This is a genomic window from Nocardia sp. NPDC050408 (genome assembly GCF_044458905.1).
Classification (GTDB): Bacteria; Actinomycetota; Actinomycetes; order Mycobacteriales; family Mycobacteriaceae; genus Nocardia.
Window position 1 is genome coordinate 1 of record NZ_JBITIL010000022.1, and the last position, 97,592, is coordinate 97,592.

The following is a 97,592-nucleotide window of genomic DNA, read 5'->3' on the forward strand; positions in this document are numbered from 1 at the left end:
CTCGCGTCCGAGCCGTCGAAGCGCATGCGACGAAGTCGCGAGTCTCGACGACTCGGACGCGAGACACCAGGGGGCCGCGAACACGCCGCGCCGCAGGCGCGGCCATTAGACAGAGCACACACAGCGCCGCAGGCGCTGCAAATCAGACTCAGAAGCGCGGGTGCTCGCCGACCAATACGGCGCGGAGCGCGTCGGCATCCTTGGCCTTCTTGACGGTGCCGAGGGTCCAGCAGGCGATGTGGCGTGCCGTCAGCACAGCCAGGGCCCGGTCGACGTCCTCGGGCGCCACCACGGCAACCATGCCGACGCCCATATTGAAGGTCTTCTCCATCTCGACCCGATCGACCCGGCCGCGCTGGGCGATCATCTTGAATACCGGCGCTGGATTCCAGGTGCCACGATCCAGCTCGGCGACCATGCCCGCGGGGATCACCCGGCCCAGATTCGCCGCCAAGCCACCGCCGGTGACGTGTGCGAAGGTGCGCACATCGGTTTCGGCGATCAGTGCCAGGCAGTCCTTGGCGTAGATGACCGTCGGCTCGAGCAGCTCCTCACCGAGGGTGCGGCCGAACTCCTCGATATGGCCGGTCAGAGACATCCGGTCGATATCGAGCAGCACCTTGCGGGCCAGGCTGTAGCCGTTGGAGTGCAGTCCCGAAGAGCCCATGGCGATCACCACATCGCCGGGACGCACCCGGTCGGGACCGAGCACCGAATCAGCCTCGACAACGCCGACACCGGTCGCGGACAGGTCGTAGTCGTCGGGATCCATCAGGCCGGGATGTTCGGCGGTCTCACCGCCGAGCAGTGCGCAGCCCGCCCGCACGCAGCCCTCCGCGATACCGGAGACCAGTTCGGCCACCTTCTCCGGGACGACCTTGCCGATGGCAATGTAGTCCTGCAGGAACAGCGGCTCGGCGCCACAGACCACCAGATCGTCCACCACCATGGCGACCAGGTCGAGGCCGACGGTGTCGTGCTTGTCCATCGCCTGGGCGATCGCGATCTTGGTGCCGACCCCGTCGGTGGAGGCCGCGAGCAATGGCTCGCGGTAGCCACCCTTCAGTGCGAACAGCCCGGCGAAGCCGCCGAGCCCACCCTGCACCTCGGGTCGGCTGGCCTTCTTCGCCAATGGCCCGAACAACTCGACTGCGCGGTCACCTGCCTCGATGTCCACGCCGGCTGCGGCGTACGAGGCACCGGCACCACTGGGGCTCTGTTCAGTCATTTTCGGGGAAAGCTCCAAACCGAATCGGCGGATAGATGCCAGCTCACGCTACCGGAGTCGGATAACAAGCTTGCAGCGGACATAGCGCCGAACGGCTCCCCCGATGCCGATTACTCGGCGTGTCCGGTGGCGAACAGAGCAGCGGATTGCGCGCGACGCCGTCGCTGCTCTACCGGATCGGGCACCGGGACCGCGGCGACCAGCCGCTGGGTGTACTCCTGCTCCGGTCGGCGCAGAATGCGATCACGATCACCCTGCTCGACCACCGCGCCATTGCGCAGGACCACGATCCGATCGGCCAGCTGGTCGACGACCGCCAGATCGTGGCTGATGAACAGGCAGGCCCAGCCGCACTCCTGCTGCAGCTGTCCGAACAGCTCCAGCACCGCCGCCTGCACCGAGACGTCCAGTGCGCTGGTCGGCTCGTCGGCGACCAGCAGGTCCGGGTCGAGGACCAGCGCTCTGGCCAGGCTGGCGCGCTGACGTTGACCACCGGACAGTTCGTGCGGATAGCGGCGTTCGGTGCCCGCGGGCAGCTGCACGTCATCGAGGAGTTTGCGGACCCGCGCCCGGATCTCCGCGGAACTGCCCGCCTTGTGCACGATCAGCGGTTCCGCCACGCAGTCGCCGACGGTGAGCCGCGGATTCAGCGAACTTGCCGGATCCTGGAAGACGAATCCGAAGCGGCGGCGAATCGGCCGCAGCTGCCGCTGGGACAGATCCGCGATGTTTTGTCCACGCACTTTGACCAGTCCCGAGGTCGGGCGCTGCAAGGCGGCGACGCAGCGGCCGATGGTCGACTTCCCGGAACCGGATTCGCCGACCAAGCCAAGCGTTTCGCCGGGCCGAATGGACAGACTCACGTTGTCCACCGCGCGGAACGGCGGTCGGCCGAACGGTCCGGGAAATTGCACCACCAGATCGGTTACCTCGAGCACCGGCTCGGCGGCGGCGACATCCTCGACGGCACCGTGTTCCAACTGCTCGGTGCCCAAATGTGGTACGGCGGCGAGGAGTTTGCGGGTGTACTCCTGCTTCGGAGCCGTGAACAGCTCGTCCACCGGCGCCTGCTCGACCACCTTGCCGTCGCGCATGACCACCACCCGGTCGGCGATATCGGCGACCACGCCCATGTTGTGTGTGATCAGCACGATGGCGCTACCGATGCGATCGCGCAGATCGCGCAGCAGCTCCAGGATTTCGGCCTGCACGGTGACATCGAGTGCGGTGGTCGGTTCGTCGGCGATGATCACCTTCGGCTCACAGGAAATCGCGATCGCGATCATCACGCGCTGCTTCTGACCACCGGAGAGCTGATGCGGGTAGTAGTCCACCCGATGCTCCGGATCGGGCAGGCCGACCATGCGCAGCAATTCGATCGCTCTGGTCTTGGCGGCCTTGCGGCTCATATCGCTATGCGCCCGCAGTGCCTCGGCGATCTGATAGCCCACCGTGAACAGCGGGTCGAGTGCTCGTCCCGGCTCCTGGAAGATCATCGAGATCGCGCCGCCGCGCAGTGCGGTGAGCTGCCGCTCGCTCATCGAGGTGACTTTGTCCGCACCGAGGGTGACCAGTCCCTCGACCCGCGCGGTATTCGGCAGCAGCCCGATCGCGGTGCGCGAACTCACCGATTTGCCCGAGCCGGATTCCCCGACGATGGCCAGCACCTCGCCGGGGAATACCTCGTAGGAGACATTGCTGACCGCGTATACGGGACCGGCGTCGGTGGCGAAGGTGACCGACAGCGACTCGATGGACAGTGCCGGGCGCTTGGTCTCGGTTGACGTTTGCGTCATCGCGCTGGTCCCTCCGTGTTTTCGACTGGGCCGCTGCCCTTTTCGGCGCTGCCCTTTTCGGCGCCGCCCTCTGCGGCACTGCCCTTTCCGGCGCAACTTTCTGGAGTGACGTCCTGTTCGGCGCTGTCCTCTGGGATGCCGTCCATTTCGACGCTGCCCTTTTCGACGCTGCCCTTTTCGGCGCTGCCCTTTTCGTTGCTCTCCTCTTCGGCCCCAATGACGAGGTCGAGTTCCGCTGCGGTGAGTTCCGCTGCGGGAGGGCCATTTTCGAGGTCGGCACCTGCGGCGCTCAGCGTGTCGCCGGTGACGGTGGCCGGGCTCAGGGCACGGCGCGTGCGCAGCAATGGATTGAGCACCTCGTTCAGGCTCTCGCCGACCAGCGTCAGTCCGAGCACCACCAGCACAATGGCCGTACCGGGGAAGATGCCCGTCCACCAAATGCCATTGGACACATCGGAAAGCGCCTTATTGAGGTCGTAACCCCATTCGGCGGCCTGGGTCGGTTCGATACCGAAACCGAGGAAGCCGAGCGCGGCCAGCGTCAGGATCGCATCGCCGGCATTGAGGGTGACGATCACCGGCAGCGACTGGGTGACGTTGGCGAGGATGTGCCGGAACATGATTCGCGTGGTGGAGGCACCGGTGACCCTGGCCGCGTCCACATACGGTTCGTTCTTCACCGCGACGGTCGCATTGCGAACCACCCGAAAGTATTGCGGCACATAGATCGCCGTGATCGCGACGGCGGCCGACAGCACGCCGCCGAAACTGCTCGACTGCCCACCCGCGACCACGATGGAGACGACGATCGCGAGCAGCAGAGTCGGGAACGCGTAGATGGCGTCCATGAACAGTACGAGCACCCGGTCCAGGGCGCGTCCGATGTACCCGGACACCAAGCCCAGCGGTACCCCGACGACCAGCGACATCACCAGCGAGATCGCGATCACCAGCAGCGCGGTACGGGCACCGAAGATCACCCGGGACAGTACATCCTCGCTGCGCACCGATGTGCCGAACCAATGCTGACCCGATGGCGGTTGCTGTGCGACGAAGCCGACACCGTCCGAAGAGTTCTGGGCCAGCCCGTACGGTGCGATCAGCGGAGCGAAGATCGCCACGAATACGAATACCGCGACGAGGCCGAGTCCGACGATCAACGTCACCCGCTGCAATCCAGCGGTCATGGTGAACAGCCGCAATCCGGGAATCCGCCTGCGCCTGGTCGGCGGCACCGGCGGCATCACCAGTGGTTCGTTCGCCAATTCCGGAGCGGTCATCAGAACCTCACCCTCGGATCGATCAGCGCGACAACAACATCCACCAGGAAGCTGATGACCGCGACGGCCAGCGCCAGGAACGCGACAATCCCCTGCACCGCGATGAAATCGCGCTGATGCAGGTATTCCGCGAGTTGATAACCCAACCCCTTCCATTCGAAGGTGGTCTCGGTGAGCACCGCGCCGCCGAGCATCGTCGCGATATACATGCCCATCACCGTGATGATCGGAATCATCGCGTTGCGCACGGCATGTCGTCCCGTCACCACCCGTGCCGAAAGTCCGCGGGCCCGTGCGGCGTCCACGAACTCGCTGCGCAGTGTCTGGATCAGATTGACGCGCACCAGGCGCAAGAAGATGCCCGCCGTCAACAGACCGAGCGCCACCGCGGGCAATATCGCGTGCTTCAGCACATCGATCAGATAACTGTTGTCCCCGTACAGGATTGCGTCGACCACCATGATGTTGGTCTTCGGTGAGACATGCTGCAGTTGCAGTTCGACGGGAGTGCTCGCCCGGCCGGCGACCGGTAGCCACTCCAGTTTCACCGCGAAGATCAGCTTCAGCAGCAGACCGACGAAGAAGACCGGCGCCGCGTAGGCCAGGATGGCGAATAACCGCAGCCCGGCGTCGGCCGTCGAATCACGATGTGTCGCAGCGTATCTGCCGAGCGGCACGCCGACTGCGAAGGCGACGAGCAGCGCCCAGAACACCAGTTCCAGGGTGGCCGCGCCGTAGGTGGTCACCACCTCGCTGATCTGCCGATTGTCCTGGGAGTGACCGAAATCCCCGTGCATCAGCCCGGAGATGTACTCCCAATACTGGGTCAGGATCGGCCGGTTCAAACCGGCCGCCTCCTTGCGCACTTCGATCTGTTCCTGGGTCATCCGTCCGCCCATCGCGGCGCTGATCGGATCGCCGATCACCCGCATCAGGAAGAACACGACGGTGACCAGGATCCACGCCGTCGGCAGAATCAACAACAGTCGAATCACCAAGTACCGCAACAACGCCAGCTGTCGGGAATCCCCACTCGACTTCCCAACCCTAGGCAGCCCGAAGCGCCGGGCCCGAACCGGTCCCCGCTTGTCAGCGGTGGCAACAGCTTCGGGCCCGGCTTCGCCGGATGTCACTTGCTCAGCACCGTGTATCGGAACTTGAACGACGCGTCGAGTGTGTCCGAAACACCCTTGACGCTCGGATTCGACACCGCGATCTGCTTACCGGACAGCAGCGGCAGGGTCGGCAGGTAGTTCTGCGCGAGATCCTTCTGCACGTCCTCGATCAGCTTGATGCGCTTGGTCTTGTCCTGCTCGGTCGTCTCCGCGGTGAGCTGCGCGGTGATCTTCGGATCCTCGAAGTGCGACTGCAGGAAGTTGTTGGGCGCGAAGAACGGGGTCAGGTAGTCATCGGCGTCCGGGTAGTCCGGGAACCAGCCGAAGTGATAGAGCGGGTAACCGTCGCGGGCCCGTTCCTTCTGGTAGGTAACCCATTCGGTGGATTGCAGATTCACCTTGAACAGCCCGGTCGACTCCAGTTGCGATTTGATCGCCGCATACTCCTCGGAGCTGCTCGAACCGTAGTGATCGGGGTTGTACTGCAGGTTCAGTTCCACCGGTGCCGCGACGCCGGCGCCGGAGAGGAATTTCGCCGCCGCGTCCTTATTGGGCTTGGCACCATAGAGATCTTTCAGCGGCTCGGCCGCACCCGGCATGCCTTGCGGCACATAGCCGTACGCGGGCTGATAGGTGTTCTTGTAGACACCTTCGGCCAGCGCGGGCCGGTCGATCGACGAGGCGATGGCCTTGCGCACCGCCAGCTTCTGCTCCGGGGTACCACCCGGCATGGTGTTCAAATTGAAGACGATGTAGCGCAGCTCGCCGCCGGGCCCGTCCGCCACCGTGACCTTGCTGTCCTTGCGCAGCGATTCGATATCGGTCGGCGTGAAGGATCGGTACGCGACATCGAGCGCACCGCTCTGCAGATCGAGCTTCATATTGTCGGAGGTCGCGTAGTACTTGGTGGAGACCTGCGCGGTTTTCGGTGTGCCGAGGATGCCCTTGTAGTCCGGGTACGCCTGGTACTCGACCAGCTTGTTCTTGTCGTAGCTGGCGATCGTATACGGGCCCGAGTAGCCCTTGTTCTTCACTACGTCCTCATCCGGCAGCACCTTGTCGGCCGGGAAGACCTTCTCGTCCACGATCGGACCGGCCTGGGTCGGCAGGATCGCGGGGAAGGTCTGATCGTTGGCGACCTTCAATGTGAAGTTCACCGTCAGGTCGTCGACGGCCTCGGTTTTCTCGAGATTGCCGAGCAGCGAGGCGGGACCGTTCGGGTCGTTGATGCCCTGCATCCGATCGAAGGAGAACTTGACGCTCTTGGCGGTCAACGGGTTGCCGTTGGCGAACTTCAGCCCCGACTTCAGCTTGCAGGTGTATACCGTCGGAGAGCTGAAGTCACACTTGTCCGCGGCGTCCGGCTTAGGGGTGGCATCGCCGGGCGCGAAATTCAGCAGATACGAATAGATCTGGGTTTCGACCAGCAGCGAACCGTTGTCGTAGGCGGCCGCCGGGTCGAGCGAGAAGATCTTGTCTGTGGTGCCCGCCACCAAACCTGCCCCGTCACCACCCCCACCGGTACGCCCCGAACCGCATCCCGCGATCGCGGACACGGCCAGCGCCGCCATCCCGACCGCCGCGATTCGTCGCGTCCGGTTCCCTCGCCCAGGCTTCTTCGAAACCCTCATCATCAGGCCCCACTTCTCGAGCGCGCCACACCGCATGTGCTGGATCACAGGACCGCGGCGGGCACGGTGAACTTCCGATATGTCGGGCACCGTACCCACGATCCATTTCTGGGATGTTGCGTTTTCAAAGAAAAAATCACGAGGGTGTTAGCCGACGTTGCGCATGGTGCACGGGTAAGGCCGGATCACCGGACGAATGACCAGGTTCACTCCGAAATCGGCCCGAAGGCGTCTCGAGTAGGCCACAGCACACCGGCGGACATAGACTCGGGACTAGGTCCGAACACGATCGAACCCCTCGGCTGCTGCCGAGGGGTTCGTCGATCGTCTTTCGTCAGGGACGGCTCAACGCGCTCGCATTCGCGTTCTCGCTCAACAACATTGCCTCGGACTGGCCGGTGAGCATGCCCTCGAGCACGTTCTTGCCGATGGCCGCCTCGGTGGGCAGCGGAATCGGGTAATCGCCGTCGAAGCAGGCACAACACAGCCGCGAGCGCGGCTGCTCGGTGGCGGCGATCATGCCCTCGGTCGAGATATAGCCGAGGGTGTCGGCGCCGATCGAGCGGCGCACCGCTTCCACCATGTCGTCGTAACTGTCATCGGCGCCCGCGCCATTGGCGATCAACTCCGCGCGCGAGGCGAAATCGATGCCATAGAAGCACGGCCACTTCACCGGCGGCGAAGCGATCCGCACGTGGATCTCCAGCGCCCCCGCCTCGCGCAGCATCCGGATCAACGCGCGCTGAGTATTGCCGCGCACGATGGAGTCGTCCACCACAATGAGCCGCTTACCGCGGATCACCTCGCGCAGCGGATTCAGCTTGAGTCGGATACCGAGCTGACGGATGGTCTGACTCGGCTGGATGAAGGTGCGCCCGACGTAGGCGTTCTTCATCAGGCCCTGCCCGTAGGGCACACCCGAACCTTGTGCATAACCGACCGCGGCGGGGGTGCCGGACTCCGGCACCGGAATCACCAGATCGGCCTCGACCGGATGTTCCTTGGCCAGGCGACGGCCGATCTCCACCCGGGTAGCGTGCACCGAGCGACCGGCAATGGTGCTGTCGGGCCGGGCCAGGTAGACGTATTCGAACACACAGCCCTTGGGTTCGGGATTGGCGAAGCGCATGGACCGCACGCCATCGGCATCAATCGCCAGCAGTTCGCCCGGCTCGATCTCCCGGACGAAGGCGGCGCCGACGATATCCAATGCGGCGGTCTCACTGGCTACGACCCAGCCACGCTCGAGCCGGCCGAGGCACAGCGGACGAACACCGTGCGGATCGCGCGCGGCATAGAGAGTGTGCTCGTCCATGAAGGTCAGGCAGAACGCGCCCTTCAGCGTCGGCAGCAGTTTCATCGCGGCCTGTTCGATGCTCGAATCCGCGGCGGCGTGCGCGAGCAGTGCGGTCATCACATCCGAGTCGGAGGTGGCGGTGATCTGCGCGGGGCGCCCACCGGAGACCGGCGGCATACCGATCAGCCCGAGTTCGCGTGCGCGCGCGCTCAATTCGGCGGTGTTGACCAGATTTCCGTTGTGGCCCAACGCAAGTCCGGAACCGACCGAGGTGGTGCGGAAGATCGGCTGCGCATTCTCCCAGGTGGTGGAGCCGGTGGTGGAGTAGCGACAGTGGCCGATGGCGATATGACCCGGCATCGCAGCCAGCGTCTGCTCGTCGAATACCTGGCTGACCAGGCCCAGATCCTTGAAGACCAGAATTTGTGAGCCGTCGGAGACGGCGATGCCCGCGGCTTCCTGGCCACGGTGTTGCAGCGCATACAAGCCGTAGTACGTGAGCTTGGCCACGTCCTCGCTCGGCGCCCAGACTCCGAACACACCACACTCTTCGCGTGGTTCGTTCTCGACCTGATCGGAGGTAGTTTCGACCGGCATTTCGGCGTTGGTCACCGTTTGCTCCCTGTTCGGGCGGGCTGGGGGCAATCGCCATTCTACGGGTGAATGCTGCGCCGCGATCACCGCCACCGGGGAGGCGCAGCAATCGCCGAGCGACGCTGCCGTTTTTCCGTGCGGCACGGTGCTACCGTGCCAGCCGTGACGACTTCGGACCGTGCACGCACCCGCGGGTCGGATACACGGTTGACCGCGCGTATGTGGTTGGCCCCGATCGCCGTATTGACCCTGTTCATGGCGCTGCTGGGCACAATGTATCTGGATTACGTCGTCGACCCGGAGAAGAACCTGCACGACTTCCCGATCGCCTTGGTCAATCAGGATGTCGGCGATACGGTCGGCGGGCAGCAGGTGAATTTCGGCACACAGATCACCGATGCGCTGCGCCATGGCATTCCGGCGGACAAGGTCGATCTGCAGGTGTTCGGCATCAACGAGGCCGAGCTGAAGATGCAGTCCGGTGCGGTGTACGGCACGATCCTGATTCCCAGCGATTTCAGTAAGCGCCTCGGCATTCTCGGGGCGGGCAGTGTAGTGCCCGGTGATATCCAGCGCCCGACGCTGACGTTGCAGACGAATCCGCGCAGTGGGGCGTTCGTCACAAATATCGTCACGACCATCGGCACCCAGGCGCTGACCCAAGTGAACGAGCAGGTCGGTAAGCAGCTGACCGATCAGGTGAACGCGCAGTTGAGGCCGCCTGGTGGCGGGGCGGCGCCGGAGTTGACGGGTGCGACTCGGGTGGCGCTCGCGGATCCGCTGCACATCGTCATCGCACCGTTCCGCCCGCTGCCATCCGGCACCGGACAGGGTTTGACGGCGTTTTTCTACGCGCTGCTACTCCTGCTCGCCGGGCTGGTCGGCTCGATGACCATCCACACCATGATCGATGCCGCACTCGGATTCGTGCCCACCGAATACGGGCCGTGGTACGTGCATTTTCCGTACACACCGATCTCGCGGTTCAATACGCTGCTGATCAAATGGGGCGTGATGGTGATCACCGCGAATATCGTCGCGGGCGTATTCCTCGCTGTGGCCGGCCTGCTCGATATGCCGATCGATCATCCGCTCACGCTGTTTCTCTATAGCGCGTTGGCCATCATGGCGGTCGGGATCACCGGGTTGTCCATCCTCGCAGCGGTCGGTTCGGCGGGTTTGCTGATCAACCTGATCCTGTTCATCATTCTCGGGCTGCCCTCCTCGGGCGGCACCGTGCCGATCGAGGCGACGCCGAAATATCTGGGCTGGCTGGCGAAATTCGAGCCGATGCACCAGGTGTTCGTCGGTGTGCGCGCCATTCTCTACTTCGATGCGAACTTCCCGGCGGGGTTGGCACGCGGGGTGTGGATGGCGGTGCTCGGGCTCGTGATCGGGCTGGTGCTCGGCACCTTCATCACCCGGTACTACGACTACAAGGGCCTGCATCGGCGCGATCTGTCCCGCGGCTGAGGCGAGCCTCATGGCGACTGCGACCGGATTCGCGGCATGCACCAAGATGGGTGGTGTGAATTCGTGGATCGAACACGCGCGCTATCTGGCCGATGAGATATTCGCACCACAGGCCGACGCGGTCGACCGCACCGGCGAAATTCCCGGCACCCATTTCGACCTGCTCGCCGAATACGGGTTCTACGGCGCGACCATGGATCCAGCATCCCGCAGCGATTCGATGAGGGATGGTGGCCGGGTGACGAGGCGGGCCGATATGGATATCGCCACCTTCACCCAGGCCGGTGAGATCCTGGTCGCCGGATGCCTGACGACCACCTTCGTCTGGGCGCAGCATCTCGGGGTCGCGCGCCGGGTCGCCACCTCACCGAATCTCGAACTGCGCGAACGACTTACCGAGGACCTGCGGCACGGACGGGTACGCGCGGGTGTGAGCTACGCGGGCGCGAACGACCAACCCGGCTTGATCGCGCGTCGCGTCGACGGTGGGTATGTCCTCGACGGCACCGCCCCGTTCGTCACCGGGTGGGGTCTGGTGGACATCCTCGGCGTGATGGCGCGCGATGCGGACGACGAGGGATCGCTGATCAGCGTGCTGGTGCCCGCCGAACCGAGCCCCGCAGTACATGCCACCCCGCTCCCGCTCATCGCCGCCGACGCGAGCAAGACCGTGACACTCACTTTCGACGGCGTCCAGGTGCCCGATTCCGCTGTGGACAACCGGATTTCGCTGCGCAGCTTCAACGCCTCCTTCATCCTGGCCGCCTGGCGCAACGGCGCGCTGGCCCTCGGCATCGTGCGGCGCTGTCTCGGCGAACTCACGCGGCTCGGCATCGACACCACCGCTTCGGCTGCCGAAGCCGCCCGCATCCGAACCGAACTCGACGATGCGCTCACCGGCCAGTCGGATGTCTACCTGGCTCGCGCCCGCGCCTCCGAACTCGCGGTCCGCGCGGCGTCGGCTCTGGTGACCGCAGTCGGCAGCGCGGCCGTCACGCGCGGCAACCTCGCCGAGCGCTCACTGCGTGAGGCGACCTTCACGCTGGTCTTCGGCTCCCGCCCGGCCATCAGGACCGCGCTGCTGGACCGCCTGACCCAGGCCGCCGACACCGTCTACCCTTAGCCTGCGAATCCTCGCATCCCTCACCGGGATTCACGCCTCCTCTGAGCAAAATGTGGGCACAGTGGGGATGGCTGGATCCCGGAACCTGTTGTGAGAACGGCTATCCCGGGCATCCCCTTACCCTGCGGAAGACCTCTCGGGCGGGAAGTCTTTCAACTGGTGATGATGACTTCCAGGATTCGATCGAAGACATTGGTTCCCTCGTCCTCGTCGCCGTCCAGGATGGAGTCCAGCAGGGGCGCGTCGAGCAGACACATTCAGCCAATGGAGTTCTCGCGGGCACTGGCCAGGACGATCGTCAGTCTGCGGTGGCACGCGTGATGGGCAGCCAGTGGGCCACTTCGCCAGCTCGGCTGCCGGAAGCGCTGACCGCGCCCGATACCACCGCAACGTCGAATTCAAGGAGGCCGGTGGCAAGCAAAAGCCAAGTGCGCGGGTCGGTTTCGACGACATTCGGCGGTGTGCCCCTGGTATGCCGCGGGCCCTCGATGCACTGCACGGCCACGAAAGGTGGGACGCGGACCTCGACGGAGTGGCCGGGTGCGGCGGCGGCGAGGGTGCGAACGGTGGCGCGGACCGCGGCGGCGAGTTCGGGCCGGGCGGGTGCGGGCGTCGAATCGTCGCGCAGCCACGCGCTGACCGCCGCGACGGCCGCTCGTAGTTCCGTTGGATCCACCTTTGCTCGTCCTGCCACGATGCCGAGAATACTGGGAGGCGACTGGCCGCAGCGGCCGTGCTCTTGCCCCGTATCCGGGGATTCCCGCCGGATCGAGCGAGAATGGGCGCTGCGGCCAGACGAGTGCGGGTCGGTCGCTCAGCGGATGGCGTCGACGCTTCGGGCCGGTTGAAGTCGCCGTTTTGCACGCTCGTCGTGAAGGCAGCCGGGGGTGAAGACCAGAGCCGGACCAGCTGCATACCCGAGAAGCCATCAGACGACCGGCGGCACGCTGGTGCGCTGCCCTCGATACGAGAGTGGTTGTGCGCCATCGAGGATGACGCTGGTGTCGGCTATCACGTGTGGCACCTCGTTGATCATCAACGGGGTGTCGCTGACGACAACCAGGCGAGAATGTGGGTTGGTGTGGGCGAGGCCCCATCAACTGGTGGCGGACCAGACGGTCACCACGGCCGTGTAGGCGTGGATGGCGTCGCTGAGCGAAAGTTCGGTAATGAAGGCGACGCGATTGGCCGCGGTCTTGACGCAGTAGCTGCTGTTCTTGCTGAGAGGTAGGGATTCGACGCCCTGGGTAACGATGAGGTCTGCGCACTGTTGCCGGGTCGGCTTGGCCGGATTGCTCCAGGACGCGATGGTGGGCTGCACGGTAAAGAAGTCGCCTGGCTGGCCGTAGAGCGTGGCTTCGGAGAATTTTTTGGACGAAGAGTAGTTGTAGCTGGCCCACGTGCTGGCGCCCTTGTTGCCGGATACCACCCTGGGTGGGACGGAGTCCAGGTCGAGGTAGGTCAGGTTGACCGTGCCGGACCACCGAACGTCCTCCGACGAGATCGATGTCGAGGAAGTAGCGGGCGCGGAGACAGTGGGCGGTCGGTCGGCCGGCTCGGTCCGGGAAGCCTGCTGGGTCGGTGGAGGGGACTGGGAGGAGGAGTTTCCGTCCTGCTTGGCATCGAAGAACTTGTCCGGTACGAGGATGATCAAGCCGACGATCAAACCGGGAATGACCGGCAAGAGTATCGCGGCGAGAACGGGGTGGCGACTGGCCCAGCTGCGCCGCCCGGGAGGGACTTCCTGCTGGGGTCGGCTCGAGTTCCGAGAGTCCTCGTCGTGCTGGTCGTCCCCCATGATTTGCCTCGTCTCCTTTGCCGTGGCTGACGAAAACCTCGCGTCTGTGTGAGTGTGTCCCGAGCACTGAGTATCGCAGCCATGCTTATAGAACACCGTTCAATTGTCAATGGCGGCAAAGAGTTCGGTCGTCACGGTCAGGTATGCACGTTCAGGCTCGTTCGCGCCGGGATGGATGGCTCGGCCACAAGCTCGGAGCCGCAACGTGACAGCGGCTGAAGCCGGTCAACTGCTCGGCGAACCAGCCGCGGCGAGGCGCGGCGCAAGCGCACCTCCGGCGTTCACGGCGAAGTGCAGCAGAGCGGGGGCTGTGGCACTGTCGGTGCGGCGGCGCAGCAGGTCGAATAGGAGGCCACTGGCAGCGGTCGCGGCAATCGATGCCGGAACGCTGTCGCCCGCAGCGCGTGCGGGATAGATGTGCCAGAGGCCGAAGGTAGCTGCTCCGATCAACGCACCGCCGCTTGGCCCGAACTCTTTGTCCAGCAATGGGTTCAGGGTCGCACGGAAGATGAGTTCCTCGCTGTAGACGGTGCCGATCGGGATATGTACCGCGACCCACTCAACGAGCGGGACGTCCGGAGCCCGGTCGGCGAACCCACCGAGACGATCACGCAGCGCCGGAATAGCGACGGCCGCACCATAACCGGCGGCGACCACGCTCGCCGAGGCGAGTCCGTAACCGAGCCCCCGCACAGACAACCAGTTCGGTCGGCCCCGAAATGCCAGTGCGTAGCCAGTCGCGAATCCGGCATTGGCTGCGGTGCGGCCGCGCAGATCCAGCCTCGAGCGCGGCAACAGCCAATTGCTCCATGCCAATGGAATGCCAACGGCGACAGCAGTTTTCGCAACGCGCCCGATAAACGTCATTTGATCTCGCGCTCGTAGTCCTCGGCGGCCTCGATCTGGGCCCGGATCTTGTCGGACTGTTCCACGGTCCAATCCGGCGGCGCCGCGACGGCGATCCAGCCGTCCAATACCAGACTGCCGTACCGGTGCCCGTGCCCGTCGGTGACGCCCTGTGCATTGGACAGGTCACACGAGACCTGCCAGAACGTGACGAACGGCCACCAGCGCATCTGCGATGACACATCGGAGCCGCGTGGTTCGGACAACCAATCCGGTTGGGAGAAGATCAGGTCCGAGGACCACCAGACGATCGGGTCGGAGGCGTGCTGCAGATAGGCGATGCGTGGCGCACGCCATTCGGTCGTCGGACGCACGAGATCGGCACTGTCGGAGGCGAATCGGACCACCAGACCATCGGCGTACACCGGTTCGACCTCGCGCGATCCGGGATCGCGCCGCGAAACGAACTGCTCCCACAGTCGATTCGAATTCGGCGGCCCGACCCACAGCGCACCGTCGACCTTGGAGCGCAGATCGGCGAGTCCGTCGAAGGCCGCCTCCGAGCCCTGCGACCCCAGACTCTCGCCGTACACGAGCAGCTTCGGCCGCGCCCCCTCGGGGCGCGCCGACCAATGCTGGTAGACCGCGTCGAACAGCTGCTTACCCGCATCCGATGCCTTGCCGCGGTCCGCGAGGAAGGACAGCACACTGGGCAGATACGAATACTGCGAGGCCACCATGGCGGAATCGCCGCCGTACATGTACTCGATTGCGCCGGCCGCCATGGAATTCACCCATCCGGTCCCGGTCGTGGTTATCACCACCAGCACCTTTCGGTCGAAGGCGCCGGTGCGCTCCAGTTCGGAGACCGCGAGCTCAGCCCGCGCCTCACCGCTCTGCGCAGACTCCAGACCCACATAGGCGCGTATCGGCTCGCGCGCGGGCTTCCCGGTGATCGAGGTGATCCGGGCCGCAGAGGGACCGTGCGAGACGAACCAGCGGCCCTCGAATCCGAGCGAATCCCATTTCGCCAGCGAGGCCGGACTGCCCGAGCGCTCCGGCTGCAGCGGCTGAACCGCATTCGGCGAGGTGTGATCGTTCTGCACGCTGAACGCCGAGTTGGCTACCGCGAAGAAGGCACGTGAGGCGACGCCGTTGAACAGCGTGACGGTCAGCACCACCAGAACCAGGAATCCGGCCGATGGCGCCAGCTCGCGCGGCACCCGCACCCAGCGGTTGAGCTGGCGGGCCAGGAAACGGATGATCTCGCGCAGCGTTCGATACACCGCGACCACCCCGGTCCCCACCGCGATACTGAGCAATCCCGTGCGCAGATATGCGGGGGTGGTGGTGCCCTCCATACCCATCAGCGCGGTGATCTCGCGCTGCCAGCGGGCCGACTGCACCAGCATGAAGGCCGCGGTGACAGCGGCGCTGAGCAGGATCGCGGACTTCACCGCATAGCGCACCCAGGTCGGCGGCGGCGAAATCCGGTCGCGCAGTAGCTTGGCCAGCCGCGGCCGTCCCCAGAGCCGGAACAGCCACTCCAAGAGGCAGCCGAGGCCGTAGCCGAGCGCGGCATTGATGCCGCTGATCAGGCCCTGGAACAGCCAGTCGCGCGGCACCAGCGACGGCGTCACCGAAAGTGCGAAGAAGATCGTCGCGAAGACCAGACCGACATAGTTCAGGTCGATGATGTCCTCGGCACGCCGCACGACCACGACGCCGCGCGCACGCAGCTTCGTCAGGGTGGTCGTGGTTTCGAGCATCGGTCAGCGCGACGGCGCGATGCCCGGATCGTGGCGGTTCGGATCGGGCACGGGCGTCGACAGGTCCGTAGCGATCATCACCCGAACAGTATGCGGGTGCGCTCGGGTCAACGGGTGTGTCGCCCGCAGCGGCGCGCGGTATTGCCGACGCAGATCACACCGCCACTCGGCCCGCCACAACCGACTCGATTCGCGAATCATCCAGCGGCAGTGTCACTTACCGCGACCTCCGGCAACTACCCAACGCGCTCGAGTAGTTGTACGCGGTTGCGCAGCGCCCTGAATCAGCAGACTCGGTACCTATGAGTGAGCGAAGCGAACGAATAATGTGCCAGCGCGCTTTGCGTATGCCGGAGTCGAGCGTCAGCGAGGGGCAGGCATGAGCAATCCCAACGCCCGGCCGAAAACCTCTTCGGCCTTCCTCGCGCAAGCCGCGATCGCATTCGGCGTCAGCTTCTTCGGGACCGGCGTCGGCATCTTCTACCTGCCACTGGATATCGCACAGCGGGGCTTTCTCGGCATGTCCGTGCTGTTCCTGGTGTCGAGCGCGTTCACGCTGGCAAAGGTGGTTCGCGACCAACAGGAATCGGCGAGCATCAGCCGCCGCTTGGACGAGGCGCGGATGGAAAAACTGATCGCGGAGCACGATCCGTTCAAATCCGTCACCTGATGGTGCGCACCTGGACGGGTCCGGCGAACGAGGGGTTCGAGCCCGCTCAGTATGTGTGCGCTATTTCAGCTGGTGCTCACGGGCGGCGGAGACCGCCAGATAATCCCGGATCCGATCCGCCAGATCAGCCGACCAATCCGGCGGCTGCGCGATCGCGGCCCACGCATCCAATACCAGGTTGCCGTAGTTGTGTCCGTGTCCGTCGCTGACGCTCTGCGCCCTGGGCAGATCCGCGGCGACCTGCCAGAACGTGACAATCGGATACCACGCCATGCGCGAGGAAACATCGGGGCCGCGCGATTCGCGCAGCCAATCCGGTTCGCTGAACAGCAGATCCGCCGACCACCAGACCACCGGATCGGAGGCGTGCTGCAGATAGGCAATGCGCGGCGACAGCCAGTTGTCCCCAGGCTTCCACAGGTCGGCGCGGCTGTCGGAGAAGCGCACCACCAGTCCGTCGGCGTAGGTCGGCAAGATTTCCGGCGTGCCGGGATCACGGCGGGCGGTGAATTCACTCCATAGCCGGTTGGAATTCGGCGGTCCGACCCACAGCACGCCGTCGGTCTTCGACCGGATATCGGCCAGGCCGGTGAAAGCACCTTCGGCGCCTTGGGATCCCAGGCTCTCGCCGTAGACGAGCAGCTTGGGCCGCTCCTGCTCCGGCCGGGCCGACCAGTGCTCATAAACCTTGTCGAAGACCAGCTTTCCCATCTGGGTGGCCTTGTCCTTATCGGACAGGAACGACAGCACACTCGGCAGATAGGAATACTGGGTCGCGGCGATCGCGGTGTCGCCGTTGTACATCAGCTCGATGGATTCGGCGCTGGACGAGTCGACCCAGCCGGTGCCCGTCGTCGTGACGACCACCAGCACCTTGCGCTCGAAAGCCTTGGTGCGCTCCAACTCCGCCGCGACCAATTCGGCCTGTGCCTCGGGTCCGTCGGCCGATTCTAATCCGGCGTAGACCCGAATCGGTTCGCGCGCGGGGCTTCCGGTGACCTGGCTGATATCGGCCGCGCGCGGCACGAACGAGACGAACCAGCGGCCCTCGGACCCCAGAGTATCCCAGGCTGCCAATGAATTCGGACTGCCGGAGCGCTCCGGCAGCTGCGGCTGTACGGCATTCGGCGAGGTGTTGCCGTTGCGCGCGCTGAACGCCGAGTTCGCCACGTCGAAAAAGACTTTGGTGAGCACGCCGTTGAACAGCAGCATCGCCGCGACCACCACCACGAGCACGCCGGTCGGGACGGCCAATTGGCGCGGAAAGTGGGCGCGCCTGATCAGCTCGAACGCGACCGAACGGACGAGCCGCCGCAGTATCCGGAATACCGCGATGACGATCGCACCGACCAGTGCGCTCAGTGCGCCGGTGCGCATGAATCCAGAGGTAGTCGTGGGTTCCATGCCCATGAGCGCGGTGATTTCCCGCTGCCAGCAGGACGATTCGACCATTAGGAATACGGCGACAGCGAGACAGGCGAACACAATCGCGGTCTTGACCGCGCCGGAAAGCCACGCGGGTCGTTTCGCCCACACCCGCGTGACCGCGGTTGGCAATTGTGCGACCTTGCGGCGTATCGGTTTCCGCAACCACTTGCGGTACACCCATTCGAACAGACAGCCGACGCCGTAGCCGATGGCCGCATTGATCCCGCTGACCAGTCCCTCGAACAGCCAATCCCGTGGCAGCAGTGAGGGGGTCAGCGACCAGCCGAAGAACACCGTGGCGACGATGAGGCCGACGTAATTCGGGTGGAAGAAACGCTCGACGGCGCCGACGATTTTGCCGACGCCCCCGCAGCGTGAGCTCAGGCCCCGGAGGCGGTAGCCGAGCGTGACCACGGAGGGGACCGCGAACGCCGCTAATCCACCTCCGCGGCGTGAGCTCAGGCCCCGGAGGCGGTAGCGGAGCGTGACCACGAAGGGGACCGCGAACGCCGCTAATCCACCTCCGCGTAGGACTGCCGAGACTTCATCAGCCTCCGGCGCGCTCAAACGGCACTGGCCCCGAACAGCTTCGGCAGCGTGCCCTCGTGCGCCTCGCGCAGATCGTCCAGGGTGATCGAGAACTGGCCCTGCACCTCAACGGAATCCGAACCCTGATCGACCACACCGATACGCACCCACGGCAATTCGCGCGCGGTGCACATCTTGGTGAAGCGGGTCTCCTCTGAGCGCGGCACCGCGACGAGCACCCGGCCCGCCGATTCGGCGAACAACTGCACGAACGGATCCGAACCCTCGGGCAGCAGGATGCGGCAACCGGTTTCGCCGGCCAGCGCGGCCTCGACCACGGTCTGGATCAGACCGCCCTCGGAAAGGTCGTGCGCCGCACTGATCATGCCGTCGCGTGAACCCGAGGTCAGCACCTCGGCGAGCAGCTGCTCGCGGGCGAAGTCGACCTTGGGCGGCACACCGCCGAGATGGTCGTGCGCGACCTGCGACCAGATCGAGCCGCCGAATTCGTCGGCGGTCTCGCCGAGCAGGATCAGTGTCTCGCCCGGCTCCAGGCCGAGACCGGTCGGGATGCGTCGGTGCACATCGTCGATGACGCCGAGCACACCGACCACCGGGGTGGGCAGGATGGCGTCCTGACCGGTCTGGTTGTAGAAGCTGACGTTGCCGCCGGTGACCGGAATGCCCAGGGCCACACAGCCGTCCGCGAGACCACGCACCGCCTGCTGGAACTGCCACATGACGCCCGGATCCTCCGGCGAGCCGAAGTTGAGGCAGTTGGTGACCGCCTTCGGCGTCGCGCCGGTGGTGGCCACATTGCGGTAGGCCTCGGCCAACGCGAGCTGCGCGCCGGTGTAGGGGTCGAGCTTGGTGTATCGGCCCGATGCGTCGGTGGCCAGGGCGATGCCGCGGCCGGTCTCTTCATCGATCCGAATCACACCCGCGTCGGCATGTTCGGCGAGCACGGTATTGCCGCGGACGTAACGGTCGTACTGCTCGGTGATCCACCGGCGGCTGCACAGCTGCGGGCTGGCGACCATCTGCAGTACGGTGGCGCGCAATTCGTCCGGAGTCTTCGGGCGGGGCAGCGTGTCCGGGGTGTCGGCGATGAGCGCGTCCTGGAAATCCGGTCGCTGCACCGGGCGCTCGTACACCGGGCCCTGATGCGCGACGGTGCGCGGCGGCACATCGACAACGGTCTCGCCGTGCCAGCTGATCACCAGCCGGTCGCCCTCGGTGACCTCACCGATGACCGTGGCCAGCACATCCCACTTGTGGCAGACGGCCATGAACGCGTCCACGTTCTCCGGCGTGACCACCGCGCACATGCGCTCCTGCGATTCGCTGGAGAGCACCTCGGCCGGGGTCATGCCCTTGGCGCGCAGCGGCACCTTGGTCAGGTCGATATGCATGCCGCCGTCGCCCGCGGCCGCGAGTTCGGAAGTGGCGCAGGACAATCCGGCGCCACCGAGGTCCTGGATGCCGACCACCAGCTTGGCCGCGTACAGCTCGAGACAGCATTCGATGAGCACCTTCTCGGCGAACGGGTCGCCGACCTGGACGCTCGGCAGCTTCTTGCGGCCGGTACCGGATTCATCACCGGAGAAGGTGTCCGAGGCCAACACCGAAACGCCGCCGATGCCGTCGAGACCGGTGCGCGCGCCGAACAGAATGATCTTGTTGCCTGCGCCGGAGGCGAAGGCCAGATGCAGATCCTCGACCCGCATGACACCGGCGCACAGCGCGTTAACCAACGGGTTGCCCTGGTAGGAGGCATCGAAAACGGTCTCGCCGCCGACATTCGGCAGGCCGAGCGAGTTGCCGTAGCCGCCGACACCGCGCACCACACCGTCGACCACGCGCCGGGTATCGGGTGCCTCCGCCGCACCGAAGCGCAGTTGATCCATCACCGCGATGGGCCGTGCGCCCATGGCCATGATGTCGCGCACAATGCCGCCGACGCCGGTGGCCGCACCCTGATACGGCTCCACGTAGGACGGGTGGTTGTGGCTTTCCACCTTGAAGGTGACCGCCCAGCCCTCGCCGATATCGACGACGCCCGCGTTCTCACCTATGCCCGCGAGCATCGCTGACTTCATTTCGTCGGTGGTGGTCTCGCCGAAGTAGCGCAGATGCACCTTCGAGGACTTGTAGGAGCAGTGCTCGCTCCACATCACCGAATACATCGCCAATTCGGCGTCGGTCGGCCGACGGCCGAGGATTTCCTTGATCCGCGCGTACTCGTCGTCCTTGAGACCGAGCTCCTTGTAGGGCTGCGGGGCGTCGGGAGTTGCTGCGGCTGCGCTGACGGTGTCGACCTGCGGAGTCACGGAGTACCAGGGTCCTTTCGGGCCGGAGCGCGAAGCTGGGGATTCGCCATGAAGTTTAGCCCTGGCCCTCGATGGGCGGCCGGTCGCATCGACCGGTCGTCCGGATCGCCGGTTTTTCGGCCGCGGATGCCTCGGGTCGGCACACATCGCGCGAGCTCGCAACCGCTACGCTTTGGCCGTGAACGATCGATCGGGGGTTGCGGATCCGGCCGAGCAGCCCGTCACCACGCAGAACACTCGGCTCGAACTCGACTCGGCTGTCTCGCCGCGATTCTCATTGTCGAACCCGCAGGTGCGCTGGCTGTTGATCGCCGTCGCGATGTTCGCCGTATCGGCCATCGTCTCGCTGGTGGTGCACTGGTGGAACGGATACATCGATCTCCAGGTCTATCGCAACGGTGCGCGCGTCTGGCTCGACGACGGCGAGTTGTACGGACCGATGCCCCCGGTCGAGGGGATCGGGCTGCCCTTCACCTATCCCCCGCTGGCCGCCCTGTTCTTCGCACCGCTCGCGCTGATGCCGCTGCCGCTGGCCGAGGTGCTGGTGACCGCCACCTCGGTGCTCAGTCTTGGCATCACACTGTGGTTGGTGCTCGCGCGACTGCGCCCGAGCCTCGAGCGGCGGACCATGCTCGCGCTGGTCATCGGTGTGGTCGCAGTGGCACAGATGTCCGAACCGATCCGGCAGACCTTCGGCTTCGGTCAGATCAATCTGGTGCTGATGGCCGCGGTCACCATGGATTGCCTTGTCCGCAAACCCGTCTGGCCGCGCGGCATGCTGATCGGCATCGCGGTTTCGGTGAAATTGATTCCGGCCGGATATCTGCTGTACTTCCTGCTACGCCGGGATTGGAAGGCGGCGGGCACGCTGATCGTCTCCGCGATCGTCGCGGTCGGACTCGGATTCCTGCTGTTCCCGAGTGATTCGGCCGAATACTGGTTCCACACCCTTGCCGATACCGGCCGCATCGGCCCGCCGTACTTCGCGGGCAATCAGTCGATCAAGGGCATGGCCTTTCGCATCGGCGTCTCCGACTCGCTGGCCACCATGATCTGGATCACACTGTCGCTCATCGCGATTGCCCTGGCCGCGGTGTGGATGCACCGGCTGCTCGCAGCGGGGCAGCAGGTCGCCGCACTGATGGTGAACGCTGCCGCGGTACTGCTGGTGTCCCCGGTTTCCTGGTCGCACCACTGGGTTTGGATCGCCCCCGCCATCCTGGTCGCCGCCGACGCCATCGCCCGCGGCACCCGCAACCGCTGGTTCATCGGCTCCGTCGCCGCCTGCACCGTCCTGTTCATGATCGGCCCCCAATGGCTCCTGCCGCACTCGAAGGACCTGGAACTCGGCTGGGCCTGGTGGCAACAGCTCATCGGCAGCAGTTACGTTCTCGTCACGCTGGCGGTATTCGTTGTCGCCGTCATCACCTACCACCCGGCAACTCGGGAAAAATCCGCAACTGCGTAGCGCCACGCGTCGGCGAAGCTACGGTGCGGGGGTCAGGAAGGCGGCTAGTGCGGCGGCGTAGGCCGAAACATCTTCTGCGCCCATGATTTCACGGGCCGAGTGCATAGCCAGCTGGGCTGCGCCTACATCGACGGTGGGCATGCCGGTGCGGGCCGCGGTCATCGGGCCGATGGTGGAGCCGCAGGGGAGATCGGCGCGGTGCACGTAGCGCTGCAGGGGGACCTCGGCTTGGGCGCAGGCCAGGGCGAAGGCACCCGCACCCGCCGCGTCGGTTGCGTAGCGCAGGTTCTGGTTGACCTTGAGTACCGGGCCGCCGTTGACCTCGATGCGATGGGCGGGCTCATGGCGGTCCGGGTAGTTGGGGTGCGTCGCGTGTGCCATATCGCCGGAGGCGCAGACGGATCCGGCCAGCGCGGCCAAGTATTCGGCGCGGCCGCCGCCACGTGCGAGCACGATGCGCTCGAGCACCGTCGGCAGCAGATCCGACTGCGCGCCGCGATCGGACTGACTGCCGACCTCCTCGTGATCGAACATCGCCAGCACCGGAATGTTCGCACCGGGCTCCTCGATCGCCGCGAGGAAGGCATTCAATCCGGCATAGCAGGTGCCCTGATTGTCCAGGCGCGGCGCGCTCACCAGATCGCGGTCCCGGCCGACCAACCGGCTCGGTGCCAGATCATGGGTCATCAGCTCCCAGCCGAGCACAGACCGCGGATCGACCTCGGCATATTCGGCGACGAATTCGAGGAATGAGCGCGGCTGCGCACCCAGACCCCAGATCGCATTGACATGCCGCTGCGGATCCAGCGTGACACCGCGGCGATCCTCCGATAGGTGGATGGCCAACTGCGGCACCCGCAGAATCGGTTCATCGATGCGAACCAGCTGGTCTCGCACCGCATTTCCGTCGCGCACGCTGAGCCGCCCGGAGATGCCGAGTTCCCGGTCCAGCCACGAATTCAGCCAGGCTCCGCCATAGGGCTCCAAACCGACCAGCTGCCAGCCCACCGCGGCCAGATCCGGATACTGCTTCACCCGCAGGTTCGGACTGTCGGTGTGCGCACCGACCACCCGAAACGGCGTCACACCGGCGGAATCGGCCGTCGCCCACGCGACCAGCGAACCGCCGCGCACAACGTAATGGCGACTCGGCCCATCCGAGGGCCACGGCTGCGATTCCGCGAGCGGGGTGAAGCCGTGGGAGTCCAGCTCCCGCGCGACCGTCCGGCACACGTGGAACGGCGACGGTGAAGCGTCGATGAAGGCGCACAACCCGGCGGCCGTGGCAGCGGTAGTGGAAACGGGCATGCCTGCGATCCTATGCAGACCGGGCAGTCCGCCTGACCCGCGCACCCAGCGCTCGGCCGCCGCTGCGGTTCAACAGCCCGCAGGGACCGAAGCAGGCGCCGTCGAAGTGCCGCTGCACCACCGAGAACACGCCACCGACCGTGTTGCGGCGGCAGGCCTCGGCGAATACGCGTTCTCATCGCCGAAAATCACCGTCGCGGTGCAGTACAACTCGGTCTCGTCGTACGCCGATGGTCAAATATTCGGGCAGCACAATGAGGCCTCGGAACATAACCCGAGTAATGGTAAATTCCGCGCGATCAGCGCAACCGGACATTCATCGGACTAATTCATCCGATGAAAGTCTTACCAATTTGAACTACTCTGCGGAAACGAGCTCGAGCAAACGCATCAGCTCGGCATAACGCCGCACACCGATACGCGAACGCAACTCCTGCTCCGCGTGCTCCTCCTCGGCGCGCACCGCGTCGACCAGATCCGAACCGAGCCGGCTCAGCCCGATCAGGATGCGGCGGCGGTCGTCCTCCGCGGCAATCCGGAAGATGAGGCCGCGTTCGGCGAGTGCGTCGGCATGCCTGGTCGCCGAGGACGGCGGTAGCTGCGACCTGGCCGCGAGCTCACTCATGGTGACCCCGAACCCGGTGGACAGATTCGACAGCATCGACCATTGATCGGCCGTCAGTTGCCTGGCGCACAGGGCGGCGTCGAGGTGATCCAGCCAACGCCGTTGTGCGGCACGCAGCGCACCATGCAGCGTGGAATATCCGCTTACAATGGTCGTCATTATTTCCTGCCTGCCATGAATTTCGCTCGAACGAGAAGAAGAGTACCGAATGTCAGCGTTCGGCGAGGGCCCAGACGGCACGATCGAGATACTGAACATAGTCCCGATGCAGGGACCGGGCGGTATCGTTGCGGCGTCATGCGATGCGGCGATTTCCCTCGCGGTCAACGAAATCAATGCTGGGACGGGTTTTCTGGGCCGCGAAATTCGTACTACGAATATCGATGGCGGCCGGAATCCGCGCGAGGTCGCCGATGAGGTTTCCGCGCTGCTCGCCACCGGAATGGTGCACGCGATCACCGGCTGGCACACCTCGGCGGTGCGACTGGCCGTCGCGCGGGCCAATGCCAGTCGGGTGCCCTATCTTTTCGCCACCGGACACGAGGGTCTCACCAATGAGCTACCCGGGGTGCTGATGCTCGGGGAGCATCCGGCGGACCAGACCTTGCCCGCGGTGCACTGGCTGCAGCGCGAACACGGTGTGCGCCGCTGGGCGATCATCGGCAACGACTACATCTGGCCGCGCGAATCGGCCAAGGCGGTGCGCCGTAGCCTGGCCGATCCGAGCGCCATCGTGCTGGAGCGATTCGTACCGCTCGGCGCACCGGACTTCACGGAATTCCTCGACCATCCCGCATTGGACCAGGCCGACGCCGTCATGATCCTGATGGTCGGCGCGGATGTCTCCCGCTTCAACCGGCAGTTCGCCGCCACCGGCCGCGCCGACACGCTGCCGCGCGTCAGCCCGGCCGCCGACGAGAACGTACTGCTGACCGCCGGTGCCGAGGCCAACCACAACTTCTACGTGGCATCGAGCTTCTTCGTCGACCCGCACACCGACGACGGCCGTGACCGGCTGGCCCGCTACCGCCGACTACACGGCACCTTCGCACCCGCACTGACCAGCTTCAGCAATATGAGCTACGAGGCGATCCACACCCTGCGCGCGATCGGCGAGACGGCCGGATCACTACACGTACCCGACGTACACGCGGCACTCGATCAGGGCGTACTACTCGAAACCCCCGGAGGCACACGGGGCTTCCTCGGAAACCAAGCCCAGCAGCCCGGCTACATCGCGCTGGCCAATGGCGTCGATTTCGACGTCATCGCCCAGATCACCTAGCCGTGCGCTTGCCGACGGCGTGGTGGCTAGGCCGAAACCAAGGTGTCGAGTACCGAGAGGAACAGGCCGAGGCCGTCATCGCTCGGGCCGGTCAGCGGCTCGGTGGCGTGTTCGGGATGCGGCATCAGGCCGACGATCCGGCCATCGGCCGAAGAGACACCCGCGATATCGCGTTGGGAGCCGTTCGGATTGTCACCGGCGTAGCGGAAGACCACCCGACCCTCGCCCTCGAGTTCGTCGAGCACACGATCGGAGGCCTGGTAGCGGCCCTCGGCGTTCTTGACCGGGATGAGAATCTGGGCACCGGGCTCGAAACGCGAGGTCCATGCGGTATTCGCGGTTTCGACGCGCAGCCATTCGTCACGGCAGACGAAGTGCAGACCCTCGTTGCGGGTCAGCGCGCCGGGCAGCAGACCGGCCTCGCACAAAACCTGGAAACCGTTGCAGATGCCCAGGATCGGCAGGCCCCGACCCGCGGCCTTGACGACCTCACCCATCACCGGGGCGAACCGGGCGATGGCACCGGCGCGCAGGTAGTCACCATAGGAGAAGCCGCCGGGCACGATCACCGCGTCGACCTGCTTCAGATCGGCATCGGCATGCCACAGGCTGACCGCCTCGGCACCCGCCAACTTCACTGCCCGTGCGGCATCGACATCGTCGAGCGTGCCGGGAAAAGTAATGACCCCGATCCGCGCCGTCGTGCTTGTGATTCGCTCGCTCATGCCGAAACCCGCACGACCTTCCAGTCCTCGATCACGGTGTTGGCGAGCAGCGCCTCGGCGATCTGTTCGAGCTCCGCGTCGCTGACACTGTCGTCGACATCGAGTTCGAATCGCTTGCCCTGCCGTACATCCGACACTCCGGCGAATCCCAGGCGCGGGAGCGCGCCGGCGATGGCCTGACCCTGCGGATCCAGGATCTCGGCCTTCGGCATCACCTCGACCACGACTCGTGCCACGCGTTGCTCCTCAGGTGGTGTTGGGGTTACCTGAGCAGCGTAGTTGTCCAGCTTGTCCGAGCTACGGTCGGGGTCGAGTCAAATAGCATGGCCCCATGCGCATAGCCCACTTCGGCCACTCCTGCATCCTCGTCGAATTGCACGGCAAGAAGGTGCTGTTCGATCCGGGCACCTTCTCGCACGGCTTCGAGGGCATTACCGGCCTGGACGCCATCGCCGTCACCCACCAGCATCCCGACCATATCGATCCGAGCCGGATCGAGGCGCTGCTCGACAACAACCCGAACGCACGCCTGTTCAGCGATCCACAGACCGCACAGCAGCGCGGCGAACCATGGGAGGCAGTGCACGCGGGCAATGTGATCACCCTCGGCGATCTCCGGATCACCGGAGGCGGCGGCCGACACGCCGTGATCCACCCGGAGATCCCGGTGATCGATAACACGGTCTTCCAACTCGGCACCCCGGACGACCCGGCCCAACTCGTGCACCCCGGCGACTCGCTCTGGGTGCCACCGGTGCCGGTCGGCGTCCTCGCCATCCCCGCATCCGCCCCGTGGATGCGAATCAGCGAGGCCATCGACTACCTGCGCGCCGTCTCCCCTCGCACCGCCTTCCCCATCCACTTCGGCATCATCCAGCCCGAAGCCCAAGGCATCTACTTCGGCCGCCTAGCCGAAATGGGCCCCACCAATACAGAATTCACGGTCATCGCCCCCGAGTCCCAGCGCGACCTCTGATACCTGGACTGTTGATCACCATGTATCCCTGGCGGCAAACGTCGAGCGGATCCGCCACGGATGCGTGGTGATCGGGCGTCCAACACCTCAGGGGGCGTGTTCGGCGTAGGTGGCGAGGAAGAGGGCCTCGGCGAGGGCCATGTGTTCGATTTCAGAGGGGTCGACGCTCTCGTTGGGGGCGTGGATGAGGCATTTGGGCTCTTCGACGCCCAGCAGCATGATCTCGGCGTGCGGGTAGGTGTCGGCGAAGACATTGCACAGTGGGATCGAACCGCCCTGACCCTGGGTAGTGGTCGCGCGACCGTATGAGGCGGTGAGTGCGGCTTCCATGGCGGTGCGCGCGGGACCGCCGCTGGCCGAGCGGAACGGCGCGCCGGTCCCCTCGGTTTCCACGCTGATTTTCGCGCTCCACGGCGTATGCGACAGCAGGTGTGCGGTCAGCAGTTCCAGCGCCTGATCTGGATCGGTGCCCGGCGGAATGCGTAGGTTCAGCCGGGCTCGCGCGGCGGGCTGGATTGCCGCCGCTGAGCCCACGACCTTCGGTGCGTCGATCCCGAGCACAGTCAAAGCCGGTCGCGCCCAGAGCATATCGGCGACGGTGCCGTTACCGGTGAGTTCGACACCGCCGAGTACGCCTGCGTCAGCGCGGAATTGGTCCGCCAAGTACTGCACACCGGTCCAACGCTGATCATTGGGCAGACCGGCCACGGTGGTGTTGCCGTATTCGTCGCGTAACGAGGCGAGCAGGTGGATCAGCGCGGCCAGCGCATCGGGGGCGGGACCGCCGAACATGCCGGAATGCATTGGCCCGGCGAGGGTTTCGATGGTGACGACCACGTTGACATTGCCGCGTAAGGACTCGGTCAAGGTCGGCATCCCGATCGCGAAATTGCCGCAGTCGCCGATCAGAATCGCATCCGCGCGCAAAAGATCCGGATTGGCCTCGACGAATTGTTCGAGTCCGCCGGTGCCCTGCTCCTCGGAACCCTCCGCGACCAGCGTCACCCCGAGCGGCAGATCCGCGCCGAGTGCCCGCAGCGCGGTCAGGTGCATCACGATATTGCCCTTGCAGTCCGCACTGCCACGCCCGTACCAGCGGCCGTCCTTCTCGGTCAGCTCCCAGACCGGCGTGCGCCAGGCATCGTCGTCGAGCGGCGGCTGCACGTCGTAGTGGCAGTACAGCAATACCGTGGGCGCACCGTCCAGCGCGGGACGCGAGGCGATGACGGCCTTGCTGCCATCGGGAGTTTCGTGCAGCCCCACCTTGGTCAGACCCGCCCCGGCGAATGCGTCGGCCACCCACTGCGCGGTCCGGTTGCAGTCCTCCGGTGGGAACTGCCGGGGATCGGCCACCGACTTGAACGAAACCAGTTGGGTGAGATCGGTTTTCGCCTGCGGCATCAGCGCGGCCACCCGCTGGCGCAGCGCCGCGATGCGGGAGTCGTCGATCATCTGCGAACCTCATTTCCGATCCGATCCAGCACAGAAGCGGCCGACCGCGCGCCGCCCGCCCACTCTGGCATGAACCGCTCGGTGCATACGGAGAAATCACCCGACCGATCGGTCTGTGTCGTCCGGATCGGAACACCGAAAATCCGGTCGCCGCTGTGACATGCTGAAACGTCGACGCTGGTTGCCACTTGTTTTCGCAAACATCACGCAAGCCATGTTCGGAGGCGGTTCGATGACAGAAGAACTGGAGCCCGACGACCTATTCGCCCTGCCGGGCCTGCGCCGGTCGGCACCGAAGGCCGGATTCCCGACAAACGAGTTGATCCCGCAGGTCGCCTACGAGATCGTGCACGACGAGCTGATGCTCGACGGCGTCTCCCGGATGAATCTGGCGACCTTCTGCACCACCTGGGTCGACGACCAGGCGCGCAGACTGATGAACGAAGCCCTGGACAAGAACATCGTCGACAAGGACGAATACCCGCAGACCGCCGAATTGGAGCGCCGGTGCGTGCGGATGGTCGCCGATCTTTGGCATGCGCCGGATCCGGCGGGCACGCACGGCACCTCCACCACCGGCTCGAGTGAGGCCGCGATGCTCGGCGGTCTGGCCGCCAAATTCCGCTGGCGCAAACGCGGCGGCACCGGAACCCCGAACTTCGTCTGCGGCCCGGTGCAGGTGTGCTGGGAAAAGTTCGCGCGCTATTTCGATGTGGAGATCCGCCAGATTCCGCTGCGCGGGGACCGGCTGACCATGCATCCCGAAGATGTGGCCGCCTACTGCGACGCGAACACCATCATGGTGGTGCCGACCTTCGGGCAGACCTATACCGGCTTGTTCGAGGATGTCGCCGGGATAAGCCGGGCACTGGACCGGCTGCAGGAGGTCAGCGGCCTGGATATCCCGATCCATGTCGACGCCGCCAGCGGCGGATTCCTCGCGCCGTTCACCGCACCCGATCTGATCTGGGATTTCCGACTGTCGCGGGTCAAATCGATCAATGCCTCCGGCCACAAGACCGGGCTGGCACCGCTCGGCTCGGGCTGGGCGATCTGGCGCGAGGCCGCCGATCTGCCCGAGGAGCTGATCTTCAATGTGGATTACCTCGGCGGCAGCATGGCCACCTTCAATCTCAACTTCTCCCGCCCCGGCGGGCAGGTGATCACCTCTTACTACGAATTCATCCGGCTCGGCCACACCGGATACACCCGTCTACAGTCCCAGCTCTACCACGTCGCCCAGCATGTGGCCGATGGCCTGCTGAAACTCGGGCCGTTCGAGATGATCCACGGCGGCGATCCGCATCGTGGCATCGCGGCGGTGTCGTGGCGGCTGACCGAGGATGTCGGGTTCAATCTCTATGAACTGTCGGATCGGCTGCGGACCAGGGGTTGGCTGATCGCCGCGTATCCGTTGCCCGCCGACCGCGAGCACGAGACGATCATGCGCGCACTGGTCCGGCACGGGTTCAGCATCGATATGGCCGACCTACTGCTCGCCGATATCGCGCGCGGCATGGAGCAACTGGAGAAGCATCCACAATCCAAACCGCTCACTCGAGAGGAAGCGGGCGGATTCACGCATAACGCGACCGCGGCCGTACCGAGCGAGAAGGCGAAAGCCGTCCGGCCCCGATCTTGACCGCCGAGCGCTCAGCCACCGAATAGCGCTGGCGCAGAATTGATTTCGCCGCGCGCCGCCGCCCGATCACGCCATTACGGGCGGCGGCGCCTCGTGTAGGCGGTGCCGACCACCCACACGGCTTCGGGCAGACCTGATCAGGCCGCCTTGACGGCGGCGAACGGCTCCCAGCGGTACACCTCGCTGGACGCGCCGTGGAACAGCGCGAGATCGACCGCATCGAGCATCGCCTGCCGCGGACCGGAACGGCCGAGCTGAGCGGCGGAAACGGCCAAGCGCAGCACACCGCCGCGACGTGCGGTCCTGGCCGCACCGAGCACCAGCGCGCGGCACCACCACGGTTCGGCGCGGAAACCCTCGCCCATGCCGTAGACGCGCGCCTTCTGGGCGATATTGCGCTCGAGATCGAGAATCGAGGTCAGCCCGAGCGCGAGCCGGAAACCGGCCTCGGGCAGCGCCTCGATGGCGCCCGCCGAGGCATCCCAGCGCGGAGCCGCGAACAACCGGGTGCGCAATTCCACCTGCTCGAGCACGCGATCCGCCGCGGTCAGCCGCAGGCGCGCCTCGTGCCGGGGCAGGGTGGCGAATTCGGCTCGGCGCCGCTTGGTCGCCGCCTGGTCGTAGCCGTGCAGCACGATCGCATCACCGCGGGCCCGCCGGCCACGCAGCCATGCCTGCGTCGCCGGATCTTCCACCAGCCGGTAGCCGCCCTTCAACCGAGGCGCGATCAGCAGCGAAAGCCGCACATCGCGGCGATCCATTTCGGCCGCGAATTCGATAGCCGCGTCCCGCGTGGTGTCCCGGATCCCGGAAATCGACACGATCAGCTCAGCGTTCATGACCTCACGGTGCCAGCCGCAGATGTACTCGGCGTGCAGGGCGGATGACCCGCCGACGAACACTTCGTCACACCCGCGGCACATCTGACCTAAGATCTCCGGCGTGAAGACAGCCCTGCTCAGCGCTCTGTCAGTTCCACTCCTGCTCATCGCACCGGCGACCGCCCTAGCCGATCCGGACGCCCCCCAGATCTTCAGCCAAGACAAAACATGCACTGCGACACAGGGGTTCGTCAACCAGGTGCGCAGCCGCACGCCGGACGCGACGCCGGATCAGATCGCCGACGCCTATATCGCGATCATGGATGCGAACGGCGCATATCAGGGAATCGAGCAATACCGCGACAGCGATCGCGCAACGTTCCTGGACAACATGCGCACCTGCGGCCTCTGATTTACCACCGTTCCCAGTGCAGTACCTGCTCCCTCGGCACCCGGACCGCGGGTTTGAAGTCGGTGCCGAGGGTGTAGGCCAGCGGGATGAATGCCGCGAGCATCACCGTGTCGTACGGAATCCCCAGTGCCGCAGCTAGTTCGCGTTCCAGCGGCCCCTGCGCACTGGTCCAGGTGGTGCCGAGTCCGCGAGCGCGCGCGGCGAGCATGAAGCTCCACACCGCGGCGCCCCCAGCTCACGGCGCTGCTCGGCAAACTATTGGCCCCCACCGGGTGAGCGGCCGGGGTGCACCGACCGCTCACCCGACCTACGCGTCGGCCAGGCCGAGGGTGCTCAGCAGCCAGGCGTATTCGAAGGCGACTTCCTTCCACTGCTCGTAGCGGCCGCTGACACCGCCATGGCCCGCACTCATTTCGGTCTTGAGCAGTAGCGGGGTGTCACCGGTCTTGGTCGCGCGCAGTTTGGCGACCCACTTGGCGGGTTCGACATAGAGCACGCGGGTGTCATTGATGCCGGTGACCGCCAGGATGGCCGGGTAGTCCTTGGCTTCGATGTTCTCATAGGGCGCGTAGGACTTCATGTAGTCGTAGACGTCCTTGTCCGCCAATGGATTCCCCCACTCGTCCCATTCGATGACGGTAAGCGGCAGCGACGGGTCCAGGATCGAGGTGAGCGGGTCGACGAACGGCACGTTGGTCAGAATGCCCCTGAACAGCTCGGGCGCCATATTCGCCACCGCGCCCATCAGCAGACCGCCCGCGCTGCCGCCATCGGCGACCAGCCGGTCCGCCGAGGTGACACGGGTATCGATGAGATGCCTTGCGCAGGAGATGAAGTCGGTGAAGGTGTTCTTCTTGGTGCGCGTCTTGCCGTTCTCGTACCAGAGCCGCCCCATTTCACCGCCGCCGCGCACATGCGCCACCGCGAACACCATGCCGCGGTCGAGCAGCGAAAGCCGCGATAACGAGAAGGACGGATCAATAGGGGTCTCGTAGGAGCCATATCCGTACAGCAGCAGCGGTTTCGGACCCGCGGGCAGCCCCTTCTTGCGCACCAGCGAGATCGGAATCCGGGTGCCGTCCGCGGCGATCGCCCAATCGCGTTCCTGCTCATAGTCGTTCGCGTCATAGCCGCCGAGTACCGGCTGCTCCTTGCGCAGCAACAGCTCACCGGTGGCCGGGACATAGTCGAAGACCTGCATCGGTGTGATGAACGAGGTCAACCCGATCCGCAGCGTCGGCTGCTCCCACTCCGGATTGCGGCCGGAACCGACCGCGAAGAGTTCCAGATCGAACTCGAGTTCGCGCCGCTCGCCGTAGCCGGATTCGGTCAGCGGCCAAATGGCAATGCGGGGAAGGGCTTCGCGCCGATAGCTCAGCACCAGATGATCGGCGAACGGATCGATGTCCTCGAGCCGCACGTCGTCGCGGTGGCCGATCAGCAGCGTCATATTCGACGGATCCGATACCGGGGCCTCGGCGAGTACGAAGTTCTGCGCTTTCACCCCGTCCACGACGTCGTTGTGCAGGATCAGGAAACGGTCCTCACCGCCGACCACGGCATGGTCCACCGAGTACTCGACACCTTCGCGACGCGGAATAACGACCCGGAAATCCCCTTCCGGATTATCGGATTCGAGTACCCAGGCCTCGCTGGTGATCTTGGAGCCGAGCCAGATCATCAGGTACTTCTCCGAGCGCGTCGAGCCGATGCTCACCCAGTAGCGCTCATCGGGCTCGTGGAAGACCTTGACATCGTCATCCTTGGCCGTGCCGAGCCGGTGCCGCCACACGGTGTCGGGCCGCCAGGATTCGTCGACCGTCTGATAGAAGACGTGCGTGCCGTCCAGCGACCAGGTCGCGCCGGGTGCGGTGCCCGCGATCTCGTCGGCGAGCTCCTCCCCGGTGCGCAGATCCTTGAAGCGCAGCAGGTAGCGCTCGTCACCGCTGGTGTCGACCGAGTACGCGAGCAGGTTGCCGTCATGGCTGACCGAGAACGCGCCGAGCGTGAAGAAGTCGTGTCCCTCGGCGGCCTGGTTGCTGTCCAGCAGCACCTGCTCGCCGGGAATCTCGGTATCGGCCTCGAGTTGCGGCGGGGTCCAGGCGTCGATCCCCTCGGCTCCCGCCGGGGCAATGATGGGACAGCGGCAGTGCACGCCGTACTGTTTGCCCTCGAAGCTGCGCGAGTAGTACCAGTACTCGCCGATCCGGGTCGGCACCGACAGATCGGTCTCCTGGGTGCGCGCCTTGATCTCGTCGTAGAGCTTGTCCCGCAGCCCGCCCAGATGCGCCGTCTGCGCCTCGGTGTAGGCGTTCTCCGCCTCCAGATAGGCGATGACCTCGGGATTTTCCTTATCGCGGAGCCATTCGTACTCGTCGATGAAGACGTCGCCGTGGTGCACCCGCTCGGTGCGCACCTGCTTGGCGACCGGGGCCGTCACCACGGCCGATTCATCACCCGGACCGGCGAGCGTTCCGGTTCCACTGTCGAGAGCCATGGGCCCACCCTACTGTTCGGGCTGCACACCGCCCGCCGCTCGGATGATCTCGTCGAGTACCGCGCCCGCCCGGTGCAGATCGGTCATGGCCTGGTCGATGCGGCGGCGCTCCTCGGCCAGCTTGTCCACCAGGAACGGTGTCGCCAGTTCGTTCGGCGTGCCATCTTCGTCGTGGATACACGGCAGCAGCTGGCTGACAGTATCGCTGCCGATGCCCGCGGCGAACATTTCACGAATGCGCAGCACCCGCGCGACCGCCGACTCCGGATATTCACGCTGACCACCGGAGCTGCGCTCGGATCCGAGCATGCCCTTGGCCTCGTAGTACCGCAGCGACCGGACGCTCACCCCGGTCCGCTCGGCCAGCTCACCGATGCGCATATCTGTTCCGCCTTCCCGGACCTTTGCCGACAAGTGAGTGCAACGGAAGGCGCGCTGCGGGTCGGCGGCCACGCACGAAGAGCTGCTGGACGTTCCCGACGAGTTACCCATGCGCTCCCGAGATCAGCCGTTGCGGTGTCGAGCTTACTTGACCTCACATCGATGTCAGGTTTTATGGTGCCGTCATGCAGCTATTGAGCGAATATCGCAACAACGTTCTGGCCCTGCCCAATCACATCGTCATGTCACCGATGACCCGGTTGCGTTCGCATCCGGACGGTTCGCCGACCGCCGATGTGGTCGACTACTACGCGCAGCGGGCCACGGCCGGACTGATCGTGACCGAGGGCATCTGGCCGCATTCGACCGGCCAGAGCGAGGCCTGGGTGCCGGGCCTGCAGACCGGCCGCCATGTCGATGCCTGGCGGCAGGTCACCGAGGCGGTGCACGCGGCGGGCGGGCGGATCGTCGCACAGCTGATGCACGGTGGCCGGAAGGGACATCCGTTGGCGCGCGTCGACGGCTCGTGGCCGACCGGACCGTCGGCCGTAGTGGATGACGATCGGCCGCACCTGCTCGACGGCACCAAGGCCGATCCGATCACGCCGGGAGCGTTCAGCCGTGCCGAAATCGCCGCCGTGATCGAGCATTTCGCGGCCGCTGCCGCCAATGCGATCGCGGCGGGCTTCGACGGTGTCGAGATCCACGGGGCCAATAGCTATCTGCTGCACCAGTTCCTGGCCGACAACACCAATCTGCGCACCGATGAATTCGGCGGTTCGATCGAGAACCGCATGCGGGCGCCGCTGGCCATCGTCGACGCGGTCGTCGGTGCCGTCGGGCCGCACCGGACCGCAATTCGGCTATCGCCGGGCAACCCGCAGTTCAATATGTACGAGGCGGATCCGGCACCGCTGTACCGCACATTGGTGGCCGAGTTGGATCGCCGTGACCTTGCCTATCTGCATCTGACCGATAACGACGACTACCCGGCTCTCGCCGACCTGCGGCCGCGTTGGCACGGCACGCTCATCGCGAATATCGGTGAGAACGGCGAACCCACCACCGCGGTCGAGGCCGAGACGGTGCTGCAGCAGGGGCTCGCCGATCTGGTGTCGTTCGGACGCGCCTTCATCGCCAATCCCGATCTGGTGACACGGATTACCTACAATTTGCCGCTCGGTTCGATCCGCGAGGAACTGCTGTACGGGCGCGATGCGGCGGGTTACAGCGACTATCCACGCTGGGGGTTGCGCGAAACGCGGTGCGCCTGAGGTCCGGATGCACGGCCGCGCAGCCCACTAGGCTCGCGGCCATGCGCGCCACAATCGCAATTCGCCTGCTGGCCGTCACGGGGATGCTATTCGCCACCGCCGGAATCGGCACGCTCGCACCGGCGTCCGCATGCGCGTGCGGCGCAGTCGCCAATCCACCCGGGCATCCGGCGTCGGTGCGCGAGGAGACGGCGCTGGTCAGCTGGGACGGACAGCGCGAGACGATGCTCATGCGGCTCACGCTGAAATCCGGTACCGATCAGGCGGCGCTCATCGTGCCGACACCGAAACCGGCGACCGTCGCGGGTGGCTCGGCGGCGACCTTTACCGACCTGGCGAACTTGACCGCGCCCAAGGTTGTTACCCAGCGTCGATGGTTCGGCTCCGGTTCCAGCGACGCCGCGGGCGAGGGCGCTATGACCGCTGCCGGTGGCGGCCCGACCGTCCTCGATCGCGTGCAACTCGGCCCGCTCGAAGCAACCACCCTGTCCGGCGGCAACCTGGACGGCATTCGAAAGTGGCTGAGCGACAACGGCTACGAGATACGTCCCGAGGTGGTCACCACTGTCGAACCATATCTGCGCGAGGGCTGGTCCTTCGTCGCGATGCGCCTCACCAGCGCCCAACCACTCGATGGCGCAATAGATCCGGTGCGCCTGAGCTTCGATTCGGATCGTTTCGTCTATCCGATGCGCATGTCGAGCGCCGCCAAACAGGCCCAGTACGTGCACCTTTACGCGCTGAGCGAGCATCGTGTGCGCCGCAGCGATCCCGATGCCGCCGCCCAAAGTGTGCATGTCGACTTCGCAGGCCGGGTTGCCACATCGGATCCAGAACTCGCGGCGGTGACCACGAATGGCCGCAACTACCTGACCGAACTGCGGGTTTCGATCGATACCCCCGCGGATATCCGCTCCGACTTCGCCTTCGAGGCCGATGCCAGCGACGCGGAGGTCTACCAGACGATCCACCGAACCGAGGATGTTGAACTATTCGGCGTGCCCGCGGGCATCGTCATCCTCGGCACGGCATCCCTGGCCGCGATCGTCGTGGTCTTCGCCATCGTCCGGGTGCTGCGGACCTGACCTCAGGCTCCGATGCCCGGACCGATGGTCGACCAGGAGGCGTGCAGGGTGTCCTGCCAGTAGGGCCAGGAGTGGGTTCCGGTTGGGCTGTATTCGATCTCGGCCGGGATGCCGAGGGCGCGCAGCCGCCTGTTCGAATGGATGCGGCGGCGAGGATAGAGGCCGCATTACCGCCCATGGACAGGCCGCCGATGGCATTGACGCCATTGTCGTATCGGCGTCGATGATCAGCGGTAGCTCCCGCCGACTTTCACGCCGGCACCGCCCAACCCGGCGACGGCTCAGCGATCGAGCGCGCCGCGGATCGAACTCGCCAGATAGTCCAGGTCAGCGCGGCGCGGACTGGTCGGCCGCCCACGTAATCCGAACCCGTCACCGGGCGTCCGCGGAATGACATGCAGATGCACATGGAACACTTCCTGACCCGCGGTCACCCCGTCGGCCAAGAAGAAGTTGACTCCATCACACCCCACCTCGCTGGCCCGCAGCGCTTCGGCCAGCTTCTGCGCCACCTGGAACAACTTCCCCCCGACCACCGGATCCAACTCCGCCAGACTGCGCGCCGCAACCTTAGGCACCACCAGCAAATGCCCGGGCGTCATGGGCCGAATGTCCATGAACGCCACCACATCATCGTCCTCATACACCCAGCTGGCCTCGGCCCGCCCGGCCACAATGTCCCCGAAGATCGTGTACGGATTCACCCGATCACTATGGCCGGTCGGCTAGAGGATCGGGGACGGGGTGTAGCGAGCGGCGTCCGGATACTGGTCCACGAGCTTTTCGACGCCGGCCACCACATCCGAAACCTGAGCTTCTGCCGCGCCGATGAAGGCCGACTTGTCGGCCAGGGCGGCTTCCAATTCGGCACGGTCCAAGGGGAAGCGGGAGTCGGCGGCCAAGCGGTCCAGCAGGTCGGGTTCGCGGCCCTGTTCACGCATGGCGAGGGCGACGGCTACGGCGTGTTCCTTGATTACCTCATGGGCGGTTTCACGGCCCACACCGGCGCGCACGGCGGCGATAAGCATGCGGGTGGTGGCGAGGAAGGGGAGATAGCGGTCGAGTTCGCGGGAGATGACGGCGGGGTAGGCGCCGAATTCGCTGAGCACGGTTAGGAAGGTTTCGATCATGCCGTCGATGGCGAAGAAGGCATCCGGCAGCGCGACACGGCGCACCACCGAGCAGAACACATCGCCCTCGTTCCATTGCGCACCAGCGAGTTCGGCGGCCATCGAGGCATAACCGCGCAGCACCACCTGCAGACCGTTGACGCGCTCGCAGGAGCGGGTGTTCATCTTGTGCGGCATGGCGGAGCTGCCCACCTGCCCGGGCTGGAAGCCCTCGGTGACCAGCTCATGGCCCGCCATCAGCCGAATGGTGTGGGCGAACGACGACGGGCCCGCACCGACCTGAACGAGCGCCGAGAGCACATCGTGATCGAGCGAGCGCGGATACACCTGACCGACACTGGTGAGCACATTCGCGAAACCGAGATGCCGCGCGACCTGCTGCTCCAGCGTCGCCAGCTTGGCCGAATCGCCGCCGAGCAGATCGAGCATGTCCTGCGCGGTGCCCATCGGGCCCTTGATACCGCGCAGCGGGTAGCGGTCGATGAGCTCGCGCAGCCGGGTCAGCGCGATGAGCAGCTCATCGGCGGCGGAGGCGAACCGCTTGCCCAGCGTGGTGGCCTGGGCGGCGACATTGTGCGAACGGCCCGCCATCACCAGCGTGTGGTACTCGGCGGCCCGCTCGGCCAGCCGCGCCGCCACCGCGACACCGTGCGCATGCACATGCTCGAGCGAGAGCCGAATCTGCAACTGCTCGACATTCTCGGTGAGATCACGGCTGGTCATGCCCTTGTGCACATGCTCGTGCCCGGCCAGCGCGTTGAATTCCTCGATGCGCGCCTTCACGTCATGGCGAGTGACCCGCTCACGCTCGGCGATCGAGGCCAGATCCACCTGATCGATGACCCGCTCGTAATCGTCGATGACGCCCGCGGGCAGTCCGATGCCGAGTTCGGACTGCGCCCGCAACACCTCCAGCCACAGCCGCCGCTCGAGCACGATCTTGTTCTCGGGCGACCAGAGATGCACCAACTCCGGGCTGGCGTATCGAGTGGCAAGGACATTCGGGACGAGGCTCACGACTGCACCTCGCTAGCGCTCGGCTCCGTCGTACGCCTGGGCGCTGTGTCTTTGGTTCGCTCGCTGCGCTCTCTCACGTGTTGTCAGTCTAGTGTCCGGAACCTGTCGACCTGCTGCGGCGTCTGTATCTGATGTGGCGCGAGCGGACCCTCTGTGGTTACCCGAGCTACCACCTCCGGGCCGGACGCTCGCACCGGGGGCGCGACGATATCGATGACCTCGAGCAACGCACCGCGCGCCATTCGCCTTGGCTCCGGGTCCATTTCGCTCAGCGCCGCGACCACGGCACCGTCGACCACCGCGACCATCCTGCGCAACTGCTCCGGTCGAACCGCCCGATCGGAGCGGCGCAGTACGTCGGCGAGTAACTCGTCCAGCTGTGCCCTTAGTCGGAGCTGCACTTCGCGCAGTTCCGGATGCCGCGCCGAGGCCACCGAACGTTCATAGCGCGCGATGAGCTGTCCGCGTGCGCCCTCGTCGCTGCCGTCCGACCCCACCAACAGGTCCAACACCAGATCGACGGTCGCCTCCGAGCCGCGTCTGCGGTGGCTCACCTCGCCGACCCGACGCCGCATCGCGTCCAGTTCCGCATTGCCGCTGAATTCGACCGCTCGCGCGATCAGATCATCGAGCGACTCGAAGTAGTACGTCGTCGACGCCAGCGGAAGGTCGGCGCGCGTCGCGACCGAGCGATGCCGCACCGCATCGAATCCGCCTTCGAGTAACAACTCGGCGGCGGCCGCTACCAAAGCCTGGCGACGCCGTTCGCCTTTCGGGGTCGTCGCGGTTATCACCGTGCCATCGTGCCAGTCATCATCAGTTCATCCGTGCGAAATCAGAGAGGAAACCCAGAGAGTGAAAACCCAGCCATCGTTGTTTTACCGCATCTGCTCGTTCAGGGTGCCGAACTGTGCAAACTCATTGTCCGACAGCATGATCAACCACGCAGATAGTGACCCAGCCGAACGAGTGCCGCCTCGATGTCCGCAGTAGCGCCGGCGAAGGAGATCCGTACCGTCCGGTTCCCCGCCGCGGTATCGAAGTCGACTCCGGGGGCCAACGCGACTCCGGTGTGGTCGAGCACCGAGGCGCACCACTTCCTCGAATCATCGGTGAGATGGCCGATATCGGCGTAGGCGTAGAAGGCGCCGTCGGCCGGGGCCAGCTCGGTAATGCCGAGCTTCGGCAACCCCTCCAGCAGCAGTTGCCGATTCACCGCGTAGCGGCGGACGTGACCGTCGAGCTCCTCCTTGGCCTCGGCACCGAACGCGTGCAGCGCCGCGAACTGCGAGACCGCGGGCGGACAGACGGTCATATTGGATGCGAGCCGTTGCAGCGCGGGCCGCAAACCGCTCGGCACCAGCATCCAGCCGAGCCGCCAGCCGGTCATCGAGAAGTACTTCGAGACCGAACCGATGACCACGGATTCGCGCGAGGTCTCCCAGGCCGACGACGTTCGGCCAACGCTGAGGCCCTGGTAGGTGATGCCGTGGTAGATCTCGTCGGAGATCAGCAGAGTGCCGTGCGCATCGCACCAGCGGGCCAGTGCGGAGAGCTCATCGGGATCGATCATGGTGCCGGTCGGGTTGGCCGGACTGGCCACGATCAGGCCGGCGGGAGGTTCCGGCAGCGCTTCCAGCATGGCGACCGTCGGCTGGAATCGGGTTTGCGCACCGCAATCGAGTTCGACCACGCGACAACCAAGCGCGGTGAGGGTGTTGCGGTAGGCCGGATATCCGGGCCTGGCCACCACGACGGTATCCCCGACATCGAACGCGGCCAGGAAGATTAGGGTGAATGCGCCGGAGGATCCGGTCGTCACCACGACGTCATCGGGTTCGACGGCGTATCCGTAGGTATCGCGGTGGTGTTCGGCGATCGCCTCGCGCAGCGGCAGAATGCCGAATGTCTCTGTGTAACCGAGCAATTCGGCATCGATCGCCGCCTTCGTCGCACGCAGCACCGGGGCTGGTGCGGGCGTCGAGGGCTGCCCGGCCGCCAGCACCAGCACATCGCCGTGCGTCCTGGCACGTTCCGCGGCGGCTTTCCAAACATCCATCACGTAGAAAGGTGGAATGGTCGACCGGCGAGATTCTCTGGACACCCGACGTACGGTAGACGGTCCCGCAGGTCGAGTGGGCGCCGATACTCGGCTTTTGTCGACAGGTAGCGAAATGCGACCCACCGCGTGTTTCGGCATGTGTGCGGCATGCGGTACGGGTTATGGTCGGCGTTAATGCTTGACAAGGCTCGCCGGGCGCGGCTGGACCGAGTACCCGGGGTGGGTGGCATCGGTGTCATTCCCCCCGATTGGCGTGCCAAGTTGCGGGAGCGGCGCGAGTCCGAGCTGCGTCGGCGAGCGCACGAGGTGTTCGGCGAGTGCAGGGAAGGCCTGGTCTGGCTGCGTCGGCAACCACCGCCCGACCTGCGCGCGCTGTGGCAGGACCGACCCAAACCCGACTACCGCGCGTTATCGCGCAAGCACCGAATCCTGATCGCCGGGGTCTGTGTCACCGCCGTATTCGCGGCCGCAGATTCCACGTTCGACTGGGGCATCACCGATCGCACGCCCGGCCCGGACGAGTCCCAACGCGTCGCCTTCGCCTATCCACAGCAGATGCAGTCGACACCGCCGTCGGTGAAGCGCTATCTGAATGCCATCGCCAACGGTGAGCGCATCCGTGAGCAGGAGGTCGTGGCGGCCGCGGCACGCGCGACGTTGGAACGTGCCAAGGCCGAGGCGGCCGCGGCCGTGTCCGGCGAGTACCAGCCGTGGCTGGCGGGCAGCGCGCCGGTCACCGCTGGCTCGGTGCTGCCCGGCATCACCAGTATGGTTTTGCCGACGCGCGGCACATTCACCTCCGGATTCGGTTCGCGCTGGGGCACTTTCCACAACGGAATCGATATCGCGGGGCCGATCGGCACACCGATCTATGCCGTTGCCAGCGGCACCGTCATCGATGCGGGACCGGCGCAGGGCTTCGGGCTATGGGTGCGCATCCGGCACGATGACGGCAGCATCACCGTCTACGGCCATATGTACGACTTCTTCGTCTCGGTCGGCGAACGTGTTCCGGCGGGTATGCAGATCGCCCGCATGGGTAACCGTGGTGACTCCACGGGACCGCATCTGCACTTCGAGGTCATAGTCAACGGACAGCACGTCGATCCGCAGCAGTGGTTGGCGGTGCACGGGCTCACGTTCGCCTGAGTTGTTGGCCGCGCCTTCGGCGCGGCGTGTTCGCGGCCCCCTGGTGTCTCGCGTCCGAGCCGTCGAGACTCGCGACTACGTCGCATGCGCTTCGACGACTCGGACGCGAGACGGGCCGCGAACCTCGCTCGTAAGACTCGCTCCGTTGTGGTTACGGAGGCGGGGAGCGATCGGCACCTGATGCGCGCGTGCTGGACGGTCGAGTCCTGCGACTGTGTCACACGCGTTTGAACGGCTCAGACGCGAGACGGGCCGCGAACTCCTCGCTCGTAAGACTCGCTCCCTGATGGTCGTTAGTGCCGGTTTGTCCCGTCAGACCGAAATGCGATCCTCGACCGCGGCGAGGCCGATGTCGGTGCGAAAGTGGCTGCCCGGCAACTTGATCGAGGCAATGCGGTCGTAGGCGTGCGCGCGAGCCTCGGCCAGATCTGCGCCGACGCCGACGACGCTCAGCACGCGACCGCCCGCGGAGACCAGTGCTCCGTCCTCGCGCGATGCGGTTCCCGCATGTAGCACGGCGGACGTGTCGTCGGTAGTGCCCTCGCCCGCTCCGGTGATCACATCACCGACGCGGGGATGACCCGGGTAGTTCTCGGCGGCGATCACGACTGTGACGGCCGAACCGACGCGCCAACGCGGTGCGGCAACCTCGGCGAGCGTGCCGGTCGCGGTGGCGTTCAGCAATTCGCCGAGCGGACTCTCCAGCAGCGCGAGCACGGCCTGGGTCTCCGGATCGCCGAAGCGACAATTGAATTCGACGACGGCGGGTCCGGCGGCACCGATCGCCAGCCCCGCGTACAGCAGACCGGAGAAGCCGCAGCCACGCCGCACCAACTCCGCCGCGACGGGCTTCACGACATCCTCGACGATCGCGGTGACAGTCTCCTCCGGCAACCACGGCAGCGGCGTGTACGCACCCATACCGCCGGTATTCGGCCCGGTATCACCGTCGCCGACGCGCTTGTGATCCTGCGCGGGCAGCAGCGGCACCACAGTTTCGCCGTCGACCAGGCAGAACAGCGAAACCTCGGGCCCGTCCAGGAAGGATTCCAACAGCACCGGATGGCCCTGCTCGAGCAGTTCGGCACCGTGGTCGCGGGCCGCAAGCCGGTCGGCGGTCACCACCACACCCTTGCCCGCGGCCAGGCCGTCGTCCTTGACCACCCAGGTGGGGCCGAACCGGTCCAGCGCGGCATCGAGTTCAGCAGGATTGTCCACAATCTCGCTGTGCGCGGTGCGAACCCCGGCGGCGGTCATGACATCCTTGGCGAACGCCTTCGAACCTTCGATGCGCGCGGCCGCGGCCGACGGACCGAAGCATGCGATACCCGCGGCCCGGACCGCATCGGCGACGCCGAGCACCAGCGGCACCTCGGGTCCGATCACCACCAGGTCCGCGTCCAGCTCGGTAGCCAGCGCGACAACCGCCTCTGCCGAGGACGGATCAACCGCTCTGACCTGCGCGTACTGGGCGATACCGGCATTGCCCGGCGCCGCGAACAACGCGGTCACCGCGGGGTCCCGGCGCAGGGCCAGGACGAGGGCATGTTCACGGGCTCCGGAACCGATGACGAGTACGCGCACGGGCAACAGCTTAGGGTGTGCCGAACTCGCCCCGACCAGTAGTCCGCGCACCCGATACTCGGGGTTCATCGGCCGTGCACCCCGCACCCGCCGATCCTGGCAGGCGGTACCGATTTCTGCCGCCGCCCATCCCGATAACCACTGGTGGGCGAGCGAGCGATGACTGATTTCGTAAGCACATGGGTAACTCGTCGGGCACGCCCAAAAGCCGACCGCCCGGTTACCGCCGGCCCGTATTGTGGATATCGAGGCACCGGACGACCGGCAAAATACGCGGAGAGGCGGGGGAGTCTATGGGTCTGATCGACGGACTGATGGGCAATGCCGGACGGATCGATCCCGGTAAGGCGCAAGAGGAATACGCGAGACTAATGGGCGGCGGTGAGCAGGTTTACGCCGCGTATCTGCTTGTCCGCGATGCGATTCTGTTCACCAACAAGCGTCTCATCCTGGTCGACAAGCAGGGGGTCACCGGCCGCAAGGTGAGCTATCACAGCATCCCCTACCGCGCCATCACCCACTTCTCGGTGGAAACCGCGGGCACCTTCGACCTCGATGCCGAACTCTGCATCTGGATCTCCGGCACCCATGAACCCGTGCAGAAGCGATTCAACCGTCAGGTCGACATCTACGAAGTGCAGAGCATTCTGTCGCACTACATCGCCTGACCACTGAGCCCGCTGGTTATCACCGGACGGACCCGGGTCAGCAGCAGTTCGAGAAACTGTTCGGGCTGCCAGAATGCCGCGAAGTGGTTGGCGTCCGCGATCACCGCGAACTCCTTGTACGGCGCCTCGACATCGTCGAAGTAGCGGCGTGCCCTGGCCGCTGGCATCAAGCTGTCGTGTTCGCCCTGAAAGATGAAGAACGGCAACTCGAATCGCGTGCCGTCGCGCCAGGCATCGAAGTGCACGGATTCGACGCCGACCTGAGCGGAGAACTTCATACCGTCCGCACCCACCTTCAGATCACGCAGCCGATGCAGTGGCGAGAACCACATCGAGGGCATGATCAGCTTCTTCAGGACCTCGGTGAGCATGGGATCCGAGCTCGTCGCCAATTTCGCGTGCAGACCCCATTGCTCGGCGGTCCATCGCGTGGCATCCGGTCCCATTTCCTCCAATTTCGCTGCGGCGGCGCGCTTTCCGGATTCGCGCAGCCGTCGCACAACCGCGAAGAATGCGCTCTCGTCGGGCTCGCCGCCGGTGATGTTCTGGTCAGTGCCGACATAGGCCGAGTACAGCTCGGGATGGTTGCGGGCCAGGCGAAGTCCCAGGACCGAACCGAAGGAGGCGGCCAGCAACACCACCTTGTCGGCGTGCAGCCGGTCGCGCACGTAGTGGGTGACCTCGAGTGCGTCGGCGTAGAGCTGGCCGAAGGTCATCTCCCCTTGCGCGCCGCGACCGAAAGTCTTTCCCGCGCCACGCATATCCCACCGGACGATCGTGAAGTGCTTTTCCCAAGCCCGAGTTCGATGGGCGAAGTAGGTGTTCGAGGCGCCGGGGCCGCCGTGCAATTCCAGCAGCACCGGGTTGGACCGGTCCTCGCCGCGGATTTCGACCCACTGCTCGATGCCACCGATGGTGACGAAGCCCGCCTCCGAGATTCCGTTCGGGGTGTCGATCCGGAGCGCCCGAGCATTGCCGCGGCGACGCATCTGACGGTGGGTGAGCAGACCTGCGGGGGCGGCGGCTGCTGCGGCGGCAAGGGCAATGGTGATCATGTCGTTCCTAAACTGTGTCCGTCGGAAACTGATATGTGTACGATAGACACAATTCCGGGGCGACGTCAACACCGGAACGGCCGCTCGGGACCGCTCGGCGTAGCCTGCGGTACATGGCTTCTGTTTTCAGCGCGATCATCGAAGGCCAGCTGCCGGGCCGTTTCGTCTGGGAGGACGACGAATTCGTCGCATTCCTCACCATCGCCCCGGTAACGCAAGGGCACACACTGGTTGTCCCCCGCAAGGAGATCGATCAGTGGCAGGACGTCGACGCCGACACCTTCGCGCGGCTCAACGGCGTCGCGCAGAAAATCGGCCGAGCGGTCCGCCACGCCTGGGACGCACCCCGCGCCGGCCTACTCATCGCCGGCCTGGAAGTCCCCCACCTGCACGTCCACGTTTTCCCAGCCTTCACCATGGGCAACTTCGACATCTCCGGCGCCAACCCCCACCCCACCCCCGAATCCCTCGACGAAGCCCAAACCAAAATCAAAACCGCCCTCCGCGACTTGGGCTACGGATCCAACGTTCCCGATTGATCAGGCGTCGCTTCCGGTGTGCCGGATGGGTCGATCCAGGCCGTATGAGTGTCGCGGAACGCGGACGGTCGCCGCATCCGGCGCGTGTCGGCCTTCGATTCCGAAGACCACCTCGGCGACGCGCCAATAGTTGGACGGGACCAGTCGGCCAGAAGCCACGGCCGTGAGCGTGCCGTCTGCCGCCTCATCCAGCTCGTCGGCCGCTAAGCCCAGGTTCATATTCGCCGTAGCGATTCGGCGCGTCGGCGCGGTCACACCTAATCGCCCGCGCTCATGTCTGGATCGACGCGACGCAGCGCTGATGCCAACCATTCGGACCGGCGGTGTTCGGCTGGCATCACTGCCAGCCCGTTTGTCGCCTCGCCTATCGCTTCGGCCGTATGCCCCAGCAGCGCCAGCACACCGCCACGCTGCACAGCCCCGAATCCGGTGCTCCACCAATACATCGACGCGGGGGGCTCAGCACCCTCCGCCGCTTCCGCCGCCGCATCGGCCACGGCCAGCGCGCGTTGTGCTTCGACCTTCTCTCCGTGCGCGGCCAATAGCTCGGCTCGCCGCATTCGCCCATAGGCCGTAATGACAGGGTGCGCGTCCCGTACCGCCAGCGCGGCGTCCGACAGTGCGAGGACTTCGTCATATTTCCCCGCGCTCATGGTCACGTAGCCGAGGAAGCCCAGGCTGTGGGCAAGCCGGTCCGGGTCGCGAGACTCCTCCGCCAGGCTCACAGCGGTGCCGAGGCTACGCCGGGCAGCGGCATCAGCTCCGATCGCGTGCTCCAGCCACCCGCGATACTGCGTGATCTCCGACGCGAGGGACGCCGCATTACTCCGTCCCACACGCGCCTCACCGGCAAATGTCTCGGTCATCTCGGCCATGCCCCGGACGGCGGGCAGAACTGTCAAAGCCCCTGCCGCGTCCTCGAATCGGCGCGTAGCCGCCAACATCACCGCCACGTCGGACAAGGCGGTGATGTCCACGCTGGCTGGTGCTCGCGCCACCGCCGTCAGCCGCTCCAAGTCCGCGTCGAGCACCCTTTCGTAGGCAGCGACGACACCGGCAGGTACCGGGCGCTGGCCGGTCTCGATCAGCGACAGGTATGCCCTGCTGTAGTAGCTCCGCTCGGCCATCGCGCGCAGCGAGATACCCGCCGCCTCGCGAGCGGCGCGCATCAGCGCACCGGGTTCCATAAGACCAGCCTAACGCGCACAGTCCGCTGGTAGACGCTGTAGACGCGTGTGGACACCGAACTGGTCCGTTCCCGAAAGCCGCACGCCTAGCGTGTTTTTCAGCCCCACCGCCGGGGAGATGCCGTGGCCTCATCGATGAACTGACGACCCTTCGTCTACAAGGCAAGTGCTCACAACCGGACCCGGGTGCCCCACAGCAGTGCCGTCGCTCAGCGATTTTCGCGGGGGAGGCGGACGGTGAAGGTGGTGCCTTCATCCTCGGCACTTTCGACACTCACTGTGCCGTTGTGGGCGTCGACGAGGGCTTGCACGATGGACAGGCCCAGGCCGGTGCCGCCGCTGGCGCGCGTGCGTGAGGTGTCGGTGCGGTAGAAGCGTTCGAAGATGCGCTCGGCTTCCTCGGACGGTAGGCCCTGGCCGGTGTCGGCGACTTCGAGCAGGACCTCGTCGTCGGTGGGGGTCAGCCGGACCGTGACGTCGGCGTCCGGGGGTGTGTGCGTGAGTGCGTTGTTGAGCAGGTTGGCCAGTATCTGACGCAGCCGCGCTTCATCGCCGACTACTTCCAATGTTCCTGTGCCCGAACAGATTTCCAGTTCGACCGAGCGTTGCGAACCGTCGTCGTCATTGGCCGCGGCGACTGCGCGGGCATTGTGCACGGCATCGCTGGCGAGGGCGAGCAGGTCCACCGGACCCAGTTCCAGTGGACGCTGCGCGTCCAATCGGGCCAGCATCAACAGATCCTCGACCAACAGCCCCATGCGCTGGGCCTCGTGTTCGATGCGGTCCATGAACATGGCCGGATCCGCGGTCACACCTTGCCGATACAGTTCAGCGAAGCCGCTGATGGTGGTGAGTGGGGTGCGCAGTTCATGACTCGCGTCGGCGACGAAGCGGCGCATCTTCGCCTCGGAGCGCCGGGCCGCCGCCTCGGACGCTTCCGTCGCGGCGAAGGCTCGCTGGATCTGGGCCAGCATGCCGTTAAGCGATTGGGACAACCGGTCGACCTCGGTGTTGGTGCCGCGCACCGGAACTCGGCGATGCAGATCACCGGCGGCAATGGCGGCGGCGGTCTTCTCGACCGCGCGCAGCGGCCGCAGACTGCGTCGGATCACGAAGTAGGCGAGCACCGCCAGCGCGGCGAGCACCGCGGCGCCGACCATGAGCTGCAACATGATCAGTCGATTGACGGTGTCGATGTTCTCGGTCAGCGGTATCGCGACCGTCGTCGTCGTATCGGGTGAAACCGCCGTCATGGTCCGCCATTTGACCGTCGAGCCGCTCTTGGAACCGACGGTCACCGGTTTAGTGAGTACCTTGCTACCCGGCGGATCCGTGTTCGGCCGCGCATCGGTCAACCGCGGCAGCTCGGGCTCGGCCTCCTCATTGAACGGCCTGGTCTCGAGATAAACGGTGCCGTTGCCGCCGGGGGTCGGCTCGATGTGCACATAGAAGGTGCTGGACGGATGCGGCGGATTCGACGGAGTCGGCGGCCGCGGCCGCGACCACGCCATCACCGCATCGCGAAGCTGCTGATCGGTGCGGTGCAGCAGCGAATTCTCCAGCGCCGAGGTGACGACCGTGCCGGAGGCGAACAGGCCGAGCGCGGAAAGCAGCACCAGCGCGAGCACGAGCGTCACCCGCAGCGGAATCGCCGAAGAGGCACGTGCCAGTCTGCGACGGGTCTGTTCGATTCGGGAAGTGATCATTTCTCGGACTGGCGCGTGCGATTCGGCGCGCGCATCACATAGCCCACACCACGCAGCGTATGAATCAAACGCTGATCACCCGTGTCGACCTTTTTGCGCAGATACGAGACATAGGTTTCGACCACGCCGACCTCACCCCCGAAGTCATAGCGCCACACATGGTCCAGGATGCGGGGCTTACTCAACACCGTCCCGGCATTGACCATGAAATACCGCAGCAGGGTGAATTCGGTGGGCGACAACGCGACCGGCACGCCCGCCTTCCACACCTCGTGCGTATCGTCGTCGAGTTCGATGTCCTCGAACCGAATTCGCGAACTCTCGCGCTGCGGGGCGGTATGACCGAAGCGGCGCAAGACAACTCGCAGCCGGGCGACCACTTCCTCGAGGCTGAACGGCTTGGTGATGTAGTCGTCGGCGCCGAGGGTGAGTCCGGCGACCTTGTCCTGCACATCGTCGCGCGCGGTCAGGAACAGCACCGGTGCGTCGATGCCATCGGCGCGCAGTCGGCGCAGCAGCCCGAAGCCGTCCATGCCGGGCATCATCACATCGACGATCAGCGCCTGCGGTCGGAAGGTGCGCGCCTTGTCCAGGGCCTGCGCCCCGTCGATAGCAGTATCGACCGCGAACCCCTGATAGCGCAGGCTCACCGACAGGAGCTCCACGATCATGGGTTCGTCGTCCACCACCAGCACCCGGGCCTCGGGCGTGGACTCCGCAGGCGCACCACTCATTGCTTCATAGTCCGGCAATCGACTGGGAACTGTCTGGACCTTACCTGGGCGATTCCTGTGAATGGTGTGTTCAATTGCCGCTCGTATGACTAACTCCGTCGTGGGTGCGTCAGCGACGGGGAGCTCGCGACTCCGGGTACACATCGTCGTCGGTGAGTAGCGCGCTGCCCGCGACCTGATCCTGTGCCAGCGCCTCCAGGAACGCTCGCGCCCAGCGGTCCACATCATGCGCGAGCACCTGACGGCGCAAGGAGCGCATTCGGCGGCGACGCGTATCGCGGTCGTCCTCCAGCGCGGAGATGACGGCATCCTTCACGCTGTTCAGATCGTGCGGGTTGCACAAATACGCCTGACGCAATTCGGCTGCGGCGCCGGTGAATTCGCTCAACACCAACGCGCCGTTGAGACCACTGTGACAGGCGACGTACTCCTTGGCGACCAGGTTCATCCCGTCGCGCAGCGGCGTCACCAGCATGACATCGGCGGCCACGAAGAAGGCGACGAGTTCGTCGCGCGCAATCGGGCGGTGCAGATAGTGCACGACCGGATATCCGACCCTGGCGAATTCGCCGTTGATCCGGCCGACCTGGCGTTCGATATCGCCGCGCATCTGGATATAGCTCTCGACCCGCTCACGGCTCGGGGTGGCCAGCTGCACCATGACGGTATCGGCGGGATCCAGCCTGCCCTCCAGCAGCAACTCCTCGAGCGCGGCGAGACGGATATCGATGCCCTTGGTGTAGTCCAAGCGGTCGACGCCGAGCAGGATATTTTTCGGATTGCCGAGTTCGGCACGGATTTTCGCGGCGCGCTCCCGGACCGAACGGCGGCGCGAATGCTCGTCGAGTTCGGCCGAGGCGATCGAAATCGGGAACGCGCCGACTCGGACCGTGCGGAAGCCCACCTGCACCACGCCGAGCTTGGAGCGCACACCGACGGTGCCGCGCGAGGTGGGCTGTCCGGCCAGTCTGCGGGCCAGGTAGAGGAAGTTCTGCGCGCCGCCGGGCAGGTGGAAGCCGATCAGGTCGGCGCCGAGCAGACCCTCGATGATTTCGGTCCGCCACGGCATCTGCATGAACAACTCGACCGGCGGGAACGGAATGTGCAGGAAGAATCCGATGGTGAGATCGGGCCGCAGCATGCGCAGCATCTTCGGCACCAATTGCAGTTGGTAGTCCTGTACCCAGACGGTCGCGCCTTCGGCGGCGACCTTCGCGGTGGCCTCGGCGAAACGCCTGTTCACCGTGACATAGGCGGCCCACCAGGCCCGATCGTAGACCGGGCGCACGATCACGTCGTGGTACAGCGGCCATAGCGTGCCATTGGAGAAGCCCTCGTAATACTCGGAGACTTCCTCCGCGGACAGCGGCACCGGATGCAGTTCGAGGCCGTCTTCGATGATCGGATCGATATCCACATCCGGAACGCCGGCCCAGCCGACCCAGGACCCCTTGTTATTGCGGAGTACCGGCTCCAGCGCGGTCACCAGACCGCCCGGACTGCGCTTCCAGCGGGTGGAACCGTCGGGCAGCTTCTCCAGGTCGACCGGCAGCCGGTTGGCGACGACGACGAAGCCGGAACCGGCCCCGTTCACGTCGGCGAGGGCGGAGGGGACCACCGTGGTGTCGGGTTCGGATGGGGGCTCTAGAAAGGCGTGTTCGGAGTCCTCGGACGGCTGTTGGGTCATCTGGTCCACTCACGCATCCTTTGCGCGTCGCTGTTCCCGTTGAAGTTATGAGATAGTCGACGGCCCCGTTGACGTCGAGGTGGTTACTCGCCCCGAGAGTTAGGCCCGATGCCCAGCATCGACAGCAGCATCCGGCATTCGTCGGCATCCTCCGCGTAGGCCGCGACAACTCGCTGCGCCTGACGGGCGGTCTCGTCGGCGAGTGGTTCCAGATCGTCGTCCGCGATGTCGTTCGCGCTGCTCTTCGCGGCCATCTTGTTGTCCTCCCGGCTCAGTACGCTCGTACGTGCGAATATTCAATGGTATCTGGCCACCATCGAGGTGTGTCGCACCCGGATATGGGTGACCTCCGACACGTTCGGCGTCATACCCTTCGCTTGTTCGTCGAAAACCGGAGCCCGATACCGTTGGAACGCAGCACCAACTCCACGAAAGGGTCGATATGCCGCTGGCCACGGTGAACGGAATTTCACTCAACTACCAGGTCAAGGGCGACCGAGCCAAGGGCACGGAGGGGAAGGGCGCGGGTCCGCTGGTCGTCATGATCATGGGCACCGGCAGCCCAGGCCGGGTCTGGGAGTTGCATCAGGTCCCGGCGCTGGTCAAGGCGGGATATCGGGTCTGCACTTTCGACAATCGTGGCATCAAACCGTCCTATGAGGCGGCCGAAGGGATGACCATCGATCAGCTGGTCGGGGATACCGCCGGACTCATCGAACTGCTCGACGAGGGTCCGGCACTGGTGGTCGGCACTTCGATGGGCGCGCGGGTGGCCCAGGAACTCGCGCTGGCGCGTCCGGAATTGGTCCGCAAGGCCGTATTCATGGCCGGACACGGCCGCCTCGACCAGTTCCAGAAGACGCTCTCGCTCGGCGAACACGAACTCGACGCCAGCGGGGTCAGCCTGCCCGCGAAGTACGAGGCCGCCGTGACCGCGGTGATGAATATGTCGCCCGCGACCATGGCCGATCCGAACGCCGCCCGCGACTGGCTCGATCTGTTCGAATTCACCGGTGGTGCGGTGACGCCCGGGATCCGCGCCCAGCGCCGGATGGACCACGATTTCGACCGGGTGCAGGCCTACCGCGGCATCAAGGTGCCGTGCCTGGCCATCGGATTCGCCGACGATCGGATGATTCCGCCGTATCTGTCCAGGGAGGTTGCCGAGGTCATTCCTGGTGCGCGTTACCTGGAAGTTCCTGATGCGGGGCACTATGGCTATCTAGAGCGTCCAGAAGCGGTGAACAAGATCCTGCTCGATTTCTTCGCGGCCTGAGGTAACCGCCTACGCGTAACGTCTACCTTGCTAGGGTCGACACAACGCTCGGGGACCTTCCGGCGCTCGACAGCGTTGGACGAGCCAAGGGCGATCCCGTACATGCGCCAGTATCCAGTGAGGTGAAATTGAGCACCAACCCCTTCGATGACGAAGACGGCCGCTTCTTCGTTCTGGTCAACGATGAGGAACAGCATTCGCTGTGGCCGGCCTTTGCGGAGGTTCCGGCCGGATGGCGAGTCGTTTTCGGCGAGGACAGCCGCGCCGCGTGCGTGGAGTACGTCGAGAAGAACTGGACCGACATGCGTCCGAAGAGCCTGCGTGACGCCATGGCCGCCGATGACGCGGCCCGTCAGGGCGCCCAGTCCTGACGCGCGGTATCCGATACTGCGCCGGGCTCACAGCTGAACCGTCACTGCGTGACACCGCATAGCCGGTGTCACGCAGCTGGCGTGCCCGGTTATGATTGGCACCGTTTTGTAAGACACCGTCCGCCTCCTTAGCTCAGTGGTAGAGCACTCGCCTTGTAAGCGAAAGGTCGTCAGTTCAATCCTGACAGGGGGCTCCATTCCAGCCGCTACGCGGCTGAGCTCAGCGGCAGAGGCCCTGCCGTTCGTGTAAGCGAAAGGTCGTCAGTTCAATCCTGACAGGGGGCCCCAGCCGAGCGCGTCGGTCACGGCGCGCCCGTTCACGTGACAGAGGCTTGATCCGGTTGAGGTGCCCTACGACGGGGGCCGCTGTTCCAGGGCACCGCCAGGCCAGCGGTAATGCCGTCTTGATCACGGCGTAGCCCCCGGACGAACGAGTGCGGCCGCGCCGGACTCAGCGTCGCACCACGCGTCGGTGACGCACACACCTTCGAACTGCCCCCAGCGGACCTCCCAACCGCGGCCCAGCATCATAAACCTGCCCCTCCCCCGAAATACACTGCTGGACAAGCGATCACGGGGAACCGGTGGCGGGGTCTACTCGCCGCCGCCAGTTCCACCTGATCGGCCGACCAAGAGAAGTGGTGCGATGACCGCAGTGACCGTGGTAGGCGCGATTTGCAACCGTGGTAACTGTGGAGACGGTGGTGGCGGCGGAAGCTTCTCGGAGATTTCGGGACGTATGCTGCGTTGGATGAGGTTGGCTCGGAGGGATTGGGCCGTGGTCGCCGCGGTGTTTTGGAGCTGTGTGTTCGCGGCGGTGCACTTGTTCTGGGCCTTGGGTGGGTCTGTGGGGCTGGCGTCGTCAGCGGGCTCGGATTTGGCGGCTCGGCGTCCGCCGATGTTCGTTGCGGCCGGTCTGTGGGGCGTGGCTGTTGTGCTTCTGGCTGATGCTGCGTTCGTTGGTGTGGCAGCAGCTGTGAATATGCCGCGCCGGTGGCGCTGGGTTATGGCGTGGATGATCGGGCTTGCCGGGCTGGTGTTGCTGGCTCGCGGTGTCCTGGTCGAGGTCGCGTTAGCCGCGGATGCGGGCGGTGTCCGTTGCGAGGTGGGGCCGCATCGAACTTGGTGGAGTCTGGTGCTGTGGAATCCGTGGTTCATGCTCGGTGGTGTGTTGTTCATCGGGGCGGGTCTGGGTATTGGGAAGCGTTGTTCGCGGCCGACTGGTCGTGCCGAGGCTCAGGTTGCGGCTGGTCTCGGATCTCGATATAGCCGCTTGGCTTCGAGCATGGCATAGAGGACGTCGCAGCGGCGGCCTGATCGCCGGGCAGCTGCTCGACAACCGGCACGGTTCAGGCGTCCGGCCCCTCAGCACGCCGGGCCCTGGCCGACATGCCGCGCTGCCACCAATCGATCACCTCACCCGCGCGAGTCATGTCTTCGATCAGATGCGCGGCGGCTTCCACCTGCGCACCGGACTCGCCGCAAAACGTCCACAACCGCTGAGCCGCCCGATGGTACTGGTGGATCACCGCGTCGACCTCGAACGCATCCAACTGCCCGGCACCGAACCCGTCCAATGCCCGGCCGACGTGCTCGAGCAGCTCGCCGAGCCGCACTTCGTGATACGCCGCCACACGATCCCGAGCAGCCTGCCATTCAGCCTTTGACGCCACTCGAATCACGTTACCGACCGCGGACTCCGCCAAAGCCATCACAAGGCAGAACATCAACCCACGACTTGACAACGAACATAGGGACACCCCCGGCCGCGGTGACAGCGGGTGCAGCCAACTAAATCGGGTTTACTGCGGATACGAGCCAGTGGCCGTTGTCCTTTTCGAGGTTTACTCGGACTCGGCTGGTGCTGATGTTGGCTTGGGGGGAGTCCTTGCCGGTGGTTACCTGGTTCAGGTACAGCAGGACCACCGCGTGGGCGGGTTCGGCGGAGACTACGCCGGTGGCCTGGGTGGTGGCTTGGACGTTGAGTTCCTTTTCCTTGGCGCCGGGGGCGATAGCTTCCCTGATCAGTTTCAGGTAGTCGTCGCGGAAGCTGCCGCTGAGATTGTCCGCGACCTTGGGCAATTCGGCGTCCACCGTTTTGAAGTTGTAGGTGAACATCGCTTCGACAGTGCGTTGGGCGGCGGGGACGGCCTGGGTACGCGCCTGTTCGCTCTTGCGGTCGTTCCAGAATTTGTATCCGGTGACGCCGCAGATGGCCGCCAACGCGACGATGACGAGGGCGACCGCGGACGCCACCAGAATCAGCCGCCGACTCATGCCACGAACTCCACTTGTGAGGCGGTGATCCCGTTATCGCCGCGAGTGACGGTGACCCGGAACCGGTAGTACCGCGTCTGCGGATCCGCCATGCCCGCATTGGTCAGGGTCTGCTTGGCGGCGACCAGCACGCGTGCCGAATCCCCGTCCTCGCTCTCGATGGCGGATTCGATGATCTCACCGGTGGCCTTCACCTTGGCCTGTTCCACAACGCTCGCGTAGGCGTCCTTGCGCTGGGAGTATTCGGCCTTGAGTTCACCGGAGGCCACCGCGAGGACGCGGTCGATATCGGCCTTGGCGGTGTCGTCCTTGATGGTGGTGAGATTGAGAATCGCCTGCTTGGCGGTCTGCACGTAGTCCGCGCGCCGCGCATCGCGGTCGGATGCGGTGTGCAGGTTGAAGGCGAAGAATCCGGTGCCGACCACCAGCGCGATCGCCACGACCGCGGCCGCGACGGCACCGGCGATGAGAACCCAGCGCGGCGGGGCGGACTTCGCAGCGTCATCGACGACCTCATCGGCGACGTTGGGGATCTCCAGCGTCGTCACGGATTCGGCATCCTCGCTCGGACTGTCCGACTCCGTCTTCGTCACCTTGACGGTGACATCGACGGCCTTGGACAGCTCGACACCTTCGGTCTCGAGCGGGAGCGTGTCCTCCGGCGGCGGACCCGCCGAACGCACCGCCCGTCGCCTGGGCCGAGCCTTGACCACACTGGATTCACTCATGCCTGCACCTCGCTGACGCTCGGTTCCGGCATGCGCGAAGCACGCTGTGACATTGTTCGTTCGCTGCGCTCTCTCACTGCTGCTGCTCCTGAAGCATCGCCTGCCAACTCGACGGTATCGTGCCGGATCCGTCCTTTCCGATATCCCCCTGACGGTACGTGCGTCCGTCCGGTCCCATGAACGTCCCACTGCCGGGATCCAATGTCGTGCTGTGTGCGGCCGGGTGGGTCGAGCCCTGATCGCCGATCGGGTCGCCAGACGGCGTCACCGGCTGCGGCGCACCGAACGCCGGGTTATTGCCTTCGGGCACATAGCCGTTCGGATCGCGGCACAGCTCCGGCGATGGTGCCCGCTTACCCGGCACCTCCATACACGGCGTATTGCGGATACCGCGCACGGCTTCCCTGGCGTTCTGCGCCACCTTGCAGTACAGCCCGGGCGGTGTATCCGGCGTGTCGAGCTGGGCGGGCGAGCGGCGCTGTTCCGGCGTGAGGAAGCCGGTGGTGCAGCCGGGCGGATCGTTGAGTTCCAGGTGGAAGTCCACGACGGCACCGTATTCGACCGGGCCGCGGATAACCGTCAGGAACGCGGCGGTCAGCGGTGGATAAATCACCAGGATCTGTTCCAGACCCGAGTGATAGGTCACCGCGACCTGACCCACGCTGACCAGATTCGACAGCAGAATCGGCAAGGTCGGGCGCAGGTCCTGGAACAGCGAACTCACCTGTTGGGCGGCACCGGGCGTCTTCTCGATGACATTGCGCAATGCCGGATCATGGGCGCGCAGTTGATCGGTGACCGTTGCCAGGTCGTGGGTCCACGACCGGATCGCCGCATCGGACTGATTCTGCGTATCCAGCAGCGGTCCGATCTTTTCCAGCAGATCCTTGGTCGGCTCCGCATTCGCCTGAGCCTCCTGCACCAGCAGCGATGCGGAATCGATGAACTTCTGTAGATCCGGTCCGGCCCCGTTGAATGCCGTGAACGCATCGTCGATCACCTGCCGGAGCTTGGTGTCGGCAATGCTGGACAACAGACGATCGGAGCGATCGAGCACAGTACCGATATCCTCGGGCAGCTTGGTGCGTTCCACCGGAACCACCGAACCGTCGGAAAGGTTGCCGCCCTTGGCATCAGCGGCCGGTACCAGATCGACGTACTGCTCACCGATGGCCGAAACACTGCGCACCCACGCGTCGACATCGGACGGAATCTTGTAATCACTATCAATGGACAGCTTCGCGTCCACACCCGTCGGGGTGAGCCGAACCTCTTCCACCTTGCCGACATTCGTGCCGCGGTAGGCGACATTGGCCGTCGGATACAGCCCGCCGGTGGCCAACAGTTTTACCGTCACCTCATAGCGGCCGATGCCGAACATGGCGGGCAGTCCCACATAGGTGCCGCCCATCACCACCAACCCGATCACCGTCAGCACCGAGAAGATGGCCAACTGGATCCGGACGAAGCGCGTGAGTTTCATCGGCCCGCACCTTCCTGCCCGGCGGGCGGAACGGTGAGGCCGGGTATCGCGGGCAGACCCGGAATCGGCGGCAGCCCGGGGATACTCGGCGTCGGAGCCGGTGTCGCCGGTGGCTGTAGCGGTGCGGTCGCCGGATTGCTATTGCCCTCCGCCGAACCGGCCAGACCGCCGAGTGCGCCCTCGACCCCGCCGAACCGACCGCCGAGCGGGGTGCCGGTGAGGAAGTTCGAATCCAACCGCTTACCTGTGATATCGACGGTCATGAGCAGGTTCATGTAGTCGCCCTTGACCGCGTGATCGAGATTCTTCATCGGGAACGGGAAGGTGAAGATCAGCTTCAGCACCTCGACCAGGCTGTTCCCGGTGCTGGCCAGCGTCTCCAGCACGGGTGCCAGATTCGCCAGATTCGCCTTCAGATTGTCCCCACCCTGCGCGATGATCCGCTGCACCACATCGCTCAGATCACCAAGGGCGGTGAGGGTCTGGGTGATGTTCTCGCGCCGATCGGCGAGCACGGTGAGCGCCGGATGGATCTGTTCGATCGCCGCGGCCACCCGATCCTTCTGCTTGGCGAGCGTGCCGGTGAACCGGTCGAGTCCGCCCATCGCATCGATGATGTCTTTGGTCTGAGAATCCAGTGTGGTGGTCAGCTCGGTCAGCTGCGGCAGCAGATCCCGGATCGCATCCTCGCGGCCGTTGAATGCGGCATTGAGTTCGTGGGTAATGGTTTCGAGCTGACTGATGCCGCCGCCGTTGAGCACCACCGACAGCGATGACAGGGTCTGCTCGGTGGTGGGATAGACACCGGCCCGATCCAACGGGATCAGATCGCCGTTCTTCAGCTCACCCTGTGCTGGAACATCTTTCGGCGCGGCGAGTTCGAGGTGATTGCTGCCGAGCAGACTGGTCTGCCCGATTCGGGCGGTCGCATTGGCGGGCAGCTTCACATCGTGGTTCAACGAGACGGTGACCAGCGCGTGCCAGCCCTCCACCTCGAGCTTCGTCACGGTTCCGACCGTCACGTCGTTCACGCGGACCGGCGAATTACGGGTCAGCGTGGTGACATTGGGCATCTGGATCTCGACTTCATAGGCGTTCGGATCACTTCCGGCGGTACCGGGCATGGGCAGCGAATTGAGCCCATCCCACTCGCAGCCGCTGACTCCGAGCACGACAGCCAATCCGATTGCCGCACCGGCAATTCGCCTGTGCATCATCGCCCTCCTCCCGGAATGGCCAGCCCGGCAATACCGTTCGGCACGGTGACCGGATCCGATTGCGGCACCGAATCACTCGGTCCGCGCGCGGCCAGACTCGGCGGACTGTAGACGAGCTGATTCGGGAACGCGGTCTGATTGGATACCGGATTGGCAAGCAGCGGTGGGTAATTCATCATGAGCTGCTGGATCATGGGCGCCAGATACTGGCGGCACAGTGCGGCGCTCTGATCGGAACCGTTCGCGTCATTCGCCTCGACCGCGCCGCACAGGAAGGCGAACGGGTTGGCGAAGTTCGGCGCGACTACGGCACCGGTGAGACTGCCCTGCGCCGGATCATAGATCTGATAGAAGTTCGCCAGCGACGTCGGCCCGGAATGCAATACCTGCTCGAGCTGGGGCCGCTTATCCGCAAGGTTCTGGGTGACCTCGGCCAGCCGCTGCACCCCCTCGGTCAGCGCGCCGCCGCGCTCTTGGATGAACCGCTGCACATCACCGACGGCGATGTCGAGATTGTCCAGTCCGGCACCGAGATCACCGGAAACATTCGCGAGCACCGACGACACCGAGGCGAGCCGTCCGCCGAATTGCACGATCTGATCGTTGCTCTTGGACAGCACATCCACGAACTGTTGCAGATTGCGGATGGTGCCGAACAGATCGGTGCGGCCATCCGACAATGTGCTCAGCGTGTGCGACAACTCGCGCAAGGTATCGCGTAGCGCCTGCGCGTTGCCATTGCCGAGATTGTCGGCGGCGGTATTCACGAAGCGCCCGAACGAGCCCTGCTCATCGTCGCCGACCGGCCCCAAAGTCGTTGCCAGCTTGGACAATTCGGCCTTGATGTCATCCCATTCCACCGGAACCGCGGTGTGTTCGATCGGAATAACGCTGCCGTCGTGCATTTTCGGTCCACCGGTGTAGGCCGGAGCCAATTGGATGAATCGCGCCGACACCAGCGACGGTGAAATGATGACCGCCTTGGCATCCGCGGGGATCTCGATCCCGCGATCGAGTGTCATCGCGACCCGGACCCGGTCACGACCGGGATCGATGGAGTCGATTCGGCCGACCGCGACCCCGAGCACCCGCACCTCGTCACCGGCGTACAAGCCGGTCGTGGACGGGAAATACGCGGTGATCGAGGTCTTTCCGATCCGCGATATCAGTGACCAACCGCCGGCGATCACCAGTGCGGCGATGACGACCAGGGCGAGCACCCGCACCCACTGCGGTGCCGAACGAACAGTGCGCAATGCATTCATCGCGGCGGCTCCTGAATGGCGGGCTCGATCGATGGCAGCGCGGGATCGGTCAGATATGCGCGGAAGGAATCGGGCACATGCTGCGGCCAGACCAGCGCGTCGACGAGTATCTGTAGGCCGCGCGTAGTGGCGTTCGAGACATATGCCTGGAAGTACGGACCGCTGCCGACCTGTTCACCGAGCGCGGCCGAGAACGGACCGAGTCCATCGAGCGCTTTCGACAGGTTGTCTTTATTGGACTGCAGCAGTGCCAGCACCGAATTCAGCCGGTCCAGTGTGGGTTTCAGCTGTGCCTCGTTGTCGTTGACGAGGCCGGTCAGCTGTTGGGCCAGCCCGTTGATGTACACGATCAACTGACTGAGCGCGCCGCGCCGCCGATCCAATTCGCCGAGCAACTCGTTGCCGTCGACCAGCAGCGCATTGATCTGATTGCTGCGATCGGCGAGCACCTTCGTGACGTTCTGCGCCCGGCGGAGCAACTCGGTCAGCGCCTGATCTCTGGCATTCAGGCTGCGTGAGAGTTGAGTGACGCCGTCGAGTGCCGACCGCAGCGGAGCCGGAGTATCGGCGAAGGTCGTCGACAATGCGTCCAGTGTCTGGTTGACCTTGTCCATATCCAGGCCCTTGACGGTATTCGACAAATCGCCGAGCGCGTCGGTGAGCGAATACGGCGAGGTGGTGCGGTCCAGCGGAATGGTCTCGTTGGTCCGAGTCGAACCGCTGCCCGACGGAGTCACCTCGAGCGATTTGCGGCCGAGCACCGTATTGGTCTTGATGGCGGCACTCGTCTTATTGCCCAGCACGATTGCCTCGTCCAGCGTGAACCGGACGTAGACCTTCGCACCATCCAGCTTCACCTGCTCGACGCGTCCCGACTTCACACCCGCGACCTGCACATTGTCGCCGGGAACCAGTCCGCCCGCATCGGCGAAGTACGCGGTATAGGTCGCGCCGGAGCGAATGAACGGCAGCCGGTCGACCTGAAGTGCGGACAGCGAGACCGTGGTCGCGACGACAATGCCGATAATGCCGAGCGAGACTGCGCGTGATCGGGTTTCGTTCATTAGCTCTTTGCACACCTTCCCGTCGTCTGCAACCCGGGCAGGGTGATGTGCAACGGCTTGCCGTCCGGCCCGTCGACAATGAAGTTCGTGCCGCACACGTACATGTTCAGGAACGATCCGTAGGAACCGATCCGGACCAGCTTCTTATAGGTTTCGGGCAGCCGATCCAGCACCCACTGGATGGTGTCGGAACCGTCGTCGAGGGTGGCGGCGACGGTGCCGGTCTGCTCGATGGTGGTCTTCAGATCCGGCCGGGCCTGCTGTAGCAGCTCGGTCAGATCCCCGGTCGCACCGGCGATCCGCGGCAGGGCGGCGCCGATCGGATCCTTATCGGCAGCCAAACCGCTCACCAGCCGCTGCAATTCCTCGAGAGTGGTGGCGAACTGCTGATCGCGGTCATCGATCGTGGCGAGCACGGTCTTCAGATTCTCGATCACGCTGCCGATCAACGCATCTCGATCGGCGAGGGTTTTGGCGAACGATCCGGAACTGTTCAGCAGCGCGACGAGCGTGCCGCCCTGCCCCTGGAATACCTGGAGCAGCGCCTCGGTCAGATCATTGACCTGAGCCGGATCGAGGCCGCGCAGCAGCGGTTTGAAGCCACCGAGCAACATATCGAGATCGAGTGCGGGCGAGGTGCGGTCGAGGCCGATGGTGGCGCCCTTGGACATCACCTGCGCGGTGCCCGGCCCCTCCAGCAGTTCGAGATACCGATCCCCGACCAGGTTTTCGTAGCGGATGGTTGCCTTGGTGCTGGTGTAGAGCCGGTACTTGCTGTCCACATCGAAATCGACGTGCGCGAGCTTGTCCTTGCCGACATGCACCCCGGTCACCGAACCCACCGGCACACCGGCGATTCGAACCTTGGCGCCGTCCAGCATGCCGGAGGAGTTGGTGAAGACCGCGTGATAGCCGCTCTCCCTGGCAAAGCGCATCTGGCTGAACACCACTACCAGTCCCGCCAATACCAGGGCCATCACCAGCGTGAAGATGGTCAGCTTGACCGTTGTCGCGCGCGGTTTCACAGCTGCCCCACCCCCGGCAATCCGGCGAACAGCAACTGGAACACCTTGGGCCCGTTCAGATGTGTCGTCGTCGAGGGCGTCCACACGTGCCCCTCGGCGGTATCGGTGACCACGAAGTCCGCGTGGCTGTCCGGCACTCGATCCAGCACGCCCGCACAGTGCGGCCCGCCGGTGGCATTCACCTTCGGTAGATCCTGCGGGTACTGGTAGGCATCGGCACCGGGCATGAAACTCGCATTCAGCGGCACCGCGTCGTACCGTCCGCCGAAGATGTCCTCACCGATCGGGAGCACATTGGCCAGACCGACGACCAGGCAGTACAGCGCGGGCTTGTAGTCGTTGAGCAGCTGGGTGGTCGGGCGCAGCAGATCCAGCGCCGTCACCAGCGGCTGCTCGTTCTCGTGCAGCACCGAGCCGGTGGTATCGGCCAATCCGATGAGGTTGGCCAGCATCGCATCGACGTTCTCCTGCTCTTCGACGAGCGTTGCGGCCGTCACGGTCACGTTATCGGTGGTACGCAGCAGATCCGGCACGGTGTCGGCATACAGGTTGGTGACGCCGGTCGAGGAGACCAGATCGCGTTGCAGCGCGGGCAGACTCGGGTTGATATCGCGCAGGTAGGCATCGCTGCGGGCGAGCAGATCGCCGAGCTTGTCGCCACGCCCCTGCAGCGCGGTGCCCAGCGCCGACAGTGTGGCATTGAGTTTTTCCGGCTCGATCTTCTGCAGCACATCGGTCAGATGCTGGAACAGCGTATTGAATTCGACGGTCACCGCTTGGGCCGTCACGGTCGAACCCGGCTTCAGGGGGGTCGACGAAGGCTGGTCCGGCGCAGTGAAATTGATGTACTTGGCGCCGAATACGGTGGTGGACTTGATATCCACGGTCGCATTCGACGGAACCATTTTCAGCAGTTCGGGATCCATCGCCAGCGTCAGCTTCGCGCCGTCGGCGGTCTGCTTGATCTGCGAGACCCGCCCGATCTCCACACCGCGGATCTTCACCTTGGCGTCGGGATCGAGCACCAGGCCGCTGCGCGGTGCGTCCAGCGTGACGGTCACCGTGTTGGTGAATCCGCCGACGAACATGACCATCGCGACGGACACGATCGCGACCAGCGCGATCACCATGCCGAGCCCGGCGAGCTTGAGCCCGAGCCCGCCGCGCAGTGCCGCGGCCCATGCTGAGGTGTTTGGGCCGCTTCCCGATTGCTTCGTTGCCATACCGCTCTACCCGGAGAGATGGAAGTTGCCGGAGGTGCCGTAGATGGCCAGCGAGATCAGCAGTGTCACCGTGACCACCGCGACCAACGAGGCCCGCACCGCATTGCCGACCGCGATCCCCACGCCGACCGGTCCGCCCGCGGCGTTGTAGCCGTAGTAGGTGTGAATCATCATGACCGCCAAGGCCATGAAGATCGCCTGGGCGAAGGACCAGAGGATGTCGCTGGGGATCAGGAAGGTGGAGAAGTAGTGGTCGTAAACGCCCGCCGACTGCCCGTAGATGACCACGGTGGCGAATCGGCTGGCGATGAACGAACAGATCACCGCGAGCGCGTACAGCGGCACGATCGCGATCATGCCCGCGAGCACCCGGGTGCCGACCAGATACGGCACCGGCCGGATCGCCATGGACTCCAGTGCGTCGATCTCCTCGGCCACCCGCATGGCGCCCAGCTGCGCGGTCGAACCCGCGCCGATCGTTGCCGCCAAACCGATTCCGGAGATCACCGGCGCCGCGATGCGCACATTGATGAATGCCGCGAAGAAGCCTGTCAGCGCCTCGACACCGATATTTCCGAGCGAACTGTAACCCTGCACCGCGATGGTGCCGCCGGTGAACAGCGTGAGAAATCCGACAATGACAACCGTGCCGCCGATAACTGCCAAAGCGCCTGTGCCCATGCTGATTTCGGCGATCAAACGAATGGTCTCGGTGCGATAGTAGATCAGTGCGCGTGGGATGGAACCGATCGTCTGCGCATAGAACACCGCATGTTTACCCAGCGAATCGAGCGAGTTCGAAAAGCGACGCACTCGCCGAACGGTACGCGGGAAGCGGGATTGGATTACGAATGCCATCGCCTCACCGCGCCGCGAACTTGATACCGACGGCGGTGACCACGACGTTTACTACGAACAGGGCCATAAAGGCGAAGACAACGGTCTGATTCACCGCATCACCGACACTCTTGGGACCACCTTTGACATTCAGGCCGAGATAACAGGCCACCAGTCCGGCGATCAGCCCGAATAAACCGGCCTTCACTTCGGAGATGACCAGCTCGGGCAGATGGGTGAGCAGCGTGATGCCATTGACGAAAGCACCCGGATTAACGTCCTGCAGCAGCACCGAGAACAGGAAGCCGCCGACGATGCCGATGGTGCAGACCAGGCCGTTCAACATCAATGCCACGAACATCGAGGCCAGCACCCGCGGCACCACCAGGCGGTGCACCGGGTCGATACCGAGTACGCGCATCGCATCGATCTCTTCGCGAATGGTTCGCGCACCGAGATCCGCGCAGATCGCAGTGGCGCCAGCGCCCGCCACGATCAATACGGTGACAATCGGCCCGACCTGGGTGACCGCACCGAATGCCGCACCGGCGCCGCTGAGATCGGCGGCGCCGATTTCGCGCAACAGGATGTTGAGCGTGAAGCTCACCAGCACGGTGAACGGAATCGCCACCAGCAGCGTCGGAATGATCGAAACGCGTGCGATGAACCAGGCCTGATCAATGAACTCGCGCCCTTGGAACGGACGTCGAATGCTGGCCCGCGCAACGTCGGCGACGAGTTCGAAGAATCCGCCGACTGCCCGCAATGGCACAGCAAGGACCTCGTTCATGCACGATCCTCCTTGCTCATCCTGCTGATTCTGCTCATCGCACGATGCCCCCGCCCTGGCCACATCGCCGCAACGATTAGAACATGTTCACATTGCTGTAGGAAGCTTTTTGGCACATTTGAACTGCCATTTTTCTCAAATTCGGCCCATGAATTTGTAACAGGTGTCATTTGAGGGTGGCCTAACCCTTGTGAGGCGTCACGCACCATTGACTCCCATGTCTACCAAGCGCCGCATCGGTGATCAACAACTGGTCGAGTGATCAGCTTGCGTCCGATGGCGCCTGCCATCACAGTGTCAGTTGTCTAGATCGATCAATGAAGACGCAGAAAACGTACGCCCCGCGGGCCGCTGCGCGAAGTAACCGCCGAGCGTGGCGGCGAGATCATTTACCGACCAGTGATCATCGGCGGCATCGAAGCGCTGTTCGACGACCGGCGCGGCCATCAAGGCGACCATCGGTCCGTAGACCACGAACAGCTGACCGTTGACCACATCGGCGGCGGGCGAAGCGAGATACGCGACCAAGCGGGCCACATGATCGGGCGAGAGCGGATCGATGCCGTCCTCCGGCGCCGCACTGAAGACCGCCTCGGTCATCGCGGTGCGCGCACGCGGCGCAATGGCATTAGCGCGCACACCGAATCGGGACAGCCCCCGCGCGGCGGACAGCGTCAGCGCGGTGATACCGGCCTTGGCCGCACCGTAGTTGGCCTGCCCCTCCGGACCGAGCAGGCCCGCTTCGGAAGAGGTGTTGACGAGCCTGCCGTAGATCGGCGCGCCCGCCGCCTTGGACTTTGCCCGCCAGTAGGCACCCGCGTTGCGGGTCAATAGGAAATGGCCGCGCAGATGGACTGCGACCACCGCGTCGAAGTCCTCGTCGGACATGTTGAACAGCATGCGATCGCGGGTGATGCCCGCGTTGTTCACCACGATGTCGGCGCTGCCGAACGCTTCCTCGGCGGTGCTGATGAGCGCGTCGGCGGTGGCGCGCTCGGCAATGCTGCCCGCCACGAACTCGGCCTTGGCGCCGAGCGCACGGATATCGGCGAGCGTTTCGGCCACCGCATCCGACTCCGTCAGGTCGTTGACCACCACCGACGCGCCTGCCCGCGCCAAGGCCAGCGCCTCGGCGCGCCCCAGTCCGGCGCCGCCACCGGTAACGATGGCCACCCGCCCCGCAAGGCCAACATCCGTGTTGTCTACATCACTCACGGCTGCACCTCGCTGCGCTCGGTTCCGCCGTGTGTGATACACGCTGTGTTTTCGGTTCGTTCGCTGCGCTCACTCACGGGCCGACTCTAGAACGTGTTCCTATCTGACGGCAAGCATCGGCTACTGCAACTTCAGCGCCGCCTTCGGACACTGGGCCACCGCGTCCTCGACATCGGCGAGCCGATCCGCAGGCACGTCGGCTTCCACGATGTGCAACACGTCCTCGTCATCGAGTTCGAAGACGTCGGGGGCGATTCCGACACAGATTCCGTTGGCTTCACACTGATCCGGATCGACCGTGACCTTCATAGAAACTCCTTAAACGCGACTCTGGTCGAAGCCTAACAACACCAGGTCATATCGGGTACCGCCATTGTGCGGATTCGGTAGCAATACTGGAACATGTTTCAGTCCGTATGCAATGATCGGTTGACCGACACCGAACGAGGGCATGAGGTATCGCCATGCGCATTGCGTACACGCCGCAGCAGGAAGAGCTCCGCGCGGAGCTGCGCGACTACTTCGCGCGGCTGATCACCCCGGAGCGCCGAGCCGCGCTGAGCGCGACCACCGGCGAGTACGGCCACGGCAACGTCTACCGCGAGGTGGTCCAGGAAATGGGCCGCGACGGCTGGCTCACCCTGGCCTGGCCCAAGGAGTTCGGCGGCCAGGACCGCCCGACCATGGACCAGCTGATCTTCACCGATGAGGCGGCCATCGCGGGCGCGCCGGTGCCCTTCCTCACCATCAACTCGGTGGCGCCGACGATCATGCACTACGGCAGCGAGGAGCAGAAGAAGTTCTTCCTGCCCAAGATCGCCGCGGGCGAACTGCACTTCTCCATCGGCTATTCGGAACCGGGCGCCGGCACCGACCTGGCCAGCCTGCGCACCACCGCCGTGCGCGACGGCGACGACTATGTGATCAACGGGCAGAAGATGTGGACCAGTCTGATCGCGTACGCCGACTATGTCTGGCTCGCGGTTCGCACCGACCCGACCGCCAAGAAGCACAAGGGCATCAGCATGCTCATCGTGCCGACCACCGCCGAGGGCTTCTCCTGGACCCCGGTGCACACCATGGCCGGACCGGATACCAGCGCCACCTACTACCAGGACGTCCGAGTACCGACGAGTTCACTGGTCGGGCAGGAGAACGGCGGCTGGGCGCTGATCACCAACCAGCTCAACCACGAACGCGTCGCGCTGACCTCGGCCGGACCGCTCATGGTGGCGCTGAACCAGACCACCGAATGGGCGCGCAACACCAAGGCGGGCGACGGTTCCCGGGTCATCGATCAGGAATGGGTGCGGCTCAATCTGGCCAGGGTGCAGGCCAAGGTCGAATACCTGAAGCTGCTGAACTGGGAGATCGCCAGTCGCGCCGATGCGGGCGGGGATGCCGCGCCGCGGCCGTGGGATGCCTCGACCTGCAAGGTCTACGGCACCGAACTGTCCACCGAGGCCTACCGACTGCTGATGGAAATCCTCGGCCCGCAGGCCTATCTGCGTCAGGATTCGCCCGGTGCCGAGCTGCGCGGACGGTTGGAGCGGTTCCACCGCGCCGCGCTGATCCTCACCTTCGGTGGCGGCACCAACGAGGTCCAGCGCGACATCATCGCTATGACCGCACTCAAGCAACCCGCCGCAGCGCGCTGAGCTGTTCAATCGCGGTGCTCCCGGGGCCCGACATGGTCACGCAAGCTACCGCCTCCGGGCCCGTCGCTCGCACCGCAGAAAGCAGGTAGACACCATGGATTTCACACCCACCGAAGCTCAGCTCGATCTGACCCGCCTGACCGCCGAGGTCTGCGCCAAGTTGGTCACCGCGGACCGGATCCGCGAACTCGATGCCGAGGGCCGCTTCGACGAGCCGCTGTGGCAGTCGCTCGCCGAGACCGGCATATTGGCCGCCGCACTGCCGGAAGCGGTGGGCGGCGGCGATTTCGGCGCGCTCGAGCAGAGCGCCGTGCTGCGTGAACTGGGCAAGCATGTCGCCGCAGTGCCGTATCTGTGGTCGATCGTGGTGGGTGCGGGTGCACTCGCACGTTTCGGCTCGGTCGCCCAACAGGATTGGGCGCGTCAGGCTGGTGCCGGCAGCATTATCCTGACCGTCGGGCTCGCCGAGGAGCACAACTGGGAGCCCACCAAACCGACCACCGTGGCCCATGAGGTCGATGGCGGCTGGCGACTGACCGGCGCGAAGACCACGGTGCCCTATGCCGATCGTGCGGCCCGAATCCTGGTCCCCGCCACAGTTTCCGGTACACCCGCGCTGTTCCTGGTGGATCCCGCCGATACGACGGTGAATGTGACCGCCCAGCGTGTGGTCGACTTCAGCGCCGAGTTCGGCGTCGAATTCCATGACACCCCAGCCGAATTGGTTGCGACGGCGGACTCCGGCGCGGAAATCCTGGACTGGATCCTGACCCGCGCCTGGCTCGGTCTGAGCGCGCAGCAATTGGGCACCCTGGAACGCGCGCTCGAACTGGTCGCCGAATATGCCCGCGAGCGTGAACAATTCGGTAAGGCGATCGGCAGCTTCCAGGCCGTCGCGCAGCGTCTCGCCGACGCCTACATCGACGTCCAAGGCCTGCGGTTGGCGGTCACCCAAGCGGCTTGGCGAGTCTCCGAGGATCTGGCCAGCGCGGAAGCCGTACACACCGCCAAGTTCTGGGCCGCCGATGCCGGACATCGCGTGGCGCACACCGTGGTTCACGTGCACGGCGGCGTCGGCATCGACCGCGACCACATCGCGCACAACTACTTCACCGCGGCCAAGCACAATGAATTCGCACTGGGTGGGGCGAGCGACCACCTGCGCGCCATCGGCTCTCTGCTCGCGGAAACTCCTGCCTGACCGAGCGCCGGCGACTGCTTGCAGGTCGCTCGAAAGGGCCGGTATCCGCACCCCCGAATCGGCCCGCCGGCCCTGCCACCGGCGGGCCGATTGCTGAGCGACGCAGCCCCCTTCGGATCGTGCGCACCCAAGGCGCCCCGACTCGTGGGCAACGCCTCGCCCGGCGCCTGCGCGGAACCGCGGACAGCCCGCGAGCTGTGGTCGACTGCGTCGGCGGGCCGTTGCGGAGGTGATGCTTTGCGGCTATCCGACCTCATTGCCCTCGAGCAACCCGACGAAAAGTTGTCGGGTCGGCTCGGGCAGCGTACTGCGGAATCGCTGGACGTGGATTTCGAACGGCTTGCCCGTCTTGCGATTTCGGAGCCGAATGGTCGGGTCGCGGCGGCCGATGTATACCCGGCCGGTATTCCACAGGCGGTGAAAATCGGACTGTGCGGCCAGCTCGCGTAGTAGCAGCTGGACATCGGCCCGCGCACCGGCACGTCCCGCGTAGGCGCGCAGGCGCCCGACCATCAGATCTGCCTCCCGCTCCCATTCCTCGATCACCAGACGTGCACGCGGGTCGGTGAACATCCAGCGCAGCGCGTGTCCGTTCGGGCGCAGACCGGGGAAGGCCTCGTCGAAGGCATCGTTGCAGTCGATGACGCGCCAGCCGTCGTCCAGCGCCGCTGCGAGATGCGGGGTCAATGCGTCGAGTGTCTTGCGCACGGGCGGGCGCACCGGACCCGGCTGCGGCGCAGCGCCGCTGAATCGCTGTTGCGCAAGGTGATACAGATGGATGCGCTCGTCCGGCTCCAGTGCGAAGGCATCGGCGAGCGTATCGAGAATCGATGGGCTCGGATTGAACGCACCGCCCTGTTCGATCTTGGCGAGATAGCCGACGCTGGAGTGGATCGCTTCGGCGAGCTGTTGTCGGCTCAGACCGCCCGGATGCGCCGCGGTCGGTCGCTGCCGCCGCATCCGCACGAATTCGGCGAGCGTCGGCACCTGTAGTTCATCCATGTTCCTCCTTCGGGTCGCCGCCCATGGATGACGTTATGCCTTGCCGCTCAATCCTTCTGGATCAATTCGCCGCCGGCTACCTCGATCAGCGCACGAGCGGCGCGATTGATCCGTTCGGCGGCATCGTCGAGATCCGGCTGTCCGGCATCGAGCCAGGCGATCACCGCATCCAGAATGAAGGTGGGGATGACCTGCGCGGCCCAGTCCTGCCACGGCCCCGACGGCACGGCATCGGTGAGATACCGCTGCGCGATCATTGTCGAATAGCTGCGGACCATATCGATGACGTCGCGGAATTCGGGTTCGCGGACCGCGTGGCGGAACAGCAGCCGGAAGGCGTCCGGATCCGCGGCGGCCGCCCGCAGCAACGTGGAAATGCTGGTGCCGTCCAGTTTTTCGGTGCCGACGGCGGCACCGAGCCTGGTGTAGGCCCGTTCCAGCACGGCCCGGTACAGATCGGCCTTCGAGGCGAAGTGCCGGTAGAGGATCACGTGTGTAATGCCCGCCTCGGCGGCGATATCGGGCAGGCCCGTGCCGCTGAATCCGTTGCGGGCCACCGCGCGGGTGGCGGCGGCGAGGATCTGCTCGCGCCGCTGGGCACGCGGCATGCGCCGGACGGGTTGCGCCGAATTCTCGGCGGGCGTTGGGCTTTCGGGCACGACATCACCTCCTTGTTCAAGTGGAATAGTACAAGCAATTATGTTTAAGCTTGCTTGTACAAGAGCTTGTTAGCAAGGAGTGAGCCATGACCACCGACTCATCGGAACTCGCATGCCCCTTCACCGGAACCGGCGCCACACCCAGCTCGATCAGCCGCGTCCGCACCGCGACGGGCGACGAAGCCTGGAAGGTCAGCGGCTATCACAGGGTGAAGGAGCTATTCACCGATGTGCGTCTCGGCCGCTCCCATCCCACACCGGAGACCGCGGCACGCTCGTCGGAGTCGGTGTTCTTCGGCCGCCCGTTCGGGAACTTCGAAACCGAACCCGCCGATAACGCGCGCATGCGCGGGCTGCTCAATCCGCTGTTCTCGGCCAAGAGAATGCGCGAACTCACGCCGCGGGTGGCCGCGTTCACCACCCAACTGCTCGACGACATGGCCGAAAAGGGCTCCCCCGCCGACCTGCATCGGGACTTCGCGGAACCGCTGCCACTGCTGGTCATCAGCGAACTGCTCGGCGTCCCCTACGAGGATCGCGCGCAGTTCAGGATCTGGAGCGAGGCGCTGTTCGACACCAGCGATGGCGCGAAGTCGGGGCAGGCCGGGGCCGAATGGTTCCTGTACTGCAAGTCGCTGGTCGAACGGCTGCGCCGGGAACCGGGCGAGGGCGTGATCGCCAAGCTGTGCGAGGTGCCGGACCTGGCCGACGATGCCATCGCGACGCTGGCCATGGGTTTGCTGTTGGCCGGGCACGAAACAACGGTCGTCGAGATCGGCCTGTGCACTGTGCAATTGCTGCGGAATCCGGCGCAGTGGCAGAAGCTGGTCGACCAGCCGGAGCTGGTCCCGGCCGCGATCGAGGAGCTGCTGCGCGTACACGATTCCACCGCCTTCGCCCGGTATGCGCGCACCGATATGCAGATCGACGGCGTCACCGTTCGGACGGGTGATCTGGTGCTGCTGGACGTGGATTCGGCCAACCACGATCCGGAGATCTTCACCAACGCGCGCCAACTCGACGTGACCCGCGCAGAAGGGCAGCATCTGGCGTTCGGCTATGGCCTGCACTACTGCACCGGTGCGCCGCTGGCTCGCATCGAACTGCAGGTCGCTTTCGGTCAGCTGATATCCCGCTTCCCGACACTGCATCTGACGGTCGATCCCGACGCCCTGCCGGTGCGCGAGAATGTGGTCACCAAGGGCCTGACTGCATTGCCTGTCGCATGGTGACCGCAGCCCGGATCTGCATCGCGATCACCAGCGTCTTCTTCGGCGTGTCGGCACCGACTTCTGCTGTGGCCGAACCGATTTCGTGCGAAACAGCCACCGCGACGATTGCGGCGGCCGCCGTTGTTCGGGATGAGGACTGGGCCGAAGGTTTGGCCTATGACGCGCACGGTGACCTGTGGGTCTCGCGGGTGCGACGCAACGAAGTGGTTCGCTACGACCCGTCCGGCCGCGTTACCGCCAGGGTCGCGGTCGCGTATCCCGGTGCGGTGAAACTCGGCCCGGACCAACTGATCTACGTGACGTACGGGAACTTCCCGACCAATCTGGTGCCCGGCTCAACCGGTGGCGGCGTTGTCCGCATTGATCCCACAGCCGAGACGCCGCAGGCCGAGATTTTCGCCTCCGGTCTGGGTATGGCCAATGGCGCCGCATTCGATGCCGCGGGAAACCTTTTCGTCGCCGACACCTCGACCGGCGTTGTCCGGATCCGACCGGACGGACGCGTCGACACCGAATGGTCCAATCAGGCAAGGCATTTCGGAGCCGACGGTATCGTTGTCCACGGCGAAGCGCTCTACGTCACGCTGTATCTCAGCCCGAACGGCCGCATCCTGCGCATCCCACTCGACGATCCATCGAGCGTCACCGCAATCGCGGATCTAGCCGCTGGCCCCGGCGCACCACCGCTACCCGACGATCTCGCCGTCGGCCCGGACGGCCTGCTCTACGACGCCACCACCTCGGGCCGACTCGTGCGCATCGACCCGGCGGATCACTCGACGTGCACCGTGCTGACAGGTGAGCCGATGACCTCGATCGTCGTACCGCGTGGCGGCGAAAGGGAATTCCTGGTCGGCACCGCGAGCGGCAATCTGCTGCGGGTGCGCCTGCCCGAATGACTCTGGTTCGAGAAATACGTAAGGAGTGACCGTGGACATAGGCTGCCCCGTCACGGGCGACACCATCCGGCGGACGCGAACCGCACTAGGCCATGAAGGCTGGTTGGCCACCAGCTACGCGCAGGTTCGGACATTATTCGCCGATCCGCGCCTCGGTCGTGCCCATCCCACACCGGAAACCGCTGCGCGCGCCTCGGATTCGATGTTCTTCGGCGGACCCCTGGGCAACTTCGAGACCGAACCCGCCGATCAGGCGCGACTGCGCGAGTTGGTAGTGCCGTTCTTCTCGCCGCGACGAATGCGCGAATTGCGGCCCAGGGTGGAAGAACTCACCACGCGGTTGCTCGACGAGATGGCCGCGCAGGGATCCCCCGCCGACCTGCACACCGCCGTGGCGCTGCCGCTGCCGCTCTTGGTCATCTGTGAACTGCTCGGTGTGCCCTACGCCGATCGCGATCAGTTCCGCGCCTGGACCGAGGCGCTCGGCGAACAGCACGACGCCACCAAGGTGCAGCAGGGTGTCGCCGGACTGTTCGAGTACTTCATGGCATTGGTCCAACGCAAACGGCGCGACCGAGCCGATGACGTGCTGTCGCATCTATGCGCCCGCGACGATCTGTCCGATCAGGGCATCGCGACGCTCGGGCTCGGCTTGTTGTTCGGCGGCCATGAGACCACGGTTGTCCAGATCGGGGTCGGCGCCAAACGGCTCCTAGAACACCTCGATCAATGGCGGGCCCTGGTCGACGATCCCGAACTGGTGCGTACCGCGATCGAAGAACTCCTTCGGACGGCAGATGCCACCCAGATGCCCCGCTACGCGCGCACCGATATGGAGATCGACGGCAACGAGGTCCGCGCGGGCGATCTCGTGCTGCTGGATCTGACCGCGGCCAACCATGATCCGACTGTCTTCACCGATCCCGACCGCGTCGACGTGACCCGAAAGGACGGCTCCCATGTGACCTTCGGCTACGGGGCCCGGCATTGCATCGGCGCACCGCTGGCCCGCATCGAATTGCACACCGTCTTCACCCAATTGGTGACGCGCTTCCCGACCATGCGGCTGGCCGTGGACCCGGCCGAGGTGCCGATGCGCACCAGCAGCTTCACCGGCGGTGTCGAGGAGTTGCCCGTGATGTGGTGAAACCCGTTGGTATAACCGGTTCTTGTTAGGCTGCTCCATTCGGGGGACGCAGTCTGACAGGAGCACGGTTATGCCCTTCGTAACCTCCGCTGGCGCGAAAGTGCACTTCGTCGACAGCGGAGGATCCGGGCCAGCGGTGGTGCTCGGGCACGCCTTCTTCATGGATCACGAAATGTTCGCGAACCAGGTTGCCGCGCTCGCACCGCAATACCGGGTGATTGCGATCGATGCGCGCGGACACGGACTGACCGAACACGACGACGGCGCATACAGTTTCTGGGATCTGGCCCGCGATGCCTGGTCGGTGGTCGACCACCTCGGCATCGACCGGGTGGTCGTCGGCGGTGTCGGGCAGGGTGGGTTCACTGCGCTGCGCATGGCCTTGCTGTGCCCGCCGCGCGTGGATGGACTGATCCTGCTCGGCTGTTCGGCGCAGGCCTACAGCGACGTGCAGCGGATCGGCTATCGCCAGGTCACCGATGCCTGGATCGGGACCGGGCCGTTGACGGTGATCGCGAAGATGGTGGCCGGCTTGATCATCGGCGGTGATCGGACCGATCATCAACCGTGGCTGGCCAAATGGTTGAGCGGTGATCGGGAACGTGTCGCCGCGGCGGCCGACTGTCTGATCAATGCGGACGACATCTCGGATCTCATCGGCGATATCACCTGTCCCGCATTATTGGTCCGCGGCGCCTTCGATCCGGCCTTCGACCACGACGCCGTGGATTTACTGACAAAGGGACTCGGTGGTCCCGCGGAATTTCACACCATCGAGGGCGCCGCGCACACACCGAATCTCACGCATGGATGTGAAATCGACCAGCTGATGTTGCGATTCCTCGGGCGACTCGGCCAGTAGTACTACTGCCCCGGGGTACTACTGGCCAGGGGGTGGCCAGCGCCTGGTCCGGCGAAACTCTTGCCCACAGGGCGGTCGGCTTGGTGTATTCGATACGGCGGCGCCGCCAATTCCGTTCCGGTCGAACGTGTTTCACAGATACGCAATGGGGTGTCGCCTTGCTGCGGCCCCGGCGTGGGTAGGACATGCAATGAGGGTTTCTTTTCTATTCGGTGGACAGGTCAGTCTGACCGCCGAGGTCATCGATGAGTTCTGCGAGCGGTGTCCGTCCATCGCACTCGCCTACGAAGAAGCCGCCGCGGTGACCGGATTGTCGGTGGACCGCCTGCGCGCCAGAGAAGTGGCCGCGGAAATGGCGAGCGAACCGGAGGATCGGCACAGTCTCGGCGCATTGCGTCAGGCCGCCTTCGCACTCGGTCTCGCCGAGGATCTGGCCACACGCGGTTTCGAACCGGAGGCCGCCGGTGGACTGAGCCTGGGTGCGCTGATCAGCACCTGTGTGGCCGCAGCGGTGGAGCGGCACGAATTGTTCGGCATGCTCCATCACCGCCGACTCGTACCGAAACTACCGGAAGGTGTTGCCGCACAGGGGATGGGGCTGATGTACACGCCGATCGAGGACGATCCGGCGAACTATTACGGTGGGCGCCGCCCCGGCGTGCACCTCGCCGTGGATACCGGCCCGATCGATGACGTCCATCGCTCCTTCGTGATCTCGGGATATCTCACTGCACTGCAAGAGATCCTGGCCGAAATCGAGGCGTCCTCGGATACCCGCCAAATGTTTGTATTGGACGCGTACAAGGGCGCGTTCCATTCACCATTGCAGCAGCATGCCGCGGATTTCATGCGCGGCTTCGTCGACGATATGACCTTCCGCGACCCGAAATTCCCGGTCTGCTCCCCGGTGCGCCAGTGCAGTCTGACCACCGCCGACGATATCCGGGATTTCGTGCTGCACAACAACTTATTGCCCGCCCGCTACGAACCGCTGATCCAGGAAATGGATCGCATCGGCGTCCGCGGTGGCCTGATCCTCGGCCCCGGCCTGCCGCAGCCCGCGGATCGGCCCTTCCCCATCGAGTTGGTCGCGGAGCCGATCGATCTCGACCGACTGCCCCAGATTGCGCAGTTGTTGGCCGAGCGGGATGTACAGAGCGTATGAAACGTTTCGCGCAACGCCGAGTGCTCGTGACGGGCGCGGGTTCGGGCATCGGCCGGGCCATCGTCTTGCGGCTGCTCGAGGAGGGAGCGGAGGTGGTCGGCGTGAGCAGAACCGGCGATGGGCTCGCCAAGACCGCCCAGCTCGCAATGGATCAGGACTTGGGCGACCGGTTCACCGTCGCGACACTCGATATCGCGGACGAGGCTGCCGTCGAGCAGACGGTACCCGACCTGATAGACGCGATCGGCGGCCTCGACGTGCTGGTGAATGCCGCTGGGATCGTGCGCATGTCGCATACCCACGAAACCACTACCGAGCTGTGGAATACCGTCCTGGGCACCAATCTGACCGGGTCGTTCCTGGTGACCCGGACCGCCCTGCCTGCACTGCTGGAGTCCGGGCGCGGGGTTGTGGTCAATATCAGCTCGAATGCCGCGTCCTATGCCGCGCCGTATCGCGCGGCGTACGCGGCGAGCAAGGGCGGACTGGAGGCCTTCACGCGGGTGCTGGCGCTGGAGTACAGCAAGCGGAATCTGCGCGCGGTCTGCGTCTCACCCGGCGGCATCGAGACGGCCATGACCTACAGCCTGCTGGATGTGCCATCGGATATCGATCCGACCCTCATGAGCAAGATGGCTCCGGCCATCGGGCCACTGCTCGGCTCACCCGAGATGGTCGCGGCTGTGGTCGCGATGGCCGCCTCCGAAGACGGCGAATTCATCACCGGCACAACGATTCACGTCGACGGTGGCGCGCACATCTAAGCACTGATCGGCGTCGATACCAGATAGCGCTGCAGAGTCGGAGCGATATCGGCGATGATCTGCTCGCGCGTCAGGCCGACCACCGGCGGCAGCTCGAGCACATAGCGGCACAGCGCCAGCCCGAGCAACTGGGTGACGATCAAACCCCCGCGGCGCTGCGCATCGGCCGCAGCGCCGAAGCGCAGCACCGCGGGCAGCACCTGTTCGGCGAAGATCTGTCGAAAGCGTTCGCTGACCGCCTCATCGGTAATCGATGAGCGCAGCAGAATCACCAGCACCTTGTTATCGGCCTGGTCCTCCCAGATCGCCAGGAATCGGCGAATCAGCAACTCGCCGAGGGTATCCGGATCGGCCGCGGCGAGATCCGGCAGGTCCAGGCGCACATCGACGGCCGCTGCGAAGAGTCCGTCCTTACTGCCGAAGTAGCGCATCACCATCGACGGATCGATCGCGGCATCGGCGGCGATGGCGCGGATGGTCGCCTTGCGAAAACCCTCGGCGGCGAAGCGGGCGCGCGCGGCCGCCAGGATGGCCGCGCGGGTGGCATCGGAGCGACGTGCAGGGGGTTGATCTGGCTCGATGTTCATGCCAACTAGTGTAGGCCAACAACTGTTGACTTACGTAGTCGATGCGCGCTACGGTTATGCCAACAAGCGTTGGCCTACAGATGTTGACCTAGGAGTTCCGATGAACACCACCCCGCTGCCGGAGACCACTTCCGTCGTCATCGTCGGGGCCGGTCCGGCCGGACTGACCACCGCGATCACGCTGGCCGACGCCGGTATCGACTTCGTACTGTTGGACCGGCTCACCGAGGGCGCGAACACCTCGCGCGCCGCGGTCGTACACGCCAGGACCCTGGAGGTACTGCAGGAACTGGGCATTGCCGAGGAACTCGTCGACCGCGGCATCGTGGTGCCGACCTTCCGGGTGCTGGACGGCAACCGCACCCTGGCCACAGTGCCGTTCGGCGGACTGCCCACCGAGTACCCGTACACGCTGATGGTTCCGCAGGACACCACCGAGGCCGTGCTGCTCGCACGGTTGCGCAAGGCGGGCGGCGATGTGCACCGCCCCTACCGGATCACCAAGGTTATCGCTGAAAATGACGGCGTCACAGTCGAATACGTCGACGGCGCCGGCGTGACCGACACGATCCGCGCGGACTACGTGGTCGGCGCGGACGGTATGCACAGCGTCGTTCGGGAACAGGCGGGCATCGGCTTCACCGGCGACACCTACCCGGAATCCTTCGTACTCGCCGATGTCCGCATGGACTGGCCGATCGCGCGTGACGAAGTGGCACTGCATCTTTCACCGGAGGGCGTGACGGTGGTCGCGCCGCTGCCCGACGACACCGATCCGAATCGGTACCGGGTCGTGGCGACCGTCGCCGAGGCCCCCGAACACCCGACCATCGAGGATGTTCAGACCATCCTGGCCACCCGTGGCCCCGGCGGCAGCGTGAAAGTCAGTGAAGTGCTGTGGAGCTCACGTTTCCGGGTGCACCACCGCGTCGCGGACCACTACCGCGCGGGGCGTCTGCTGCTGGCCGGTGATGCGGCACATGTGCACAGCCCCGCGGGCGGACAGGGTATGAACACCGGCATCCAAGACGCGGCCTTCCTCGGTCCGCTGCTGGCCCGGGTGATCAACGGCGAGACCGACACCCTGCTCGACACCTACGAGACCACCCGCCGCCCAGTCGCTCTCGGTGTCGTCGCCTTCACCGACCGGATGACCAAGATGGCGACCCTGCGACCACGCCCCGCCCGACTCCTGCGCAACGCCCTGATGACGGCGGCAACCCGCATCCCCGCCGTCCGCACCAAGCTGGCCTTCCGCCTGGCCGAGCTCGCCAACCGCTGACCCGCCGCTGTCGCGCACGGATGCGCCGTTACTCACGCTCGCCGCCACGCACGGATTTGGTCTGACACGCATCGGTTGCCCAGCCAATCGGTGCGCGGCGAACCAATCCGTGCGCGGCGGCGGAGATCCGGGCTACTGAATGTAGACCCTCTGGCGCGGATCGCCGTTGGCGAAGTCGACTTGACGGTCGGCGTTGGCCAATGCCGTAACCACACATGTGCCGAAGGATCCGGTTCGATCGAACAATGTCGCACTGCCGACGGCTATTCCGTCCGCGCTGATATGGCTGTCGGCCTGCACGCCGATCTCCAAGCCGATGACGGGCCGGGACAGCGCAAGCGTCAGATCGGCATTGATGAAACCGATGCCGGCGGTCCCCCAGTTGGTCATGAGGCTCGTCGACTCACCGATCATCGCGGCGGCGGCGAAGGCCGACGGCGGCTCCCCCTCGACCACCGAAAGCGGCGCCTGCCACATGCGTTTGCGCCCGTTGTTCTGATGCTCACCGATTCGCGACGACCAGCCATCGGCCGTACCGTCGCTGTTCCACATCGGCGCGGTCGGCCCGTCCGCGATCGGAACCGGCGGCGGCTGCGGGGATTCCGTACGCGTCCATAGTTCGCCCGGCGGCTGCTGCGACCGCTTCAGGAAGACCGCGCTGGCGCGGGCCACATCCACGCCGTCCTGTATCAGTGCGGCATCGGCGACCCGGATGCGGCGACCGTCCCGTACCAGCTCGGTCACCACGGTCACCGGCTTGGTCAAGGTAGGGCGGAACAGGTCGACGGTCAGCCGGGCCGGTGTGAATCCCGCAGCACAGTGCTGCCTTTCCAACGCCCTGGCCAGCAGGCCGCAGATCGCTGGCCCGTTGACCATATTCGGGGACCAACTGCTGGCCGCGAACGGCAATGGCTCGAAGCCGCCTTCCGATGCCGCGAAAAACGCATAGGGCGTTGTCAATTCGATCTCCTATCGCGGACGTTCCCACGCGCCGAAGCCGCAAAAGGCAAGGGTTGCCGCAATATCGCGGCAGCCCTTTGCCGTTATCGGTCGTACTACCGTTTTACTTGCTGCTCGCCTCGATGTGCTCGTCGGCCGGGCGCTCTTCGGTTTGCGACTTGGCCCAACGGTAATCGGGCTTGCCCGCCGGATTGCGCTTGATCTGATCGACGAACCACACGCTGCGCGGCAGCTTGTAGGGCGCGATCTCCTGGGTGAGCACCGGACGCAGTTCGTCGAGGGTGGGACGCTTGTCACCACGACACTGCACGACCGCCGCCACGCGCTGCCCCCACCGCTCGTCCGGAACGCCGACCACCAGCGCGTCGAAGATCTCCGGGTGGATCTTGAGCGCGCCCTCGACCTCCTCGGGGTAGATCTTCTCGCCGCCGCTATTGATGCTCACCGAACCGCGGCCGAGCATGGTGACAGTGCCGTCCTCCTCGACCCGGGCGTAGTCGCCGGGGATGGAGTAGCGAATTCCGTTGAACTCCTTGAACGTTGCCTTGGTCTTGGCCTCGTCCTTGTAGTAGCCGACCGGAATGTGGCCGCTGCGCGCGAGGAATCCGACCTGCCCGGAGCCCGGTTCCACCGGATTGCCCTGCTCGTCGAGCACCTGGGTGGCGGCATCGATCTTCACCCGCGGACCACCGGTGTGGTTGGCACCCTTGGCGACAACGGCGAGACCGCCGAAGCCGGTCTCGGATGAACCGATGGAATCGGTGATCATCCGGTTCGGCAGCCGTTCCAGGAACTGGTCTTTGAGCGTCGGCGAGAACAGCGCCGCACTGCTGGCGATCAGGTACAGGCTCGAAAGGTCGTACGGCTCACCGGTTTCCGGATTACCCTCGGCCAGCGCATCCATCATCGGCCGGGCCATGGCGTCGCCGGTGATGAAGATGAGGTTGATCTTGTGCCGGTCGATGTGCTGCCACACGCCGTGCCCGGTGAACTCCGGAATCATCACGGCCTTACCGCCGTCGAACAGGCTGTGGAAGGTCGCGGTCTGTGAGCCGCCGTGGATCATCGGCGGAATCGGGAACCTGACCATCTGCGGATTGCCCGCACCGGTTTTGGCCTGATGCCATTCGTCCTCGACGTATTCGCCGGTGAGGAAGTTGATGCCGCCGCCGAGTACGCGCCACCAGTCCTCGTGCCGCCACATCACGCCCTTGGGCAGGCCGGTGGTACCGCCGGTGTAGAGCATGAAAATGTCATCGGCCGAGCGCTCACCGAAGTCGCGCTCACCGGAGGACTCGGTCAGCACCGCCTCGTATTCCACCGAATCGGCTGCGGTCGCAATGGTGCCGGTCGTATCGTCGTCCACGACGATGACCGTCTTCAGCAGCGGCGTATTCGGGCGAACCCCGGCCACCCGGTCGCTGTAGCGGCGCTCGTGGATCAGGGCGACCATATCCGAATTGTCGAAAATGTACTGCAACTCGTTCTCGACGTATCGGAAGTTCACGTTGATCATCACGGCGCGGGCCTTGAAGACCGCGACCATGGCCTCGACGGCCTCGATCGTATTACGCGAATAGATGCCCACCTTGTCGCCCGGTTGGACACCCTGTTGCAGCAGGTAGTTCGCGAGTTTGTTGGCCCGCTCCTCCAGCTGCGCGTAAGTCACCTCGCGGCCGTCGTCGGCCAGCGCTACGCGGTCGGGCATCAGATCGATGGCGTGTTCGACTAGGTCCGCTATGTTGTAGCTCACAGAGCTAAAAATAGAACGTGTTACTGTTTCTGACAAGGCCGAATTTACTTACCCCGGTCGGCTCCGCCGACCCGCCGTCCCCTGGAAAGTCAGGAGAATCAGCAATGCCGGATTGCCTCGTCGAGAAGCGCGATCACGTCCTCATCGTCACCATGAATCGGCCCGAGGCGCGCAATGCCCTTTCAGCCGAAATGATGGCGATCATGCGCGACGCCTGGGACCAGGTGGACACCGATCCCGATATCCGCGTCGCGATCCTGACCGGTGCGGGTGGTGCGTTCTGTGCGGGCATGGACCTCAAGGCGATGACCGCACAGCACCCCGGCGATAACGCGGGCAGCTTCGATCCGACCAAATTGGAGGCGCTGCTCAAGGGCCGCCGGCTCACCAAACCGCTGATCGCGGCGGTGGAAGGCCCGGCCATCGCCGGTGGCACCGAAATCCTGCAGGGCACCGATATCCGAGTGGCCGCCGAAGGCGCGAAATTCGGTGTATCCGAAGCGCGTTGGGGTCTGTTCCCACTCGGCGGCTCGGCCGTTCGGCTGGTCCGTCAGATTCCCTACACCGTCGCCGCCGACATTCTGCTGACCGGCAGGCACATCACCGCCGCCGAGGCCAAGGAGATCGGGCTGATCGGGCATGTGGTCCCGGACGGCACCGCATTGGACAAGGCACTGGAACTCGCCGCACAGATCGCAGCGAACGGCCCCCTCGCGGTGCAGGCGATTCTGCGCACCATTCGGGAGACCGAGGCCATGCCGGAAGAGGACGCCTTCCAGATCGAGGCCGAACTCGGCATGTCGGTCTTCCGCTCAGCCGATGCCAAAGAGGGCCCCAAGGCCTTCGCCGAAAAGCGCAAGCCCACCTTCACCGGCAGCTGAACTACTTTCGTGCGGAGACGAGTCGACTGGTGGTACCCGCGGGCGGCGCCCGATTCAATGACGAGGGTCGCTGGGGCCACCATTCGACCGGCGTCGGCAGGGATCAGTTGCCGGAGTAGTCCATCCAGAAGGGCTCCCACTGGTGGCCATCCGGATCGATAAAAGTGCGGCCGAACATGCCGACCTGGGCCTCCTGGGCGCGGCGGTCCTCGTGGATTTCCTCGGTGGCACCTGCGGCCAGGGCGGCATTGGTGAGTGCGTCGACCTCTTGTGCGCTGGCCAGGGATAGCGCGTATGCGCCGCCGCTGGTCGCGATCGTGTCGGCGATCGGGCGCTTGCTGAAGTTCGAATAGAACTCCTTGGTCAGCAGCATGGCGCAGATGTTGTCGTCGATGACGATGCACGCGGCATTCTCATCGGTGAAGTCCTGATTCACCTTCCAGCCGATGGCCTCGTAGAAGTTTCTGGACCGGCCCAGGTCCGCGACGGGAAGGTTGATGAAGATCATCTTGCTGGGCATGCGGGATCCCTTACGTCGGCGTCGGCGGTCTCTATGTAGAGACGGATCGAACGCGCGAAACTCATCGGTTCCGGGCGCTGTGTGGCCGAACACATCTGTCGATGATCTTGAAGCCGCAGGTAGGCGGTAGTCTCGCCTTCGCACGCCGACGCGTACGAGACTAATGACGGACCGCGTCCGGCAGCGCTCGATCGAGCGAATTCGGGTCTCGAATGTGTCGGTGGGCTGTGGCAGGGTGACACCCATGAACGACTTCGTCGGCCTCACCCCGGACGTCCTCGAATCCTTCGAAGGACACCGGCGGGAACTGTGCGCCTACGCCTATCGCATGCTCGGCTCCTCCTTCGAAGCCGAGGACGCGGTGCAGGAGACCTTCACCCGCGCGTGGAAGTCCTATGGCTCGTTCGAGGGTCGCGCCAGCCTACGGTCCTGGCTGTACAAGATCACCACCAATGTCTGCCTCGATATGCTCGACGGCCCGCAGCGCCGGGCCCGGCCGATGGATCTGTCCGGTCCGTCGCGGCCGGATTCGCCGCTGCCCATGCCGCAGCCGGATTACGTCTGGATCGAACCGATCCCCAACGCACTGGCTTTCGGATCGGATCCGGCCGAGCACGCCTCGGCCAAGGACACACTGCGGCTGGCATTCGTCGCGGCCTGTCAGCATCTGCCCGCCACCCAGCGCGCCATCCTGATCATGCGCGAAGTGCTGCGGTTCTCGGCCAGCGAGACGGCCGAGGCGCTCACCATGTCCCCCGCCTCGGTGAACAGCGCACTGCAGCGTGCCAGGGCAACCATGTCGAAGGTGCAGCCCACCGCCACCGACACCTATGACGAAACCGATGACGATCAGCGCAAACTCGTCGACAATTTCGTCAAGGCCTTCGAAGCCTACGATATGGACACCCTGACCACCCTGCTGAAAACCGATGTGGCACTGTCCATGCCGCCGATCGAACTGTGGGTCTCGGGCCCGGAGAATGTGGCCGCATTCATGCTCGGCCACGGCAAGGCGTGCCGCGATTCCCGCATGATCCGCCTGGAAGGCGCCAACGGCCTGCCCGCCTTCGGCCACTACAAGCCGAGCGAAACCGAACCGGGCGTCTGGGTCCCCTGGTCCATCACGGTGCTGGAACTCGACGGCGACTCGATCGCCGGACTCAACTTCTTCCTCGATACCGAAAAACTGTTCCCGCTCTTCGGTTTGGCGCCGGAGTTGCGCGAACCGGCTGGGTGAGGTGGGCCGCCGGGGTACGGGAGGGCCGGACAGGTCGGTTGAGCAGGCCGAGCAGACGGCAGGCCGCGCAAGGCAAGTGGCGGCCCCTGACGCTATCGCGCAGAAAGTGAAAGTCGCGCAGAGGCAATGACTATCGCGCAGAGGGTATCCCCTCTGCGCGACGGTCACTCGGTGTGCGACAGCAATCCGCTGCGTCCGATGGTGCTACGACGCCGGGATGTAGCGGTCGCGGAGTTTGCGCTTGTAGAGCTTGCCGTTGGGGTCGCGGGGCAATTCATCGAGGTAGTCGATGGAGCGGGGCATTTTGTATTTCGCCAATTGGGTTGCGGCGTAGGCCAATAGCTCGGCGGTCAGTTCGTCGTTGCCCTCGACACCGGCGACCGGCTGGACGACGGCCTTGACCTCCTGGCCCCAATCCGGATGGGGCAGACCGAAGACCGCGACATCCTCGACCTTCGGGTGGGTTGTCAGCACATTCTCGATCTCGGCCGGGTAGATGTTCACACCGCCGGACAGGATCAGATCGGAGCGGCGGTCGTGCAGGTAGAGGTAGCCGTCCTCGTCGAGGTGGCCGATATCGCCGACCGTGAAAAGGTCACCGACCCTTGCCTCTTCGGTCTTCTCCTTGGCGTGGTGGTATTCGAAGCTGGACGTGCCCATTCGCATATAGACCAGACCGGTCTCGCCGGTGGGGACTTCGGAGCCGTCTTCCTCGCTCAACACCTTGATCACCGACCAGGGCCAAGCCTTGCCGACCGAGCCGGGCTTCGTCAGCCATTCGGTCCCGTTGATCACCGTGCCGCCGCCCTCGGTGGCCGCGTAGTACTCGGTGACCGTCGGACCCCACCATTCCAGCATCCGCCGCTTGGTCTCGGCCGGGCACGGCGCCGCACCGTGCACCATGCTGCGCAATGAAGAAACGTCGTACTTGGCGCGCACGTCGGCGGGCAGCGCGAGCAGGCGGTGGAACTGGGTCGGAACCATATGGCTGTGGGTCACCCGATGCTTGTCGATGAGCCGCAGCATCTCCTCGGCATCCCAGCGGTCCATCAGAACGAGCTTGTGCCCCAACTGGATCGAGATGGTGGCGAAGTTCAGCACGGCCGTGTGGTACAGCGGCGAACCACAGATGTGCACGTGCTCGTCGTAGGGCTTCAGCCCGAACAGCCCGAAGAACGCGGACGAATACACCGGAACGACATCCGGGTCGGTGCCGGTGAGCGGGCGCCGAACACCCTTGGGCCGTCCCGTGGTTCCCGAGGTGTAGAGCATCGGCGCACCGGTGGTCCGGTTATCGGGCCGACCGGTATCGGCCGCACCCAGCCACGACACCGACTTGAAGCCCGCTATCTCGCCGACCGCGAAACGCGCGGTGGCGGGCAACCCTGCCTCATCGGCGGCGGCGATCGCCGCGGCGGCGAACCGGTCACTGGCGATGAAGGCCTTGGCCTCGCTGTCGGCGAGGATATAGGCGACCTCCGGACCGGTCAGATGCCAGTTCACCGCGACGATGTACAACCCGGCCTGGTAGGCCGCGAAGTACGCGGCGACCGCCTCGACGCAGTTGTGCACCATGGTGACCAGCACGTCGCCGGGCTGCAAGCCGAGTGCCCGTAGGCCGGTGCCGTAGCGGTTCGCGAGCGTGGCCAATTCGCGATAGCTCACCTCGCGGCCGGATGGATCCACCAGTGCGATCCGATCGGGTTCCGCGTTCGCGATGTTCCAGAGACCGAGAATTTCTACTGACTCCATCGGGGGATGGTGAGGAGCCGACGGGGTGGGTGAATCAGTCACCCCTACGAATCTAGAACGTGTTCTACATCTGTACAAGGGGTGCGAGCCGATGCAATTGCTCGATATCTGGAACCGACACCAGCATCTCGGTGACGCCCGCGGCTTCCCAGACCCCGAGTTGTTTACGTACATGCTCCTCGTCACCGATGATCGATGTATCCAAAATCAGCTCATCCGGCACCATTGCGGCGGCCTCGGCCTTCTTCCCTGATTGGAACAGCCTGCCGATCTCGTCGACCTCACGCTCATAGCCCATGCGCCGGTAGACCTGGGCGTGGAAATTCAGTTCTGGTGCACCCATGCCACCGATGTAGAGCGCCATGATCCAGCGCATCCGTTCCAGCTCGCTCTTGGGATCGTCGGTGATCACCACCTGACAACTCGCCGCGATTTCGAAATCCGCCCGCGAACGCCGCGCCCCGGCCCTGGCGAAGCCCTCATCGAGCCAGTCGTTGTACATCCCGGCCAGCCGCGGCGCGTAGTAGATCGCCAGCCAGCCGTCGGCGATCTCGGCGGTCAGCGCCACATTTTTCGGACCCTCCGCACCCAGCCAGATCGGCAAATCCGCTCGTAGCGGATGCACAATCGGCTTGAGCGGCTTACCGAGTCCGGTGGAGCCCGGGCCGGTGTAGGGCAGTGGATACCGCGGCCCGTCATTGGTGACCGGCGCCTGCCGCTCGAGGATGCGGCGAATGATGCCGACGTACTCCCTGGTGCGCTGCAACGGCTTGGCGAACGGCTGCCCGTACCAGCCCTCCACCACCTGCGGCCCCGAAACGCCGAGCCCGAGGATTGCCCGGCCCCCGCTGAGATGGTCCAACGTCAGTGCGTGCATGGCCGTCGCGGCGGGCGTGCGCGCCGACAGCTGTACGACCGAGGTGCCGAGTCGCACCCGATTTGTCGACGAGCCCCACCACATCAGTGGCCCGAAGGCATCCGATCCCCAAGATTCGGCCGCGAAGACCGCATCGAAACCGGCCGCCTCGGCGGCGACCACCAACTCACCGGCATTCTGCGGCGGCTGTGCCATCCAGTACCCGAGTTGCAATCCGAACTTCATGGGAGACCTCTTTCCAGCCAACTTCTTGCCACCAGAATAAGAACCTGTTCTACTCGATTTCGTGGCTGATGAAAATACTGCGTCGCGGAGCGACTCCATGAGGGGTGGTGGTCAGGCGACGGGTGGGCATACCGCCTCCGGGACAATCACGGATGAGAGAGGGTCGGAATTGAACACTGCCGCGCCCGACGTACTCAGTGCACCCCTTCGGGTGCAATTCGACTACACGCGATCGGTCGGACCGACCATCGGCACCTTCCTGGCCAAACTGCGCGCCCGCCGGATCGTCGGTGTGCGCGGCTCGGATGGGCGGGTATTGGTGCCACCGCCGGAATACGATCCGGTCACCTCCGCGCCGCTGACCGAATTCGTCGATGTGGCCGATACCGGCACCGTCCAGTCCTGGACCTTCGTGCGCGATCCGCTGCCCGGTCAGCCATTCGACCGCCCGTTCGCGTGGGCGCTGATCAAGCTCGACGGCGCGGACACAACGCTGCTGCACGCCGTCGATGTTTCCACACCCGAGGACATCCACACCGGACTGCGCGTGGTCGCGCGCTGGGCCGGGGAGACCATCGGCAGCATCAAGGACATCGCCTGCTTCGAACCGGGCGAGACTTCCACCGCGCCGACGGAATCCAGCGCGGACGACGAGCCGGTCGAGGTGCTGATCACACCGGTCGACCTGCACTACATGCACAGCGCGTCACCGCAGGAGACCATCTACCTGCGCGGTTTGGCCGAGGGCAAGCTGCTCGGCGGGCGCACGGATGCCGCGGGCAAGGTGTACTTCCCGCCGCGCGGCGCCAATCCGACCGACGGCCGACCGACCGACGAAATCGTCGAACTGCCCGATCGCGGCATCGTCACCACCTTCTGCATCGTGAATGTGCCGTTCATGGGCCAGCGGATCAAGCCGCCGTACGTGGCGGCATATGTGCTGCTCGACGGCGCGGACATCCCGGTGCTGCACCTCGTGCTCGGATGTGAGGCGAGCGAGGTGCGGATGGGCATGCGGGTGGAGGCGGTGTGGAAACCGCGCGAGGAGTGGGGCTTCGGGCTCAGCAATGTGGACCACTTCCGACCCACCGGCGAGCCGGATGCCGACTACGAGACCTATAAGCACCACCTCTGAGAGGCCACGTTGACGAACAACGCTCTGCCTACCCACCCCGCCGCCTCTAGCGACATCGCGGTTGTGGGCTTCGCCCACGCACCGCATGTGCCGGAGACCTTCGGCACCACCAATGGTGTCGAGATGCTGGTGCCCATTTTCCAGCAGCTCTACGCCCGACTCGGCATTACCAAGTCCGATATCGACTTCTGGTGCTCCGGTTCCTCGGATTACCTTGCGGGCCGTGCCTTCTCGTTCATCTCGGCGGTCGACGCCATCGGCGCGGTGCCGCCGATCAACGAATCGCATGTCGAAATGGACGCCGCGTGGGCGCTCTACGAGGCCTTCGTGAAACTCCGTTCCGGCCAGGCGCAGACGGCACTGGTGTACGGCTTCGGCAAGTCGTCGGCGGGTACGCTGCGCCAGGTTCTGACCATGCAGCTCGATCCGTATCTGGTCACTCCGCTGTGGCCGGACGCACTTTCGATCGCGGGCCTGCAGGCGCAGGCCGGACTGGATGCGGGACGCTGGACCGAGCGCGATATGGCGGCGGTGGCCGCGGGTGATTCCGGCGATATCGAAACTCTGCTCGCCACACCGTATGTCGCCGATCCGCTGCGCGCGCACGATGTCGCACCGGTCACCGACGGCGCGGCCGCCATTGTGCTCGCGGTCGGCGATCGGGCGCGCGAACTGTGCGAGCGCCCGGCCTGGATCACCGGCATGGCGCATCGGGTGGACACCCCCAATCTCGGCGCCCGCGATCTGACCGTATCCCCGTCGACTTCCGCTGCGGCACAGTCGGTTACCGGCGGCGATACCAGTGGCTTCGATATCGCCGAACTGCATGCGCAGTTCAGTCATCAGCAGTTGATTCTCGCCGAGGCCATCGGCCTGCGGCCCGAGACCAAGGTGAATCCGTCGGGCGGCGCACTCGCGGCCAATCCGATGTTCGCGGCAGGTCTGGAGCGCATCGGCTTCGCGGCCGAGGCGATTATCGCGGGCACGGCGAATCGGGCGCTCGCCCACGCCAGCAGCGGTCCGGCGCTGCAACAGAACTTGGTAGCCGTTTTGGATTCGGAGGCGAGCCGATGAGTTTCCCTGCTGCGGTGCTCGGCACCGGACAAACACATCACGTGACGAAACGAACCGATGTGTCCATGGCGGGCATGTGCCGCGAGGCCATCGATCGCGCATTGGTCGATGCCGGACTCACCATCGCCGATATCGATGCGGTGGTGGTCGGTAAGGCGCCGGACTTCTTCGAGGGTGTCATGATGCCCGAGCTGTATCTGGCGGATGCGTTGGGCGCCACCGGAAAGCCGTTGTTGCGCGTACACACCGCCGGATCCGTCGGCGGCTCCACCGGTATCGTCGCCGCCAATCTGGTACAGGCCGGAGTACACAAGCGCGTACTCGCCATTGCCTGGGAGAAGCAGTCGGAATCGAATGCCATGTGGGCATTGTCGGTTCCGGTGCCCTTCACCATGCCGGTCGGCGCGGGCGCGGGCGGATACTTCGCGCCGCACGTGCGTTCCTACATCCGCCGATCGAACGCGCCGGGCCATATCGGCGCGATGGTGGCGGTAAAAGATCGCCGCAACGGAGCGAAGAACCCGCTGGCACATCTGCACCAGCCCGATATCACGCTGGAGAAGGTGCTCTCCTCCCAAATGCTGTGGGATCCCATCCGATTCGACGAGACCTGCCCGTCCTCGGACGGTGCGTGCGCCCTGGTGATCGGTGACGAGGATGCCGCGAAGGCCGTGGAGGCCACCGGCAAGAAGGTCGCGTGGGTGCACGGCACCGCCATGCGCACCGAACCGACCACCTTCGCCGGCCGCGACCAGGTTAATCCACAGGCCGGACAGGATGCCGCGGCCGCACTGTGGCACGCCGCCGGAATCACCGACCCGCTCAACGAAATCGACGTCGCCGAGATCTACGTGCCGTTTTCCTGGTTCGAGCCGATGTGGCTGGAGAACCTGGGCTTCGTCCCGCAGGGGGATGGTTGGAAGCTCACCGATAAGGGCGAGACCGAGATCGGCGGAACCCTGCCGGTCAATCCGTCCGGTGGCGTACTTTCCTCGAACCCGATCGGTGCCTCCGGTCTCATCCGATTCGCCGAGGCCGCCAAGCAGGTGATGGGCCGGGCCGGGGACTACCAGGTCGCGAACGCCAAGAAGGCGCTCGGACATGCGTACGGCGGTGGGTCGCAGTACTTCTCGATGTGGGTGGTCGGCTCGGAGCAGCCCAGCTGATGACCCCGCTGAAGTTCACCGTCGGTATCGCGCTGAGTCCGCTGGAGCAGCTGCCGGAGTTGGCGAAAACCGCTGAGGAGTGCGGATTTTCGTCGATCGCGCTACCGGACTCGCTGTTCTATATGCAGTCGGCGTCGGCGAAGTATCCGTACACCGCCGACGGCGGCCGCTTCTGGGGCCCGGAGACGCCATGGGTCGACCCACTCATCGGTGCTACCGCCATGGCGGTGGTGACCAGCCGAATTCGCTTCTACACGAACGTGCTCAAACTCGGTTCGCGCAATCCCCTACTGCTTGCGCGGCAGGTGGGCTCGGTCGCCAACCTGTCCGGTAACCGGTTCGGGTTCGGCGTCGGAATCGGCTGGGCGCCCGAGGAATTCGAATGGTGCGGCGTGCCCTATGCCAATCGTGGGGCACGGGTCGACGAGATGATCGAGGTCATCAAGCTGGCACTCGGCGGCGGCATGGTCGAGTACCACGGAAAGTTCTTCGATTTCGAGCTGCTGCAGATCAGCCCGGCGCCGAGCGAACCGGTGCCGTTCTACATCGGCGGCCACACCGCGCCCGCACTGCGCCGGGCGGCCAAGGTCGGTGACGGCTGGACCTCAGCGATGATGACCTACGACGAACTGTGCGCCACAATCGGCAAGCTCGATACGCTACGCGCCGAATTCGGTCGGGAGAGTGCGCCTTTCGAGATCCAGGCGGTGTGCATCGACAAGTTCGGGCGCTCCGGATATCAGGATCTGGCCGATGCCGGGGTGACCGATGCGATCGTTGTTCCGTGGCTGGCCGATGGCATCGGCTTCGACGGTGAGTTGGCGGCCAAACAGGAGTCACTGCGTCGCTTCGCCGCGGCGAATATCGAGGAACCCATCGTCGCGAAGGCACGCGTATGAGTAATTCCGAACATCCAGCAAGGACCGCCGGGCTTGCCTCGCAGGCGGCGGTGCGGGCCAGGGACAAGCAGGCCTGGGTCGAGCTGTTCGCAACCGACGGCATCGTCGAAGATCCCATCGGCCCTTCGGGTTTCGATCCGGAGGGCAAGGGCCATCGCGGTAAGGAGGCCATCGCGGCCTTCTGGGATATGGCGATCGCGAAGACCGATTCGATCGAGTTCCTGTTCGAGGACTCCTTCGCCTGCGGTAACGAAATCGCCTTTACCGGTTTGATCCGCACCAAGATGGGCGGACACCAGATCGATGCCGAAGGTGTGTTCACCTACAAGGTCGACGAATCGGGCAAAATCGCCGCGCTGCGGGCCTTCTGGGAGGTCGACCGAGCCATGGCGACGGCCAAACCGATTACCTGAGCACGCTGCCTCTCCCCTCGGGGGCAGCACAACAAGGGCCCTCGCACCGGCATTGGGCAAACCGGTGCGGGGGCCCTTGTCTGTCACCGAAAGCCGGGGATCCAGGCTGCCGACACAAGCCTGGATCCCGGCGATTCAGTGCGCGATCGGGCAGCCCGAGGCCTTGTAGTCGACCTGGAATTCCTTGACGCCGTTGAGCCAGCCGGAACGCAGCCGCTTGGGGTCACCGAGCTTGGTGATATCGGGAATGGCGTCGGCAATGGCATTGAAGATCAGATCGACCTCCATGCGCGCCAGATTCGCGCCGATGCAGAAGTGCGCGCCGGTGCCGCCGAAGGACAAGTGCTGGTTGTCCTTTCGCGTGATATCGAACTTCTCCGCGTTCTCGAAGACGTCCTCGTCGAAGTTGGCCGAGCGGTACAGCATGACCACCCGCTGCCCCTTCTTGATCTGCACGCCACCGAGTTCGGTGTCCTCCAGCGCGGTCCGCTGGAACGAGGTGACCGGGGTCGCCCAGCGAATGATCTCGTCGGCAGCGGTGGCCGGACGCTCCTTCTTGAACAGCTCCCACTGGTCCGGATGCTCCAGGAAGGCCACCATGCCGTGGGTGATCGCATTGCGGGTCGTCTCATTGCCCGCGACGGCAAGCATGATCACGAAGAAGCCGAACTCCTCCGGAGTCAGCTCATCGCCGTCGACATCCGCCTCGATCAGCTTGGTCACGATATCGTCGGCCGGGCATTCCTTACGCGCCGCGGCCATCTGGTAGGCGTAGCCGAGCACCTCGGCGGAGGCGGCGACCGGATCGGCCGTGCTCTCCGGATCGTCGTAGCCGGTCATATCGTTGGACCAGGTGAAGACCTTCCTGCGGTCCTCCTGCGGGATACCGATCAGCTCGGCGATCGCTTGCAGCGGCAGTTCGGAGGCGACCTGGGTGACGAAGTCGCCGGCGCCGTTGTCCACCGCCTCCTTCACGATGGCCTCGGCCCTGGTCTTCAATTCGGCACGCAGGCCGTTGATCACGCGCGGGGTGAAGCCGCGGGAGATGATCTTGCGCAGTTTGGTGTGCTGGGGCGCGTCCATGTTCAACAGGACGAAGCGCTGCAGTTCGATCTGCTCGCGGGTGATGTCGTCGTTGAAGCGCGGGATCGCGGTGTTCTCGAAGGTGGAGAACACATCGCTGCGGCGCGAGACCTCCTTGACGTCGGCATGCTTGCTCACCACCCAGAAGCCTTCGTCGTGGAAGCCGCCGATCTCGGGCGGCTGCGGATTCCACCAAATCGGTGCGGTACGGCGCAGTTCGGCGTACTCCTCGACCGGAACACGCTCGGCATAAATGTCCGGGTCCGTGACATCGAACCCATCCGGCAGATTCGGCCGGGCATTCCGCTGGTCTACCACCAGATGTCTCCTTCGACAAACTGAAACACGTTCTACAATCATTCAAGCATAAGCTGCATAATGAGGGAAGAACAGGACAGACTCCGCCGTATCGCGCGTGAACACACGTTTCAGTTTCTGTCCCAAAAGAAAGGTTGGACATGGGCATACCCGTCATCGTCGAGGCCGCTCGCACCCCCATCGGCAAGCGTGGCGGCTGGCTCGCCGGTCTGCACGCCGCCGAACTGCTCGGCCTCGCTCAACGCGGACTGCTCGAGAAGGCACATCTGGACCCCGCGTCGGTCGAGCAGGTTATCGGCGGCTGCGTCACCCAGGCCGGTGAACAGTCCAATAACGTCACCCGCGTCGCCTGGCTGCATGCCGGACTGCCGTGGCAGGTAGGCGCCACCACCATCGACGCCCAATGCGGATCGGCACAGCAGGCCAACCATCTGATCGCCGGACTGATCGCGACCGGCGCCATCGATATCGGTATGGCCTGCGGCGTGGAAGCGATGAGCCGAGTTCCGTTGGGCGCCAATGTCGGCGAGAACGCGGGACCGCGCCGCCCGGCCACCTGGAATATCGATCTACCGAATCAATTCGAGGCGGCCGAGCGTATTGCCAAGCGGCGCGGCCTTACTCGCGACGATCTCGATGAGCTCGGCGTCCGCTCGCAGCGGCGGGCCGCACAGGCCTGGACGGAGGGGCGCTTCGACCGCGAGGTGCTCACCGTGACCGCGCCCGCCGTCGACAAGGAAGGCAAGCTCACCGGTGAAAAGCTGGACGTGACAAGGGATCAGGGCCTGCGCGATACCTCACTCGAAGGTCTGGCCAAGTTGAAGCCGGTACTGGAGGGCGGAGTCCACACGGCGGGTACCTCCTCGCAGATCTCCGACGGCGCCGCCGCCGTACTGCTGATGGACGAAAAGGCCGCGCAGCGAGCGGGTTTGCGCCCGCGCGCACGGATCGTCACCCAGGTACTGGTCGGCGCGGAACCGGAATTCCATCTCGACGGTCCGGTACAGGCGTGCACCCGACTGCTCGAACGATCCGGAATGAATATCGGCGACATCGATCTTTTCGAGATCAATGAAGCCTTTGCGGCAGTTGCACTTTCATGGGCCTCTGTACACAAACCAGACATGGACCGGGTAAATGTAAACGGCGGTGCGATTGCACTCGGACATCCGGTCGGTTCAACCGGATCTCGGCTCATCACAACGGCTTTGCACGAACTGGAGCGGTCCGGCGGCAGTACCGCGATGGTGCTGATGTGCGCGGGCGGCGCATTGGCGACAGGCACCATCATCGAGCGCTTGTAGCAGTTTCAACCAATTCTGCTCAAAGGTTGAACGTTCATCCCCATGAGCCCAAAACGTGTCGTACGCCACACAAAGACCAGCACAGACGTGTAGATGACCCATCAGCTATCTTTTCGCTATCATAGATGCGGCGGGGAAGACCCTCGCGACGGGCCAGAACCTGATCACACCACGTTTTCTCAAGAGCCGTTGGCGTGACCCGCAAACGCAACCGTCGCAGTGTCTTCCCCGGAGCGGCACCTAGAAGCTTCAAGGAAATCCTGAATCAGGCGTAGGTTTTCAGTTACTGAGCCGCTAATATCAATGATACGTATCCGAGATAACGACTGTTAGTACAGCGAAGGGAATTGGGCGGCTCACAATGGCTGATTTCGCGGCGCGGCTGAACAAGCTGTTCGAAACCGTGCATCCCCCGGGGCGCAAGCCGCACACCAACGCGGAGGTTGCGGCTGCGCTGACCGCCTCCGGGCATCCGATCTCGAAACCGTACCTCTCGCAGTTGCGGTCGGGACAGCGGACCAACCCGTCGGACGAAACGGTGGCTGCACTGGCCAAGTTCTTCAAGGTCAAGCCGGACTACTTCTTCAACGACATCTATGCCGCCAAGATCGATCACGATCTGGAGTTGCTGTCCCAGCTGCAGGGCTATGGGCTGCGACGGTTGTCGAGTAGGGCGTTCGATCTGTCCGAAGAATCACAGAACCTCCTCACCTCTATGGCGGAGAAGTTGCGGGCAAGTGAAGGTCTGCCCGAAATTCCTCCGGACGGTACCGAATAGGTTCTCCCACAGTGCAGTACGGTGCGGCCCGCAGGGTCGCACCGTACTGCGTCATGGGGCTTGCCGCTTCTCGACTTCGTCGCATCCGCGTCCGCCCATAAAATTGTGGGCTTGGCGACGAGTGCAGGGATGCGATAAAAGCGCGCCCGGAGTCACCGGTTTGCGACGAAATCAGTTGTGCGGATACGTCGGTAGACACATGGAATCCGGCATGGCCATCCACCCGGCCGGATTCCTTGCTATGTCAACCATATTGAATACCCGGAGCGAGTCCTTCGGAATGCTCCGGAACTGATCGTTTTGATTGCACACGATCAATTTCGGGCAGCGGCTTCGGCACTCGCTTCGTAGGCACGCGCGATTGCCTGGACCCAACCGCGGGGACTAATCCCCTCGGGTGGAGCAATCCATCGCGCGTCGACTACTACATCGCCCAAAGGGTTTCGCGCCCACTGCGCAACACGGTCCGCACGCAGCGAGACCAGTGGCGGTGGCGGACCCGCGGCGGCCAATTCGACGCCGCCGCCGGATTGCAGATACAGGGCGTCCATGATCTGCGCGACCTGATCGGATGCCTCGAGCTGCGTCGAGGTGCCGGTCTGTTCGTGGGCGACCACCTCGGGAAACCGGCCGACCATGATGCGGTGCAGAACCTTGGTCTGCCGCAACAGGATTCGCGCGCGCACCCACAATTCCACCACGATCCAGACCGCGCCGAAGGCGATGAGCAGCGCGGCCACCTCCCAGATCGGCCAGCCCCAGTCCGGTTCACCGGCCTTCGTGGGCGGCGCGCCGATGCAGGCCCGGCGGACCTGCAGCACGGCCAGCACCGCGACGACCGCGGTTGCGGCGGTATAGATCGCGATACCGCGACCAAGGGTGGTCCAGTCCAGGTTGCGCACACCGGTGATGACGATGAATACACAGCCGAGCGCGACGGTTAACCAGCCGAAGGTGGTGGACCAGAACAGATTCACCGCCACCGCGAGCACAGCGAGGCCATAGATGACGAAGGCGATCCGGCGCAGGTTGGTACGGGAGACCACCGGCCACGCCGCCGAGGCGACCACCGAGGTCGCGGTCACGAAGAGAATCCAGGCGGAGGCGACGACTCCGTCGGAGAGCAGGCCCGAGTGCAGACCGCGCGGAAGCAGGTTGTCCAGCGCCAGGGCGATCTCGGGCACCGCGACGGTCGCCGCGAGTGCGACCGCCGCGACTGCCACGACGATCGCCACCCGGGCGGTCGTCGCGGGCTTCACCAGCACGCGCCCCACACGCGCGCCAGCGGCAACCCAGACCAGCATGGCCGTCAACCAGAGGGTCATCCCAGCGCCTCATCGAATCGAAGGACCGAGACGCCCGCGCCCCGGCTGTTGAATACGCGCAGTCGTGTCATCAACATGGCGGCGAAGGTCTCGGCCTCCCATTCGGCGAGTTCGTCCGCACCGTCGTCGACGATCTGCTGATGCGCCCGTTGACTGAGCATGTAGGCGATGAGATCGTCACTGGCCTCCAGCATCACCTCCGGCGCGGGCGCACCCTCATGATCGAAGACGATATGGCCCAATTCGTGTGCGAGCGTGTGGTCGCGGCTCGGCAGTGCGGCGGCGAGCACGATGACATCGCGATCCGGATAGAACCGGCGCTGACCGCAGACACCGGGACCCAGTTCGGCACTGGCGATTTCGATCTCGCGGCGCCGCTCGCTGGCAATGGAGGCGACGACCTCCTCCAGGGTGGTCGCATCGGAATCCGCGGCGACAGCGCATACCGCGTCGACCGCGGCCGCGACCCGGCGATAGGCCCAGAGCCCGGTTTGCGTCCTGCTCTCACTCATCGAACGCACCCTTACGTCCTCGGTCCGAAGAATTCGGCACGAGCGGCGTCGATGCGGGCCTGCGCGGCCGACGCGGTCTGGAAACTCACTGCGCCGGAACCGGTTCCGGCCAGCGCGAGCGCGATCAGGCCGCCAACGACACCCAGTATGTTGGGCTTCGGCAGGCCGTCGTCGGCGCTGGTCGACCGGACGTCCGGATTCGGCTTGGCCGATGCCGCGGGCGGCGCCGGAGGCGGTGGTGGCGGAGGTGTCTGCTCGAGCGCGGGGGCGGGTGGCGCGGCCACCGGTACCGGCGCGAGCTGTGGCGCGGCCGGTGCCGGCGCAACGATGATCGGAGCGGGCGGCACCGCGGGCGCGGCCGGTGTCGGCAGCGGGATCAAGAGCAGCAGTAGCGGCGAGGCCGAACCGACGGCAGCGGAACCGACCGCCGCCGAACCCACAGCGGCAGAACCGGTTCCGGCCGAACCGACGCCCGCGGAACCGACCGCCGCCGAACCGGTACCCGCCAGTGCCGAACCGGTGCCGACACCCGCCGAACCAACTGCGGCAGAACCGGTGCCGAGCACAGCCGAACCCGTACTCGCCAGTGCCGAACCGGTGCCAATACCCGCCGAACCAACTGCGGCAGAACCGGTGCCGAGCACAGCCGACCCGGTGCCGAGCGCGGCCGAACCCGTACCCGCCAGTGCCGAACCGGTGCCAATACCCGCCGAACCAACTGCGGCAGAACCGGTGCCGAGCACAGCCGACCCGGTGCCGAGCGCGGCCGAACCCGT

At 65.1% G+C, this 97,592-nt stretch carries 90 protein-coding genes, 1 tRNA gene and 3 pseudogenes; 35 read left to right on the top strand and 59 right to left on the bottom strand.

The window, feature by feature from the left end; genetic code table 11:
* Positions 1-148: 148 nt before the first annotated feature.
* From purM to purF, 6 genes and pseudogenes are all read right to left on the bottom strand, one after another.
* The gene (purM, locus tag ACIBJI_RS36720; protein ID WP_364358437.1) at positions 149-1,228 is read right to left on the bottom strand and encodes a phosphoribosylformylglycinamidine cyclo-ligase; all 1,080 of its coding nucleotides are present in this window, start codon (positions 1,226-1,228) and stop codon (positions 149-151) included.
* Positions 1,229-1,338: 110 nt separating this feature from the next.
* Complete coding sequence (locus ACIBJI_RS36725) at positions 1,339-3,024, bottom strand: ABC transporter ATP-binding protein (protein ID WP_364358440.1); 1,686 nt, start codon at positions 3,022-3,024, stop codon at positions 1,339-1,341.
* Positions 3,025-3,350: 326 nt separating this feature from the next.
* A pseudogene (locus ACIBJI_RS36730) lies at positions 3,351-4,268 on the bottom strand (ABC transporter permease); the annotation flags it as partial.
* 35 nt (positions 4,269-4,303) lie between these two features.
* On the bottom strand, positions 4,304-5,314 hold the full coding sequence (locus tag ACIBJI_RS36735) for an ABC transporter permease (protein ID WP_364358534.1): 1,011 nt from the start codon (positions 5,312-5,314) through the stop codon (positions 4,304-4,306).
* Between the two features lie 119 nt (positions 5,315-5,433).
* On the bottom strand, positions 5,434-6,990 hold the full coding sequence (locus ACIBJI_RS36740; RefSeq protein WP_364358443.1) for an ABC transporter substrate-binding protein: 1,557 nt from the start codon (positions 6,988-6,990) through the stop codon (positions 5,434-5,436).
* Between the two features lie 394 nt (positions 6,991-7,384).
* Positions 7,385-8,944, bottom strand: a complete 1,560-nt coding sequence (gene purF / locus ACIBJI_RS36745) for an amidophosphoribosyltransferase (protein WP_364358537.1) — start codon at positions 8,942-8,944, stop codon at positions 7,385-7,387.
* 216 nt (positions 8,945-9,160) lie between these two features.
* On the opposite strand from purF, the gene ACIBJI_RS36750 reads away from it, so the two are divergent.
* Positions 9,161-10,414: an ABC transporter permease gene (locus ACIBJI_RS36750; RefSeq protein ID WP_364358540.1), complete on the top strand. Its 1,254-nt coding sequence runs from the start codon at positions 9,161-9,163 to the stop codon at positions 10,412-10,414.
* 10 nt (positions 10,415-10,424) lie between these two features.
* On the top strand, positions 10,425-11,537 hold the full coding sequence (locus ACIBJI_RS36755; protein WP_364358446.1) for an acyl-CoA dehydrogenase family protein: 1,113 nt from the start codon (positions 10,425-10,427) through the stop codon (positions 11,535-11,537).
* Between the two features lie 298 nt (positions 11,538-11,835).
* On the opposite strand, the gene ACIBJI_RS36760 is transcribed toward ACIBJI_RS36755, so the two are convergent.
* The 4 genes from ACIBJI_RS36760 to ACIBJI_RS36775 all read right to left on the bottom strand — a co-directional run bounded on the left by ACIBJI_RS36760 (position 11,836) and on the right by ACIBJI_RS36775 (position 15,950).
* Positions 11,836-12,231: a sterol carrier family protein gene (locus tag ACIBJI_RS36760; RefSeq protein ID WP_396959579.1), complete on the bottom strand. Its 396-nt coding sequence runs from the start codon at positions 12,229-12,231 to the stop codon at positions 11,836-11,838.
* Positions 12,232-12,633: 402 nt separating this feature from the next.
* The gene (locus tag ACIBJI_RS36765; protein WP_364358454.1) at positions 12,634-13,335 is read right to left on the bottom strand and encodes a hypothetical protein; all 702 of its coding nucleotides are present in this window, start codon (positions 13,333-13,335) and stop codon (positions 12,634-12,636) included.
* 225 nt (positions 13,336-13,560) lie between these two features.
* On the bottom strand, positions 13,561-14,130 hold the full coding sequence (locus tag ACIBJI_RS36770; RefSeq protein ID WP_397087853.1) for a lysostaphin resistance A-like protein: 570 nt from the start codon (positions 14,128-14,130) through the stop codon (positions 13,561-13,563).
* A 68-nt stretch (positions 14,131-14,198) separates the two neighbouring features.
* The gene (locus tag ACIBJI_RS36775) at positions 14,199-15,950 is read right to left on the bottom strand and encodes an alpha/beta hydrolase (RefSeq protein WP_364358459.1); all 1,752 of its coding nucleotides are present in this window, start codon (positions 15,948-15,950) and stop codon (positions 14,199-14,201) included.
* A gap of 379 nt (positions 15,951-16,329) precedes the next feature.
* On the opposite strand from ACIBJI_RS36775, the gene ACIBJI_RS36780 reads away from it, so the two are divergent.
* Positions 16,330-16,620 carry a YiaA/YiaB family inner membrane protein gene (locus tag ACIBJI_RS36780; protein WP_364358462.1) on the top strand — a complete coding sequence of 97 codons (291 nt, stop codon included), beginning with the start codon at positions 16,330-16,332 and terminating at the stop codon, positions 16,618-16,620.
* Between the two features lie 60 nt (positions 16,621-16,680).
* Here ACIBJI_RS36780 and ACIBJI_RS36785 read toward each other — a convergent pair whose 3' ends face one another.
* Together ACIBJI_RS36785 and purL are read right to left on the bottom strand one after the other, a co-directional pair.
* Positions 16,681-18,462, bottom strand: a complete 1,782-nt coding sequence (locus ACIBJI_RS36785; RefSeq protein ID WP_397087855.1) for an alpha/beta hydrolase — start codon at positions 18,460-18,462, stop codon at positions 16,681-16,683.
* 149 nt (positions 18,463-18,611) lie between these two features.
* Positions 18,612-20,906 carry a phosphoribosylformylglycinamidine synthase subunit PurL gene (gene purL, locus ACIBJI_RS36790; protein ID WP_364358468.1) on the bottom strand — a complete coding sequence of 765 codons (2,295 nt, stop codon included), beginning with the start codon at positions 20,904-20,906 and terminating at the stop codon, positions 18,612-18,614.
* 178 nt (positions 20,907-21,084) lie between these two features.
* Here purL and ACIBJI_RS36795 point away from each other — a divergent pair, with 178 nt between their 5' ends.
* Entirely contained in the window at positions 21,085-22,374 is a 1,290-nt protein-coding gene (locus ACIBJI_RS36795) for a glycosyltransferase 87 family protein (RefSeq protein WP_364358471.1), read from the top strand.
* 18 nt (positions 22,375-22,392) lie between these two features.
* On the opposite strand, the gene ACIBJI_RS36800 is transcribed toward ACIBJI_RS36795, so the two are convergent.
* Both ACIBJI_RS36800 and ACIBJI_RS36805 read right to left on the bottom strand, forming a co-directional pair.
* Positions 22,393-23,682 carry a M18 family aminopeptidase gene (locus ACIBJI_RS36800; RefSeq protein ID WP_396959587.1) on the bottom strand — a complete coding sequence of 430 codons (1,290 nt, stop codon included), beginning with the start codon at positions 23,680-23,682 and terminating at the stop codon, positions 22,393-22,395.
* 358 nt (positions 23,683-24,040) lie between these two features.
* Complete coding sequence (locus tag ACIBJI_RS36805; RefSeq protein WP_364358480.1) at positions 24,041-24,466, bottom strand: MarR family transcriptional regulator; 426 nt, start codon at positions 24,464-24,466, stop codon at positions 24,041-24,043.
* Between the two features lie 49 nt (positions 24,467-24,515).
* Between ACIBJI_RS36805 and ACIBJI_RS36810 the strand changes: the two genes are divergently transcribed.
* Positions 24,516-25,592: a substrate-binding domain-containing protein gene (locus ACIBJI_RS36810; RefSeq protein ID WP_364358483.1), complete on the top strand. Its 1,077-nt coding sequence runs from the start codon at positions 24,516-24,518 to the stop codon at positions 25,590-25,592.
* A gap of 26 nt (positions 25,593-25,618) precedes the next feature.
* Here the strand turns inward: ACIBJI_RS36810 and purQ are convergent, their stop codons facing one another.
* Both purQ and purS read right to left on the bottom strand, forming a co-directional pair.
* Entirely contained in the window at positions 25,619-26,317 is a 699-nt protein-coding gene (gene purQ, locus ACIBJI_RS36815) for a phosphoribosylformylglycinamidine synthase subunit PurQ (protein ID WP_364358486.1), read from the bottom strand.
* Positions 26,314-26,553 (bottom strand): phosphoribosylformylglycinamidine synthase subunit PurS, encoded by a 240-nt coding sequence (purS, locus tag ACIBJI_RS36820; protein ID WP_040686358.1) that lies wholly within the window; start codon positions 26,551-26,553, stop codon positions 26,314-26,316. Before purS ends, purQ begins: the two co-directional genes overlap by 4 nt.
* Positions 26,554-26,648: 95 nt before the next feature.
* On the opposite strand from purS, the gene ACIBJI_RS36825 reads away from it, so the two are divergent.
* Positions 26,649-27,293: an MBL fold metallo-hydrolase gene (locus ACIBJI_RS36825; protein WP_364358490.1), complete on the top strand. Its 645-nt coding sequence runs from the start codon at positions 26,649-26,651 to the stop codon at positions 27,291-27,293.
* 87 nt (positions 27,294-27,380) lie between these two features.
* Here ACIBJI_RS36825 and ACIBJI_RS36830 read toward each other — a convergent pair whose 3' ends face one another.
* Positions 27,381-28,745 carry a dipeptidase gene (locus ACIBJI_RS36830; protein ID WP_396959593.1) on the bottom strand — a complete coding sequence of 455 codons (1,365 nt, stop codon included), beginning with the start codon at positions 28,743-28,745 and terminating at the stop codon, positions 27,381-27,383.
* Between the two features lie 232 nt (positions 28,746-28,977).
* Here ACIBJI_RS36830 and ACIBJI_RS36835 point away from each other — a divergent pair, with 232 nt between their 5' ends.
* The gene (locus tag ACIBJI_RS36835) at positions 28,978-30,387 is read left to right on the top strand and encodes a glutamate decarboxylase (protein ID WP_396959595.1); all 1,410 of its coding nucleotides are present in this window, start codon (positions 28,978-28,980) and stop codon (positions 30,385-30,387) included.
* Between the two features lie 137 nt (positions 30,388-30,524).
* On the opposite strand, the gene ACIBJI_RS36840 is transcribed toward ACIBJI_RS36835, so the two are convergent.
* On the bottom strand, positions 30,525-31,226 hold the full coding sequence (locus ACIBJI_RS36840; RefSeq protein WP_396959597.1) for a DUF2334 domain-containing protein: 702 nt from the start codon (positions 31,224-31,226) through the stop codon (positions 30,525-30,527).
* 103 nt (positions 31,227-31,329) lie between these two features.
* Between ACIBJI_RS36840 and ACIBJI_RS36845 the strand changes: the two genes are divergently transcribed.
* Complete coding sequence (locus ACIBJI_RS36845) at positions 31,330-31,620, top strand: hypothetical protein (protein ID WP_397087857.1); 291 nt, start codon at positions 31,330-31,332, stop codon at positions 31,618-31,620.
* Between the two features lies 1 nt (position 31,621).
* Here ACIBJI_RS36845 and ACIBJI_RS36850 read toward each other — a convergent pair whose 3' ends face one another.
* The 3 genes from ACIBJI_RS36850 to ACIBJI_RS36860 form a co-directional block, all read right to left on the bottom strand.
* Positions 31,622-31,840 (bottom strand): nitroreductase family protein, encoded by a 219-nt coding sequence (locus ACIBJI_RS36850; RefSeq protein WP_364358505.1) that lies wholly within the window; start codon positions 31,838-31,840, stop codon positions 31,622-31,624.
* Between the two features lie 87 nt (positions 31,841-31,927).
* On the bottom strand, positions 31,928-34,117 hold the full coding sequence (locus ACIBJI_RS36855) for a S9 family peptidase (RefSeq protein ID WP_397087859.1): 2,190 nt from the start codon (positions 34,115-34,117) through the stop codon (positions 31,928-31,930).
* A 9-nt stretch (positions 34,118-34,126) separates the two neighbouring features.
* Positions 34,127-34,498 (bottom strand): MerR family transcriptional regulator, encoded by a 372-nt coding sequence (locus ACIBJI_RS36860; protein ID WP_364358510.1) that lies wholly within the window; start codon positions 34,496-34,498, stop codon positions 34,127-34,129.
* A gap of 185 nt (positions 34,499-34,683) precedes the next feature.
* Here ACIBJI_RS36860 and ACIBJI_RS36865 point away from each other — a divergent pair, with 185 nt between their 5' ends.
* Positions 34,684-35,772, top strand: coding sequence for an alkene reductase (locus tag ACIBJI_RS36865; RefSeq protein WP_397087861.1), 1,089 nt, complete (start codon positions 34,684-34,686; stop codon positions 35,770-35,772).
* Positions 35,773-35,813: 41 nt separating this feature from the next.
* Positions 35,814-36,857, top strand: coding sequence for a DUF2330 domain-containing protein (locus tag ACIBJI_RS36870; protein WP_364358516.1), 1,044 nt, complete (start codon positions 35,814-35,816; stop codon positions 36,855-36,857).
* 2 nt (positions 36,858-36,859) lie between these two features.
* On the opposite strand, the pseudogene ACIBJI_RS36875 reads toward ACIBJI_RS36870, so the two are convergent.
* From ACIBJI_RS36875 to ACIBJI_RS36895, 5 genes and pseudogenes are all read right to left on the bottom strand, one after another.
* Positions 36,860-36,988: pseudogene (locus tag ACIBJI_RS36875) on the bottom strand (esterase family protein); the annotation flags it as partial.
* A 150-nt stretch (positions 36,989-37,138) separates the two neighbouring features.
* Positions 37,139-37,561: an HIT family protein gene (locus tag ACIBJI_RS36880; RefSeq protein WP_364358519.1), complete on the bottom strand. Its 423-nt coding sequence runs from the start codon at positions 37,559-37,561 to the stop codon at positions 37,139-37,141.
* A gap of 21 nt (positions 37,562-37,582) precedes the next feature.
* Complete coding sequence (purB, locus tag ACIBJI_RS36885; protein WP_364358522.1) at positions 37,583-39,004, bottom strand: adenylosuccinate lyase; 1,422 nt, start codon at positions 39,002-39,004, stop codon at positions 37,583-37,585.
* Positions 39,005-39,087: 83 nt separating this feature from the next.
* Positions 39,088-39,798, bottom strand: a complete 711-nt coding sequence (locus tag ACIBJI_RS36890) for a TetR family transcriptional regulator (protein ID WP_364358525.1) — start codon at positions 39,796-39,798, stop codon at positions 39,088-39,090.
* A gap of 143 nt (positions 39,799-39,941) precedes the next feature.
* Positions 39,942-41,108, bottom strand: a complete 1,167-nt coding sequence (locus tag ACIBJI_RS36895; protein WP_364358528.1) for a pyridoxal phosphate-dependent aminotransferase — start codon at positions 41,106-41,108, stop codon at positions 39,942-39,944.
* Positions 41,109-41,240: 132 nt separating this feature from the next.
* Here ACIBJI_RS36895 and ACIBJI_RS36900 point away from each other — a divergent pair, with 132 nt between their 5' ends.
* Entirely contained in the window at positions 41,241-42,215 is a 975-nt protein-coding gene (locus ACIBJI_RS36900) for a M23 family metallopeptidase (RefSeq protein ID WP_397087864.1), read from the top strand.
* A gap of 312 nt (positions 42,216-42,527) precedes the next feature.
* Here ACIBJI_RS36900 and purD read toward each other — a convergent pair whose 3' ends face one another.
* Complete coding sequence (gene purD, locus ACIBJI_RS36905; RefSeq protein ID WP_364357415.1) at positions 42,528-43,799, bottom strand: phosphoribosylamine--glycine ligase; 1,272 nt, start codon at positions 43,797-43,799, stop codon at positions 42,528-42,530.
* Positions 43,800-44,092: 293 nt separating this feature from the next.
* Here purD and ACIBJI_RS36910 point away from each other — a divergent pair, with 293 nt between their 5' ends.
* Positions 44,093-44,467: a PH domain-containing protein gene (locus ACIBJI_RS36910; protein WP_364357248.1), complete on the top strand. Its 375-nt coding sequence runs from the start codon at positions 44,093-44,095 to the stop codon at positions 44,465-44,467.
* Here the strand turns inward: ACIBJI_RS36910 and ACIBJI_RS36915 are convergent.
* Complete coding sequence (locus ACIBJI_RS36915) at positions 44,455-45,522, bottom strand: alpha/beta hydrolase (RefSeq protein ID WP_364357251.1); 1,068 nt, start codon at positions 45,520-45,522, stop codon at positions 44,455-44,457. The genes ACIBJI_RS36910 and ACIBJI_RS36915 overlap by 13 nt on opposite strands.
* Positions 45,523-45,635: 113 nt before the next feature.
* Between ACIBJI_RS36915 and ACIBJI_RS36920 the strand changes: the two genes are divergently transcribed.
* Positions 45,636-46,061 (top strand): HIT family protein, encoded by a 426-nt coding sequence (locus ACIBJI_RS36920; protein ID WP_364357254.1) that lies wholly within the window; start codon positions 45,636-45,638, stop codon positions 46,059-46,061.
* Here the strand turns inward: ACIBJI_RS36920 and ACIBJI_RS36925 are convergent, their stop codons facing one another.
* From ACIBJI_RS36925 to ACIBJI_RS36950, 6 genes are all read right to left on the bottom strand, one after another.
* On the bottom strand, positions 46,062-46,316 hold the full coding sequence (locus tag ACIBJI_RS36925) for a hypothetical protein (RefSeq protein WP_397087866.1): 255 nt from the start codon (positions 46,314-46,316) through the stop codon (positions 46,062-46,064).
* A gap of 2 nt (positions 46,317-46,318) precedes the next feature.
* A complete protein-coding gene (locus ACIBJI_RS36930; protein ID WP_396959609.1) occupies positions 46,319-47,248 on the bottom strand; it encodes a helix-turn-helix domain-containing protein in 930 nt (309 codons plus the stop codon).
* A 209-nt stretch (positions 47,249-47,457) separates the two neighbouring features.
* Positions 47,458-48,954: a sensor histidine kinase gene (locus ACIBJI_RS36935; protein WP_397087868.1), complete on the bottom strand. Its 1,497-nt coding sequence runs from the start codon at positions 48,952-48,954 to the stop codon at positions 47,458-47,460.
* Positions 48,951-49,688, bottom strand: coding sequence for a response regulator transcription factor (locus tag ACIBJI_RS36940; protein ID WP_364357263.1), 738 nt, complete (start codon positions 49,686-49,688; stop codon positions 48,951-48,953). The genes ACIBJI_RS36935 and ACIBJI_RS36940 overlap by 4 nt, the downstream gene beginning before the upstream one ends.
* 109 nt (positions 49,689-49,797) lie before the next feature.
* Positions 49,798-51,375, bottom strand: coding sequence for a trehalose-6-phosphate synthase (locus ACIBJI_RS36945; protein WP_396959668.1), 1,578 nt, complete (start codon positions 51,373-51,375; stop codon positions 49,798-49,800).
* Between the two features lie 83 nt (positions 51,376-51,458).
* On the bottom strand, positions 51,459-51,629 hold the full coding sequence (locus ACIBJI_RS36950) for a hypothetical protein (protein WP_169338030.1): 171 nt from the start codon (positions 51,627-51,629) through the stop codon (positions 51,459-51,461).
* A gap of 188 nt (positions 51,630-51,817) precedes the next feature.
* Between ACIBJI_RS36950 and ACIBJI_RS36955 the strand changes: the two genes are divergently transcribed.
* The 4 genes from ACIBJI_RS36955 to ACIBJI_RS36970 all read left to right on the top strand — a co-directional run bounded on the left by ACIBJI_RS36955 (position 51,818) and on the right by ACIBJI_RS36970 (position 54,316).
* Positions 51,818-52,651 carry an alpha/beta hydrolase gene (locus tag ACIBJI_RS36955; RefSeq protein ID WP_364357270.1) on the top strand — a complete coding sequence of 278 codons (834 nt, stop codon included), beginning with the start codon at positions 51,818-51,820 and terminating at the stop codon, positions 52,649-52,651.
* Between the two features lie 128 nt (positions 52,652-52,779).
* Entirely contained in the window at positions 52,780-53,022 is a 243-nt protein-coding gene (locus ACIBJI_RS36960; protein ID WP_011207082.1) for an MbtH family protein, read from the top strand.
* Between the two features lie 122 nt (positions 53,023-53,144).
* Positions 53,145-53,219: transfer RNA gene (locus ACIBJI_RS36965), tRNA-Thr, on the top strand.
* Between the two features lie 554 nt (positions 53,220-53,773).
* Positions 53,774-54,316, top strand: coding sequence for a DUF3995 domain-containing protein (locus tag ACIBJI_RS36970; protein WP_364357273.1), 543 nt, complete (start codon positions 53,774-53,776; stop codon positions 54,314-54,316).
* A 55-nt stretch (positions 54,317-54,371) separates the two neighbouring features.
* Here the strand turns inward: ACIBJI_RS36970 and ACIBJI_RS36975 are convergent, their stop codons facing one another.
* From ACIBJI_RS36975 to ACIBJI_RS37035, 13 genes are all read right to left on the bottom strand, one after another.
* Complete coding sequence (locus tag ACIBJI_RS36975) at positions 54,372-54,695, bottom strand: hypothetical protein (protein ID WP_364357276.1); 324 nt, start codon at positions 54,693-54,695, stop codon at positions 54,372-54,374.
* Between the two features lie 118 nt (positions 54,696-54,813).
* Positions 54,814-55,299 (bottom strand): h domain protein, encoded by a 486-nt coding sequence (locus ACIBJI_RS36980; RefSeq protein WP_364357279.1) that lies wholly within the window; start codon positions 55,297-55,299, stop codon positions 54,814-54,816.
* Positions 55,296-56,027 (bottom strand): hypothetical protein, encoded by a 732-nt coding sequence (locus ACIBJI_RS36985; protein WP_364357282.1) that lies wholly within the window; start codon positions 56,025-56,027, stop codon positions 55,296-55,298. Before ACIBJI_RS36985 ends, ACIBJI_RS36980 begins: the two co-directional genes overlap by 4 nt.
* A gap of 73 nt (positions 56,028-56,100) precedes the next feature.
* Positions 56,101-57,510, bottom strand: coding sequence for an MlaD family protein (locus tag ACIBJI_RS36990; RefSeq protein WP_364357285.1), 1,410 nt, complete (start codon positions 57,508-57,510; stop codon positions 56,101-56,103).
* Positions 57,507-58,727: an MCE family protein gene (locus ACIBJI_RS36995; protein ID WP_364357288.1), complete on the bottom strand. Its 1,221-nt coding sequence runs from the start codon at positions 58,725-58,727 to the stop codon at positions 57,507-57,509. Before ACIBJI_RS36995 ends, ACIBJI_RS36990 begins: the two co-directional genes overlap by 4 nt.
* Positions 58,724-59,992, bottom strand: coding sequence for an MCE family protein (locus ACIBJI_RS37000; protein ID WP_364357291.1), 1,269 nt, complete (start codon positions 59,990-59,992; stop codon positions 58,724-58,726). Before ACIBJI_RS37000 ends, ACIBJI_RS36995 begins: the two co-directional genes overlap by 4 nt.
* On the bottom strand, positions 59,989-61,056 hold the full coding sequence (locus ACIBJI_RS37005; protein WP_364357294.1) for an MCE family protein: 1,068 nt from the start codon (positions 61,054-61,056) through the stop codon (positions 59,989-59,991). The genes ACIBJI_RS37000 and ACIBJI_RS37005 overlap by 4 nt, the downstream gene beginning before the upstream one ends.
* Positions 61,056-62,081 carry an MCE family protein gene (locus ACIBJI_RS37010; protein ID WP_364357297.1) on the bottom strand — a complete coding sequence of 342 codons (1,026 nt, stop codon included), beginning with the start codon at positions 62,079-62,081 and terminating at the stop codon, positions 61,056-61,058. Before ACIBJI_RS37010 ends, ACIBJI_RS37005 begins: the two co-directional genes overlap by 1 nt.
* Positions 62,078-63,211: an MCE family protein gene (locus tag ACIBJI_RS37015; protein ID WP_364357419.1), complete on the bottom strand. Its 1,134-nt coding sequence runs from the start codon at positions 63,209-63,211 to the stop codon at positions 62,078-62,080. Before ACIBJI_RS37015 ends, ACIBJI_RS37010 begins: the two co-directional genes overlap by 4 nt.
* Before the next feature lie 99 nt (positions 63,212-63,310).
* Positions 63,311-64,162 (bottom strand): ABC transporter permease, encoded by an 852-nt coding sequence (locus ACIBJI_RS37020; protein WP_040686323.1) that lies wholly within the window; start codon positions 64,160-64,162, stop codon positions 63,311-63,313.
* A gap of 4 nt (positions 64,163-64,166) precedes the next feature.
* A complete protein-coding gene (locus ACIBJI_RS37025; protein ID WP_062988486.1) occupies positions 64,167-64,931 on the bottom strand; it encodes an ABC transporter permease in 765 nt (254 codons plus the stop codon).
* A 297-nt stretch (positions 64,932-65,228) separates the two neighbouring features.
* On the bottom strand, positions 65,229-66,146 hold the full coding sequence (locus tag ACIBJI_RS37030) for a 3-oxoacyl-ACP reductase (RefSeq protein ID WP_396959617.1): 918 nt from the start codon (positions 66,144-66,146) through the stop codon (positions 65,229-65,231).
* A 120-nt stretch (positions 66,147-66,266) separates the two neighbouring features.
* A complete protein-coding gene (locus ACIBJI_RS37035; protein ID WP_364357305.1) occupies positions 66,267-66,455 on the bottom strand; it encodes a ferredoxin in 189 nt (62 codons plus the stop codon).
* A gap of 155 nt (positions 66,456-66,610) precedes the next feature.
* On the opposite strand from ACIBJI_RS37035, the gene ACIBJI_RS37040 reads away from it, so the two are divergent.
* Both ACIBJI_RS37040 and ACIBJI_RS37045 read left to right on the top strand, forming a co-directional pair.
* Positions 66,611-67,804 (top strand): acyl-CoA dehydrogenase family protein, encoded by a 1,194-nt coding sequence (locus tag ACIBJI_RS37040; protein ID WP_364357308.1) that lies wholly within the window; start codon positions 66,611-66,613, stop codon positions 67,802-67,804.
* 94 nt (positions 67,805-67,898) lie between these two features.
* The gene (locus ACIBJI_RS37045) at positions 67,899-69,005 is read left to right on the top strand and encodes an acyl-CoA dehydrogenase family protein (protein WP_364357311.1); all 1,107 of its coding nucleotides are present in this window, start codon (positions 67,899-67,901) and stop codon (positions 69,003-69,005) included.
* A 243-nt stretch (positions 69,006-69,248) separates the two neighbouring features.
* On the opposite strand, the gene ACIBJI_RS37050 is transcribed toward ACIBJI_RS37045, so the two are convergent.
* Both ACIBJI_RS37050 and ACIBJI_RS37055 read right to left on the bottom strand, forming a co-directional pair.
* Positions 69,249-70,007, bottom strand: coding sequence for a helix-turn-helix transcriptional regulator (locus ACIBJI_RS37050; RefSeq protein ID WP_364357314.1), 759 nt, complete (start codon positions 70,005-70,007; stop codon positions 69,249-69,251).
* 47 nt (positions 70,008-70,054) lie between these two features.
* On the bottom strand, positions 70,055-70,666 hold the full coding sequence (locus ACIBJI_RS37055) for a TetR/AcrR family transcriptional regulator (RefSeq protein WP_397087871.1): 612 nt from the start codon (positions 70,664-70,666) through the stop codon (positions 70,055-70,057).
* Between the two features lie 86 nt (positions 70,667-70,752).
* Between ACIBJI_RS37055 and ACIBJI_RS37060 the strand changes: the two genes are divergently transcribed.
* From ACIBJI_RS37060 to ACIBJI_RS37085, 6 genes are all read left to right on the top strand, one after another.
* Complete coding sequence (locus ACIBJI_RS37060; protein WP_397087873.1) at positions 70,753-71,898, top strand: cytochrome P450; 1,146 nt, start codon at positions 70,753-70,755, stop codon at positions 71,896-71,898.
* Entirely contained in the window at positions 71,892-72,797 is a 906-nt protein-coding gene (locus ACIBJI_RS37065; protein ID WP_397087875.1) for an SMP-30/gluconolactonase/LRE family protein, read from the top strand. Before ACIBJI_RS37060 ends, ACIBJI_RS37065 begins: the two co-directional genes overlap by 7 nt.
* Before the next feature lie 31 nt (positions 72,798-72,828).
* Complete coding sequence (locus ACIBJI_RS37070) at positions 72,829-73,944, top strand: cytochrome P450 (RefSeq protein WP_397087877.1); 1,116 nt, start codon at positions 72,829-72,831, stop codon at positions 73,942-73,944.
* Between the two features lie 70 nt (positions 73,945-74,014).
* Positions 74,015-74,806, top strand: coding sequence for an alpha/beta fold hydrolase (locus ACIBJI_RS37075; RefSeq protein WP_396959628.1), 792 nt, complete (start codon positions 74,015-74,017; stop codon positions 74,804-74,806).
* A 190-nt stretch (positions 74,807-74,996) separates the two neighbouring features.
* Positions 74,997-75,971 (top strand): hypothetical protein, encoded by a 975-nt coding sequence (locus ACIBJI_RS37080; RefSeq protein ID WP_396959630.1) that lies wholly within the window; start codon positions 74,997-74,999, stop codon positions 75,969-75,971.
* Positions 75,968-76,735 carry an SDR family NAD(P)-dependent oxidoreductase gene (locus ACIBJI_RS37085; RefSeq protein WP_397087879.1) on the top strand — a complete coding sequence of 256 codons (768 nt, stop codon included), beginning with the start codon at positions 75,968-75,970 and terminating at the stop codon, positions 76,733-76,735. The genes ACIBJI_RS37080 and ACIBJI_RS37085 overlap by 4 nt, the downstream gene beginning before the upstream one ends.
* Here the strand turns inward: ACIBJI_RS37085 and ACIBJI_RS37090 are convergent.
* A complete protein-coding gene (locus tag ACIBJI_RS37090) occupies positions 76,732-77,322 on the bottom strand; it encodes a TetR family transcriptional regulator (RefSeq protein ID WP_397087881.1) in 591 nt (196 codons plus the stop codon). The two genes, ACIBJI_RS37085 and ACIBJI_RS37090, sit on opposite strands and share 4 nt — an antisense overlap.
* A 100-nt stretch (positions 77,323-77,422) precedes the next feature.
* Here ACIBJI_RS37090 and ACIBJI_RS37095 point away from each other — a divergent pair, with 100 nt between their 5' ends.
* Positions 77,423-78,604, top strand: coding sequence for an FAD-dependent oxidoreductase (locus ACIBJI_RS37095; protein ID WP_397087883.1), 1,182 nt, complete (start codon positions 77,423-77,425; stop codon positions 78,602-78,604).
* Positions 78,605-78,736: 132 nt separating this feature from the next.
* Here the strand turns inward: ACIBJI_RS37095 and ACIBJI_RS37100 are convergent, their stop codons facing one another.
* Both ACIBJI_RS37100 and ACIBJI_RS37105 read right to left on the bottom strand, forming a co-directional pair.
* Positions 78,737-79,564: a thioesterase family protein gene (locus ACIBJI_RS37100; RefSeq protein WP_364357344.1), complete on the bottom strand. Its 828-nt coding sequence runs from the start codon at positions 79,562-79,564 to the stop codon at positions 78,737-78,739.
* Between the two features lie 103 nt (positions 79,565-79,667).
* On the bottom strand, positions 79,668-81,317 hold the full coding sequence (locus tag ACIBJI_RS37105) for an acyl-CoA synthetase (RefSeq protein ID WP_364357347.1): 1,650 nt from the start codon (positions 81,315-81,317) through the stop codon (positions 79,668-79,670).
* A gap of 104 nt (positions 81,318-81,421) precedes the next feature.
* On the opposite strand from ACIBJI_RS37105, the gene ACIBJI_RS37110 reads away from it, so the two are divergent.
* Positions 81,422-82,198 carry a crotonase/enoyl-CoA hydratase family protein gene (locus ACIBJI_RS37110; RefSeq protein ID WP_364357350.1) on the top strand — a complete coding sequence of 259 codons (777 nt, stop codon included), beginning with the start codon at positions 81,422-81,424 and terminating at the stop codon, positions 82,196-82,198.
* A 103-nt stretch (positions 82,199-82,301) separates the two neighbouring features.
* Here the strand turns inward: ACIBJI_RS37110 and ACIBJI_RS37115 are convergent, their stop codons facing one another.
* On the bottom strand, positions 82,302-82,718 hold the full coding sequence (locus tag ACIBJI_RS37115; RefSeq protein WP_364357353.1) for a VOC family protein: 417 nt from the start codon (positions 82,716-82,718) through the stop codon (positions 82,302-82,304).
* A 244-nt stretch (positions 82,719-82,962) separates the two neighbouring features.
* Here ACIBJI_RS37115 and ACIBJI_RS37120 point away from each other — a divergent pair, with 244 nt between their 5' ends.
* On the top strand, positions 82,963-83,955 hold the full coding sequence (locus ACIBJI_RS37120; protein ID WP_364357356.1) for a sigma-70 family RNA polymerase sigma factor: 993 nt from the start codon (positions 82,963-82,965) through the stop codon (positions 83,953-83,955).
* 204 nt (positions 83,956-84,159) lie between these two features.
* Here the strand turns inward: ACIBJI_RS37120 and ACIBJI_RS37125 are convergent, their stop codons facing one another.
* Together ACIBJI_RS37125 and ACIBJI_RS37130 are read right to left on the bottom strand one after the other, a co-directional pair.
* Positions 84,160-85,707 carry an acyl-CoA synthetase gene (locus tag ACIBJI_RS37125; protein ID WP_364357359.1) on the bottom strand — a complete coding sequence of 516 codons (1,548 nt, stop codon included), beginning with the start codon at positions 85,705-85,707 and terminating at the stop codon, positions 84,160-84,162.
* 64 nt (positions 85,708-85,771) lie between these two features.
* Positions 85,772-86,809, bottom strand: a complete 1,038-nt coding sequence (locus ACIBJI_RS37130) for an LLM class F420-dependent oxidoreductase (protein WP_364357362.1) — start codon at positions 86,807-86,809, stop codon at positions 85,772-85,774.
* A 169-nt stretch (positions 86,810-86,978) separates the two neighbouring features.
* On the opposite strand from ACIBJI_RS37130, the gene ACIBJI_RS37135 reads away from it, so the two are divergent.
* The 5 genes from ACIBJI_RS37135 to ACIBJI_RS37155 are packed head-to-tail and all read left to right on the top strand — an operon-like array spanning position 86,979 to position 91,496.
* Positions 86,979-87,944: an OB-fold domain-containing protein gene (locus ACIBJI_RS37135; RefSeq protein ID WP_364357365.1), complete on the top strand. Its 966-nt coding sequence runs from the start codon at positions 86,979-86,981 to the stop codon at positions 87,942-87,944.
* 9 nt (positions 87,945-87,953) lie between these two features.
* Positions 87,954-89,018: a thiolase domain-containing protein gene (locus tag ACIBJI_RS37140; protein WP_364357368.1), complete on the top strand. Its 1,065-nt coding sequence runs from the start codon at positions 87,954-87,956 to the stop codon at positions 89,016-89,018.
* On the top strand, positions 89,015-90,184 hold the full coding sequence (locus ACIBJI_RS37145) for a thiolase domain-containing protein (RefSeq protein ID WP_396959644.1): 1,170 nt from the start codon (positions 89,015-89,017) through the stop codon (positions 90,182-90,184). The genes ACIBJI_RS37140 and ACIBJI_RS37145 overlap by 4 nt, the downstream gene beginning before the upstream one ends.
* An 8-nt stretch (positions 90,185-90,192) precedes the next feature.
* Positions 90,193-91,083 carry a TIGR03619 family F420-dependent LLM class oxidoreductase gene (locus ACIBJI_RS37150; protein WP_364357422.1) on the top strand — a complete coding sequence of 297 codons (891 nt, stop codon included), beginning with the start codon at positions 90,193-90,195 and terminating at the stop codon, positions 91,081-91,083.
* Entirely contained in the window at positions 91,080-91,496 is a 417-nt protein-coding gene (locus ACIBJI_RS37155) for a nuclear transport factor 2 family protein (protein WP_364357374.1), read from the top strand. Before ACIBJI_RS37150 ends, ACIBJI_RS37155 begins: the two co-directional genes overlap by 4 nt.
* Positions 91,497-91,631: 135 nt before the next feature.
* Here ACIBJI_RS37155 and ACIBJI_RS37160 read toward each other — a convergent pair whose 3' ends face one another.
* On the bottom strand, positions 91,632-92,939 hold the full coding sequence (locus ACIBJI_RS37160) for a cytochrome P450 (protein WP_396959647.1): 1,308 nt from the start codon (positions 92,937-92,939) through the stop codon (positions 91,632-91,634).
* A 98-nt stretch (positions 92,940-93,037) separates the two neighbouring features.
* Between ACIBJI_RS37160 and ACIBJI_RS37165 the strand changes: the two genes are divergently transcribed.
* Both ACIBJI_RS37165 and ACIBJI_RS37170 read left to right on the top strand, forming a co-directional pair.
* The gene (locus ACIBJI_RS37165; protein WP_364357380.1) at positions 93,038-94,201 is read left to right on the top strand and encodes a steroid 3-ketoacyl-CoA thiolase; all 1,164 of its coding nucleotides are present in this window, start codon (positions 93,038-93,040) and stop codon (positions 94,199-94,201) included.
* 361 nt (positions 94,202-94,562) lie between these two features.
* Entirely contained in the window at positions 94,563-94,979 is a 417-nt protein-coding gene (locus tag ACIBJI_RS37170) for a helix-turn-helix domain-containing protein (protein ID WP_011207048.1), read from the top strand.
* Positions 94,980-95,293: 314 nt separating this feature from the next.
* On the opposite strand, the gene ACIBJI_RS37175 is transcribed toward ACIBJI_RS37170, so the two are convergent.
* The 3 genes and pseudogenes from ACIBJI_RS37175 to ACIBJI_RS37185 form a co-directional block, all read right to left on the bottom strand.
* On the bottom strand, positions 95,294-96,304 hold the full coding sequence (locus tag ACIBJI_RS37175; protein ID WP_397087887.1) for a hypothetical protein: 1,011 nt from the start codon (positions 96,302-96,304) through the stop codon (positions 95,294-95,296).
* A complete protein-coding gene (locus ACIBJI_RS37180; RefSeq protein ID WP_364357386.1) occupies positions 96,301-96,816 on the bottom strand; it encodes an ImmA/IrrE family metallo-endopeptidase in 516 nt (171 codons plus the stop codon). Before ACIBJI_RS37180 ends, ACIBJI_RS37175 begins: the two co-directional genes overlap by 4 nt.
* A gap of 11 nt (positions 96,817-96,827) precedes the next feature.
* Positions 96,828-97,592, bottom strand: a pseudogene (locus ACIBJI_RS37185) (hypothetical protein); the annotation flags it as partial.

What these genes read in the sequence shown, in the direction of transcription:
- ACIBJI_RS36955 (WP_364357270.1), top strand. Translation starts at nt 51,818, where the DNA reads ATGCCGCTGGCCACGGTGAACGGAATTTCACTCAACTACCAGGTCAAG.
- ACIBJI_RS37130 (WP_364357362.1), bottom strand. Translation starts at nt 86,809, where the DNA reads ATGAAGTTCGGATTGCAACTCGGGTACTGGATGGCACAGCCGCCGCAG.
- ACIBJI_RS36865 (WP_397087861.1), top strand. Translation starts at nt 34,684, where the DNA reads ATGCAGCTATTGAGCGAATATCGCAACAACGTTCTGGCCCTGCCCAAT.
- ACIBJI_RS36870 (WP_364358516.1), top strand. Translation starts at nt 35,814, where the DNA reads ATGCGCGCCACAATCGCAATTCGCCTGCTGGCCGTCACGGGGATGCTA.
- ACIBJI_RS36830 (WP_396959593.1), bottom strand. Translation starts at nt 28,745, where the DNA reads ATGATCGACGACTCCCGCATCGCGGCGCTGCGCCAGCGGGTGGCCGCG.
- ACIBJI_RS36995 (WP_364357288.1), bottom strand. Translation starts at nt 58,727, where the DNA reads ATGATGCACAGGCGAATTGCCGGTGCGGCAATCGGATTGGCTGTCGTG.
- ACIBJI_RS36825 (WP_364358490.1), top strand. Translation starts at nt 26,649, where the DNA reads ATGCGCATAGCCCACTTCGGCCACTCCTGCATCCTCGTCGAATTGCAC.
- ACIBJI_RS36740 (WP_364358443.1), bottom strand. Translation starts at nt 6,990, where the DNA reads ATGGCGGCGCTGGCCGTGTCCGCGATCGCGGGATGCGGTTCGGGGCGT.
- ACIBJI_RS36940 (WP_364357263.1), bottom strand. Translation starts at nt 49,688, where the DNA reads ATGAGTGGTGCGCCTGCGGAGTCCACGCCCGAGGCCCGGGTGCTGGTG.
- purQ (WP_364358486.1), bottom strand. Translation starts at nt 26,317, where the DNA reads ATGAGCGAGCGAATCACAAGCACGACGGCGCGGATCGGGGTCATTACT.
- ACIBJI_RS37025 (WP_062988486.1), bottom strand. Translation starts at nt 64,931, where the DNA reads ATGAACGAGGTCCTTGCTGTGCCATTGCGGGCAGTCGGCGGATTCTTC.
- purF (WP_364358537.1), bottom strand. Translation starts at nt 8,944, where the DNA reads ATGCCGGTCGAAACTACCTCCGATCAGGTCGAGAACGAACCACGCGAA.
- ACIBJI_RS37045 (WP_364357311.1), top strand. Translation starts at nt 67,899, where the DNA reads ATGGATTTCACACCCACCGAAGCTCAGCTCGATCTGACCCGCCTGACC.
- ACIBJI_RS37170 (WP_011207048.1), top strand. Translation starts at nt 94,563, where the DNA reads ATGGCTGATTTCGCGGCGCGGCTGAACAAGCTGTTCGAAACCGTGCAT.
- ACIBJI_RS36840 (WP_396959597.1), bottom strand. Translation starts at nt 31,226, where the DNA reads ATGAACGCTGAGCTGATCGTGTCGATTTCCGGGATCCGGGACACCACG.
- ACIBJI_RS37115 (WP_364357353.1), bottom strand. Translation starts at nt 82,718, where the DNA reads ATGCCCAGCAAGATGATCTTCATCAACCTTCCCGTCGCGGACCTGGGC.
- ACIBJI_RS37035 (WP_364357305.1), bottom strand. Translation starts at nt 66,455, where the DNA reads ATGAAGGTCACGGTCGATCCGGATCAGTGTGAAGCCAACGGAATCTGT.
- ACIBJI_RS37040 (WP_364357308.1), top strand. Translation starts at nt 66,611, where the DNA reads ATGCGCATTGCGTACACGCCGCAGCAGGAAGAGCTCCGCGCGGAGCTG.
- ACIBJI_RS37120 (WP_364357356.1), top strand. Translation starts at nt 82,963, where the DNA reads ATGAACGACTTCGTCGGCCTCACCCCGGACGTCCTCGAATCCTTCGAA.
- ACIBJI_RS36920 (WP_364357254.1), top strand. Translation starts at nt 45,636, where the DNA reads ATGGCTTCTGTTTTCAGCGCGATCATCGAAGGCCAGCTGCCGGGCCGT.
- ACIBJI_RS37015 (WP_364357419.1), bottom strand. Translation starts at nt 63,211, where the DNA reads ATGGTGATCGCGCTGGTCGCGATCGTGTCCGTCGCGATGGTCATGTTC.
- ACIBJI_RS36750 (WP_364358540.1), top strand. Translation starts at nt 9,161, where the DNA reads ATGTGGTTGGCCCCGATCGCCGTATTGACCCTGTTCATGGCGCTGCTG.
- ACIBJI_RS37090 (WP_397087881.1), bottom strand. Translation starts at nt 77,322, where the DNA reads ATGAACATCGAGCCAGATCAACCCCCTGCACGTCGCTCCGATGCCACC.
- ACIBJI_RS36980 (WP_364357279.1), bottom strand. Translation starts at nt 55,299, where the DNA reads ATGAGTCGGCGGCTGATTCTGGTGGCGTCCGCGGTCGCCCTCGTCATC.
- ACIBJI_RS36910 (WP_364357248.1), top strand. Translation starts at nt 44,093, where the DNA reads ATGGGTCTGATCGACGGACTGATGGGCAATGCCGGACGGATCGATCCC.
- ACIBJI_RS36835 (WP_396959595.1), top strand. Translation starts at nt 28,978, where the DNA reads ATGACAGAAGAACTGGAGCCCGACGACCTATTCGCCCTGCCGGGCCTG.
- ACIBJI_RS36935 (WP_397087868.1), bottom strand. Translation starts at nt 48,954, where the DNA reads ATGATCACTTCCCGAATCGAACAGACCCGTCGCAGACTGGCACGTGCC.
- ACIBJI_RS37155 (WP_364357374.1), top strand. Translation starts at nt 91,080, where the DNA reads ATGAGTAATTCCGAACATCCAGCAAGGACCGCCGGGCTTGCCTCGCAG.
- ACIBJI_RS37080 (WP_396959630.1), top strand. Translation starts at nt 74,997, where the DNA reads ATGAGGGTTTCTTTTCTATTCGGTGGACAGGTCAGTCTGACCGCCGAG.
- ACIBJI_RS37095 (WP_397087883.1), top strand. Translation starts at nt 77,423, where the DNA reads ATGAACACCACCCCGCTGCCGGAGACCACTTCCGTCGTCATCGTCGGG.
- ACIBJI_RS36930 (WP_396959609.1), bottom strand. Translation starts at nt 47,248, where the DNA reads ATGGAACCCGGTGCGCTGATGCGCGCCGCTCGCGAGGCGGCGGGTATC.
- ACIBJI_RS36990 (WP_364357285.1), bottom strand. Translation starts at nt 57,510, where the DNA reads ATGAAACTCACGCGCTTCGTCCGGATCCAGTTGGCCATCTTCTCGGTG.
- ACIBJI_RS37145 (WP_396959644.1), top strand. Translation starts at nt 89,015, where the DNA reads ATGAGTTTCCCTGCTGCGGTGCTCGGCACCGGACAAACACATCACGTG.
- ACIBJI_RS36855 (WP_397087859.1), bottom strand. Translation starts at nt 34,117, where the DNA reads ATGGCTCTCGACAGTGGAACCGGAACGCTCGCCGGTCCGGGTGATGAA.
- purM (WP_364358437.1), bottom strand. Translation starts at nt 1,228, where the DNA reads ATGACTGAACAGAGCCCCAGTGGTGCCGGTGCCTCGTACGCCGCAGCC.
- ACIBJI_RS37000 (WP_364357291.1), bottom strand. Translation starts at nt 59,992, where the DNA reads ATGAATGCATTGCGCACTGTTCGTTCGGCACCGCAGTGGGTGCGGGTG.
- ACIBJI_RS37110 (WP_364357350.1), top strand. Translation starts at nt 81,422, where the DNA reads ATGCCGGATTGCCTCGTCGAGAAGCGCGATCACGTCCTCATCGTCACC.
- ACIBJI_RS36775 (WP_364358459.1), bottom strand. Translation starts at nt 15,950, where the DNA reads ATGCTCGAAACCACGACCACCCTGACGAAGCTGCGTGCGCGCGGCGTC.
- ACIBJI_RS37125 (WP_364357359.1), bottom strand. Translation starts at nt 85,707, where the DNA reads ATGGAGTCAGTAGAAATTCTCGGTCTCTGGAACATCGCGAACGCGGAA.
- ACIBJI_RS37175 (WP_397087887.1), bottom strand. Translation starts at nt 96,304, where the DNA reads ATGACCCTCTGGTTGACGGCCATGCTGGTCTGGGTTGCCGCTGGCGCG.
- ACIBJI_RS36950 (WP_169338030.1), bottom strand. Translation starts at nt 51,629, where the DNA reads ATGGCCGCGAAGAGCAGCGCGAACGACATCGCGGACGACGATCTGGAA.
- ACIBJI_RS36900 (WP_397087864.1), top strand. Translation starts at nt 41,241, where the DNA reads ATGCTTGACAAGGCTCGCCGGGCGCGGCTGGACCGAGTACCCGGGGTG.
- ACIBJI_RS37075 (WP_396959628.1), top strand. Translation starts at nt 74,015, where the DNA reads ATGCCCTTCGTAACCTCCGCTGGCGCGAAAGTGCACTTCGTCGACAGC.
- ACIBJI_RS36755 (WP_364358446.1), top strand. Translation starts at nt 10,425, where the DNA reads ATGGCGACTGCGACCGGATTCGCGGCATGCACCAAGATGGGTGGTGTG.
- ACIBJI_RS37065 (WP_397087875.1), top strand. Translation starts at nt 71,892, where the DNA reads ATGGTGACCGCAGCCCGGATCTGCATCGCGATCACCAGCGTCTTCTTC.
- ACIBJI_RS36805 (WP_364358480.1), bottom strand. Translation starts at nt 24,466, where the DNA reads ATGACGACCATTGTAAGCGGATATTCCACGCTGCATGGTGCGCTGCGT.
- ACIBJI_RS37180 (WP_364357386.1), bottom strand. Translation starts at nt 96,816, where the DNA reads ATGAGTGAGAGCAGGACGCAAACCGGGCTCTGGGCCTATCGCCGGGTC.
- ACIBJI_RS36810 (WP_364358483.1), top strand. Translation starts at nt 24,516, where the DNA reads ATGTCAGCGTTCGGCGAGGGCCCAGACGGCACGATCGAGATACTGAAC.
- ACIBJI_RS37060 (WP_397087873.1), top strand. Translation starts at nt 70,753, where the DNA reads ATGACCACCGACTCATCGGAACTCGCATGCCCCTTCACCGGAACCGGC.
- ACIBJI_RS36725 (WP_364358440.1), bottom strand. Translation starts at nt 3,024, where the DNA reads ATGACGCAAACGTCAACCGAGACCAAGCGCCCGGCACTGTCCATCGAG.
- ACIBJI_RS36915 (WP_364357251.1), bottom strand. Translation starts at nt 45,522, where the DNA reads ATGATCACCATTGCCCTTGCCGCCGCAGCAGCCGCCGCCCCCGCAGGT.
- ACIBJI_RS36860 (WP_364358510.1), bottom strand. Translation starts at nt 34,498, where the DNA reads ATGCGCATCGGTGAGCTGGCCGAGCGGACCGGGGTGAGCGTCCGGTCG.
- ACIBJI_RS36945 (WP_396959668.1), bottom strand. Translation starts at nt 51,375, where the DNA reads ATGACCCAACAGCCGTCCGAGGACTCCGAACACGCCTTTCTAGAGCCC.
- ACIBJI_RS36765 (WP_364358454.1), bottom strand. Translation starts at nt 13,335, where the DNA reads ATGGGGGACGACCAGCACGACGAGGACTCTCGGAACTCGAGCCGACCC.
- ACIBJI_RS37165 (WP_364357380.1), top strand. Translation starts at nt 93,038, where the DNA reads ATGGGCATACCCGTCATCGTCGAGGCCGCTCGCACCCCCATCGGCAAG.
- ACIBJI_RS36780 (WP_364358462.1), top strand. Translation starts at nt 16,330, where the DNA reads ATGAGCAATCCCAACGCCCGGCCGAAAACCTCTTCGGCCTTCCTCGCG.
- ACIBJI_RS37085 (WP_397087879.1), top strand. Translation starts at nt 75,968, where the DNA reads ATGAAACGTTTCGCGCAACGCCGAGTGCTCGTGACGGGCGCGGGTTCG.
- ACIBJI_RS36985 (WP_364357282.1), bottom strand. Translation starts at nt 56,027, where the DNA reads ATGAGTGAATCCAGTGTGGTCAAGGCTCGGCCCAGGCGACGGGCGGTG.
- ACIBJI_RS37160 (WP_396959647.1), bottom strand. Translation starts at nt 92,939, where the DNA reads ATGATTGTAGAACGTGTTTCAGTTTGTCGAAGGAGACATCTGGTGGTA.
- ACIBJI_RS36800 (WP_396959587.1), bottom strand. Translation starts at nt 23,682, where the DNA reads ATGCCCGTTTCCACTACCGCTGCCACGGCCGCCGGGTTGTGCGCCTTC.
- ACIBJI_RS37020 (WP_040686323.1), bottom strand. Translation starts at nt 64,162, where the DNA reads ATGGCATTCGTAATCCAATCCCGCTTCCCGCGTACCGTTCGGCGAGTG.
- ACIBJI_RS37005 (WP_364357294.1), bottom strand. Translation starts at nt 61,056, where the DNA reads ATGAACGAAACCCGATCACGCGCAGTCTCGCTCGGCATTATCGGCATT.
- ACIBJI_RS37050 (WP_364357314.1), bottom strand. Translation starts at nt 70,007, where the DNA reads ATGGATGAACTACAGGTGCCGACGCTCGCCGAATTCGTGCGGATGCGG.
- ACIBJI_RS36970 (WP_364357273.1), top strand. Translation starts at nt 53,774, where the DNA reads ATGAGGTTGGCTCGGAGGGATTGGGCCGTGGTCGCCGCGGTGTTTTGG.